This is a genomic window from Pseudomonas sp. AO-1 (assembly GCF_019775695.1).
Classification (GTDB): domain Bacteria; phylum Pseudomonadota; class Gammaproteobacteria; order Pseudomonadales; family Pseudomonadaceae; genus Aquipseudomonas; species Aquipseudomonas parakoreensis.
In genome coordinates this window covers 739,797-855,139 of the sequence record NZ_CP079947.1, presented here as the reverse complement: position 1 = coordinate 855,139, position 115,343 = coordinate 739,797, and the positions used below count along the sequence as shown (strand labels likewise).

Below are 115,343 nucleotides of genomic sequence, written 5' to 3'. Positions count from 1 at the left end.
TTCAAACGGTTGTTACGGTTGATCACTCGACGATACAGATCGTTGAGGTCGGAAGTCGCGAAACGACCGCCATCCAGCGGGACCAGTGGACGCAGATCTGGCGGCAGAACCGGCAGAACGGTCAGCACCATCCACTCTGGCAGGTTGCCGGAACCCTGGAAGGCTTCCATCAACTTCAGACGCTTGGACAGCTTCTTGATCTTGGTTTCCGAGTTGGTTTGCGGAATTTCTTCGCGCAGACGACCAATCTCGTGCTCCAGGTCGATAGCGTGCAGCAGTTCACGGACAGCTTCAGCACCCATACGGGCGTCGAAGTCGTCACCGAACTCTTCCAGCGCTTCGAAGTACTGTTCATCGTTCAGCAGCTGACCTTTTTCAAGGGTGGTCATGCCTGGATCGATAACGACGTAGCTCTCGAAGTAGAGAACGCGTTCGATATCACGCAGGGTCATGTCCATCAGCAGGCCGATACGGGACGGCAGCGATTTCAGGAACCAGATGTGGGCAACCGGCGAAGCCAGTTCGATGTGCGCCATGCGCTCACGACGAACCTTGGCCAGTGCAACTTCAACGCCGCACTTCTCGCAGATCACACCACGGTGCTTCAAGCGCTTGTACTTACCGCACAGGCACTCGTAATCCTTTACCGGGCCAAAGATCTTGGCGCAGAACAGACCGTCACGCTCAGGTTTGAACGTACGATAGTTGATGGTTTCCGGCTTTTTAACTTCACCGAACGACCACGAGCGGATCATCTCAGGCGAGGCCAATCCGATACGGATGGCGTCGAACTCTTCGACTTGACCCTGGTTTTTCAGCAAATTCAGTAGGTCTTTCAAGGCCTTTCCTCCTGGCGGAGCAGAGAGCGGGCAGTCCTGCCCCGCTCTCGATCGCGTCACGTGTTATTCGGTTTCCAGATCGATATCGATGCCGAGGGAACGAATTTCCTTGATCAACACGTTGAAGGACTCGGGCATGCCCGGCTCCATACGGTGATCGCCATCCACGATGTTTTTGTACATCTTGGTACGGCCGTTCACATCGTCCGACTTCACTGTGAGCATTTCTTGCAGAGTGTAAGCAGCACCGTATGCTTCCAGTGCCCAGACCTCCATCTCCCCGAAACGCTGACCACCGAACTGCGCCTTACCACCCAGCGGCTGCTGGGTAACCAGGCTGTACGAACCGGTAGAACGCGCGTGCATCTTGTCGTCTACCAAGTGGTTCAGCTTCAGCATGTACATGTAGCCAACGGTAACTGGACGCTCGAACTTGTTGCCGGTACGGCCGTCAGTCAGCTGCATCTGGCCGCTTTCCGGCAGGTCTGCCAGTTTCAGCATGGCCTTGATTTCGCTTTCCTTGGCGCCGTCGAACACTGGAGTGGCCATTGGAACGCCGCCACGCAGGTTTTTCGCCAGATCCAGGATTTCCTGATCGGAGAAGCTATCCAGATCTTCGTTACGACCGCCGATCTGATTATAGATCTCGTCGAGGAAGGTACGCAGTTCAGCGACTTTACGCTGCTCTTCGACCATCCGGTTGATCTTCTCGCCCAGACCCTTGGCCGCGAGGCCCAGGTGGGTTTCAAGGATCTGACCAACGTTCATACGCGAAGGTACGCCCAACGGGTTGAGGACGACGTCGACCGGGGTGCCATTGGCATCGTGCGGCATGTCTTCAACCGGCATGATCACGGAGACCACACCTTTGTTACCGTGACGACCGGCCATCTTGTCGCCCGGCTGGATGCGACGACGGATTGCCAGATAAACCTTGACGATTTTCAGCACGCCTGGAGCCAGGTCATCGCCCTGCTGCAGTTTGCGCTTCTTGTCTTCGAACTTGTCGTCCAGCAGACGGCGACGATCAACGATGTAGGCCTGAGCCTTCTCGAGCTGCTCGTTCAGAGCATCTTCAGCCATGCGCAGTTTGAACCACTGACCATGCTCAAGACCGTCGAGAACTTCGTCGGTGATGTCCTGACCTTTCTTCAGACCGGCGCCGCCTTCAGCCTTGTGGCCTACCAGAGCGGAGCGCAGACGTTCGAAGGTCGCGCCTTCTACGATACGGAACTCTTCGTTCAAATCCTTGCGGATCTCGTCCAGCTGGGACTTCTCGATCGACAGAGCACGAGCATCACGCTCAACGCCGTCGCGGGTGAAGACCTGTACGTCGATGACAGTACCTTTGGTACCGGTAGGTACACGCAGGGAGGTGTCTTTAACGTCGCTGGCTTTTTCACCGAAGATCGCACGCAGCAGTTTTTCTTCCGGAGTCAGTTGGGTCTCGCCTTTCGGGGTGACCTTACCGACCAGGATGTCGCCTGCGCCTACTTCAGCACCTACGTAAACGATACCGGCTTCGTCCAGCTTGTTCAGTGCAGCTTCACCCACGTTCGGGATGTCCGCAGTGATTTCCTCTGGGCCAAGCTTGGTGTCACGGGCCACACAGGTCAGTTCCTGAATGTGGATCGTGGTGAAACGGTCTTCCTGAACCACACGCTCGGACAGGCAGATGGAGTCTTCGAAGTTGAAGCCGTTCCATGCCATGAACGCGATGCGCATGTTCTGACCCAGTGCCAGTTCACCCATGTCGGTGGACGGGCCGTCGGCCATGATGTCGCTACGCTGAACGCGATCACCCTTGCTCACCAGCGGACGCTGGTTGATGCAGGTGTTCTGGTTCGAGCGGGTGTATTTGGTCAGGTTGTAGATGTCGACACCAGCTTCGCCGGTTTCAACTTCGTCATCAGCAACACGAACCACGATACGGCTGGCATCAACGGAGTCGATCACGCCGCCACGACGAGCCACGACGCAAACGCCGGAGTCGCGAGCCACGTTACGCTCCATGCCCGTACCTACCAGCGGCTTGTCAGCGCGCAGGGTTGGTACAGCTTGACGCTGCATGTTCGAACCCATCAACGCACGGTTGGCGTCGTCGTGCTCGAGGAACGGAATCAGCGACGCTGCAACCGAAACTACCTGCTTCGGCGAAACGTCCATCAAGGTGACGTCTTCCGGCGCCTTGACGGTGAATTCGTTCAGGTGACGTACGGCTACCAGTTCGTCGATCAGGACTTTCTGCTCGTTCATGGTCGCCGAAGCCTGCGCGATCACGTGATCGGCTTCTTCAATAGCGGACAGGAACACGATCTCGTCGGTGACCACACCCTCTTTCACCACACGGTACGGGCTTTCCAGGAAGCCGTACTGGTTGGTGCGAGCGTACGCAGCCAGGGAGTTGATCAGACCGATGTTCGGACCTTCCGGCGTTTCAATCGGGCAGACACGACCGTAGTGAGTCGGGTGTACGTCACGGACTTCAAAGCCCGCGCGCTCACGAGTCAGACCGCCAGGGCCGAGTGCAGAGACACGACGCTTGTGGGTAATCTCGGACAACGGGTTGTTCTGGTCCATGAACTGCGACAGCTGGCTGGAACCGAAGAACTCTTTCACCGCCGCAGCCACTGGCTTGGCGTTGATCAGGTCTTGCGGCATCAGGCCTTCGCTTTCGGCCATCGACAGACGCTCTTTGACCGCACGCTCAACACGTACCAGGCCAACGCGGAACTGGTTCTCGGCCATTTCGCCTACGCAGCGAACACGACGGTTACCCAGGTGGTCGATGTCATCGACGATGCCTTTACCGTTACGGATATCGACCAGAGTCTTCAGGACCGCGACGATGTCTTCCTTGCACAGCACGCCCGAACCTTCGATTTCGGTACGACCGATACGACGGTTGAACTTCATCCGGCCGACCGCAGACAGGTCATAGCGCTCAGGGCTGAAGAACAGGTTGTTGAACAGGGTTTCGGCAGCGTCTTTGGTTGGCGGCTCGCCTGGACGCATCATGCGATAGATCTCGACCAGCGCTTCCAATTGGTTGCTGGTGGAGTCGATCTTGAGCGTGTCGGAGATGAACGGACCGCAGTCGATGTCGTTGGTGTACAGAGTTTCGATGCGAACAACGCCGGCCTTGGCGATTTTCGCCAGGACTTCAGTCGACAGCTCGGTGTTGCACTCTGCCAGGATTTCGCCGGTAGCCGGATGCACGATGACCTTGGCGGTGGTGCGACCCAGGACGTAGTCCAGAGGCACGTCCAGCTCTTTGATCCCGGCCTTTTCCAGCTGGTTGATGTGGCGGGCAGTAATACGACGGCCCTGCTCGACAATAACCTTGCCTTTATCGTCCTGGATATCAAGGACAGCCACTTCACCGCGCAGGCGCTGAGGCACCAGTTCCAGGCTCAGGCCTTCGCCTTTAACGTGGAATACGTTGGTGGTGTAGAACGCGTCCAGCACTTCTTCGGTGGTGTAGCCGAGCGCACGCAGCAGTACCGAGGCCGGCAGCTTGCGACGACGGTCGATACGCACGAATACGCAGTCTTTCGGGTCGAACTCGAAATCCAGCCACGAACCGCGGTAAGGAATGATGCGCGCGGAGTACAGCAGTTTACCGGAGCTGTGCGTCTTGCCGCGGTCGTGGTCGAAGAACACGCCCGGGGAACGGTGCAGCTGGGAAACGATAACACGCTCGGTACCGTTGATTACGAAGGTACCGTTCTCAGTCATCAATGGGATTTCGCCCATGTAGACTTCTTGCTCTTTGATGTCCTTGATCGCTTTGTTCGACGATTCTTTGTCGAAAATGATCAGGCGCACTTTTACCCGCAAAGGTACGGCGAAAGTTACACCGCGCAACACGCATTCTTTGACATCAAATGCCGGTTCGCCCAAGCGATAACCGACGTACTCCAGCGCAGCATTGCCGGAGTAGCTGATGATCGGGAAAACGGATTTGAAGGCCGCATGCAGGCCCACGTCGCGGAACTGATCTTTAGTCGCTCCCGCTTGCAAGAATTCACGATACGAATCCAGCTGGATGGCCAGGAGGTACGGCACATCCATGACGTCCGGCAACTTGCTAAAGTCCTTGCGGATACGTTTTTTCTCAGTATATGAGTAAGCCATCAGCGTTCCCCAGCTTGGTCACCTGCTTGTTTGGCCCCTCCCGACGGGAGCAGCCAGAAAATCGTGCAAACCCCATGGTTTGCGCCACCGCATCGGGTGGTTACAGCGCCTTTATCAGCACCGACCCAGTCGGCTGCCAATAACGGAAAAAGGCCGGTGGCAAGAGCCACCAGCCATCAGCCTGTCGCTTGACGCTCGGGCTGGAGGAGCAAAGTCGATACTTATTTCAGCTCGACTTTAGCGCCTGCTTCTTCCAGCTTCTTCTTAGCGTCTTCAGCAGCTTCTTTCGAAACGCCTTCAGCTACAACCTGAGGAGCGCCATCTACTTTCTCTTTGGCTTCTTTCAGGCCCAGACCGGTCAGTTCACGAACTGCCTTGATCACGTTTACTTTCTTCTCGCCGGCTTCAACCAGGACAACGTTGAACTCGGTTTGCTCTTCAACAGCAGCAGCAGCTACAGCTGGGCCAGCCGAAGCGGCAGCAGCGGTAACGCCGAAGGTTTCTTCCATCGCTTTGATCAGCTCAACGATTTCCACTACGGATTTCTGGCCGATTGCTTCGATGATTTGTTCGTTAGTCAGAGACATGACTCAATTCCTGAATTGGGGGACGGCCTACGCGACCATCGAAATAAACAAAAAACGCGAGAAGTCGACGAGCCTTAGGCTGCGGCAGCTTCTTTCTGGTCGCGAATTGCCGCCAGAGTACGAGCCAATTTGCTGGTAGCGCCTTGAATCACGCTCATCAGCTGAGAAATTGCTTCGTCACGGGTCGGCAGAGTTGCCAGTACGTCGATCTGATTAGCTGCGAGGAACTTGCCCTCGAACGCAGCTGCCTTGATCTCGAACTTGTCCTGACCCTTGGCAAACTCTTTGAAGATACGGGCAGCAGCGCCCGGATGTTCGTTCGAGAATGCAATCAGGGTCGGGCCGGTGAACACGTCGTTGAGGACACTGTATTCAGTGTCAGCAACAGCGCGCTTGAGCAGGGTGTTACGTACAACACGTACGTAAACGCCAGCTTCACGAGCCTCTTTACGGAGTCCGGTCATTGCGCCTACTGTTACGCCACGGGCATCAACCACGACAGCGGACAGAGCGACTTTGGCAGCCTCGTTGACTTCAGCGACGATGGCCTTCTTGTCTTCGAGATTAATTGCCACGGGTTTAACTCCTGCTTGTTACCGTTTCACTCGGTCGAAACCGAATGTCGTTTTGGTGTCTGATTCGGTAAGGAACCGGGAGCACCATCTGCGTAGGCTTATGGTTTAAGACTTGCGTCGCCTACGGTCTTGGATAGCCCCCGCCAGGCAGGGACCCCAATCTTTCAATTGACGCGATCAAACGCGCCAACCTTTGTCTTACGCGTCCAGCGAGCTCTGGTCGATAACCAGACCTGGGCCCATAGTGGTGCTCAGGGTAACGCGCTTGACGTAGATACCTTTCGAAGAAGCTGGCTTGATACGCTTCAGATCAGCGATCAGGGCTTCAACGTTTTCCTTCAGCTTGACGGCATCGAAGCCGATCTTGCCAACGGAAGTGTGGATGATGCCGTTTTTGTCGGTGCGATAACGAACCTGACCAGCCTTGGCGTTTTTAACCGCGGTAGCTACGTCTGGAGTTACGGTGCCGACTTTCGGGTTAGGCATCAGGCCACGTGGACCGAGGATCTGACCCAGTTGACCTACAACGCGCATGGCATCCGGGGATGCGATCACTACGTCATAGTTCAGGTCGCCGCCTTTCATTTCGGCAGCCAGGTCGTCCATGCCTACACGGTCAGCGCCGGCAGCCAAAGCGGCCTCAGCAGCTGGACCCTGGGTGAACACAGCAACGCGAACGGTCTTGCCAGTGCCGTGTGGCAGCACAGTAGCGCTACGAACAACCTGGTCGGATTTACGCGGGTCTACACCCAGGTTTACAGCAACGTCGAACGACTCGCTGAACTTGACAGTCGACAGCTCAGCCAGCAGAGCAGCAGCGTCTACAATGTTGTAGGCCTTGCCTGCTTCGATTTTGCCGGCGATAGCCTTTTGACGCTTGGTCAGCTTAGCCATTACACACCCTCCACGTTAAGGCCCATGCTACGAGCAGAACCGGCGATAGTACGCACGGCTGCATCCATATCAGCTGCAGTCAGATCCGCGTTTTTGGTTTTCGCGATTTCTTCCAGCTGAGCACGGGTAACAGTGCCAACCTTAACGGTGTTCGGACGAGCGGAACCGCTGGTCAGACCGGCCGCCTTCTTCAGCAGAACCGAAGCAGGGGTGGATTTGGTTTCGAAAGTGAAGCTACGGTCGCTGTAGACAGTGATGATCACTGGAGTCGGCAGACCTGCTTCAAGACCCTGAGTACGGGCGTTGAAAGCCTTGCAGAATTCCATGATGTTCACGCCGTGCTGACCCAGAGCAGGACCAACAGGTGGGCTTGGGTTAGCCTGAGCGGCCTTCACTTGCAGCTTGATGTAAGCGGTAATCTTCTTGGCCATGAGGCACTCCAATTACGGGTTCGAACGCCTCGAAAGGCTCCCCGGTTACTTGCGCGTTTATCCCAGTGACGACAAAACCCCACAGCCTAGGGCTGCGGGGTTGGGATGCTTGTTCAGTTAGACCTTTTCGACCTGACTGAACTCTAACTCTACCGGGGTAGAGCGACCGAAAATAAGCACTGCCACCTGGACACGGCTCTTTTCGTAGTTAACTTCTTCGACGGTGCCGTTAAAGTCAGCGAATGGACCATCGGTAACACGAACCACTTCACCCGGCTCAAACAGAGTCTTCGGCTTCGGCTTATCACTACCATCGGCCACGCGACGCAGAATGGCTTCCGCCTCTTTGTCGGTGATTGGAGCAGGCTTGTCGGCGGTACCGCCAATGAAGCCCATCACCCGAGGAGTATCCTTGACCAAGTGCCAAGTACCCTCGTTCATATCCATCTGTACCAGCACATAACCTGGGAAGAACTTACGTTCGCTTTTGCGCTTCTGGCCATTACGCATTTCAACCACTTCTTCAGTGGGAACCAGAATTTCGCCGAAGCCATCTTCCATGCCAGCCAGCTTAACGCGCTCAATCAACGAGCGCATGACATGCTTCTCGTAACCCGAGTAAGCATGCACAACGTACCAACGCTTAGCCACGGGACACCCTTAGCCGACAATCAAGGAAACAAGCCAGCCGAGCAGGGAATCAACACCCCACAACAGCAACGCCATAACGATAACCACAGCAACAACAATCAACGTTGTCTGCGTAGTTTCCTGGCGAGTTGGCCATACGACTTTACGAATCTCGGTGCGCGCTTCCTTAACCAGTACGAAGAACGACTTGCCCTTTGCAGTCTGCAGGCCTACAAAGGCAGCAACAGCAGCAATCACGAGCAGTGCGAGTACACGGTACAGGATCGGCGAAGCAGCGTAATACTGATTGCCAACTACACCCACAACCACCAAAGCAGCTACCACAAGCCACTTTAGCAGATCGAAGCGAGAGCCTTGAGCTTCAGCCTTAGGAGTCATCTATGAAGATCCTGTGAAAAGAAAGCCAGACACACCGAGTGAATCTGGCAGGTCAGGAGGGAATCGAACCCCCAACCTACGGTTTTGGAGACCGTCGCTCTGCCAATTGAGCTACTGACCTAAAACAAAATCAGGCCGACCATTATGCCGGCCCGAAAAATACATTACAACCGCTTATTCGATGATTTTAGCCACGACACCAGCGCCGACGGTACGACCGCCTTCACGGATAGCGAAACGCAGACCGTCTTCCATCGCGATGGTTTTGATCAGGGTAACAGTCATCTGAATGTTGTCACCTGGCATTACCATTTCAACGCCTTCTGGCAGCTCGCAGTTACCAGTCACGTCAGTAGTACGGAAGTAGAACTGTGGACGGTAGCCTTTGAAGAACGGAGTGTGACGACCGCCTTCTTCCTTGCTCAGAACGTAAACTTCTGCGGTGAACTTGGTGTGCGGCTTAACCGAACCTGGCTTGACCAGAACCTGACCACGCTCAACGTCGTCACGCTTGGTACCACGCAGCAGAACGCCGCAGTTCTCACCAGCACGACCTTCGTCAAGCAGCTTGCGGAACATCTCAACACCGGTGCAGGTGGTGGTGGTGGTGTCACGCAGACCAACGATTTCCAGTGCATCTTGAACGCGAACGATACCGCGCTCGATACGACCAGTCACAACAGTACCGCGACCCGAGATCGAGAATACGTCTTCGATTGGCATCAGGAATGGCTTGTCGATCATACGAACTGGTTCTGGGATGTAGCTGTCCAGAGTTTCAACCAGCTTCTTGACGGCAGTGGTGCCCATCTCGTTGTCGTCTTTGCCTTCCAGCGCCATACGAGCCGAACCGATGATGATTGGAGTGTCATCGCCCGGGAAGTCGTAGGTGGACAGCAGGTCGCGAACTTCCATCTCAACCAGCTCCAGCAGCTCAGCGTCGTCTACCAGGTCAGCCTTGTTCAGGAAAACCACGATGTACGGAACGCCTACCTGACGGGACAGCAGGATGTGCTCACGGGTTTGTGGCATCGGACCATCAGCGGCCGAGCAAACCAGGATAGCGCCGTCCATTTGAGCAGCACCGGTGATCATGTTCTTCACGTAGTCAGCGTGACCTGGGCAATCAACGTGAGCGTAGTGACGGATCAGCGAGTTGTACTCAACGTGCGCGGTGTTGATGGTGATACCGCGAGCTTTTTCTTCTGGAGCGCTGTCGATCTTGTCGAATTCAACTACGGCCGAACCGAAAACTTCGGAGCAGACGCGAGTCAGAGCAGCAGTCAGAGTGGTTTTACCGTGGTCAACGTGACCAATGGTCCCTACGTTGACGTGGGGCAGGGAACGATCAAATTTTTCCTTAGCCATCGATAACACCCTCAACAGAAGAATTAGACGAACAATATCTACCATTAAAACAAAGGCAGATATTTTCATATCTGCCTTGTTATATGGAGCTCTTGAGCGGATTTGAACCGCTGACCTCACCCTTACCAAGGGTGTGCTCTACCAACTGAGCTACAAGAGCGTAACACTTTGCACAACCTGCAAACTTGGAGCGGGTAGCGGGAATCGAACCCGCATCATCAGCTTGGAAGGCTGAGGTTCTACCACTAAACTATACCCGCGGAGCTTGCAGCTCACGCTAAAAATGGTGGAGGGGGAAGGATTCGAACCTTCGAAGTCGTAGACGTCAGATTTACAGTCTGATCCCTTTGGCCGCTCGGGAACCCCTCCTAAGCGAGCCGGCATTCTATACTATGCCAGCCTTCTGTCAAGCATTTTCTCATTAAAAACCTGAGGTTAGCTGCATTGACACCGCTCCGCGCTGACCACCTGTTTAGGTGTTCGCTGTGGAGCGGGCGCCATTCTATGCAAACTATTCCAGCGGTGCAACCCCCTCACACAGCATTATTTTATGTTTTAACTCATTGAATTCCTTGGAAAGGTTCTGCAACTGCACATCCCCCAATAAACGCTGGCTTTCGGGCGCAATGCGCAACCAGTAACCAAGCTCGGGGAGATCCTTTTGCGACGCCTGAACCTTCACTCCCAGGGCCGCTAGACGCAGCTGCAGCGCGGAAATGCTGCTTTCTTGAGTCAAACCACCCAAAAACAGACACTCCTGTCCGCCACGGCGCGCGCCCTGCCCTCCCCCAGAGTCACCATTCGCCTCACTCAATAAGCGAATATCTTGTTGAGACCCGCGGTAGATGCTGAGGGGCGTGACATCTTTCGCACGCAAGGGTGCTTCCTGCTGATGCCAGACGTAATAAAACACATTGAGAACAACGAGCAGCAGGAACAACCAACGCATACAAACCTCAAGTTAAAGGACAGGCCATCGCCAACCCTATGAATACCAGGTCAGGGACGATCCGCGCTTCAGGCACAACGTCCGCCACCAACAGAGCATCGCCACCGGTAATAAAAACAGTAAAGCGCTCTCCCCAATAGGATCGAGCCATTTCCATCTGGGTCAGAACGAAACCTCTCAACATTAAAGAGCATCCACGCTCCACCGCTTCGACGGTACTGCGCCCCGGAGCATGGCTCGTCAGCGCTCTTTCGGCAGCCGAGTCCCCATAACGGATTTTCCGGGTATGCGTACGCAATTGGTTACGCATCAAGGGCATCCCTGGGCAAATGAATCCCCCAAGGTGCTCACCTTCGGCATTAATAAAGTCGGCCGTCACTGCAGTGCCGAAATCCAGAATCAGACAGGCGCCCGCAGCCAAATGAAAGCCACCAAGCATCGCCAACCAGCGATCTAGCCCCAGGCGTTCATACTCGTCATAGCCATTCTTGACACCAGACATCTCACTGGCCGACTTGGCGCACACGGCCGAGACACCGAACTCCTGCTCAAGAATCCGGGTGAGCGCGGCAGTTTCTTCGCTGGTTCTTACGCTCACCAATCGACATTTACGCAACGACAGGCTGTCAAATGCGCTCAAGCTATCCACCAAAGCTTGATCCGAGTCGACAACACCCTCCGCGAAAAGACCGCCAGCGGCCGTATTCAATACCCGCCACTTGATAAAGCTATTCCCACAGTCGAGCTCAAGAATCATCACGCAACCTCAGGCTGAGCTCACCACCACTAAAAACTTTTTCCACGCCGTCCACCTTCAAGCGCAGCGCACCTTGACTATCGATGCCAAGCACAACGCCTTCTATATGACTAACGCCGGCAATCAAAGAAACCGGGCGACCTTGCCACATGTGATCCTTTTCCCACTCTTCCTGGAACGCAGAGAAACCATCAACCTGATGGCGCTGGATATAGCCGCGTAGCTGCTCGCTCAGCTCAGCTACCAAGAGGTTGCGATCGCAGCTTTTGCCCGTTTCCAGTCGTATCGACGTCCATTGCTGGTCAACTTCCTCGGCAACCTGCATGTTTACATTAACGCCAATACCCAGCACCACATGGCAAACATCTGCAGGATCCCCGACCAGCTCAAGAAGAATACCGGCGATTTTCTTGTCTCCGACCAGCACATCGTTGGGCCACTTCAATCCTGCGCCCGCCACCCCCAACTTTCGCAAGGCGTGCATAACAGCCAAACCGACCACCAGACTCAAGCCCTCAAGCTGACGCATGCCACCTTCTATGCGCAGAACCAGGCTGTAGTAGAGATTTTCAGCAAAAGGGCTTACCCACTTACGTCCACGGCGACCACGACCGGAAATCTGTCGCTCTGCCAATACCAGAAACGGCGCCGCTCGACCTTGATTGATCGCGCGAAGCGCCTCTGCGTTAGTGGAGTCAATGGAGTCAAAGACTGTAATCGGCCAAACCGCTGCCAAGGCACCAATCTTCAGGGGGTCGAGCAGCGTCAGGGGCGCAGCCAGTTGATAGCCTCTGCCCCGGACTTTGTTAATTGACAATCCGAGCTCAGCCTCAAGATGCTGAAGCTGCTTCCACACCGCGCTTCGACTGATTCCCAGGGCAAGCCCCAAGGCCTCACCGGAATGGAATCGACCATCCTTTAAAAGATTCAACAACGTCAGCATGCAGGTCTCGCCTCACAATGAGGCCCGAATAATAGCCATGAGCAGGGCGATTGCATAGAAATCAAGCGCACCACTTTCCTGCGGACAAAACAAAACCCCAACTGCTTTCGCAATTGGGGTTTTGGAATTTAATCTTGACGATGACCTACTCTCACATGGGGAAACCCCACACTACCATCGGCGATGCATCGTTTCACTTCTGAGTTCGGGATGGGATCAGGTGGTTCCAACGCTCTATGGTCGTCAAGAAATTCGGGTACTGACTCGTGACCGGCTGGCCTCGCTTCAGCAAATCGGGTATGTGATACAGGTGCTTTGTGAGCTGCGCGAACTTTCGGTTCATTGCGTCTTCACACACCGCAATCTGGTCTCTTTCGAGCATTCAGATTGCTTGGGTGTTATATGGTCAAGCCTCACGGGCAATTAGTATTGGTTAGCTCAACGCCTCACAGCGCTTACACACCCAACCTATCAACGTCGTAGTCTTCGACGGCCCTTCAGGGAACTCAAGGTTCCAGTGAGATCTCATCTTGAGGCAAGTTTCCCGCTTAGATGCTTTCAGCGGTTATCTTTCCCGAACATAGCTACCCGGCAATGCCACTGGCGTGACAACCGGAACACCAGAGGTTCGTCCACTCCGGTCCTCTCGTACTAGGAGCAGCCCCTCTCAAATCTCAAACGTCCACGGCAGATAGGGACCGAACTGTCTCACGACGTTCTAAACCCAGCTCGCGTACCACTTTAAATGGCGAACAGCCATACCCTTGGGACCGGCTTCAGCCCCAGGATGTGATGAGCCGACATCGAGGTGCCAAACACCGCCGTCGATATGAACTCTTGGGCGGTATCAGCCTGTTATCCCCGGAGTACCTTTTATCCGTTGAGCGATGGCCCTTCCATACAGAACCACCGGATCACTAAGACCTACTTTCGTACCTGCTCGACGTGTCTGTCTCGCAGTCAAGCGCGCTTTTGCCTTTATACTCTACGACCGATTTCCGACCGGTCTGAGCGCACCTTCGTACTCCTCCGTTACTCTTTAGGAGGAGACCGCCCCAGTCAAACTACCCACCATACACTGTCCTCGATCCGGATAACGGACCTGAGTTAGAACCTCAAAGTTGCCAGGGTGGTATTTCAAGGATGGCTCCACGCGAACTGGCGTCCACGCTTCAAAGCCTCCCACCTATCCTACACAAGCAAATTCAAAGTCCAGTGCAAAGCTATAGTAAAGGTTCACGGGGTCTTTCCGTCTAGCCGCGGATACACTGCATCTTCACAGCGATTTCAATTTCACTGAGTCTCGGGTGGAGACAGCGCCGCCATCGTTACGCCATTCGTGCAGGTCGGAACTTACCCGACAAGGAATTTCGCTACCTTAGGACCGTTATAGTTACGGCCGCCGTTTACCGGGGCTTCGATCAAGAGCTTCGCGTTAGCTAACCCCATCAATTAACCTTCCGGCACCGGGCAGGCGTCACACCCTATACGTCCACTTTCGTGTTTGCAGAGTGCTGTGTTTTTAATAAACAGTCGCAGCGGCCTGGTATCTTCGACCGGCATGAGCTTACGGAGCAAGTCCTTCACCCTCACCGGCGCACCTTCTCCCGAAGTTACGGTGCCATTTTGCCTAGTTCCTTCACCCGAGTTCTCTCAAGCGCCTTGGTATTCTCTACCCAACCACCTGTGTCGGTTTGGGGTACGGTTCCTGGTTATCTGAAGCTTAGAAGCTTTTCTTGGAAGCATGGCATCAACCACTTCGTCACCTGAAAGGTAACTCGTCATCAGCTCTCGGCCTTAAGATCCCGGATTTACCTAAGATCTCAGCCTACCACCTTAAACTTGGACAACCAACGCCAAGCTGGCCTAGCCTTCTCCGTCCCTCCATCGCAATAACCAGAAGTACAGGAATATTAACCTGTTTTCCATCGACTACGCTTTTCAGCCTCGCCTTAGGGACCGACTAACCCTGCGTCGATTAACGTTGCGCAGGAAACCTTGGTCTTTCGGCGTGGGTGTTTTTCACACCCATTGTCGTTACTCATGTCAGCATTCGCACTTCTGATACCTCCAGCAAGCTTCTCAACTCACCTTCACAGGCTTACAGAACGCTCCTCTACCGCATCACTTACGTGATACCCGTAGCTTCGGTGTATGGTTTGAGCCCCGTTACATCTTCCGCGCAGGCCGACTCGACTAGTGAGCTATTACGCTTTCTTTAAAGGGTGGCTGCTTCTAAGCCAACCTCCTAGCTGTCTAAGCCTTCCCACATCGTTTCCCACTTAACCATAACTTTGGGACCTTAGCTGACGGTCTGGGTTGTTTCCCTTTTCACGACGGACGTTAGCACCCGCCGTGTGTCTCCCATGCTCGGCACTTGTAGGTATTCGGAGTTTGCATCGGTTTGGTAAGTCGGGATGACCCCCTAGCCGAAACAGTGCTCTACCCCCTACAGTGATACATGAGGCGCTACCTAAATAGCTTTCGAGGAGAACCAGCTATCTCCGAGCTTGATTAGCCTTTCACTCCGATCCACAGGTCATCCGCTAACTTTTCAACGGTAGTCGGTTCGGTCCTCCAGTCAGTGTTACCTAACCTTCAACCTGCCCATGGATAGATCGCCCGGTTTCGGGTCTATTCCCAGCGACTAGACGCCCTATTAAGACTCGCTTTCGCTACGCCTCCCCTATTCGGTTAAGCTCGCCACTGAAAATAAGTCGCTGACCCATTATACAAAAGGTACGCAGTCACCCAACAAAGTGGGCTCCCACTGCTTGTACGCATACGGTTTCAGGATCTATTTCACTCCCCTCTCCGGGGTTCTTTTCGCCTTTCCCTCACGGTACTAGTTCACTATCGGTCAGTCAGTAGTATTTAGCCTTGGAGGATGGTCCCCCCATATTCAGACAAAGTTTCTCGTGCTCCGTCCTACTCGATTTCATGACTAAGAGACTTTCGCGTACAGGGCTATCACCCACTATGGCCGCACTTTCCAGAGCGTTCCGCTAATCTCAAAGCCACTTAAGGGCTAGTCCCCGTTCGCTCGCCACTACTAAGGGAATCTCGGTTGATTTCTTTTCCTCAGGGTACTTAGATGTTTCAGTTCCCCTGGTTCGCCTCTTGCACCTATGTATTCAGTACAAGATAACCATCTTATGATGGCTGGGTTCCCCCATTCAGACATCTCCGGATCAAAGTCTGTTTGCCGACTCCCCGAAGCTTTTCGCAGGCTACCACGTCTTTCATCGCCTCTGACTGCCAAGGCATCCACCGTATGCGCTTCTTCACTTGACCATATAACCCCAAGCAATCTGGTTATACTGTGAAGACGACATTCGCCGAAAATTCGCAAAACTCTTAAGAGTCACTCACAAATTTTACCTTAGCCTGATCCGTTACCAGTGAAAGTAACGTTCAGTCTATCTTTCTATCACATACCCAAATTTTTAAAGAACGATCTAATCAAAGACTAGAAATCAATATTCGCACTGGAATATTCATTTCTAAGCTCTAACAAGCAGAAGCAGTTAATGGTGGAGCCAAGCGGGATCGAACCGCTGACCTCCTGCGTGCAAGGCAGGCGCTCTCCCAGCTGAGCTATGGCCCCATACAAAATTGGTGGGTCTGGGCAGATTCGAACTGCCGACCTCACCCTTATCAGGGGTGCGCTCTAACCAACTGAGCTACAGACCCAATTTCGAGCGCGTAACTGATTAGCTCAGAGCTATCAGCTTGGAGCTTAAAGCTGCTTCTATCGTCTTCTTCAATGAATCAAGCAATTCGTGTGGGAACTTATGGAGCAGCTGATGTCGTCGATTAAGGAGGTGATCCAGCCGCAGGTTCCCCTACGGCTACCTTGTTACGACTTCACCCCAGTCATGAATCACACCGTGGTAACCGTCCTCCCGAAGGTTAGACTAGCTACTTCTGGTGCAACCCACTCCCATGGTGTGACGGGCGGTGTGTACAAGGCCCGGGAACGTATTCACCGCGACATTCTGATTCGCGATTACTAGCGATTCCGACTTCACGCAGTCGAGTTGCAGACTGCGATCCGGACTACGATCGGTTTTATGGGATTAGCTCCACCTCGCGGCTTGGCAACCCTCTGTACCGACCATTGTAGCACGTGTGTAGCCCAGGCCGTAAGGGCCATGATGACTTGACGTCATCCCCACCTTCCTCCGGTTTGTCACCGGCAGTCTCCTTAGAGTGCCCACCATAACGTGCTGGTAACTAAGGACAAGGGTTGCGCTCGTTACGGGACTTAACCCAACATCTCACGACACGAGCTGACGACAGCCATGCAGCACCTGTCTCAATGTTCCCGAAGGCACCAATCCATCTCTGGAAAGTTCATTGGATGTCAAGGCCTGGTAAGGTTCTTCGCGTTGCTTCGAATTAAACCACATGCTCCACCGCTTGTGCGGGCCCCCGTCAATTCATTTGAGTTTTAACCTTGCGGCCGTACTCCCCAGGCGGTCAACTTAATGCGTTAGCTGCGCCACTAAGAGCTCAAGGCTCCCAACGGCTAGTTGACATCGTTTACGGCGTGGACTACCAGGGTATCTAATCCTGTTTGCTCCCCACGCTTTCGCACCTCAGTGTCAGTATCAGTCCAGGTGGTCGCCTTCGCCACTGGTGTTCCTTCCTATATCTACGCATTTCACCGCTACACAGGAAATTCCACCACCCTCTACCATACTCTAGCTTGCCAGTTTTGGATGCAGTTCCCAGGTTGAGCCCGGGGATTTCACATCCAACTTAACAAACCACCTACGCGCGCTTTACGCCCAGTAATTCCGATTAACGCTTGCACCCTCTGTATTACCGCGGCTGCTGGCACAGAGTTAGCCGGTGCTTATTCTGTCGGTAACGTCAAAATTGCAGAGTATTAATCTACAACCCTTCCTCCCAACTTAAAGTGCTTTACAATCCGAAGACCTTCTTCACACACGCGGCATGGCTGGATCAGGCTTTCGCCCATTGTCCAATATTCCCCACTGCTGCCTCCCGTAGGAGTCTGGACCGTGTCTCAGTTCCAGTGTGACTGATCATCCTCTCAGACCAGTTACGGATCGTCGCCTTGGTGAGCCATTACCTCACCAACTAGCTAATCCGACCTAGGCTCATCTGATAGCGCAAGGCCCGAAGGTCCCCTGCTTTCTCCCGTAGGACGTATGCGGTATTAGCGTTCCTTTCGAAACGTTGTCCCCCACTACCAGGCAGATTCCTAGGCATTACTCACCCGTCCGCCGCTGAATCCAGGAGCAAGCTCCTTTCATCCGCTCGACTTGCATGTGTTAGGCCTGCCGCCAGCGTTCAATCTGAGCCATGATCAAACTCTTCAGTTCAAACATCTTTGGGTTTTTAAGAAACCCTAAACTTGGCTCAGCAATCGTTGGTTACATCTTTGATTTCTCGCGGAGTAACTTGTGATGCTGATAATCTTGTTGACTATCAGTCTGACTCCACAAGCACCCACACGAATTGCTTGATTCAGTTGTTAAAGAGCGGTTGGTTAAGATCTTTCGTCTCAACCGAGGCGCGCATTCTACAGCAGCCTCATTTGCTGTCAAGTGATTATTTTCAGAAGTTTTCGAAGAATTCTTCAACAACTTCAACCACTTGCGCTTCCGATCTCTCGTTAGCGGGAGGCGAATTCTACAGCGTTACACGCTGCTGTCAACACCTCTTTTTCTCCGCTTTCGACCGAGAAGATCGAACCGTCAAAAGAGCTAAACATCACCACTCTTTCAACTCCCTCCAGGCTTCGATGAACTGAAGCGATCCACTGTCGAAAACTGCGTAACTCATTGAATCTCAAGGAGTTTTCCGTTTCGACTGCACCGGAAGTGGGGCGAATTATAGACTTCTAAAATTCGCCGTCAACCCTTATTTCAAACTTTATTCAGATTTCAGCGTGATGCGCGCAAACGCCTTCTTGCCCGCCTGACAGACGTGAGTCGCACCCAGTACATATATAAAGGAGCGATCAACCACCTCACCATCAACACGCACACCACCGGAAGCCAACAGATCGCGCGCCGCCGCCGAGTTCTTCACCAGGCCTGCTTTATTAAGAACGGCGGCAATTGGCATATCCTCAGCAGAGGCCAGCTCGATCTCCGGCAGATCATCCGGCAACTCACCATCCTTCATACGGTTACCTGCAGCCCGATGAGCATTGGCCGCAGCCTCCTCACCGTGGAAACGCGCAACAATCTCTTCCGCCAGCTTGATCTTGATGTCGCGCGGGTTGGCCCCCGCCTCCACATCTGCACGCAAGGCATTGATCTCATCCATCGAACGGAAGCTGAGCAGCTCAAAGTAACGCCACATCAGCGCATCCGGAATCGAAACCAGCTTGCCGTACATGACACCTGGCGCCTCCTGGATACCGACGTAATTGCCCAACGACTTGGACATCTTCTTCACGCCATCCAGCCCCTCGAGCAACGGCATGGTCAGAATGCATTGAGCTTCCTGGCCATATCCACGCTGCAGCTCACGCCCCATCAGCAGGTTGAACTTCTGATCGGTACCGCCCAGCTCGACATCCGCGCGCAGAGCAACCGAGTCATAACCCTGAACCAGCGGATAGAGGAACTCATGAATAGCGATCGGCTGATTGGTGGTGTAACGCTTGTCGAAGTCATCACGCTCCAGCATACGCGCGACAGTGTATTGCGAAGTCAGACGAATGAAGTCCGCCGGCCCCATCTGATCCATCCAGGTGGAGTTGAATGCAACTTCGGTTTTCGCCGGATCAAGAATCTTGAACACTTGAGTCTTGTACGTTTCGGCGTTTTCCAGAACCTGCTCGCGAGTCAAAGGAGGACGAGTCGCACTCTTGCCGCTTGGATCACCGATCATTCCGGTGAAGTCACCAATAAGGAAGATCACTTGATGCCCCAATTCCTGGAACTGGCGCAGCTTATTAATAAGCACGGTGTGACCCAAGTGCAGATCCGGGGCGGTTGGATCGAAACCAGCCTTGATACGCAGCGGCTGGCCGCGCTTGAGCTTCTCGATCAGCTCGGACTCGACCAATAGTTCTTCCGCACCACGTTTAATCAGCGCTAGCTGCTCTTCAACCGACTTCATAACAGACCCGCAAGGCTCAGATTCAAAGGGAACCAACCATACAAGATCGTGCACCAATTACAAGTTTTGCCCGGCGCACGGACACCAATCTGCAGACAGGGTGTCTGTAGACTTGCTTCGGGGATGATTTGGTTATATTTTATACAGTTATTTCATCTTCATCATGTCATTCATCTTTTCCAATTCATCTTTTTTCAAAGTCAAAAATACTTATGACCACTGAACCGTCTAAAGCGCCACCGCTTTACCCGAAGACCCACCTGCTCGCCGCAAGTGGAATCGCCGCCCTTCTCAGCTTGGCGCTCCTGGTATTCCCTTCCAGTGATGTTGAAGCCAAAAAGACGACCCTGAGCCTTGAACTGGAAAGTCCTGCTGAACAACTGACACAAGATCAAGACGCTGCTGACGCGGCTCAAGCCACAAATGAGCCAGTAGCCTCACCTTTCGCCCAGATCGAAAACAGCACCGAAAACACTCCGCAAACCGCTGAAGCCGCACCTGCGCCCACTCCGGTTGCCGAAAAACCAAAAGCTCCAGGACACCGCGAAGTCGTTGTCTCCAAAGGCGATACGCTCTCTACATTGTTCGAGAAAGTCGGTCTGCCAGCCGCCGCCGTGCATGAAGTCCTGGCGAGCGACAAACAAGCCAAACAATTCAGCCAGCTCAAGCACGGCCAGAAGCTTGAGTTCGAACTGGACCCGCAAGGCCAACTGACCAGCCTGCACAGCAAGGTCAGCGACGTTGAAACCATCACCCTGACCAAGAACGACAAGGGCTATGCATTCAACCGCGTCACCGCAAAACCGACCGTTCGCACGGCTTACGTGCACGGCGTGATCAATAGCTCCCTGTCACAATCCGCTGCCCGCGCAGGCCTGTCCCACAGTCTGACCATGGACATGGCCAGCGTATTTGGCTACGACGTCGACTTCGCTCAGGACATCCGTCAGGGCGACGAATTCGACGTGATCTACGAGCAGAAAGTGGTCAACGGCAAAGCCGTCGGTACTGGCCCGATTCTGTCGGCGCGTTTCACCAACCGCGGCAAGACCTACACCGCCGTGCGTTACACCAACAAACAAGGCAACAGCAGCTATTACACCGCCGATGGCAACAGCATGCGCAAGGCATTCATCCGCACACCGGTGGACTTCGCCCGCATCAGTTCCAAATTCTCCATGGGCCGCAAACACCCGATCCTCAACAAGATCCGTGCCCACAAAGGTGTCGATTACGCAGCGCCACGCGGTACGCCGATCAAGGCGGCCGGTGACGGTAAAGTGCTGCTGGCCGGCCGCCGCGGTGGCTACGGCAACACGGTGATCATCCAGCACGGCAACACCTACCGCACGCTGTATGGCCACATGCAAGGCTTCGCTAAAGGCGTGAAAACCGGCGGCAGCGTCAAGCAGGGCCAAGTGATCGGTTACATTGGTACCACCGGCCTGTCTACCGGCCCGCACTTGCACTATGAGTTCCAGGTCAACGGTGTTCATGTCGACCCATTGGGCCAGAAGCTGCCGATGGCGGATCCGATCGCCAAGTCCGAACGCGCACGTTTCCTTGCGCAGAGCCAGCCGCTGATGGCGCGCATGGATCAAGAGAAGGCCACCATGCTGGCTTCGAGCAAGCGCTAAGCCATGGCTCTTTATATCGGCGTGATGTCCGGCACCAGTCTCGACGGGCTGGACATCGCCCTGATCGAGCAAACCTCGGCGATCAAACTGATCGCCACGCACTACATCCCCATGCCTGAATCCCTGCGCGCCGAGCTGCTTGGCTTGTGCGCCAGCGGCCCTGACGAGATCGCCCGCTCGGCGAGCGCCCAACAGCACTGGGTAAAACTCGCCGCGCAGGGCATCCATACCCTACTTGATCAGCAGCAACTCAAGCCTGACGCCATTCGTGCAATCGGCAGCCACGGCCAGACCATTCGCCATGAGCCCGCTCGCGGCTTCACCGTACAGATCGGCAATCCTGCGCTTCTCACGGAGCTGACCGGTATCACCGTGGTCAGCGACTTCCGCAGCCGCGATGTGGCCGCCGGCGGCCAGGGTGCGCCGCTGGTGCCAGCCTTCCATGAAGCTTTGTTCGAAGAGCGTAGCGGTAACCGTGCAGTCTTGAATGTCGGCGGTTTCAGCAATCTGAGCCTGATAGAGCGGACGCGGCCTGTAGCCGGTTTCGACTGTGGCCCCGGAAATGTGCTGATGGATGCCTGGATTCATCAGCAACGCGGCGAGAACTATGATCGCAACGGTCAGTGGGCAGCCAGCGGTACGGTCGAGCCCGCCTTGCTGACAGCGCTGCTCAGCGACCCGTTCTTCGTGACAAAGGGCCCGAAGAGCACTGGCCGCGAAGTGTTCAACCTGCCGTGGCTGCAACAACACCTATCCAGACTGCCAACCTTTGCTGCTGAAAACGTCCAGGCAACATTGCTGGAACTGACGGCACTGACCATCGTCGAGTCGCTGCAAAGCGCTCAAGCCGATACCCGGGAAATGCTGGTCTGCGGCGGCGGCGCTCATAACGCCACGCTGATGAAGCGTCTGGCCGATCTGCTGCCGAACGCTATCGTCGCCAGCACTGCTACTCACGGTGTCGATCCGGACTGGGTCGAGGCCATGGCCTTCGCCTGGCTTGCTCATTGCTGCCTCGAAGGCATTGCTGCCAACCGCCCGAGCGTCACGGGCGCCAAAGGTCTGCGGGTACTCGGCGCCATCTACCCCAACTGAGCAAAACGCAGGCAACAAAAAACGCCGCAGAACCGTAAGGCTCTGCGGCGTTTTGTTGTGTGCAGCGAGGAGCGATCAGATCGAGAACGAAGAGCCGCAACCACAAGTAGTGGTGGCGTTCGGGTTCTTGATCACAAAGCGCGAACCTTCCAGACCTTCCTGGTAATCCACTTCGGCACCCGCCAGATACTGGAAGCTCATCGGATCCACCACCAGGCTCACGCCTTCGCGCTCGACGATGGTGTCGTCCTCGGCCACATCTTCATCGAAGGTGAAGCCGTACTGAAACCCTGAACAACCGCCGCCCGTAACAAATACGCGCAGCTTCAAGCGATCATTCCCCTCTTCATCGACCAGGCTCTTCACTTTGTGCGCAGCACCTTGGGTGAATTGCAAAGCCGTGGGGGTGAAGGATTCGACGCTCATGCTGACTATCTCCCGGCGTTTACGCCGCCATAATGCGTGATGACGCGCATTATCCGCTTGTCCTAGAAAATCGGTCAACTATTGTTACGGTATATCAATAAACCCTACTAACTGTCCGGAATGCAAAAAGGCCCGTCAGACGGGCCTTTTTGCTGTGTTGCCGAACGTGTTACGGCAGCATACCGGCGTGGGACAGGCCGAAACGCTCATCCAGGCCGAACAGGATGTTCATGTTCTGCACCGCCTGACCCGACGCGCCTTTGACCAGGTTGTCGATCACCGACAGCACCACCACCAGATCGCCATCCTGCGGGCGGTGCACGGCGATGCGGCAGACGTTGGCACCACGCACGCTGCGGGTTTCCGGATGGCTGCCGGCCGGCATCACATCGACGAACGGCTCGTTGGCATAACGCTTTTCGAACAGAGCCTGCAGATCCACCGAACGATCAACCACGGTCGCGTAGAGCGTGGAGTGAATGCCACGGATCATCGGCGTCAGGTGCGGAACGAAGGTCAGACCGACATCCTTGCCCGCAGCGCGACGCAGACCCTGGCGAATTTCCGGCAGATGACGGTGACCTTTGACCGCATAAGCCTTCATGCTTTCCGACGTCTCAGAGTACAGCGAGCCTACAGATGCGCCACGACCGGCACCGCTGACACCGGATTTGCAGTCGGCGATCAGCCGCGAAGTGTCAGCCAGACCCGCTTCAAGCAGCGGCAGGAAACCCAACTGCGTAGCGGTTGGGTAGCAACCCGGCACAGCGATCAGACGCGCTTTTTTGATCTGCTCGCGATTGACTTCCGGCAGGCCGTAGACCGCCTCGTCCAGCAACTCGGGCGCGCCGTGTGGCTGGCCGTACCATTTGGCCCATTCTTCAGCGTCCTGCAAACGGAAGTCCGCGGACAGGTCGATGACCTTGGTGCCCGCAGCCAGCAGTTCACCGGCCAACGCATGAGCAACGCCGTGCGGGGTGGCGAAGAACACCACATCACACGCGCCCAGGGTTTTGATGTCCGGCACGCTGAACGCCAGACCGTTGTAGTGACCGCGCAGGTTCGGGTACATGTCAGCCACGGCCAGACCGGCCTCGGATCGGGAAGTGATCACCACCACTTCTGCCTGCGGATGCTGTGCCAACAGACGCAGCAGTTCGACACCGGTGTAACCCGTGCCGCCGACGATACCGACCTTGACCATAAACCTGCCCTCAACGAACCCACTGGAAAGCCGTCGATAATAGGGGCCGCGCGCCCCTGCGACAACCATCAAGGTGACGTGCGGACGCTCAAGCCTCTACTATCCCGGCTACCGTGAACCTGGGAATAACCAAAAATGCTCTATCTATGGATCAAAGCGTTTCACATCGTCAGCGTCGTCTGCTGGTTTGCCGGGCTGTTCTACTTGCCGCGGCTGTTCGTTTATCACGCGCAAAGTGAAGATACGATCAGCAATGAACGCTTCAGCCTCATGGAGCGCAAGCTGTATCGCGGCATCATGGGTCCGGCGATGATCGCAACGCTGATCTTCGGCGGCTGGCTGATCTACCTCAATCCAGGCATCTTCAGTATGGGCGGCTGGATTCACGCCAAGCTGACCCTGGTGGTTCTGCTGATCGGCTACCACCACATGTGCGGCGCGCAGGTAAAACGCTTCGCCCGTGGCGAGAACACCCGCAGCCATGTCTTTTATCGCTGGTTCAATGAAGTGCCGGTTCTGATATTGCTGGCTATCGTAATTCTGGTCGTGGTCAAGCCGTTCTAACTTCATAACAGCATCACACCTCGGGGGATTTCCAATGTCGCTGCCCGCTCTGCTCGAACAACGTCTGCGCTTGCCGGTAGTGGCGGCGCCGATGTTCCTGATCTCCAACCCGGAGCTGGTGCTCGCCTGCTGCCGTAACGGTGTGGTCGGCAGCTTCCCGGCGCTCAACCAGCGTGAAAGCAGCGGCTTCAAGGCCTGGCTGGAGCAGATTGAAGCGGGCCTGGCGACACTGGACAACCCGGCGCCGTATGCAGTGAACCTGATCGTGCACAACAGCAATCCGCGCCTGCAGGCGGATCTGAACATCTGCGTCGAGCACAAGGTGCCGATTGTCATCACCAGCCTCGGCGCAGTGAAGGAACTGGTCGATGCCGTGCACAGCTACGGCGGCCTGGTGTTCCACGACGTGACCACGCGTCGGCATGCCGAGAAAGCCGCCGAAGCCGGAGTCGACGGTTTGATCGCGGTTGCGGCGGGTGCCGGTGGCCATGCCGGCACCTGGAGCCCATTTGCGCTGATCGCCGAGATCCGCGAGTTCTTCGATAAAACCCTGCTGCTTGCCGGATGTCTGAACCACGGCCATGAGATTTTGGCTGCACAACTGCTTGGCGCGGATCTGGCCTACTTCGGCACACGATTTATCGGCACTACCGAAAGCCATGCGCCTGACGCCTACAAGGACATGCTGCTGACAGCGAAAGCGGCGGACATCATTCATACGCCTGCGGTCTCTGGCGTACCGGCGAGCTTCATGCGCCAAAGTCTGGAAGCTGCTGGTTTCGACATGGCCGCACTGCAGGGCAAGGGCGAAGTCAATTTTGGCGACAAGCTCAAACCGATCAACGACGAAGCCAAGGCTTGGAAGACCGTGTGGTCGGCCGGCCAGGGCGTTGGCCAGATTGACGACCTGCCGAGCGTGGATCAGTTGATCGCCCGGCTCGACGCGGAATATCGTCAGGCGCTGGAGCATGCGGCGCAGTTGCCGAAGCGTTGGCCACGCTGAGAAAATTCAGGCCAGTCTTCGAGTGACTGGCCTTACACTTGCTGACCTTCAATTCATTCGCGACAAGGATGCCTCGGCCATGAGCGAACCTCGCTACAAGATCGTTTTCGACGGTGCTCTACAGCCCGGTGTCGATCTCACCACCGCCAAGCTCAATCTGGCGGCCCTGTTCAAAAGCGATGTTGCCGCCATCGAGCGCCTGTTCAACGGCAGCACCGTCGCCCTCAAACGCGACCTGACCCACAGCGATGCGCAGACCTACCTGCAAGCACTGAGCAAGACCGGGATCGATGCGCGGATCGAAAGCGAAACGGCGATTGAACTGAGTCTTGCGGACGTACATGAGCAAACGGCGACCTTCAACGAACCCGCATCACCTTATGCGCCCCCTCGGGCCAACGTCGGCGAAAACCTGCCAGCATTCGCCGCCCTCAAGCCCTTCAGTGTCGAAGGCCGGATCGGTCGCCTGCGCTTTTTGGCCTGGACGATGGTGCTGAGCCTGGTGACTCTGCCGATCGTGGCGATATTCGCGTTTATCGGGCTCGGACTGGTCAGCGGCGACTCAACCACCGGCCTGATCATCGGCGGGATACTCGCGTTCTTCCTGTTCCTCGGCTTTATCATTGTCAGCATTCTGTTCAGTGTGCAGCGCCTGCACGACATCGGCTGGTCCGGCTGGCTCTGGCTGCTGAATCTGGTGCCGTTCGTGGGCAGCTTCTTCCCGCTGGTGATCATGGTCGTGCCGGGCAACACCGGGGCCAACCGCTACGGGCCGCCGCCACCGCCCAACAGTACTGCGGTCAAAGTGCTGTGCTCGTTGTGGATCGTGTTCTTCGCCCTGGTATTTGCCGGCGGCATGCTCGGCGGTATTTCGGCCATTCAGCAAGAATATGAAACCAACCTTGAGAGCAGCTATGAAAGCGGCTCGGTCACCACCGATGAAGTCGAGGTCGAAACTGAACCTGCGAATTCCGTGGACGATGCAGCCGAAGCGGCCCCGGCCCCTGTAGACTCTGCGAAAGAATGAACAACGCTCTCCGCCGTGACACCTGCGTCGCTGGCGTGGAGCTGTTGCGATGGAGAATTGCATGACCCGTTACGCTCTGATCACTGGCGCCTCCAGCGGCATCGGCCTGGCCATGGCCGAAGCGCTGGCCCGACGTGGCCGCAGCCTGATTCTGGTGGCTCGCCAGCGTGATCAGCTGGAAAGTATCGCGATCGAACTGACCCAGCGCTTTGGCGTGGAAGTCTTGTTCCGCGCCTGCGATCTGGGCGAGCCATTGCGCTTGTCCGGCTTCCTGCTGGAGCTGGAAGAAGGCGACCGGCAGATCGATCTGCTGGTCAATTGCGCCGGCATCGGCACCTGCGGCCCATTCCTCGCCCAGGACTGGATGACCGAGCAGGACCTGATCGAAGTCAACATCCTCGCCCTCACCCGTCTGTGCCATGCCATCGGCAACAGCATGGCGCTGCAGGGCGGCGGGCAGATCCTCAACGTCGCCTCAGTGGCGGCGTTCAATCCCGGTCCGTGGATGAGCACTTACTACGCCAGCAAGGCTTACGTTCTGCACTTCTCCGAAGCGCTGCGGGTTGAACTGAAACAGAGCGCGGTCAAGGTTTCGGTGCTCTGCCCCGGCCCGACCCGCACCGCATTTTTCCGCACCGCGCAGCTCAACAGCGACAAACTCAAGGACAGCAAACTGCTGATGAGCCCCGAGGAAGTCGCGCTGTACACCGTGCGTGCGCTGGAGAAAAACCGCGCAATCATTATCCCCGGCCGGCGCAACCGCTGGCTGGCGTTCCTGCCGCGCCTCGGCTCGCGCTGGCTCAATCGCACCCTCGTCGGCATGATCAACAAGGCTTACTGCCCGCGCTGAACTGTCCTACGGCAAATCACTGGGCGCGGTCATTTCCCATGAGTACACTCAGGCCAGCCCCCACAACGGAGAAAACAGCAGTGGATACTCTGTTCACCAAGATCATCAACCGGGAAATCCCGGCCAAGATCATTTACGAAGACGACCAGGTTCTGGCGTTCCACGACATCGCCCCTCAGGCACCGGTGCACTTTCTGGTGATCCCGAAGAAACCGGTGCGCACCCTCAACGACCTGACCGAAGACGACAAGGCACTGGCCGGACACATCCTGTTCACCGCCCAGCGTCTGGCGCTGGAACTGGGCTGCGAAGAAGGCTTCCGGGTGGTGATGAACTGCAATGAAAAAGGTGGGCAGACCGTCTATCACATTCATATGCATGTACTCGGTCAGCGCCAGATGAACTGGCCGCCGGGCTGATACCAGCAAACCTGTGCAGGAGCTGCCGAAGGCTGCGATCTGTTGATCTTCGAGTATCAAAAACAAGAACCAAAGATCGCAGCCTTCGGCAGCTCCTAGATAAAGCAAAAAGCCCATCCAGTGTGACTGATGACCCAGCGCAAACCTTCCCCGGCCGATTCGGTTAAACTGGCGGTCGAGATTTTTCCCGGAGGTCAGCATGACTACCCAACGTCACTACTCGCCGATTGACCGTCTACTGCTGCAAGCCGATGCCGCGATGCGTACCCTGCTGCCTTTCAGTGGTCAGCCGTACCGTCCGTCGCCAGCGATTGTGCAGCCGGAAGTGCAGATGAGCGATGAAGACACTCGCCACGTCGCCGGCCTGATGCGCATCAACCACACTGGTGAAGTGTGCGCCCAAGCGCTGTACCAAGGTCAGGCGCTGACCGCCAAGTTACCGCAGGTGCGTGCCGCCATGGAGCATGCCGCCGAAGAGGAAATCGATCATCTGGTGTGGTGCGAACAGCGCATCCATCAGCTGGGCAGCCATACCAGCGTGCTCAATCCGCTGTTCTATGGAATGTCATTCGGCATCGGCGCTGTGGCCGGCCTGATCAGTGACAAGGTCAGTCTCGGTTTCGTCGCGGCCACCGAGCATCAGGTGTGCAAGCACTTGAACGAGCACCTGGAGCAATTGCCGGCAGAAGACGAGAAGTCCCGGGCAATCTTGCAGCAGATGCGCATTGATGAAGAACATCATGCGGAGAGTGCACTGGATGCGGGTGGTTTCCGTTTTCCGGCACCGGTGAAGTTCGGGATGAGTCTGCTGGCGAAGGTGATGACCAAGAGTACCTACAGGATCTGACTTCAGTGTTGTCTGGCAGGGCCCCTTCGCGAGCAAGCTCGCTCCCACAGGGTTCTGTTTCGGCAATAAAAAAGGCGACTACCGCACGGTAGTCGCCTTTTTTGTGCCCGGGAATCTTACGCCGGCATGTTGCGCGCGTAGAAGATTTCCAGCATTTCGTGTTTCACACGCTCGGTCACCTGAGCACGCTGCTCGGAGGACAGGTTGCTGGTGGCGTCGCCGAACAGGTAGTTATCCAGTTCGAAGTTCTTCAGCAGCATTTTGGTGTGGAACAGGTTTTCCTGGTACACGTTCACGTCGGTCATCTGGTACGCGTCGCGAGTGTCTTCGGAAAGGTAGTTCTGGATCGAGTTGATCTCGTGGTCGATGAAGTGCTTGTTGCCTTCAACGTCACGGGTGAAGCCGCGCACACGGTAATCCACAGTCACGATGTCCGAATCGAACTGGTGAATGAGGAAGTTGAGCGCTTTAAGCGGTGAAATGACACCACAGGTCGACACGTCGATGTCCACACGGAACGTCGCAATACCGGCGTCCGGATGGATTTCCGGATAGGTATGCACCGTGATGTGACTCTTGTCGAGGTGGGCAAGGATGATTTCGGGCAATGGACCCGGGGACTCTTCGATCTGGCTGTCAGTCGGGGTCACCGGCTCTTCCGAGATCAGAATCGTGACGCTGGCACCCTGAGGCTCATAGTTCTGACTCGCGATGTTCAGAATGTTGGCACCAATGATTTCGACAACTTCCGTGAGGATCTGCGTCAGACGTTCGGCGTTGTACTCTTGATTGATGTACTCGACGTAAGCCTGCTGGTCTTGCGGGGTTTCCGCGTAGCAGATGTCATAGATGTTGAAGCTCAAGGTCTTTGTCAGGTTATTGAACCCGTGGAGCTTGAGTTTGCTTTTCACCGTTAAAAACTCTCTATGTATGCGGCGCAGCCGCGTGATCAAGCATGCCCGTCAAATGCGAACAACGCACCTGCGTAGGACGGTTAACACCTCTTCGCGATGGCGATTTTGGTTATCTGTTCAGGCGGATGACCCGTCGGCTGACCGATCACTGCCCTGAAAAAAGTGGCGCATTATGCAGACGTCAGCGAGGGATCGCCAGAGTCTGCACTGCTTTTATGATAGTTGAATGTCGGTTCAACCGAGTTCGACGATTTCATAATCGTGAGTGATCGCCACGCCGGCCGCGCCGAGCATGATCGAGGCCGAGCAATATTTCTCGGCAGACAGTTCGATGGCGCGTTTGACCTGGGCTTCTTTCAGGCCCCGGCCCTTGACCACGAAGTGCATGTGGATCTTGGTGAACACCTTCGGGTCTTCGGTCGCGCGCTCGGCGTCGAGGAACGCTTCGCAGCTTTCAACCGCCTGACGCGACTTCTTCAGGATGCTGACCACGTCGAAGTTGCTGCAACCGCCAACGCCCAGCAGGAGCATTTCCATCGGGCGAACACCCAGATTACGACCACCGGCGTCCGGCGGACCGTCCATCACCACGACATGACCGCTACCGGATTCGCCGAGGAACATGGCTTCGCCAGCCCATTGGATGCGTGCCTTCATCGCCAAGACTCCACTGTAGAAAAAAGGGTCGCCAGCTTAGCACAGGCCTTTGCTCTGACAGCGCCCCACGTTCCTGGGAAGGATGCCTATGCTGCGTAGGTAATTTCTCGAATTTTCGACGAAGTGTCTGGTAAGCTGGCGCCAATTCGCTGGCGCCAATTGTCAGCCTGTGTAGCGACCGCCTTCAGCGCCTCATATAAAAATCAAACATCACCGTGCAGTCTTTTCGGGATACAACCATGGTTGCTATTACCCCCACACCCAAAATCAAAAACCTCGACAAACTGTTGATGCATTGCCAACGCCGTCGCCATGCGGCCAAAAGCAACATCATCTGCGCCGGCGATCGTTCGGACACGCTGTACTTCATCATCAAGGGTTCGGTCACGATCCTGATCGAAGATGACGACGGCCGCGAAATGATCATCGCCTACCTCAACGCCGGGGATTTCTTTGGCGAGCTGGGTTTGTTTGAGCAGGCAGGCCAGGAACAGCAACGCAGCGCCTGGGTGCGGGCCAAGGTTGAATGTGAAATCGCCGAAATCAGTTATGTGAAGTTCCGCGAACTGTCACAGCAGGATCCCGACATTCTTTACGTCCTCAGCGGACAAATCGCACAACGTCTGCGCAATACCACGCGCAAGGTCGGCGATCTGGCGTTCTTCGACGTTACCGGTCGTGTTGCCCGTTGCCTGCTGGAGTTGTGCAAACAGCCTGACGCAATGACTCACCCGGACGGCATGCAGATCAAGGTGACCCGTCAAGAAATCGGGCGGATTGTCGGTTGTTCGCGGGAGATGGTCGGTCGCGTGCTCAAGGATCTTGAAGAACGCAACCTGGTCGATGTGAAAGGCAAGACCATGGTGGTCTTCGGCACCCGCTAAGCGCGCCGAATCAGGCGCTGTAGACCTGCGCCAGCATCCGTCGAAACAACTCATCCAGACGCGCCAAAGCATTTGGCGCGACGAACTTCTCATGCAGGGCAATGTGGCTTTCAGCCCGCACTCGCTGCTCCAGACCGCAAGCTTCATTGAAACGATTGACCGCCGCGACCATCGACTCGCGCTCGTTATCGATCAACATTGCCCCGTGCACCAACCCCACCGGACGCTGACCGCCCTGACTCTGGCGCCAGCGCTGAGCAGTGCCGACCATCTTGCGGCCGTCGAGATTGACGTTGAAGCGGCCGTCACAGAACGCACCGTCGATTTCGCCCAACGACGATGTGCCGCCCAACTCATCCAGCAACTCACAGATTGGATCGCACAGACGCCGATAGCCAGTTTCGATGCGATTCAGATCGCCCTCGCTGCGGGGCGGGGCGTAGACCAGTGCGATGTTGATCGTTGAGGAGGACTGCGGGACGGGTTCACCGCCGGTTTCCCGCAGCAATACTGGCCAACCGGCTGCAGCGGAGACTTCGCAGGCGTGATCAAAACCGGGCAGACGATTGAGGCGGCGCGGCATGACCAGGGCGTTATCACTGGGTTGCCAGAACAGCAGACCAAATTCGGCGTCGCCGGCGCAGACGGAAGCGAGCAAGTCTTGTTCGGCTTGCAGGCCGGCCTCGATGGTCAGGAAGATGGGCAGCGACATGGAGGGCTCCGGCAGATCTGGAATCTTTAGGGATTTTGAGGGCCTCTTCGCGAGCAGGCTCGCTCCCACAGGGGAAATGCATTCCAATGTGGGAGCGAGCCTGCTCGCGAATGAGGTCGACTCGGTCAGTCGAGGGTCGAACCACTGACCGGTACGCCGCGTTCCGGGAAGAACAGGCGTTGCAGTTCGGTGCCCGGGCTTTCCGCGCGCATGAACGCTTCGCCCACCAGAAAGGCATACACATCGCTGATTTCCATCAGCTCGACATCGGCACGGTTAAGGATGCCACTCTCGGTAATCACCAGTCGGTCGCGCGGAATGCGCGGCAGCAGGTCGAGGGTGGTTTCCAGGCTGACGTCGAACGTGTGCAGGTTGCGGTTATTGACCCCGACCAGTGGTGTGTCGAGGGTTTTCAGTGCGCGCTCCAGCTCATCGCCGTCGTGCACTTCCACCAGCACATCGAGACCGACACCTTTGGCCACCGAGGCCAGCTCGGCCATTTTTACGTCGTCCAGTGCGGAGACGATCAACAGCACGCAGTCGGCGCCCAGCGCACGGGCTTCGACGATCTGGTACGGATCGATCATGAAGTCCTTGCGGATCACCGGCAATTTGCACGCGGCGCGGGCCTGTTGCAGGTAGATATCAGCGCCCTGGAAGTAGTCGATATCGGTCAGCACCGAAAGACAGGTCGCCCCGCCCTTCTCGTAGCTCTTGGCGATATCGGCAGGCACGAAGTTCTCGCGTATCACGCCTTTGCTCGGCGAAGCCTTCTTGATTTCGGCGATCACCGCCGGTTGCTTCTTCTTGGCCTGCGCCAGCAATGCCTGGGCAAAACCACGGGGTGCATCGGCCGCCTTGGCCAGACTTTCCAGCTCGCTCAGGCTGACGCGAGCGCTGCGCTCGGCGACTTCCTGGACTTTGCGCGCCAGAATGTTTTCCAGAACCGTCGGTACACTCATCCCTCATTCTCCACTTTGAATACCGCGGTAAAGGCACCCAACTCCTCGAGTTTTTCCCGAGCGAGACCGGTGTGCAGGGCGTCGTGCGCGAGCGCCACGCCTTCTTTGAGACTGGTCGCCAGGTCGGCGGCATACAGCGCCGCACCGGCATTGAGCACGATCATTTCAGCAGCTTTCTGGCCACTTTCGGTTTTGCGTTTGCCCAACGCATCACGGATCAACGCCAGCGATGCTTCCGGACCTTCGACCGACAGACCGTGCAGGCTCTGGCTCTTCATGCCGAGATCTTCCGGCTCGACCCAATATTCAGTGATCTCGTTGTTCTTCAGCTCTGCGACGAAGGTCGGCGCGGCGAGACTGAACTCGTCCAGACCGTCCTTCGAATGCACTACCAGCACATGTTTGCTGCCCAGGCGCTGCAAGACTTCGGCCAATGGCCGGCACAACGCGGGCGTAAACACGCCCACCACCTGATGTTTCACACCGGCCGGATTCGTAAGCGGGCCGAGCATGTTGAACAGCGTACGCAAGCCAAGATCACGGCGTGGGCCGGCGGCGTACTTCATGGCTTTGTGGTGAGTCTGGGCAAACATGAAACCGATGCCGACGTTGTCGATGCAACGGGCAACCTGCACCGGGGTCAGGTTCAGGTAGATACCGGCGGCCTCCAGCAAGTCGGCGCTGCCGCTCTTGCCCGACACCGCACGGTTGCCGTGCTTGGCCACGGTGCAACCGGCTGCCGCGACAACGAACGCCGAAGCAGTCGACACGTTGAAGATGTTCGCACCGTCACCGCCGGTGCCGACTACATCGACCACGCCGTCGAGGGTCTTGAGTTCGACCTGGTCGGCCAGCTCACGCATCACCGACACGGCACCGACGATTTCGTCGATGCTCTCGCTCTTCATGCGCATGGCCATCATGAACGCGCCGATCTGTGCGTCGGTGCATTGCCCGGTCATGATTTCGCGCATCACGTCGCGCATTTCTTCGGTGCTGAGGTCGAGGTGTTCGACGATACGGCTCAGGGCTGTCTTGATATTCATGGGAGTCCTTAGCGCGTGCCGCCGGTTTGTTTGAGGAAGTTGGCAAACAGTTCATGACCCTGCTCGGTGAGGATCGACTCGGGGTGGAACTGTACGCCCTCAATGTTCAGGGTCTTGTGCCGCAGGCCCATGATTTCGTCGACTGAACCATCATCGTGCTGCGTCCACGCGGTCAGCTCAAGGCACTCGGGCAAAGTATCGTGCTTGACGATCAGCGAGTGGTAGCGGGTAACCGTGAGCGGATGATTCAGACCGGCGAAAACGCCCTTGTCCTCATGGAATACCGGGCTAGTCTTACCGTGCATCACCTGACGGGCACGCACCACATCGCCGCCGAACGCCTGGCCAATCGATTGATGACCGAGGCAGACGCCGAGGATTGGCAGTTTGCCGGCGAAGTATTTGATGGCTTCGATGGAGATGCCGGCTTCGGTCGGCGTGCACGGACCTGGCGAGACCACGATGCGCTCGGGGTTGAGCGCTTCGATTTCGGCGACGGTCAGTTCGTCGTTGCGCACCACTTTGACCTCGGCACCCAGCTCGCCGAGGTATTGCACAACGTTGTAAGTAAAGGAGTCGTAGTTGTCGATCATCAGCAACATGGCGTTTCGAACCTCTTGAATTCTGACTTGAAGACAGCCTTCAGATGACTTGCCCGCAGGGCGCTGCACGATGTCGGACGCACAGAGCGCGTCGGCACAGCGGCATTTCAAACGGGTAAGGAAGGCAAAGCGATACAGATCCGGCCGGGCCGGCAGAAAGGATTCAGGCGCGCCAACGCCAACGGGCGTGTGCCTTGATGACTTGATCCAGAAGTTTGCTGACGATCAACACGGGGAAGGTCTCGTTCATACGTTCCGGCACAGTAACTTAGCTGGGCAGAGCGTGCAATATGGCGGGGCTGACGGGGGACAAAACTATGGGAGGCTTCGCGACCGATGGCAAAATGCCGGGAGTTTTTGGTACTGTCGTTTCGTTCACCTACAACAATAAATAAACGGACTTGCTCATGATCAAACAGACGTTGTTTGTACCGCTCGCCGGTTGCCTGCTCGCCATGGCTTGCGCCCAGGCCTACGCAGCACCCGCGCCCTATTCCAACTTCATCGTGTTCGGCGACAGCCTGAACGATGCCGGGACCTTCAAGGACAGCGGCGGCCCGGCCGGCGCCACGCAGCGCTACACCAACCGCACCGGCCCGTTGTACAAGGATGGCACCGGGGAAAACCGCGACCTCAACGCCACCCAGATCATCGGTGGCAAACTGGGTTTCAGCCCCGATCAGACCGCCTCCTCGTCCTCGGCCGTGCGCGCCGGTGAAGGTCTGGCCGATGGCAACAACTGGGCGGTGGGTGGTTACCGTACCGACCAGATCCTCGACTCGATCACCACCCAGTCCGCCACCGGTGAACGCACGCGCAGCGGTTATCTGCCGTCGAATGGCTTCCGCGCTGATCCGAACGCGCTGTATTACCTGTCCGGGGGCGGCAACGACTTCCTTCAGGGCCGCGTGCTCAGCCTCGATCAGGCCAGCTCGGCGGCTGACCGACTGGCCGACAGCGTGCGCACGCTGCAAGGTGCCGGCGCCAAATACATCATGGTCTGGCTGTTGCCAGACATCGGCCTGACCCCGGCGATCAACGGCTCGCCGCTGCAGAGCTTCACCTCGCAGCTCAGCGCCCAATTCAACACCGAACTGGTCAGCCAGTTGCAGGGCATCAACGCCGAAATCATTCCACTGAACATTCCGGTGCTGCTCAAAGAAGCGTTCGCCAACCCGGCGCAGTTCGGCCTCGCGACCGACCAGAACCTGACGGCCACCTGCTTCAGCGGCAACAGTTGCACCGAGAACGCCCGATACGGCATCAACAGCGCTACACCGGATCCGACCAAGCTGATCTACAACGACTCGGTGCACCCGACCGAAGCTGGCCAGCGCCTGATTGCCGACTACGCCTACTCGCTGCTGGCCGCCCCGTGGGAACTGACCCTGCTGCCGGAAATGGCCCAAGGTTCGTTACGCGCGCATCAGGATGAACTGCGCAACCAATGGCTGGCCGACTGGGAAAACTGGCAGGCCGTGGGCCAATGGCGGGCGATTGTCGCCGGTGGCGGACAGCATCAGGACTTCGACGGCCAGCACAGCGCCGCCAGTGCCGACGGCAACGGCTACAACCTGAACATCGGCGGCAGCTATCGCGTCAACGACGCCTGGCGTGTCGGATTGGCCGCCGGTTTCTATAACCAGAAACTCGAGGCCGGCGACGCCGATTCGGAATACAAACTCAACTCCTACATGGGCACCGCGTTCGCCCAGTATCAACAAAACCGCTGGTGGGGCGATCTGGCGATGACCGCCGGCAAGCTCGACTACGACAGCCTCAAACGTAAATTCCAGCTTGGGGTCAACGAGCGCGGAGAGAAAGGCGATACCGACGGTTACGTGCTGGCGATCAGCGGCCGCCTCGGCTACGACATCGCGCAGCAGGCCAGCAGCCCGTGGCACCTGTCGCCGTTCGTCAGCGCCGACTTTGGCAAGACCGAAGTCGATGGCTACTCGGAAAAAGGCGCTGACTCCACGGCGCTGACTTTTGACGACCAGTCGCGCAACTCGCGGCGTCTGGGCGTGGGTATCCAGGGCAAGTACCAGATCACCGCGCAGACTGAAGTGTTCGGCGAGTTCGCTCACGAACGTGAGTACAACGACGATCGCCAGGATCTGACCATCAACCTCAACAGCTTGCCGGGCAACCGTTTCACGCTCGAAGGCTACGAGCCGCAGACCAACCTCAATCGCCTGAACCTGGGCGTGAGCCATAAGCTCACGCAGGATTTGGCGTTGCGCGCCAGCTACAACGTGCGCAAGGATGATGACTTTACCCAGCAAGGGGTGAACGTCGGGGTCAGTCTCGACTTCTGAGGCGGAAAAGCAAAAGATCGCAGGCTGCGCCAGCTCCTACAGGGGGTTGGCAGGTACAAAAAACGCGGCCCCCTTACGGGTGTCGCGTTTTTTATGCCTGACCATAAAGCCCATGTGGGAGCGAGCCTGCTCGCGAAGGGGGGCATCAGCCAACATCTATAGCGACTGGCACGCCCACTTCGCGAGCAGGCTCGCTCCCACAGGAGACAATGTGGATCAGGCGTCCGGAGTCTGCTCGGCCAGGGCCACGGCACGGAACATCGCGCGGCGCTTGTTCAGGGTTTCTTCCCATTCCAGCGCCGGCACCGAGTCGGCCACGATGCCGCCACCGGCCTGCACGTGCAGTTCGCCGTTCTTGATCACCGCGGTACGAATCGCAATCGCGGTGTCCATGTTGCCGTTCCAGGCGAAGTAACCGACCGCACCGCCATACACGCCACGCTTGACCGGCTCCAGTTCGTCGATGATTTCCATCGCACGGATCTTCGGTGCGCCAGACAAGGTGCCCGCCGGCAGAATCGCCCGCAGCGCGTCCATCGCGGTCAGCCCGGCCTTCAACTGGCCGGTGACGTTGGAGACGATGTGCATGACGTTGGAATAACGCTCGATGACCATTTTCTCGGTGAGCTTCACCGAACCGATTTCCGAAACACGGCCCGTGTCGTTACGACCCAGGTCAATCAGCATCAAATGCTCGGCGATCTCTTTGTCATCCGACAGCAGGTCTTCTTCCAGCGCCAGATCCGCTTCTTCGGTGGCGCCACGCGGGCGGGTGCCGGCAATCGGGCGCACGGTGATCAGGTTGTCTTCGACCCGCACCAGCACTTCCGGCGAACTGCCGACGACGTGGAAGTCGCCGAAGTTGAAGAAGTACATATACGGCGTCGGGTTGAAGCAACGCAGGGCGCGGTACAGATCGATCGGCGCGGCCTTGAAGTCGATCGACATGCGCTGCGACGGCACCACTTGCATGCAGTCGCCTGCGAGGATGTATTCCTTGATGGTGTCGACGGCTTTTTCGTAGTCGCTCTGGGTGAAACTGGAGCGGAACAGCGGATCCGCCGCTTGTTGCTTGCTGAAGTCCAGGCCACGGCGCGGGGTGATCGGCTGGCGCAGTTTCTCCAGCAGTGCCTGCAATTGCGCCTGCCCCTGCTCGTAAGCATCGGCTTGCGCCGGATCGGCGAGGACAATCGCGTGCATCTTGCCGGCGAGGTTGTCGAACACCACCACCGCATCGGACACCATCAGCAGAATGTCCGGCACGCCCAGCGGATCCGGGTTCGGGCATTTGCCTAGTCGCTTTTCCACGTAGCGCACACAGTCGTAACCGAAGTATCCGACCAGCCCACCGTTGAAACGCGGCAGACCGGCGATGGTCGGCACGTTGTAGCGGGCCTTGAAGGTTTCGACGAAGGCCAGCGGGTCTTCGACGTCATGGCTTTCGGTCTCGACGCCATCGACAGTGATGCTCACGTGATGGTCGTGAACCCGCAGTACGGTGCGGCACGGCAGTCCGATGATCGAGTAACGGCCCCATTTTTCGCCACCCTGCACCGATTCGAGCAGGTAGGAGTTTGGCTGGTCGGCCAGTTTCAGGTAGATCGACAGCGGGGTGTCGAAGTCGGCCAGGGTTTCGCAGGCCAACGGAATACGGTTGTAGCCATCAGCGGCCAGGCGCAGGAATTCTTCGCGGATCATGGGGTGCCTCGTGGTGTGAGGGGCAAATCAGTCAGGTGTGCAAACGCGCCGGCAAGCCGGCCAGGAACCAGTCAGGCGCGCCAACGCCAGCGAGCCAGGGCCTTGATGACTTTCATCCAGAGTTTGCGGGTGACCACCACGATGGCGTTTCCAGAATGGGATTGAGAAGCGTCGGGCAACGTTATCTCAGCGGCTGTACCGAGGCAACCGGGAATTAGCTTGCGCAGATCGTCGATTACCAGTGCCGGGGATTCCTCGGCAATCGGTCGACCGTGGTTGTAGCCGTAGCTCAGCGCCACGCACTTGACCCCCGCCGCTTTCGCCGCCAGCACATCGCTGCGCGAGTCGCCGACGAACAGCGATTGTGAGGCCGGGATGTTGGCCATTTTCATCACGAAGAACAGCGCGGCCGGATCAGGCTTCTTCTGCGGCAAGGTATCGCCGCCGATGATCCATTTGAAGTAACGGCCGATCTTCATCTGATCCAGCAGCGGCGCGACAAAACGCTCCGGCTTGTTGGTGATCAGCGCCATGGCCACACCCTGCTTGTGCAGCCACTTGAGGGTGTCGCGCACGCCGGGATAGACCACGGTCAACTCGTGGCTCGCGCCATAGGCTTCCATGAAGACTTCCAGCGCGTGCTCGGCCTCGACGTCATCCACCGCCGAATGATCGATGCCACCGGCCAGCGCCCGGCGCACCAGCACCGGTGCGCCATTGCCGACCCACTCGCGTACCGCCTCGATACCGGCAGGCTTGCGGCCGAGGGAGAGCAGCATGGTGTCCACCGCCGCCGCCAGGTCGGGAACCGAGTCGATCAGCGTGCCATCCAGATCGAACATCACCAACCGTGGCAGTTGCCCCGGGAACAGCTGCTCAAAACCGCTCATGGGCGGGCCAGCGCCAGTTCGGAACGCATCTTGTCGATGACTTCCTGATAGTTCGGCGCATTGAAGATCGCCGAGCCGGCCACAAAGGTGTCAGCGCCAGCGGCCGCGATTTCGCGGATGTTGTTGACGTTGACGCCGCCATCGATTTCCAGACGGATATCACGCCCCGAGGCATCGATGATCGCCCGCGCTTCGCGCAGTTTGTCGAGGGTGCCGGGGATGAACTTCTGCCCGCCAAAGCCCGGGTTGACGCTCATCAGCAGCACCATGTCGACCTTGTCGATCACGTACTTGAGCACATCCAGCGGGGTCGCCGGGTTGAACACCAGGCCAGATTTGCAGCCGCCTTCACGGATCAGTTGCAGCGAACGATCGACGTGCAGCGTGGCTTCCGGGTGGAAGGTGATGTAGGTGGCCCCGGCCTCGATGAAGTCGCCAACGATGCGATCCACCGGGCTGACCATCAGGTGCGCGTCGATCGGCGCGGTGATGCCGTACTTGCGCAATGCCGCGCAAACCATCGGGCCGATGGTCAGGTTCGGCACGTAGTGGTTGTCCATGACATCGAAGTGGACGAAGTCGGCACCGGCGGCCAGAACGTTGTCCACTTCTTCGCCGAGGCGGGCGAAGTCGGCGGAGAGAATCGACGGAGCAATTACGAAGGGCTGCATGACGCACCTTTTCTGAGCTAAATCACGATGGCGCGCATTGTATACCTCAAGTTTCCGTGCGCGCACCGTGACCGCGATGATCAGTACGCCGCTCGGTAGATCTTCTCGATATCAGCAGCGCTGAGCCTGCGCGGGTTGTTGCGCATCAAACGCTCGATTCCCGCGGCCTCCACGGCCATGGCCGGGATCGCCTCTTGCGGGACGCCAAAACTGCGCAACCCGGCAGGAATTTCCACTGACGCGCACAACTCGGTCATCGCCTGCACGGCTTTGTCCGCCGCCTCGGTCGCGCTCAAATGAGCGGTCTTCACCCCCATGGCTTCGGCGATATCCTGCATGCGCTCGACGCAGGCCATCTTGTTCCAGGTCATGACATACGGCAGCAGCAAGGCGTTACTGACGCCGTGGGCGATGTTGAAACGCCCGCCCAGCGGATACGCCAACGCATGCACCGCGCCGACCCCGGCATTGCCGAACGCCATGCCGGCCATCAGGCTGGCGGTGGCCATGTCTTCCCGGGCCTGCAGATTGCTGCCATTGGCATAGGCCTTGGGCAGGGCTTTGGCAATCAACTTGATAGCGCCGATAGCCAATGAGTCGGTAATGGGCGAGGCATTGACCGACAGATAGGATTCGATCGCATGCACCAGCGCATCGACGCCACTGGCGGCGGTGACGCTGCGCGGGCAGGTCAAAGTCATCTGCGGACTGACCAGCGCCACATCCGGCAACAGGTAGTCGCTGACGATGCCTTTCTTCAGTTGCGCGACCTTGTCCGAGAGAATGGCGACGTTGGTCACTTCCGAGCCGGTGCCGGCGGTGGTCGGGATGGCGATCAGCGGCGGGCCTTTGCGCGGCACCTGATCGACACCGAACAGGTCTTCCAGCGCGCCGTGGTATCCGGCATACGCCGCCACGCTTTTGGCGATGTCGATTGCACTGCCGCCACCGAGGCCGATCAAACCGTCATGCCCGCCCTCGCGGTACACGCGCATGCAATCTTCGACGATGGCGATTTCCGGGTCCGGCAGCACCCGATCAAAAATCTCGTACTCGCGCCCGCCCAATTGGCACAGCGCCAGCTCCACAGTGCCGGACTTGACCAGCGCGGCGTCGGTGACAATCAGCGGGTTGTCGATATCCAGCCGCGTGAGTTCCGCCGCCAGTTGCTCGATGGCCCCGGCGCCGGTGATCAGTTTGTGAGCGATTTTGAACTGGGACAGACTCATTGTGCGCAGCCTCTTATAGATGTGGGAGCTGAGCACAAGCGTAGCTGGGGAAACCGGGTTGTCTGCCATTCACCCCATGAATGACAACCACACATAGATTTTCTGTACGCACGAACATTCCTATGTAGAAGCTGCCGAAGGCTGCAATCTTTTGATTTTGATCTTAAAAAGCCAGATCAAAAGATCGCAGCCTTCGGCAGCTCCTACAGGGGATCAGCGTCAGACCTGGGCGGTACGCAGTTTCTCGCTACGGCCACGCAACCATTCAAGGGTCAGCAACAGGATGACGGAGAAGGCGATCAGCAGTGTTGCCGCCGCCGCAATCGTCGGGCTGAGGTTCTCGCGAATCCCACTGAACATCTGCCGGGGCAGCGTCGCTTGCTCGGGGCCGGCGAGGAACAGCGTCACCACCACTTCATCGAACGAAGTGGCAAAGGCAAACAGCGCCCCGGAAATCACCCCCGGCGCAATTAACGGCAGAGTCACCCGACGGAACGTGGTCAATGGCGAAGCCCCTAGGCTCGCCGCCGCCCGCACCAGATTGTGGTTGAAACCCTGCAACGTTGCCGACACGGTGATGATCACAAACGGCACGCCGAGCACCGCGTGCACCACGATCAGCGAGAAGAAGCTGTTACCCAGCCCCAGCGGCGCGAAGAACAGGTAACTCGCCACACCAATGATCACCACCGGCACCACCATCGGCGAAATCACCAGCGCCATCACCAGCGCCTTGCCGGGGAAATCGCCGCGGGTCAGGCCAATCGCGGCCAGTGTGCCGAAAACCATCGCCAGCACGGTCGCGGCGGGAGCGACGATGATGCTGTTCTTCAACGAACGCATCCATTCCGCCGAGGCGAAGAAGTCCTGATACCAGTGCAGCGAGAAACCTTGCAGCGGATACACCAGGAAACTGCCCGAGTTGAACGACAGCGGCACGATGACCAGCACCGGCAGAATCAGGAACAGCAGGATCAGGCCGCAGAGGATCCGCAAGCTGTAGAACCACACCCGTTCAATGGGCGACATATAAGGACTCAGCATTTCAAATTCCCCTTAGCTCAGGCGCAGGCGACTGGCGCCCACCAGCCAGCTGTAGATCAGATAAAGCACCACGGTCGCCAGCAGCAACAAGCCGCCCAGCGCAGTGGCCATGCCCCAGTTGATGCTGGTGTTGGTGTAAAACGCGACGAAGTAGCTGACCATCTGATCGTTCGGACTGCCGAGCAGCGCCGGGGTGATGTAGTAGCCGATGGCGAGGATGAACACCAACAGACACCCGGCACCGACACCGGCATAGGTCTGCGGGAAATACACCCGCCAGAAACTGGCGAACGGATGGCAGCCCAGCGAAATCGCAGCACGCATGTAGGTTGGCGAGATGCCTTTCATCACGCTGTAGATCGGCAGGATCATGAACGGCAGCAGAATGTGCACCATCGAGATGTAGACCCCGGTGCGGTTGAACACCAGCTCCAGCGGTTTATCGATGATGCCCATGGCCATCAGCGCGCTGTTGATCAGCCCGCCCGACTGCAGCAACACGATCCACGCCGCAACCCGCACCAGAATCGAGGTCCAGAACGGCAGCAACACCAGAATCATCAGCAGGTTGCTCTGCCGCGATGGCAAATTGGCCAGCAGGTAAGCCAATGGATATGCGAGGAACAGGCAGATCACGGTGATGATCAGGCCCATCCAGAACGTCCGGGCGAAGATGTCGAGGTAGATCGCCTGATCCGGGGTGGCCGGGGCCAGTTCGCCGAGATCATCGATACGGTGATCGACCGCCGCCAGCAGGTAATACGGGGTGATGCTGCTGGTGTTGCGTTTGACCGCTTGCCAATAGGCCGGATCGCCCCAGCGCTCGTCGAGCGCTTCGAGGGCTTCTTTATAGGAGGCCGGTTCGCTGGCGAAAGGCAGCGCCCGGGCGGTTTTGGTCAGCAGGCTGCGATAGCCGGCCAACTCCATGTTCAAGCGCTTGGACAGATCGCCCAGCGTCTGGTTCTTGCGGGCTTCGGCGAGGTCTTCGCCAGCCGCTTTGTAGACTGGCTCAGCAGGCAGGCCGCGGCCGTCCCAACTGGCGATGGCCGCCACGGTGCGCGGCATGCCGCCGACCACTTCCGGGTTACCGACGCTTTTATAGAGCAGCGCCACGATCGGCACCAGGAACACCAGCAACAGAAACAGCACCAGCGGCGCAATCAACGCCTGGGCCTTCCAGCGGTTGACCCGCTCGGCGCGCTTGAGCTTCTGCTTCAAGGTGGGGCTGGCGCCCTCGTTCAGGGGAACGGCGATGGCCATGACGTACTCCGCAAATCTTTGATCGTTACAGAGGTGGCGAACCACCTCTGTTGTGTTGAAACACCAAAACTCTCAGATGAGTTTTTGTGGCGAGGGGATTTATCCCCGATCGGCTGCGCAGCAGTCGTAAAACCTGAGAATCCGGTTTATCTGACACACCGAGCGGGTATGGCTTCGGGGGCTGCTTCGCAACCCATCGGGGATGAATCCCCTCACCACACAAGCTCCTTCGCCACAAAGTCTTCCTTCAGGTTGTGGTTACTTCGCAGCCCAGGAGTTGAAGCGCTGCTCCAGTTGCTCGCCGTTGTCAGCCCAGAAGCTGACGTCGATCTGCACCTGGTTGGCGATGTTTTCCGGAGTGGTCGGCATGTCTTTCAGCACGTCCTTGCTCAGCAGTGGGACTGCCTGAGTGTTGGCCGGGCCGTAAGCGATGTTTTCCGAGTAGGTCTTCTGCTGTTGCGGCTGGACCGAATAGGCGATGAATTTCTTCGCTGCATCGGCGCGGGTCTTGTCCAGACCTTTCGGGATCGCCCAGGCGTCGAAGTCGTAGATGCCGCCGTTCCACACCACTTTCAGGTTGGATTCTTTCTGCACGGCGGCGATGCGACCGTTGTAGGCCGAGCTCATCACCACGTCACCGGAAGCGAGGTACTGCGGTGGCTGGGCGCCGGCTTCCCACCACTGAATGTTCGGTTTCAGCTCATCCAGTTTCTTGAACGCACGATCCTGACCACCCTTGCTCGCCAGTTCTTTGTAGACGTCTTTCGGCGCCACACCGTCGGCCATCAGCGCGAATTCCAGAGTGTACTTGGCGCCTTTGCGCAGGCCGCGTTTGCCCGGGAATTTCTTGGTGTCCCAGAAATCGGCCCAGCTGGTTGGCGCGGTTTTCAGCTTGTCAGCGTTGTACGCGAGCACGGTCGACCAGACGAAGAAGCCCACGCCGCAAGGCTGAATCGCGCCTTTGACGTAATCTTCGGTTTTGCCGAACAGCGCCGGGTCGAGTTGTTCGAACATGTCTTCGTCGCAACCACGGGACAGCTCCGGCGATTCAACTTCCACCAGATCCCACGACACACTCTTGGTATCGACCATGGCTTTGACCTTGGCCATTTCGCCGTTGTACTCGCCGGCAACGATCTTGCCGTTGCCCGCTGCTTCCCACGGTGCGTAGAAGGCTTTGACTTGCGCCGCCTTGTTCGCCCCGCCAAACGACACCACAGTCAAATCGGGACCGGCGGCCATCGCGCTGGCCGCACCCATCAGGCCCAGGGTCAGGGCGGTGAACTTCAGGGATCTCAACATTTATTGTTCTCTCCACGTGCAGGGTTGGTGTTGGTATTGCGGGGGCGTTTTAGTGCGCCTCTAGAAGTGGGTCGAGCGCGCGAACGTGCTCGACCTGCCAGCCAAGCGGTACCACGTCCCCGACCGCGAGCGCGGGATCGAGCTCGGCAATCGGCTGTTTCACGAAGAAGTCGGTCTTGCCGCAGACTTCCAGGCGCACCCGGACGTGGTCGCCCAGATAGATGAATTCCGCCACCCTCCCTGAGAAGCGGTTGACGCATTGGTCGCTCGAACCATTGAGGCTGACGCGCTCCGGGCGGATCGACAGGGTCACCGGTTCGCCGGTCTGGCCGACGTTGACCGCCAGCGCCTCGACCTTCTCACCCCGACCCAGCTCGACCACGCAACGCTCGCCGCTCTGGCTGAGCAGGCGGCCGTTGAGGCGGTTGTTCTCGCCGATGAAGTTGGCGACGAAGGTGTTTTTCGGTTCTTCGTAGAGGGTGCGCGGCGGCGCGATCTGCTGGATTTCGCCCTGATGGAACACGGCGACGCGGTCGGACATGGTCAGCGCTTCACCCTGGTCGTGGGTCACGTAGACCACCGTCACGCCGAGGCGCTGGTGCAGGTGCTTGATCTCCATCTGCATGTGTTCGCGCAATTGCTTGTCGAGTGCGCCCAGCGGTTCGTCCATCAGCACCAGTTGCGGTTCGAACACCAGCGCCCGCGCTAACGCCACACGCTGCTGCTGACCGCCGGAGAGTTGCGCCGGATAACGCGAAGCGAACGCGTCGAGCTGGACCATGCTCAGGACTTTCTTGACCTTGTCGCTGACGTCGCTCTTGTTCAGGCCACGTACGGTCAGCGGGAAGGCCAGATTCTCGGCCACGGTCATGTGCGGGAACAGCGCGTAGTTCTGAAACACCATGCCGATGTCGCGCTTGTGCGGCGGCACGTTGTTGATTGCACGACCGGCCAGGAGGATTTCGCCGGCGGTCGGGGTTTCGAACCCGGCGAGCATCATCAGGCTGGTGGTCTTGCCCGAGCCGGACGGCCCGAGCAGGGTCAGGAACTCGCCTTTGCGAATGTCCAGGTTGAGGTCTTTGACGATCAGGTTCTCGCCGTCGTAGCTCTTCTGCACTCCACGAAAGCTGACCAGCACGTCACTGGCCCCTGCGTTTGAATCGACCTGGCTCATACCCACACCTTTGTTATTGGTAACTGCTGTGGATTAAGCCTAGTGGCTGGCGCCAGCCGCGCAAATCGGGGCGCAGGAGAGAATCGCCTCAGCCGGATGGAAGGTTGGGGGTAGGGATTGCCCTACAAGGATGGCGCGTTTTGGCAAGCGCAGCGGCAAGCGATGGGCTGCAAGCTGCAAGTAAAGGCTTTAGCGGATTTACAGGCTGTCGCTAATGGGCATGCTGACACTGAACCTGTGGGAGCTGGCTTGCCAGCGATAGCGGTGGGTCAGTCGGCATTGAATTAGCAGACAGTCCGTCATCGCTGGCAAGCCAGCTCCCACAAGTTTCTACAGTGTTGCTAAAGGAGTTTGTGTTCCATCGCGTATTTGACCAGTTCGGCCAGCGAGGTGATGTTGAGCTTCTGCATCAGCCGCGCCTTATGGGTGCTGATGGTCTTGCTGCTCAGCGCCAGTTGCTGGGCGATGTCATTGACGTTGGCGCCCTGGGCCAGGCGTTCGAACACCGAGAATTCGCGCTCGGACAGCAGCGAATGCAACGGTCGCGTGTCGGTCAGGCCGACCTCGAAGACCATCCGGTCGGCCAGCTCCGGGTCAATGTAGCGCCCACCCGCCGCGACCTTGCGAATCGCCGTCAGCAGCAACGCCGGATCACTGTCTTTGGTCGCATAGCCAGCAGCGCCGACCTTCAGCGCGCGGGCGGCCATTTGCGCTTCATCGTGCATCGACAGCACCAGAATCGCCGGTGGATTGTTCAACGCGCGAATCCGCGGGATCGCCTCCAGGCCGTTGACGCCAGGCATCGAGATGTCCAGCAGCACCACCTCGCACGGCACACTGCGCAGGGTTTCGAGCAACTGCTCGCCATTGCTCGCCTCCCCCACCACTTGCAGGTCCTTGGCCAGGCCGATCAATTGCTTGATGCCTTCCCGGACGATGGTGTGGTCTTCGGCTACCAGTACGCGGATCAAATTTTCTCTCCAGATTTCAGGTACACACCAAACCCTGTGGGAGCGAGCTTGCTCGCGATAGCGTCAGCTCAAACACCACAAACCTTCAAACCTCACTCACCGGCACCCACACCTTCAGACTGGTGCCCTCGCCCGGCTCACTCTCAAGCACCAACCGCCCGCCCATGATCAACACCCGCTCGCGCATGCCGACCAGGCCAAAGGATGTCGGCCGCTGCGCCGTCGCGACAAAGCCTGCGCCATCGTCGCTGACCGTCAGACACAACTCGTCGCCTTTCAGCGCCAGCGTCAGCTCCACAGTATGCGCTTGGGCGTGGCGCATCACATTGGTCAGCGCCTCCTGCAGGATGCGGAACAGCCCGATCGCCTTGGCGTCGCTGAGCACCGGCAGATTGTCCGGCACCTGCACCAGACATGGAATCTGCGTGCGCGCCTCGAATCGCCGCGCCTGCCACTCGATCGCCGAGGCGATCCCGGCATCGAGGATCGGCGGGCGCAGCGCCGTCGCCACATCGCGCACCAGCTGGAACAGCTGGGCGATCAGGCGTTTCATGCTGTTCAACCGTTCGTGCAGGCCCGGATCGAGTTGTGCATAGGCCAATTCGCACATCGAGGTTTCCAGTTTCAGCACCGTGAGCATCTGCCCCAGCTCATCGTGCACTTCGCGGGCGATGCGTGCCTTCTCTTCTTCACGCACGCTTTCCAGGTGCGCCGACAGCTCGCGCAGCTGCTCGCGGGACGCCGCCAGTTCCAGTTCGATGCGCTTGCTTTCGCTGATGTCCCAGACGATGCCATCCCAGACATAGGCGCCATCCTCCAGCTGGCGGGTGATGGCCTTGATCTCGGCCCAGCGCTGTTCACCCTGACGGGTGAGGATGCGGCCCTGCCACGACCAGTCACTGTCGGTGTCCAGTGCCTGATCCTGGGTCTGGTGGTAACTGGCCTTGTCGTCCGGGTGCACCAGGCTGCGCAAGCCCATGTCGCGGTGAGCGATGGCGGCCGGCGCGTAGCCGACCAGACTCTCGCTGCCCTCGCTGATGTAGGCGAAATCGATCTGCCCGGTCACTGGCGCCCGCTCCAGGCGAAACACCAGCCCCGGTACGTTGGCGGCGATGCCTTGCAGGCGCGCTTCACTTTCCTGTAACGCGGCCAGCGCGCGGCGACGCTCGGTGACGTCGGTGAGATAAACCACCAGATACTCGCTGTCGCGAAAGCGCAGAAAACTCAGCGAAACGTCCGCCGGCAGGACGCTGCCATCGGCGCGCACGCAGCTGGTTTCAAAGCTCAGCGGTCCTTCTTCACTGGCCCGCGCGCGTTTCCACAGGTTGAGCCAGCGGTCCATGTGCAGACCGGGTTCGAAATCGATCAGCGGCCGTTCGATCAACGCGCCCTGTGGATAACCGAGCATGCTTTCCGCCGCGCGGTTGGCGTAACGCACATGGCTGTCCCAGTTGACCCAAAGAATGCCGACAGTACTTTGATCGATGGAAAACTGGGTCAGGCGTAAGGCTTCTTCGCTGGCCGCGCGCAGGGCGATGTCTTCCCGGGCGGCCAGCAGGCGGTGTTCGAGACTGTGTTGCTGGCGTCGTTGCCAGACCACAATGGCCACACAACTGAGCAACAACACCGCAAACAGCAAACTGAGGTTCTGCCAGAACCCCGGCGACTCCGACAGACGCGGGTATTTGGGTTGCAGCCATTGCGTGTGCAGGCGTTCCAGATCCTTCGCAGGAATCGCCCGCAGAGCACTTTCAACAATGCCGGCCAACGCCGGCCAGTCGCGCCGTGTGGCAATCCGCAACAGCTGCGGCAAGCCGATATCGCCGACCACCACCAACCCGGCGAACTCAGGTTCGGCAGACAACCGTCCGAGTTGCGCTTCATCCACCACCGCGTAGGACGCCTGCTGGGTCAACAGCAGTTGTAGCGCCTGACGCTCCAGCGGCACGCCTTGCAGATTCAGATGGGGATAGGTGCTGCGCAAATAGTCTGCCGTCACGCTGGGCATGCGCACGGCGACGCGCGACAGGCTGTCGAGTTTTTCCAGCTCGACCACGCCGCCGCTCTTCTGGTCGCTGACCACCAGTTGCGGCACCCGCATGTAGGGATCGGAAAACTGCCACAGACGCAGTGCACCCGGGGTCTGGGTCAGGCCCGGGGCGATGTCGATTTCGCCGTCGCGGGCGGCCTCCTCCAGTTGCGCCAGATCCTGAAAATTGCGCCAGCTCAACTCGACGTTCAAGGTCTTGGCCAGTGACTTCATCAATTCGACATTGGCCCCGGACAAGCGCTGCAGACGTCGGTCGTATTGCGCGTACGGCGCCTGCAGCACCAGGCCCACACGCAACTCACGGTGCTGCGCCAGCCATTGCTGCTCGGCGGGCGTCAACAGCGCTGCATGCGCCGCCGGCGCAGACGCCGCCCAGCCCATCAAGGGAAAACACAACCCGCCGATAACCCACAGGCAGCAAAAACGCATCATTGAAGTCTCGTACACTGACAAATTCTGACCAACCCATTAGGCTGCCGGGATACTTTTCTGGCCTGGAATAACCGATGCCCTCTGTCTATCGCCTGGCAATGCCAGCATTGTGCCTGTCGCTGATCCTGCCTTGTGCGTTTTCCGTCGAAGCCGCCGATCCGGCGCCCGCCTCCTCCGTCGAGCAACCGGCCGCCGAAAAACCCGCCGAACGCCAGCCACTGCTTGAGCGTAGTCAGGAAGAAGCCGCAGCACTCGAACGCAAAGTCCCGGCACAAGAACAGCAGCAACTGCGGGCCGGCGCCGACACTTTCCTCGCCCTGTGGAAACCGGCCAACACTGCCGAACCCAAAGGTGCAGTGATTATTGTCCCTGGCGCCGGCGAAACCGCTGACTGGCCGCAAGTAATCGGCCCGCTGCGCAACAAATTGCCCGACGTCGAGTGGAGCAGCCTGAGTATCACCCTGCCGGATCTGCAAAGCGATGTCATCGCTCCACGCGTGATTGCGCCCGCCGCCGCGCCGAAAGCCGCGGAAAGTGGCAGCAAGGATGCCACCACCGCGCAACCGATCGAACAGGCCGCGGGCGGCGAAGCGGACGTGGCGGATCAGGTCGTGGCCGAAACGACTGAAGAACAATCCAAGGCGGATGCCGAGCGAATCTTTGCGCGGATCGACGCGGCCATTGCCTACGCCGAGCAACAAAGCGCACGCCGGGTCGTGGTCCTCGGTCACGGCACAGGTGCCTACTGGGCCGCACGCTTCCTCAGCGAGCGGCAGACTGCTCAGGTTGAGAAACTGCTGATGGTCGATGCGCAAACGCCGAGCAAGGCCAAGCCACAACTGGCCGAGCTGACACCGACCCTGAAGTTGCCGACGGCGGATATTTTCTACATGGACAAGGCGCTGGATCGCAACGCGGCGCTCGAGCGCATGCAGGCCAGCAAGCGCCTGAAGACTTCGGCGTTCAGCCAGGTGGCGCTCAAGGCGTTGCCGGACAAAAAGGCTGAGCAGGAACAGCTGTTTCGGCGGGTGCGTGGCTGGTTGAACCCGCAGAAGACTGACTGATAGAAACAAAAGCAAAAGATCGCAGCCTGCGGCAGCTCCTACCTCGGAATGCCTTTCCTGTAGGAGCTGCCGCAGGCTGCGATCTTTTGCTCTTTTGATCGCTAGCGAAAATCCCGCCGCGCCCGAATCAGGGTAAACGCGTTGTGCAGCTCACGGGTTTTCTCGGTCGCCTCGCGCACCTGCTCAGGCGTCGCTCCGCTGCCGGCGATCTTGTCCGGGTGATGACGACTGAGCAGCCGTCGATAGGCACGCTTGATCTGTGCCGGCTCGCTGGTCGCCGACACGCCGAGCAGGCGCATCGCTTCCTGATAACTCACCGCCGCACTGACAATCGGCCGTTTATTCGGCTCGTAATCATTGGCCAGCGCCTGAATCTGGTGGGTTGTCCAACCCAGCCACTTGCCCCACTGCGCCAACAATTCACGCTCACTGACGCCCGCGCGACCGTCGGCCCAGACCATCCGCCAGCAGGCGCGCAACACACCTTCGGCGGCATGCGGCTGAGCACTCAGGCGCCGCAGATAACCGCGCAGGCGGTCGCCACCGGACTTGCCACGATTGAACGCCGCAATCGCCCGCCGCCGCGCCGGCTCGCTCATTTCCAGCGCGTTCATTTCATTGCGCGCCTGCTGGATATGGCCGTCCGTCACCCGTCCGTCACTCTTGGCCAGACGCCCGAGCAACACGAACAACAATTCGTCGTTGCGCAACATCGGCCGTCCGCCGAGCTTTTCCCGCAGATGCCCCCAGCTCTGCAAGTGCAGGCGCCGATCCAGCGCCTGCCCCAACAATGCCCCAAGCATGGCCCCCGGAATGCTGGCGATCGCAAAACCCGCTCCGGCTCCAATCAGAGTCCCTGGCCACAACATATCAACGACTCGCTTCTATCAATGCTTCGGCTTCGGCCAGACGCTCATGCGTGCCGACATCCACCCAATGGCCTTTCAGACGTTCACCGCTGACCTGCCCGTCTGCCATGGCTTTGCGCAGCAACGGTGCAAGCTTGAAGGCCCCTTGCGTGCAGCCATCGAACAACTGCGGATGCAGGACGGCGATGCCGCTGTAGGTCAGGGTTGCCGCGTCCGGTTGGCCATCGATCACCTGACCGTCGGTCAAGATGAAATCACCTTGCGGGTGGTGGGCCGGGTTGTCCGCCAGCACCAGATGCGCCAGACCGTTGATCGGTTGGTGCAGTACGCTGAAGTCGTAGTCGGTCCAGATATCGCCGTTGACCACCAAAAAGGCGTCGTCACCGAGCAACGGCAAAGCACGGAAAATCCCGCCGCCGGTTTCCAGCGGCTCGCCTTCCGGCGAGTACTGGATGCTCACGCCAAACTGCGAACCGTCGCCCAGGTAATCCTCGATCTGCTGACCGAGCCAGGCATGGTTGATCACGATTTCACTGAAACCGGCCGCCGCCAGCGCCCGCAGGTGGTATTCGATCAACGGCACGCCGCCGGCACGCACCAGCGGCTTGGGTGTGGTCAGGGTCAGCGGGCGCATGCGCTCGCCCTTGCCTGCCGCAAGAATCATCGCCTTCATGCGATCGCTCCACCACGCAGACTGGCGAGCAATGCCTGCAGATCCGCCAGTTCAGGACGACGCGCAATCACCGCTTCTATATAGGCGAAGAAACGCGGCACGTCGGCCAGGTAGCGCGGCTTGCCATCGCGATGGCAGATGCGGGCGAAGATGCCGATGACTTTCAGGTGGCGTTGTACGCCCATCAGGTCGCTGGCACGCAGGAAGTCTTCGAAGTCGGCCTGCACCGGAATGTCCAGCGCCGAGGCTTGCTGCCAGTAACTTTCCAGCCAGCCGCGCACGCGCTCTTCAGGCCAGCTGAGGAAGGCGTCCTTGAACAGGCAGGTGACGTCGTAGGTGACCGGGCCATACACCGCATCCTGAAAGTCCAGCACACCGGGATTCGGCTCGCTGAGCATCAGGTTGCGCGGCATGTAGTCGCGGTGCACCAGGACTTTCGGCTGGGCCAGGGCGCTGTCGATCAGCAGCTCGCTGACGGACTGCCATTGTTGCTGCTGTGCTGCGTCGAACTCGATGCCGAGCTCGCGTTTCACGTACCACTCGGGGAACAATTCCAGCTCACGGCGCAGCAGCGCGACGTCGTAGCTCGGCAGTGGTGCGATCATCGGCAATTGCTGAAAAGCCAACAGCGCCTGCAGGGCATCGCTGAACAAAGCATCGGCATTTTCGCCGTCGATTACGTCGAGATAGGTCTTGTTGCCCAGGTCATTGAGCAAAAGAAAACCGCGTTCGAGGTCTTCTGCATAAATTTTCGGCACGTTAATTCCGGATTTCGCCAGCAAAAAGGCGATATCCACGAACGGTTTGCAGTTTTCCTGGGGCGGTGGCGCGTCCATCACGACGAAACTGCGGCCCGCGCCTTCCCAGCGGAAATACCGGCGGAAACTCGCGTCGCTGCTGGCCGCGGTCAACGTGGCCGGGGGCACGGCGCCCCAGCCTTGATCTGCAAACAGGATTGCCAACTGCTCATCGAGCCAAACTTTCAGGTGTTGCAAGCGTACATCTTGGTCAGGCATTGCAAGGGTCTCCGACGGCGCTAGCCGTCAAGCGGGTCATGCTTTATTATCCAGCATCTTTTTCAGACCATCGAGAGGCGTGCGGCCCACACCGCGGGCAGATGGCACGCAGGAAGCCCGGACTAATAAGATGGCATTGAAATCCCCCGCGTTTCGTAAAAAATTTCCGTTGTTGGTAACCGGCAGTCTGCTGGCTATGCAACCTCTGGCCAGTCAATTCGTTGTTGCCGCCGAGCAGTATGACTGCGCCGTCTCGGCAACGGGTGGCTGGGCGTGTGCGCCCAAGACGCCGGCAGCTGCATTGCCGCCGCGTCCGGTGCATGACGGCAGCGCCGTCAGCGCCGCCGGCGAAGCCCCGGCCCAGAACGGTTCCACATCCGACACCGGCGCCAAGCCTGTGCTGGTCACCGAAGCCAAGGGCCGCGGTCTGAAATCACGTAGCGAAGACTACAGTCACCTCGACTGGGTTCCGCGCGAGAAGCTCACCGCCGCCCAATTGGCCGAGACCGGTCCTTACTGCTCTGGTTCCTATATCGAACCGATTCGTCCTGGCATGAATGACAAGACGAATAAAAGTGACGCACCGACCTTTATCGGCGCCAAGGCCTCGCGCTACAACACCGAAGATCAGGTGGGTACGCTGGCCGGCGACGTGGTCCTGCGTCAGGGCAGCATGCAGGTCGAGTCCGACGAGGCCAGCCTGTATCAGGCCGAGAGCCGTGCCGAACTCAATGGCGACGTGCGCATTCGCGACAACGGTGCACTGATCGTCGGCGACCACGCCGATGTGCAGCTCGACACCGGTGAAGCCAAGGTCGACAACGCCGAATACGTGATGCACAAATCGCGCATCCGCGGTAACGCGCTGTACGCCAAGCGTGCCGAGAACGCGATCATCCGCTTGAAGGACGGCACGTACACCACGTGTGAGCCGAACAGCAACGCGTGGCAGCTCAAGGGCAACAACATCACCCTGAACCCGGCCACCGGCTTCGGTACCGCGACCAACGTGACACTGCGGGTCAAGGACATTCCGATCCTGTACACGCCGTACATCTACTTCCCGATCGACGACCGTCGTCAGTCGGGTTTCCTGCCGCCGACCATCGGCACCGGCAGCGACACCGGCTTCATGCTGGTGACTCCGTACTACTTCAACCTGGCGCCGAACTACGATGCCACGTTGTACCCGCGCTACATGAGCAAGCGCGGCATGCTGGTCGAAGGCGAGTTCCGTTACCTGACCAAGTCCAGCGAAGGCCAGTTCGGTGCGGCGTATCTGAACGACGAAGATACCGATCGCAGCAAGCAGACCGACTACGAAAAAAATCGCTACATGTACAACTGGCAGCACAAGGGTGGTCTCGACTCCCGCGTGATGACTCAGGTTGACTACACCAAGATCAGCGATCCGTACTACTTCCAGGACCTGAGCACCGATCAGATCGGTGTGAAGAGCGCTGACTATGTGAACCAGCAGGGATCGGTGACCTACCGCGGTGACAGCTACACCGCACGCCTGAATGCTCAGCAGTACCAATTGGCTACTGTTTCGAACATTACGCCGTACGGCCGTCTGCCGCAGATCACCTTCAATGGTCAGTTGCCGTATCACCCGGAAGGTTTGAATTTCGATTACGAGACCGAGCTTGTGCGGTTTGATCGTGATCTGAAAACAGGAAGCTTTACGGATGAAGACGGCAACGTCTCGCCACGCCTCGATACCAACGTACAGGGTCTGGCGCGCGCCAATGGCGACCGTCTGAATCTGAAACCAGGCGTCAGCCTGCCGATGAACTGGACCTATGGTTTCCTGAAACCATCGCTCAAGTACCAGTACACCCAGTACGACCTTGATCTGGATCAGCGAGGGAAAGACACCCTGCTGGCCGGCGAAAACTATAGTCGTAATCAGAGCCGTGGCGTACCGATCGCCAGCGTCGACAGCGGCCTGTACTTCGACCGCAACACGTCGTACTTCGGCAAGAACTATCGCCAGACCCTGGAACCGCGCCTGTTCTACCTGTATGTACCCAAGGTTGATCAGGAAGACATTCCGGTATTCGACACCAGCGAATACACCTTCAACTACGCTTCGCTGTTCCGTGACAACCGCTTCTCCGGTGCCGACCGTGTCGGTGACGAGAACAAACTGTCGCTGGGCGTGACCAGCCGCTGGATCGAAGACGATGGATTCGAGCGTCAGCGCATCAGCGTCGGTCAGGCTTACTACTTCAAGGATCGTGAAGTCCAACTGCCAGGCATCGCGTTCAAGGATCGCAAGGATGCCCAGTCCGACGTGTCGCCATACGCGCTGGAATACGAATACCGCTGGAACCGCGATTGGCGCACCACGGCCGATTACAACTGGGACCCGGACAGCCGCAGCCCACGCTCCGGCAGCGCGATGTTCCACTACCAGCCAGAAGACAACCCGAACAAGGTGGTCAACGTCGGTTATCGCTATCGCAACGACCAGGTTCGTTACGATCAGACCACCGGCAAATGGTCGGTGGGTGGTGGCGACTACGGCACCCCGGGGCAGCCTGGCTACGTGAAGGACTACTACAAGATCCAGCAGCATGACTTCTCGGTCATCTGGCCGATCGTTCCGCAGTGGAGCGCGATCAGCCGCTGGCAGTACGACTACAACCGCAACCGTACGCTGGAAGCCTTCGGTGGTTTCGAATACGACAACTGCTGCTGGAAACTGCGCCTGATCAACCGTTACTGGGTTTCCTACGACGAATTCAGTCAGGAAGCTCCGCAAAACGAAAAAGGCGACCACGGCGTCTTCCTCCAAATTGTTCTGAAGGGACTCGGCGGCCTGACTGGCGCCAAGGTAGAGAGCTTCCTCGACAAAGGCATCCAAGGTTATCGTCAACGTGAAGACCAAGCTTTCTGATTCTCTGCGCCCGCTGCTGCTGGGCGCGCTGTTCCTGGGTACTGCGGCCAACGCCGCAGTACAGTCCATCGATAAAGTGGTCGCGATCGTTGATAACGACGTGGTCATGCAGAGCCAACTGGACCAGCGCGTCCACGAAGTTCAGCAGACCATCGCCAAGCGTGGCGGCGGCATGCCGCCTCCAGGCGTGCTGGATCAGCAGGTGCTTGAGCGCCTGATCGTCGAAAACCTGCAACTGCAGATCGGCGAGCGTTCCGGCATCCGCATTACCGACGAAGAGCTGAACCAGGCAGTCGGCACCATCGCCCAACGCAACAACATGACCGTGGATCAATTCCGCGCCGCCCTGGCTCACGACGGTTTGTCCTATGACGACGCCCGTGACCAGATCAAGCGCGAGATGATCATCAGCCGCGTGCGTCAGCGCCGCGTGGCAGAACGCATTCAGGTCTCCGAGCAGGAAGTGAAGAACTTCCTCGCTTCCGACCTGGGCAAGATGCAACTGTCCGAAGAACTGCACCTGGCCAACATCCTGATCCCGACGCCGGAAAGCGCCAGTTCTGAAGCGATTCAGAGCGCTTACCGTCAGGCCATGGACGTTTACCAGCAACTCAAGCAAGGCGCTGACTTCGGTCAGATGGCCGTTGCCAAATCCGGCAGCGACAACGCCCTGGAAGGCGGCGACATGGGCTGGCGTAAAGCTGCGCAATTGCCACCGCCGTTCGACCGCGAGTTGAGCAGCATGGCGGTGGGCGACATCACTCAGCCTGCACGCACGCCGGGTGGTTTCATCATCCTCAAGCTGCTGGCCAAACGGGGTGGCGAAACCCAGATGCGTGATGAGGTGCATGTGCGCCACATCCTGGTCAAGCCAAGCCCGATCCGCGACGAAGCCAAGACCAAAGCCCTGGTGCAATCGCTGTACGAGCGCATCCTGGCCGGTGAAGACTTCGCTGAACTGGCGAAGAACTACTCCGAAGACCCGGGCTCGGCGCTCAACGGCGGCGACCTGAACTGGATCGACCCGAACGCACTGGTACCGGAATTCCGCGAAGTGATGGCCAAGACCCCACAAGGTCAGCTGTCCAAGCCGTTCCAGACCCAGTACGGCTGGCACGTGCTGGAAGTCCTTGGCCGCCGCGCCACCGACAGCACCGAATCGGCACGCGAGCAACAGGCAATGAATGTTCTGCGTAACAAAAAATACGATGAAGAGCTGCAAAACTGGCTGCGTCAGATTCGTGAAGAAGCCTACGTAGAAATCAAACTCCCTGGTGCAGACCAGGCAGCGCAGTGAAACCCAAGCGTTTCGCGCTGACACCCGGCGAACCAGCCGGCATCGGTCCCGACCTGTGCCTGCTGCTCGCCTCGCAAGCCCAGCCACATCCCCTGATTGCCATCACCAGCCGCGACCTGCTTACCGAGCGGGCCGCGCAGTTGGGGCTGGCCGTCTCTTTGCTTGAGGTTGCGCCTGACAACTGGCCGGCTGTTCCAGCCCCCGCCGGTAGCCTGTATGTCTGGGATACTCCACTCAGCGCTCCGGTGGTCGCTGGACAACTGAACAAGGCTAACGCCGCCTTCGTCCTCGAAACCCTGACCCGTGCCGGCAACGGCTGCCTGAACGGCGACTTCGCCGGGATGATCACCGCTCCGGTACACAAGGGCGTGATCAACGAATCCGGTATCCCGTTCTCCGGACACACGGAATTCCTCGCCGACCTGACCCACACCGCCCAAGTGGTGATGATGCTCGCTACTCGCGGTTTGCGCGTGGCCCTGGTCACCACTCACCTGCCCCTGCGCGAGATTGCCGATGCAATCACACCGGAGCGGCTGGAGCGGGTCACGCGAATTCTGCACGCCGACCTGCAAGACAAATTCGGCATCGCCCGGCCACGTATTCTGGTCTGCGGACTCAACCCGCACGCCGGTGAAGGCGGACATCTGGGCCATGAAGAAATCGACATCATCGAACCGACATTGGAGCGCCTGCGCGGCGAGGGCATGGACCTCCGTGGCCCGCTGCCTGCCGACACTCTGTTTACCCCCAAATATCTGGAGCACTGCGACGCAGTGCTGGCGATGTACCACGACCAGGGCCTGCCCGTGCTGAAGTACAAAGGCTTCGGCGCGGCGGTCAACGTGACCCTCGGCCTGCCGATCATCCGCACGTCGGTCGACCACGGCACTGCCCTGGATCTGGCCGGCAGCGGCAAGATCGACACCGGCAGCCTGCAGGTCGCCCTGGAAACCGCCTACCAGATGGCCGAGACCCGTTTATGACCGAGCAATACCAACACAAGGCGCGCAAACGCTTTGGCCAGAACTTCCTACACGATGCCGGCGTCATCGACCGCATCCTGCGCTCCATCAGCGCCAAGCCTGACGACCGCATGCTGGAAATCGGCCCGGGCCAGGGCGCACTGACCGCCGGCATCCTCAACTCCGGCGCACAACTCGACGTGGTGGAACTGGACAAGGACCTGATCCCGATCCTCAACCAGCAGTTCGCCGGCAAGAGCAACTTCAACCTGCATCAGGGCGATGCGCTGAAGTTCGACTTCAACACCCTCAACGCCGCGCCGAACAGTCTGCGTGTGGTGGGCAACCTGCCTTACAACATTTCCACGCCGCTGATTTTCCATCTGCTGAACAACGCCGGCATCATTCGCGACATGCACTTCATGCTGCAGAAGGAAGTGGTCGAGCGTCTGGCCGCTGGCCCGGGCGGCGGCGACTGGGGGCGTCTGTCGATCATGGTTCAGTACCACTGCCGCGTGGAGCACCTGTTCAACGTCGGCCCGGGCGCGTTCAATCCGCCGCCGAAGGTCGACTCGGCCATCGTCCGTCTGGTGCCGCACGCGGTGCTGCCGCACCCGGCCAAGGATCATCGCCTGCTCGAACGCGTCGTTCGCGAAGCCTTCAACCAGCGTCGCAAGACCCTGCGCAACACCCTCAAGCAATTGATGACCGCTGCCGAGATCGAAGCCGCAGGTGTCGATGGCAGCCTGCGCCCCGAGCAACTGGACCTGGCCGCATTCGTGCGCCTGGCCGACAAGCTCAGCGAACAAGCCCCGCAAACTCCTGTCGCCGACTGACCGGCGATGAACGCTATCGGGCAGGACGCCACTCTGGTTTACTGCCCGATACTTGCCTAGACTGATTCCCCATCAGCTACGCCTCGCGTTCCGCTTTGCTTAAGGCCCTTTTGCATGTCCGATCCTCGTTATCAGGTCGATGTCAGTGTCGTTACCCGCTACCTGGCAGACCAATCGCAACCCGAGCACCACCGCTTCGCCTTCGCCTACACCATCACCGTGCAGAACAATGGCGAGCGCCCTGCCCAGCTGATGTCACGACATTGGGTCATCACCGACGGTGACGGGCATGTCGAAGAGGTTCGCGGCGCCGGCGTTGTCGGCCAGCAACCGCTGATCGAGGTCGGCAAAAGTCACACTTACAGCAGCGGCACAGTGATGACCACCAAGGTCGGCACCATGCAGGGCACTTACGAAATGGTCGCCGACGATGGCAAGCATTTCGACGCAATCATCAAGCCTTTTCGCCTCGCCGTGCCTGGAGCCCTGCACTGATGACGACGTACGCCGTCGGCGACCTGCAAGGCTGCCTTGCACCGCTCAAATGCCTGCTCAAGCAAGTCGCGTTCGACCCCAAGCTTGATCGGCTGTGGCTGGTCGGTGATCTGGTCAACCGTGGCCCTCAGTCGTTGGAGACCCTGCGGTTTCTCTATGGCATGCGCGAGTCGCTGGTCTGCGTACTCGGCAACCACGATCTGCATCTGCTCGCCGCCGCCAACAACATCGAGCGCCTGAAGAAATCCGACACCCTGCGCGAGATTCTCGAAGCCCCCGATGCGGCTGACCTGCTCGAATGGCTGCGCCAACAGAAACTCATGCACTACGACGAACAGCGCGAAGTCGCCATGGTGCACGCGGGCATCCCCCCGCAGTGGTCGTTGCGCAAGGCCTTGAAGTACGCCGCCGAAGCCGAAGCCGCGCTGCGTGACGACAACCTGTTTCCGTTGTACCTCGATGGCATGTACGGCAACGAGCCGGCGAAGTGGGACAGCGATCTCACCGGCGTGACCCGGCTGCGCGTGATCACCAACTATTTCACCCGCATGCGCTTCTGCACCGCCGACGGCAAGCTCGACCTCAAGAGCAAGGAAGGCCTCGACACCGCGCCACCGGGCTACAAACCGTGGTTCCAGCACAAGGAGCGTAAAACCCGTGGCCTGCGGATCATTTTCGGCCACTGGGCCGCACTGGAAGGCGATGTCCGTGAACCGGGCGTCTCGGCACTGGACACCGGTTGTGTCTGGGGCGGCAGCCTGACCCTGATGAACGTCGACAGCGGCGAGCGCGTGTCGTGCAAATGCGATGAGCACGGCGGACTTGCCCCGACCGTCGCCCCACTTATCCCCGAAACGTCGCCAGTCAGCGTCCCGCGTTAGACTGCGCATTCTGCCGAGCTACAGGAACCCGCTATGAGCGAATTCAAACGAATCCCCCCGGAACAGGCCCAGGCCCTGCGTGAACAAGGCGCAGTCGTGGTCGATGTCCGTGATCCTGCAACTTTTGCCGCCCTGCATATCAGTGGTTCGAAGCATCTGGACAATCACTCGCTGCACGCCTTCATTCAAGGCGCCGACCTCGATGCACCGACCGTTGTCGTCTGCTATCACGGCAATTCCAGCCAAGGCGCCGCAGCCTATCTGGCCAGCCAGGGCTTCTCCGACGTCTACAGCATGGACGGTGGCTTCGAGTTGTGGCGTACGACTTATCCGTCGGAAACCGCGCAAGGCACCGCAGAATAATTTTTTTGTCACGCGCAGGCCCCGGCTCACGCGGGCCTGCGCGTGACAGACGAACGGTCTGCCACAACTAATTACGTATCTCGCCTTTACCTCTCGAATTCCCAACTATCCTTAAGCCCAGGCCATCCAAAACAGGGGAGAGCCGGTACACCGGCGCACGGGTCATCGGGAGTGACTTTCAAGGTTGTCGACCGCGAAAGTGTTCTGGGGGGTAAACAAGCGGCCACCACGGCTGCTTGCCAGCATCGACTGAGTGATCCGGCGTCGGCTCCACGTATCGAGCGAGGTGACGTCATGAGTATCTTTAGCCACTTCCAACAACGCTTCGAGTCCACACGCCAGGAAGAACTCTCGCTGCAGGAGTACCTGGAGCTGTGCAAAAAGGATCGCAGCGCTTACGTTTCCGCCGCCGAGCGTCTACTGATGGCTATTGGCGAACCCGAGCTGCTCGATACGTCGACCAACTCGCGGCTGTCGCGGATCTTCTCCAACAAGGTGATTCGTCGCTATCCGGCCTTTGAAGACTTCCACGGGATGGAAGAATGCATCGACCAGATCGTCTCGTATTTCCGCCATGCCGCCCAAGGCCTGGAAGAGAAGAAACAGATTCTCTACCTGCTCGGCCCCGTCGGTGGCGGTAAGTCGTCCCTGGCCGAGAAGCTGAAACAGTTGATGGAAAAAGTGCCCTTCTATGCGATCAAGGGCTCGCCGGTATTCGAATCACCTCTGGGTCTGTTCAACGCCACCGAAGATGGCGCGATCCTTGAGGAAGACTTCGGCATCCCACGGCGCTATCTCAACACCATCATGTCGCCGTGGGCGACCAAACGCCTGGCTGAATTTGGCGGCGACATCAGCCAGTTCCGTGTGGTCAAGCTGTACCCGTCGATCCTCAATCAGATCGCCGTGGCCAAGACCGAACCGGGCGACGAGAACAACCAGGACATCTCCGCGCTGGTGGGCAAGGTCGACATCCGCAAACTCGAGGAATACCCACAGAACGACGCCGACGCCTACAGCTACTCCGGCGCGCTGTGCCGGGCCAACCAGGGCCTGATGGAATTCGTCGAAATGTTCAAGGCACCGATCAAGGTGCTGCACCCATTGCTGACCGCCACCCAGGAAGGCAACTACAACAGTACCGAAGGCCTCGGTGCGATTCCGTTCACCGGGATCCTGCTCGCCCACTCCAACGAATCGGAATGGCACACCTTCCGCAACAACAAGAACAACGAAGCCTTCATCGACCGGATCTACATCGTCAAAGTACCGTACTGCCTGCGGGTCAGCGACGAAGTGAAGATCTACGACAAATTGCTGTTCAACAGTTCCCTTGCCAAGGCCCACTGCGCGCCGGACACCCTGAAGATGCTGGCGCAGTTCACTGTGCTGTCGCGCCTCAAGGAGCCGGAAAACTCCAACATCTATTCGAAGATGCGCGTCTACGACGGGGAAAACCTAAAAGACACCGATCCGAAGGCCAAGTCGATTCAGGAATACCGCGATTCGGCCGGCGTCGACGAAGGCATGAACGGTCTGTCGACCCGCTTTGCCTTCAAGATCCTGTCCAAAGTGTTCAACTTCGATCCGCATGAAATCGCCGCCAACCCGGTACACCTGCTCTACGTGCTGGAACAGCAGATCGAACAGGAACAGTTCCAGGCTGAAACCCGTGAACGCTACCTGCGCTACCTCAAGGAGTACCTGGCGCCGCGTTATATCGAATTCATCGGCAAGGAGATCCAGACTGCTTACCTGGAGTCTTACAGCGAGTACGGGCAGAACATCTTCGACCGCTACGTGCTGTATGCGGACTTCTGGATTCAGGATCAGGAATACCGCGATCCGGAAACCGGCGAGATTCTCAACCGCGTCGCCTTGAACGAAGAACTGGAGAAAATCGAGAAACCGGCCGGCATCAGCAATCCGAAGGATTTCCGCAACGAGATCGTCAACTTCGTGTTGCGCGCCCGAGCCAACAACAACGGCAAGAACCCGACCTGGCTCAGCTACGAAAAACTGCGGGTGGTCATCGAGAAGAAAATGTTCTCGAACACCGAAGACCTGCTGCCAGTCATCAGCTTCAATGCCAAGGCCAGCAAAGAGGATCAACAGAAACACAACGACTTCGTTACTCGAATGGTCGAACGCGGCTACACCGACAAACAGGTACGACTGCTGTCCGAGTGGTACCTGCGGGTCAGAAAGTCACAGTAAACCGCGGCCGGTCAGACCGGTTGTCGTCAGCCCGAGGCCTGTGCCCGCATTTTCTGCTACACAGGCCTCTGGAAGGTGTTCGCAAGTCGGTAGCGAGGTACAGGCAGCATCCAGAGCGCTTGGGGGAGCGTGTACACCCCTTGGCATTCGGCTCAATGCTGCATGACCGCTCCCGCCTTTGCAGGACAGCTTCTAAGGAGCAGTCATGAGCTATGTGATCGACCGACGTCTCAATGGCAAGAACAAGAGCACGGTGAACCGCCAGCGCTTCCTGCGGCGTTACCGTGATCACATCAAGAAGGCTGTCGAAGAGGCGGTCAGCCGGCGTTCCATCACTGACATGGAACACGGTGAGCAGATCAGCATTCCCGGTCGCGACATCGACGAACCGGTGCTTCACCACGGCCGCGGCGGCAAACAGACCGTGGTTCACCCCGGCAACAAGGAATTCACTGCCGGCGAACACATCGCCCGGCCACCGGGAGGTGGCGGCGGACGCGGTCCCGGCAAGGCTGGCAATTCCGGCGAGGGCATGGACGAATTCGTTTTCCAGATCACTCAGGAAGAATTCCTCGAATTCATGTTCGAAGACCTCGAACTGCCGAATCTGGTGAAACGCAATCTCAGCGGGACTGACACGTTCAAGACCGTGCGAGCCGGGATCAGCAACGAAGGCAACCCGTCGCGGATCAACATCATCCGCACCCTGCGCTCGGCCCATGCCCGGCGCATTGCCCTGTCCGGCAGCAGCCGCGCCAAGCTGCGCGAGGCCAAAGAGGAACTGGCGCGATTAAAACGCGAAGAGCCGGACAACTTCGGCGATATTCAGGAACTCGAGGCAGAGATCGAAAAACTCAGCGCGCGCATCCACCGGGTGCCGTTTCTCGATACGTTCGACCTCAAATACAACCTGCTGGTCAAGCAGCCCAACCCCAGCTCCAAAGCGGTGATGTTCTGCCTGATGGACGTTTCCGGTTCGATGACCCAGGCCACCAAGGACATCGCCAAACGCTTTTTCATCCTGCTGTACCTGTTCCTCAAACGTAACTACGACAAGATCGACGTGGTGTTCATCCGCCACCACACCAGCGCCCGGGAAGTGGACGAGGAAGAGTTCTTCTACTCGCGGGAAACCGGCGGCACCATCGTCTCCAGCGCCCTGAAACTGATGCAGGAGATCATGGCCGAGCGTTATCCGAGCAACGAGTGGAACATCTACGCCGCGCAGGCTTCCGACGGCGACAACTGGAACGACGACTCACCGATCTGCCGCGACATCCTGATCAACCAGATCATGCCGTTTGTGCAGTACTACACTTATGTGGAGATCACCCCACGCGAACACCAGGCCCTCTGGTACGAATACGAACGCATCGCCGAAGCCTTTTCCGACACGTTTGCCCAGCAGCAGCTGGTCTCGGCCGGGGATATTTATCCGGTCTTCCGTGAACTCTTCCAGCGCAGGTTAGTGACATGACCGCCAAAGAGCAGAAGCGCCAACCCATTTCCACCGGCTCCGAATGGACGTTCGAGCTGATTCAGGCCTACGACCGCGAGATCGCCCGGATTGCGGCCCGGTATGCTCTGGATACTTACCCCAACCAGATCGAAGTGATCACCGCCGAGCAGATGATGGACGCCTATGCCTCGGTTGGCATGCCACTGGGCTATCACCACTGGTCCTACGGCAAACACTTCCTCAGCACCGAGAAATCCTACAGCCGCGGGCAAATGGGTCTGGCTTACGAGATCGTGATCAACTCCGACCCGTGCATCGCCTATCTGATGGAGGAAAACACCATCTGCATGCAGGCCCTGGTTGTGGCGCACGCGTGCTATGGCCACAACAGCTTCTTCAAGGGCAACTACCTGTTCCGCACCTGGACCGACGCCAGCTCGATCATCGATTACCTGGTGTTCGCCAAGCAGTACATCATGCAGTGCGAGGAGCGCCACGGTATCGATGCGGTGGAGGACCTGCTCGATTCCTGCCATGCGCTGATGAACTACGGCGTCGACCGCTACAAACGTCCTTATCCGATTTCTGCTGAAGAGGAACGTCGGCGGCAGAAGGACCGCGAAGAGCACCTGCAGAAGCAGATCAACGATCTGTGGCGCACCATTCCCAAAGGCGCAGACAAATACAGCGACAAAGACAACGCCCGCTTCCCGGCCGAGCCGCAGGAAAACATCCTGTATTTCATCGAGAAGCACGCACCGTTGCTGGAGCCGTGGCAGCGGGAAATCGTGCGCATCGTGCGCAAGATCGCCCAGTATTTTTATCCACAGCGCCAGACACAGGTGATGAACGAAGGCTGGGCCACGTTCTGGCACTACACGCTGATGAACGACCTGTATGACGAAGGCCTGGTAACCGACGGCTTCATGATGGAATTCCTTACCTCGCACACCAGCGTGGTGTTCCAGCCAGGTTTCGACAGCCCGTATTACAGCGGAATCAACCCCTACGCACTGGGGTTTGCGATGTATCGCGACATCCGCCGCATGTGCGAAAACCCTACCGAGGAAGACCGGCGCTGGTTCCCGGACATTGCCGGTTCCGACTGGCTCTCGACCATCAAGTTCGCCATGAGCAGCTTCAAGGACGAAAGCTTCATCCTGCAGTACTTGTCACCCAAGGTCATCCGCGATCTCAAGCTGTTCAGCATCCTCGATGACGACCAGAAGGACGATTTGCTGGTGCCGGCGATCCACGACGAAACCGGTTACCGGATCATCCGTGAAACCCTGGCTGCGCAGTACAACCTCGGCAACCGTGAGCCGAACGTGCAGATCTACAGCATCGACCGACGCGGCGACCGCTCGCTGACCTTGCGTCACCAGCAACACGACCGTAAACCGCTGGGCGACTCCACCGATGAGGTACTCAAGCATCTGCACCGGCTGTGGGGCTTCGACATTCATCTGGAAACCCTGCAGGGCGACCAGATCATGAAAACCCACCACGTGCCGCCACGCAGTGAACACAGCGAGGGTGATTACGGTCGACTCGACCTGGCCGTGATTCATCTCTAGTTGCGGTTCTGACCTCCGAAAGTCCGGCACAAGGTTTATCCTGTCGGGCTAACGGAGGTTTTTTATGCAGATTTTCAAGGTTGGCGGTGCGGTACGCGATCGCTTGCTCGGGTTACCGGTGACCGATATTGATTGGGTAGTGGTCGGCGCCACGGCGGACGAGATGATAGGCAAGGGGTATCGCCCGGTGGGCGCGGATTTTCCGGTATTCCTGCACCCGCAAACCGGCGAGGAATACGCTCTCGCCCGTACCGAACGCAAAAGCGGTCGCGGTTATGGCGGCTTCACCTTTCACGCCAGCCCCGAAGTCACCCTTGAAGAGGACCTGATCCGCCGCGACCTGACCATCAATGCAATGGCCGAGGATGATCAGCAGAACCTGACGGATCCGTACCATGGCCAGCGCGATCTCGAAGCGCGCATTCTGCGTCACGTTTCTCCCGCATTTGCCGAAGATCCGCTCCGGGTACTGCGCGTTGCGCGCTTTGCCGCGCGTTATGCCGGACTGGGTTTCACCGTTGCCTCAGAAACGCTGGAATTGATGCGTCAGCTCAGCGAATCCGGCGAGCTGGAAGCGTTGACCGCCGAGCGCAGCTGGAAAGAAATCTCCCGCGCGCTTATGGAGGATCAGCCACAGGTATTCATTGAGGTGCTTCGCGACTGCGGCGCGCTGAAAGTACTGATGCCGGAAGTTGACGCGCTGTTTGGCGTGCCGCAACCGGAAGCGCATCACCCGGAAATCGATACTGGGCTCCACACACTCAGCGTGCTGGAACAATCGGCGCTGCACAAACAACCGCTAACCGTACGCTGGGCCTGCCTGCTGCACGATCTTGGCAAAGGCCTGACTCCTGAAGAAGCCTGGCCACGGCACATCGCCCATGAACACACGGGGTTGAAGCTGATCAAAGCGGTCAACGAACGCTTCAAGGCGCCAAAGGACTGTCAGGAACTGGCGTTGCTGGTCGGCCAGTACCACACCCACGGCCACCGCGCCCTGGAGCTGAAGGCATCGACCTTGCTGGAGCTTTTGCAGAGCTTTGACGTGTATCGTCGCCCGCAGCGTTTCGAGGAGTTCATCGTCGCGTGCGAGATGGATGCGCGCGGACGCAAGGGGCTGGAACAGCGCAGTTATCCACAGGCCGATTATCTACGCGGCGCTGCCAGTGCGGCGCGTGGCGTGGCAGTGCAGCCGTTGCTGGAGAAGGGATTCAAAGGCCCGGAACTGGGCGAAGCGCTTAAACGCGAGCGACTCAAGGCGTTGAAGGCGTACAAAGAGAACGCTTGAAACAAGATCAAAAGATCGCAGCCTGCGGCAGCTCCTACATGGAAACGCGCGTCCCCGTGTAGGAGCTGCCGCAGGCTGCGATCTTTTGCTTCAAAGGTTCAAAGGCGTGAGCTGTTCGCCACGCCATTCAAATCCCACCGGTGCCAACACCTGATCAATCTGCGCCTCAGCCCACAACGTCGCGAAATTTTTTCCCACACCCGGATGCACCCGGTCCGGCGCAATCAGCGACAGCGGCCACAGCACAAAGGCGTTTTTCAGAATTTCGGCACGCGGCAGGATCAAACCGTCGAAATTACCCGTCAGATCACCGTACAGCAGCACATCGATATCCAGCGGCAACCCCTTGCGATCAGGGGCGTAGCGACCATTATCGGCCTCGATGAATTTCAAGCGCCGATCCAGCTCCATCAAGGGCAGATCGGTAAACGCCGAGACCACGAAATTGAAGAACGGTCCGCTCTTGATTCCCACTGGCTGGCTCTCGAACACCGCCGAACAGCGGATATCCACCAGAAATGTCGCCAAAGCGTCGAGCCCGGCGCGCAAATGGGTTTCGCGCTCGATATTGCTACCGAGCCCGAGGTACACCTGAGTCAGCGACATCCGCGCTCGATCTCCACACCCACGCCACCCTTGGCGGCCGGCACGGCGCCCGGCTTGGTCAGTTTCAGGCGAACCCAGGTAATCTTGAACTCGGTCATCAGCACTTCGACGAGACGCTCGGCAAAGGTCTCGACCAATTGATATTGCGCTTGTTCGGCAAAGGCCTGGATGCGCGTTGAAACGCTGGCGTAATCGAGCGCCAGGGTCAGGTCGTCACCGGCGGCGGCCGGGCGATTGTCCCAGGCGAAGCTCAGATCAAGACGCAAGCACTGACGGATGCCGCGCTCCCAGTCATAGGCACCGATCACGGTGTCGACTTCCAGGCCCTCGATAAACACTCTGTCCAAGCACTTCTCTCCGCTGCACGACAAGGGCGCAATGCGCCGTTAGAATCAGGGCGTCCTCGCCCGGAATAGTTAGCATGTTTTGGTTACTGGCGACTCTCGCCTACCTGCTCGGCTCTCTGTCCTTCGCCATTTTGCTCAGCCGCCTGACCGGAAATCCGGACCCGCGAATGAGTGGCTCGGGTAATGCCGGCGCCACCAACATGCTGCGCCTGGCCGGTCGCAAACTGGCGATCCTGACCTTGCTCGGTGATCTGTGCAAAGGCCTGTTGCCGGTGCTGATCGCAGCAGCCGCTGGCCTTTCGCTGCAGGATCAGGCCTGGATCGGCGTGTGCGCCGTGATCGGTCACCTGTTCCCGCTGTATTTCCGTTTTCGCGGCGGCAAAGGCGTCGCCACGGCTGCCGGCATGCTGCTGGGCCTGTATCCACCCGCCGCGCTGCTGGCGGTGTGCGCCTGGCTGCTGACGTTCTACCTGACCCGTACCAGCTCGCTGGCGGCGCTGATCGCCACGCCCCTGACCTTGCCCCTACTTGCCTGGCAAGAGCCGGAGGCGCTGCTGCCGATGAGCGCGCTGACGCTTCTGATCGTCTGGCGCCACCGCGGCAATCTACGCGACCTGTTTGCCGGGCGCGAACGGCATTTTTAAATACCGCCCATGAGCGCCGCACATTACAGCGCCGACAACTGCTCCATCGGCCAGCGCGCCTGCACGCTGATCGCCAGACTTTCCTGCTGACCGGCCTGCAAACGCTGGCAACCGGCAAACGCGATCATCGCGCCATTGTCGGTGCAGAACTCGGGACGGGCGTAAAACACATCGCCCTTCATATCGCCGAGCATCTTTTCCAGCGACGCGCGCAACGCCTTGTTGGCACTGACGCCGCCAGCGATCACCAGACGTTTCATGCCTGCGTGTTTCAGGGCGCGCTTGCATTTGATGGTCAAAGTCTCCACCACGGCCTGCTGGAACGCCAGCGCAATGTCGCAACGGGCTTGCTCGCTGTCGTCCCCGGCGCTGACGCATTGCTGCCAGGTGTTGAGGGCAAAGGTCTTCAAGCCGCTGAAGCTGAAATCCAGGCCCGGGCGATCACACATCGGACGCGGGAAGGTGAAACGTCCCGCAACGCCCTTCTCGGCCAGCTTGGCGATTTCCGGCCCGCCCGGATAATTGAGGCCCATCATTTTCGCGGTTTTGTCGAACGCTTCACCGGCGGCATCGTCGAGGGTCTCGCCAAGCAGGCTGTATTGGCCAATTCCATCGACCTGAACCAGTTGCGTGTGCCCACCGGACACCAACAAAGCGACGAACGGGAATTCCGGCGGTTTTGGCTCCAGCATCGGCGCCAGCAAGTGGCCTTCCATGTGGTGCACACCGAGTGCCGGAATGCCCCAGGCAAACGCCAGCGCCTGAGCGCACGAGGCACCGACCAGCAACGCGCCGACCAGGCCCGGGCCTGCGGTGTAGGCGATCGCATCGATCTCGGTCGGCACGCAGTCGGCCTCGGCCAACACCTGACGAATCAAGGGCAGCATGCGTTTGACGTGGTCACGCGAGGCCAGCTCCGGCACCACGCCGCCATAGACGCGGTGCAGGTCGATCTGGCTGAACAGCGCGTCGGCCAGCAGGCCGCGTTCACTGTCGTATAGCGCGACGCCGGTTTCGTCGCAGGAGGTTTCTAATCCCAGTACTAGCATGGGTTTGCGCCTTGTTTAGGCTGAATTCGAAGGCGCGCATAATAGTCGCCACGCGATGCCCCGACTAGCGGTTTTCGATCAGAGGCTTTGCATTCCGAGCGATGAGGGGTTAACATCCGCAACCCTTAAAAACCGACGTCTTCAAGTGCTCTTTTGCCGCGAGGATGTTGACCCCGGTAATGAATGAAGGTAGCTCTGGATGCCAGCCGTCAAAGTTAAAGAGAACGAACCCTTCGACGTAGCTCTGCGTCGTTTCAAGCGCTCCTGCGAAAAAGCCGGTGTACTGGCTGAAGTTCGTAGCCGCGAATTTTACGAGAAGCCAACTTCTGAGCGTAAGCGCAAAGCAGCAGCCGCTGTTAAGCGTCACGCCAAGAAAGTTCAGCGCGAACAGCGCCGCGCCGTTCGTCTGTACTAATACACAGACGTTCGTAGCAAGCTTCTTGCCTAAGCCCGGCCTTCAGCCGGGCTAATGGCATTTGCGTAAAACGCTTGATGCTTCACCGTCGAAGCCGCACACGCGACCGAGACAAATCTGCTTCACGCGTCAGACCTGGCTCTTTTGCCAGCGGTGCACGTCTTTTCTGACGAGTCTTTCAAGGCTACTGACGAGCACACCTACTGATTCCTCTCACGACGATCAGCCCAAGGCACCTCCATGCGTGCCCGCTTTATTGAGCTATCCGAGGCCATTTATCGGCCGCCAGCGGATTCAGCGCAACACTTTCAAATAGTCGACAACTGATGATTACTAACGTCAGTGGATTTTCGGCAGATACACTTCCCGACAGTGAATATGCACCGACCGGTCGAACCGCCCATTTTGTGCGCTTCACTCAAGACCTGTGTCCGGCCGCCCTTCGCATCGGACTCATTACAGCGCATACGAGAACGCCATGGCCGGGCTGATTCCCCAGAGCTTTATTGACGACCTCCTGAACCGCACCGACATCGTCGACGTGGTCAGCTCGCGCGTGCAACTGAAAAAGGCCGGCAAGAACTACACCGCTTGCTGCCCGTTCCACAAAGAGAAAACCCCGTCGTTCAGCGTCAGCCCCGACAAGCAGTTCTATTACTGCTTCGGCTGCGGCGCCGGCGGCAACGCCCTCGGCTTTCTCATGGACCACGACAACCTGGATTTTCCCCAGGCTGTCGAGGACCTGGCCAAAGCCGCCGGCATGGAAGTCCCCCGCGAAGAAAGCGGCCGGCCGCACAAACCGCGACAGCCAACCGACTCGCCGCTGTATCCGCTGCTCACCGCCGCCGCCGACTTCTACCGCCAGGCGCTCAAGAGCCATCCGGCGCGCAAGGCTGCGGTGGATTACCTCAAGGGCCGCGGCCTGACCGGCGAGATCGCCCGGGACTTCGGTCTCGGTTTCGCGCCGCCGGGCTGGGACAATCTGTTCAAGCACTTGAGCAGCGACACTTTGCAGCAGAAGGCCATGATCGACGCCGGCCTGCTGATCGAGAACGCCGAAACCGGCAAACGCTATGACCGCTTCCGCGATCGCGTGATGTTCCCGATCCGCGATACCCGTGGCCGGATCATCGCTTTCGGTGGCCGGGTACTGGGTGACGACAAGCCGAAATACCTGAACTCGCCGGAAACCCCGGTCTTCCATAAAGGCCAGGAACTCTACGGCCTCTATGAAGCACGCAAGAACAACCGCAACCTCGACGAAATCATCGTCGTCGAGGGTTACATGGACGTCATCGCCCTCGCCCAGCAAGGCTTGCGCAATGCCGTCGCAACCTTGGGCACGGCGACCAGCGAAGAGCACCTCAAGCGCCTGTTTCGCGTCGTGCCCAACGTTCTGTTCTGCTTCGATGGCGACCAGGCCGGCCGCAATGCTGCATGGCGCGCACTGGAAGCGACACTGCCGTGCCTGCAGGACGGGCGCCGTGCGCGCTTCCTGTTCCTGCCCGAAGGCGAAGATCCGGATACGCTGGTTCGCGCCGAAGGCACTGACGCCTTCAAGGCCCGCATCAATCAGCATGCCCAGCCGCTGGCAGATTATTTCTTCCAGCAACTGACCGAGGAAGCCGATCCGCGCTCGCTCGAAGGCAAGGCCCACATGGCCACCCTCGCCGCGCCGCTGATCGACAAAGTGCCGGGCGCCAACCTGCGTATTCTGATGCGCCAGCGCCTGACCGAAATCACCGGCCTGAGCAGCGAAACGGTCAGCCAGCTCGCGCAAAGTGCGCCGCAGGAAGCTCCTCCGGCCTACGATCCGGGCATCGATTACGACGCAATGCCGGACTACAGCGACTACCATCAGCCGCAGGCACAGGACATGTATGTGCCGCAGCAGGAGTGGACGCCAAAGAAACCCGGCGCCGGCGGCAAGAAATGGGACAAGAAACCCTGGGACAAGAACGGCAAGCGTGGCGGCGATCGCGATCAACAGCGCCCGCGCACGCCGATTGGCGTCGAGTCCCCGACGCTGACCGCCCTGCGTACGTTGCTGCACCACCCGCAACTGGCCGAACGTGTCGAAGACGCCGGGCACATTGCGGACGAAAATCAGACCAATGCCCAGTTGCTCGTGGCGCTGCTTGAAGCCGTACAGAAGAATCCCAAGCTAAACTCATTTCAGTTGATCGCGCGATGGCATGGCACTGAACAGGGTCGCTTGCTCAAGGCGCTGGCGGAAAAGGAGTGGCTGATTGACGGAGAAAACCTTGAACAACAGTTTTTCGACACCATTACTAGCTTGTCAGCCCGCCAACGCGAGCGAAATCTGGAACAGTTGCTCAGGAAAGCGCGTCAAAGCGAACTGAGCGCCGAAGAGAAAAATCAACTGCGCGACCTACTAAGTCGCAATGTTTCCGCATCAAACCCGACCTCAACTGGCGCGTGAGGTCATAGCTCAGGTATAATCCTCGGCTTGTTTTTTGCCCGCCAAGACCTTCAGTGGATAGGGTGTTATGTCCGGAAAAGCGCAACAGCAGTCTCGTATTATTGAGTTGATCAAACTGGGTCGTGAGCAGAAGTATCTGACTTACGCCGAGGTCAACGACCACCTGCCCGAGGATATTTCAGATCCGGAGCAGGTGGAAGACATCATCCGCATGATTAACGACATGGGGATCCCCGTACACGAGAGTGCTCCGGATGCGGACGCCCTTATGTTGGCCGACGCCGATACCGACGAGGCCGCTGCGGAAGAAGCAGCCGCCGCGTTGGCCGCGGTGGAGACCGATATCGGTCGCACCACTGACCCGGTGCGCATGTACATGCGTGAAATGGGTACGGTCGAGCTTCTGACTCGTGAAGGCGAAATCGAAATCGCCAAGCGTATCGAAGAAGGCATCCGTGAGGTGATGAGCGCTATCGCGCACTTCCCAGGCACGGTTGACCACATTCTCTCCGAGTACACTCGCGTCACCACCGAAGGTGGTCGCCTGTCCGACGTTCTGAGCGGTTACATCGACCCGGACGACGGCATTGCGCCGCCTGCTGCCGAAGTGCCACCGCCGATCGACGCGAAAGCCGCCAAGGCTGACGACGATACCGACGACGATGACGCCGAAGCTTCGGATGACGAAGAAGAAGCCGAAAGCGGTCCGGATCCGGTCATCGCTGCCCAGCGTTTCGGCGCTGTGTCCGACCAGATGGAAATCACCCGCAAGGCCCTGAAAAAGCACGGTCGTCACAACAAGGCCGCCGTTGCCGAGTTGCTGGCCCTGGCCGAGCTGTTCATGCCGATCAAACTGGTGCCGAAGCAATTCGAAGCCCTGGTCGAGCGTGTTCGCAGTGCCCTTGATCGTCTGCGTCAGCAAGAGCGCGCGATCATGCAATTGTGCGTACGTGATGCACGTATGCCACGCGCCGATTTCCTGCGTCAGTTCCCGGGCAATGAAGTCGATGAAAGCTGGTCCGACGCCCTGGCCAAAGGCAAGAGCAAATACGCCGAAGCCATTGGTCGCGTGCAGCCAGACATCATCCGTTGCCAGCAGAAGCTGATCGCGCTGGAAACCGAGACCGGTCTGACCATCGCTGAAATCAAGGACATCAACCGTCGCATGTCGATCGGTGAGGCCAAGGCCCGCCGCGCGAAGAAAGAGATGGTTGAAGCGAACTTGCGTCTGGTGATCTCGATCGCCAAGAAGTACACCAACCGCGGCCTGCAATTCCTCGATCTGATCCAGGAAGGCAACATCGGTCTGATGAAAGCGGTGGACAAGTTCGAATACCGTCGTGGTTACAAGTTCTCGACTTATGCCACCTGGTGGATCCGTCAGGCGATCACTCGCTCGATCGCCGACCAGGCTCGCACCATCCGTATTCCGGTGCACATGATCGAGACGATCAACAAGCTCAACCGCATTTCCCGCCAGATGCTGCAGGAAATGGGTCGCGAACCGACTCCGGAAGAGCTGGGCGAACGCATGGAAATGCCTGAGGACAAGATCCGCAAGGTGTTGAAGATCGCTAAAGAGCCGATCTCCATGGAAACCCCGATCGGTGATGACGAAGACTCTCATCTGGGTGACTTCATCGAAGACTCGACCATGCAGTCGCCAATCGATGTGGCAACCGTTGAAAGCCTGAAAGAAGCAACCCGCGAAGTGCTGTCCGGCCTCACTGCCCGTGAAGCCAAAGTACTGCGCATGCGCTTCGGTATCGACATGAACACCGACCACACACTCGAAGAAGTGGGTAAACAGTTTGACGTAACGCGCGAGCGGATCCGTCAGATCGAAGCCAAGGCGCTGCGCAAGCTGCGCCACCCGACGCGAAGCGAGCATCTGCGCTCCTTCCTCGACGAGTGATACCAGAACCCCCGGCCCAGGCCGGGGGTTTTGTTTATACGGCAGATTAAATCCCTCGCACCGCCCCTCCCCCGCATACCCCGTCTACACTCGAAACAATCAATCCCGTGCCCTAACGAGACGGTTATGCCCAGACTGGCGCCCGTGCTTTTCTTGCTGTCACTGATGATCTGGACCGCAACGGCTAACGCGCTGACTCTGACCGATGAAGAACGTAGCTGGCTCGCGGCTCACCCGGACTTGCGCCTGGGTGTCGACGCCTCGTGGCCGCCGTTCGAGTTCCGCGATGAACAGAATCGCTATCAAGGCCTGGCCGCTGATTACATCGACGTGATCCGCCAGCGCCTGGCCGTCAAACTCACCCCGGTCGAGCCGTCGAGCTGGACTGAGGTGCTGGCGCAGGTGAAAACCGGCAAGATTGATCTGCTGCCCGGGATCATGTCCACGCCCGAACGCCAGAACTATCTGTCGTTTACTCGCCCTTATCTCGATTTCCCGATCGTGATCCTCGCCCATATCGGCGGCGCGCAACCGCGCAAAATCGAAGACCTGTACGGACTGAAGATCGCCGTGGTGGAAAACTACGCCCCCCACGAACTGTTGCGCACCCACCATCCGGATCTGAATCTGGTGGCCATGCCCAATGTCAGCTCGGCCTTGCAGGCCCTGGCTACCGACGAAGTAGATGCGGTTGTCGGCGATCTCGCCTCCAGCGTCTGGAGCCTGCGCCAGCTCAAGCTCGACGGCTTGTACGTAAGCGGCGAAACCCCGTACCGCTACCAGTTGGCCATGGGCGTGCCCCGTGACAACAAAATGCTGGTGGGCATTCTGGACAAGGTCCTGGCGGACATGAGCCCGGAGGAAATCAGCAGCATTCAGGAACATTGGGTCGGCAATGTCCTCGATCATCGGACATTCTGGTCGGATTTGCTGATTTACGGCCTGCCGGGCCTGTTATTGCTGATGATCATCCTGGCCGTGGTCATTCGCATCAATCGCCGCCTGAGTTCGGAAATTGCCCGCCGCGTCGACCTCGAACAGGAATTGCGCAGCAGCGAATACCACTACCGCGGACTGGTGGAGAGCCTGTCGGCCATCGCCTGGGAAGCGCGCATGAGCGACTTCACCTACAGCTATGTGTCGCCGCATGCCGAGGATCTGCTCGGTTATCCACAGGCGCACTGGCTGATTCCGGGTTTCTGGCGCAATATCATCCACCCCGCCGACCTGACGCGTGCCCAGGCCATCTGCGATGAGGCGGTGCGCGAAGGGCGCGATCACACCCTCGATTATCGGGTGATTACCGCAGACGGGCGCTGCCTGTGGGTGCGCGATATTGTCAGCCTGATCGAGCACGGCCATGAGCCGGTGATGCGCGGGCTGATGATCGACATCAGCGAGACCAAACGTACAGAAGAAGCATTGCGGCTGTCGGAGCAGAAGTTCGCTTCAGTGTTCCAGCAATGCCCGGACATTCTGGTCATCGCGAGGCTGTCCGATGGCTGCCTGTTGGAGGTCAACGAAGCCTTTGAAGAACAGATCGGCTTGAAGGCCGAAGAAGTCATAGGCCAGACCGCCACGGAACTCAACATCTGGGGCATTCCCGGGGTCGGGCCAGGACTGCTCCAGCGCTTGCAGGCCGGCAGCATCCGCAACCTGGAGATGCCCTTTCGCCGCAACAACGGCCAGGTATTCACCGGCCTGATCTCCGCCGAACCCTTCGACCTCGACACCACTCCAGCGCTGGTGGTGGTGGTGCGCGACATCACTCAGCTCAAGGAAACCCAACAACAACTGCAAACCTCCGAAGAGAAGTTCGCCAAGGCTTTTCATGCCTCACCGGACGGCTTGCTGCTGTCGCGTCAGAGCGATGGCCTGCTGCTGGAAGTCAACGAGGGCTTCAGCCGCATCACCGGATTCAATAGCGCGATGTCGGTGGATCGCTCGGCGCTGGACCTGGGGATCTGGGTCAACCTCAACGAACGCAAGCAGATGCTCGACCTGTTGCACCGCGACGGCTTCGTGCGCGACTTCACCTGCCATATCCGCCGCAGCGACGGGCAGATCCGCCTGTGCGAAGTGTCCAGCCGACCGCTGCCGATCGGCGAAGAAGACTGCATGCTGACCATCGCCCGGGACATCACCGAACGCCATCTGATGCAGGAAAAGCTGCAACAGGCCGCCACCGTTTTCGAGAGCACCGCCGAGGGCGTGCTGATCACCGACACCCAGCAGCACATCAGCGCGGTGAACCGTGCGTTCACCGAAATTACCGGCTACAGCGAAAGCGAAGCCCTCGGCCACACCCCGCGCCTGCTCGCCTCCGGCCTGCATGACAGCGCGTTTTACGCGGCGATGTGGCACCAATTGACCGACGAGGGTCACTGGCAAGGCGAGATTTCCAACCGGCGCAAGAACGGCGAGCTGTACCCGAGCTGGCTGACCATTAGCGCCGTGCGCAACCGCGACAAATTCATCACCCACTTCGTCGCGGTGTTTGCTGACATCTCCAGCCTCAAACACGCACAAGCCAAACTCGACTATCAAGCGCACCACGACCCACTCACCGGCCTGCCGAATCGCACCCTGTTCGAAAGTCGCCTGCTCACCGCGCTGAACAGTCAGCAGGAAAATGGCGGTCAGGGCGCCGTGCTGTTTCTCGATCTCGACCGTTTCAAACACATCAACGACAGCCTTGGGCACCCGGTTGGCGACCTCTTGCTCAAAGGCATTGCCGTACGCCTGAAGGAGCAATTGCGCGATATCGACACTGTCGCCCGACTCGGCGGGGATGAATTCATTATCCTGCTGCCGGGCCTGCAACAAGCCAGTGATGCCGATAACATCGCTATCAAACTGCTCAACTGCTTTGGCGCACCGTTTCAGGCCGGTGAGCACGAGTTTTTCATCAGCGCCAGCATCGGCACCAGCCTCTACCCACGGGATGGCTGTGACGTTGCCACCCTGGTGAAAAACGCCGACGCCGCGATGTACCGCTCCAAAGCCAAGGGCCGCAACCGCGTCGAAAGCTACACCCGCGATCTCACCGCCCAAGCCAGCGAACGCGTGGCACTGGAACACGAACTGCGCCGGGCCATCGAACGCGAAGAGTTGTTCCTCTACTACCAACCGAAAATCAGCCTCGACGACCATCGCCTGGTCGGCGCCGAAGCACTGATCCGCTGGCGCCACCCGACCTTCGGCGAAGTGCCGCCCGAGCACTTCATCCCGCTGGCCGAAGAAAACGGCATGATCTTGCAGATCGGTGATTGGGTGCTCGAGACCGCTTGCCGGCAGATGTTCGAGTGGAATCAGATCTATGACAGCCTCGGCCCGCTGTCGGTCAACCTGGCCGGCGCGCAACTGCGCCAGCCGAATCTGCTCGGGCGTATCGAACAACTGCTCAGGGACAACCGTTTGCAGCCGGATTTACTGCAACTGGAAATTACCGAAAACTTCATCATGAGTCAGGCCGAAGAGGCCTTGGCGGTGCTGCACCAGCTCAAACACCTGGGTGTACAACTGGCGATCGACGACTTCGGTACCGGTTATTCTTCGCTCAGTTACCTGAAACGCCTGCCGCTGGACATCCTCAAGATCGACCAGTCTTTTGTTCGCGGGCTGCCCGACGACCCGCACGACGCGGCGATTGTGCGGGCGATCATCGCACTGGGCCGGAGCATGCAATTCACCGTGATTGCCGAAGGTGTGGAAACCCAGGCGCAACAACAATTTCTGGCGGCTGAGGGCTGCGAACAGATCCAGGGCTACATCGTCAGCCTGCCGCTGCCCCCGGAAGAATTCGCCGCAACGTTTCTTCGTGTAACCGTATCGGATTATTCGGATAGCACAGCCGAGAAACCGTCGTTATAATCCGCGACCTACTGAGGGCCTATAGCTCAGTTGGTTAGAGCAGAGGACTCATAATCCTTTGGTCCACGGTTCAAGTCCGTGTGGGCCCACCACATTTGAAAGCCGCGCTACATGCGCGGCTTTTTCTTGGGCGATCGGTTGGGGGAACAATTTCTACGAGCGCAATGTTCGGAAGACTTCCCCGGAGTCTGTAGGCAAGTTCCGAAGCTGTTTTTTCTTCCCTCCCCGCGCCTTGTTGACTGTTTCCCCAGACAAGTAATCTCCGGACGCCACTGCCCGTCCAGGATTGTTTTTATGCTTGTGAATGCTGCGCCACTGATAAAGGAAGCAGCCGACCAACCAACCTGGATCGACCTTGCTCTGCCAGATCTAAGAACATTGCCAAGAGAAATTCGGTCAGCCGCAATCGAAGAAGTAAAAAGGGCTGACGACGCCGAAGGTGCTCTCAAAATCCTTCTGAATCACTTTGGGTTCGTCGACGATTCCGTACTGGCCGTTACTATCCTCACGCCTATTGGAAACGTTGCAGTCATGCGAGACAAACTGGCCCATATCGTCGAGAAACGTCCAGACTCCCGAGAACGCTATGTTCGACATGCCATCGACACGCTGGCGGGGCCTTTCGAAGTATGGAAAGTCCTCTATGATAATGGCGGATTCCGATTGGCATTCATCAACGCCTATGAGGCAAAAAACGACATGCTCGTCGTGGTCGATGTGCGGAACGGGCACGTTCTCTGGAATTTCATGCACGCTCCGTCAAGAGCAATGAACAAGCACCGCCAAGGCGATCTTTTGTACAAGCGGTACATTCTTGAAGACAAAGAAAAGGGCAGCCCGTTGGCTGCCCTTGATATTTGAATCCTGATATTTGCATCCTCAGGAAATGGGATGAAGAGGTCTCACCTTACACCGATGTTGCAGCATCGCTGAGGTACCTACGTCCGCTAAAGCCCTGCAAGGCAGCAGATTTCGCGCTCTTGTTGGCATTCTTGATAAATAGGCCCGGCAAGTCAAACCAAATATTTGATGTTTGTTTTGGCGCAACGATTGCCTCCACGCATAAGTGACGTGCTCAGTCATCGTCAGCAGCGTGTCGCCGATAGTGCCTGTAACATGCGAACTCATCCGCACTCGACAGTCATGGAGCCGCCCCTTGCCAGACACCCGCCCCCCCGCCCTCGACGAAATCGACCGCCAGCTGATCGCCGCCCTGCAAATCAACGCCCGCGAAAGCGTGGCGATGCTTGCCCGGCAACTGGGCATTGCCCGCACCACCGTGACTTCGCGGTTGGCGCGGCTGGAAAAGGCCAAGGTGATCACCGGTTATGGCGTGCGTCTGGGGCAGCGCGTGGTCGATGGCGGGTTGCAGGCCTATGTCGGGATCAAGGTACAGCCGCGTTCCGGCAAGGAAGTGCTGCGCCGGTTGAGCGCGATGGCGCAGGTGCAGCAGTTGTGTGCGGTGAGTGGCGAGTTTGATTATGTGGCGTGGTTGCGCACGGACTCGCCGGAGCAGCTGGATCAGTTGCTGGATCAGATTGGCAGTGTGGATGGGGTGGAGAAGACGACAACGTCGATCATTTTGAGTAGCAAGATCGATCGGGGGCAGCCGGTTTAAATGTGTTGGCTGAGAGGGACTCTTCGCGAGCAGGTTCGCTTCTACACCTGGTCGGTATGCAGTCACCCATCGTCATATTGATCAGTTAAATGGCAAAACGACGACACATTGCGTCTTATTAACGTGTTCTACGCTCCCTAAAATGGCTGGCATCTTTTCCTATACTCAGACGCGCGTCTTGCGTCGGGTCGCCAACAGGGTCAGCCATGAACAAGAACAATCGCCATCCTGCAGACGGTAAGAAACCCGTCACCATTTTCGGCCCGGACTTTCCGTTCGCGTTTGACGACTGGATCGAACACCCGGCCGGTCTCGGCAGCATTCCTGAACACCACCATGGCGCTGAAGTGGCAATTGTCGGTGCCGGTATCGCTGGTCTGGTGGCCGCGTACGAGCTGATGAAGCTCGGCCTGAAACCGGTGGTATACGAAGCTTCGAAGCTCGGTGGACGCCTGCGTTCGCAGGCGTTCAACGGTACCGACGGCATCGTCGCGGAACTGGGCGGCATGCGTTTCCCGGTGTCCTCCACGGCGTTCTACCACTACGTCGACAAGCTCGGGCTTGAGACCAAACCGTTCCCGAACCCGCTGACGCCAGCCTCCGGCAGCACGGTGATCGATCTGGAAGGCAAAACCCATTACGCACAGAGCCTGAAGGATCTTCCTGCACTGTTTCAGGAAGTGGCTGACGCCTGGGCGGATGCGCTGGAGGCGGGCTCGCAGTTCGCTGATATCCAGCAAGCCATCCGTGACCGCGATGTGCCACGCCTCAAAGAACTGTGGAACAAACTCGTGCCGCTGTGGGACGACCGAACGTTCTACGACTTCGTGGCCACCTCCAAGGCCTTCGCCAAACTGTCGTTTCATCACCGCGAAGTGTTCGGTCAGGTCGGTTTCGGCACGGGCGGCTGGGATTCGGACTTCCCCAACTCGATGCTGGAAATCTTCCGCGTGGTGATGACCAACTGCGACGATCACCAGCACCTGGTGGTGGGCGGTGTGGAGCAAGTGCCGCAAGGCATCTGGCGCCATGTGCCGGAGCGCTGCGTGCACTGGCCGCAAGGCACCAGCCTGAAATCCCTGCACCGTGGCGCGCCGCGTTCCGGCGTGAAGAAAATCGCCCACGCGCCGGACGGCCGTTTCGCTGTCACCGACAACAACGGCGACACCCGCGAATACGCCGCCGTGCTGACCACCTGCCAGAGCTGGCTGCTGACCACCCAGATCGAATGCGACGAAACCCTGTTCTCGCAGAAGATGTGGATGGCACTGGATCGCACGCGCTACATGCAGTCGTCGAAGACCTTCGTGATGGTCGACCGGCCATTCTGGAAGGACAAGGATCCGGAAACCGGCCGCGACCTGATGAGCATGACCCTCACCGATCGCCTGACCCGTGGCACTTATCTGTTCGACAACGGTGACGACAAGCCCGGCGTGATCTGTCTGTCGTACTCGTGGATGAGCGACGCACTGAAGATGCTGCCGCACCCTGTGGAAAAACGTGTGGAACTGGCGTTGAACGCGCTGAAGAAGATTTACCCGAAAGTCGATATCGCCGCGCGGATCATCGGCGATCCGATCACCGTGTCGTGGGAAGCCGATCCGTACTTCCTCGGTGCATTCAAAGGCGCCCTGCCCGGCCATTATCGCTATAACCAGCGGATGTACGCGCACTTCATGCAGGACGACATGCCAGCGGAGCAGCGCGGGATTTTCATCGCCGGCGACGATGTGTCGTGGACACCGGCGTGGGTCGAAGGCGCGGTGCAGACTTCACTCAACGCGGTGTGGGGCATCATGAAACACTTCGGCGGTTCGACACATAAAGAGAACCCGGGCCCGGGTGATGTGTTCAAAGACATCGGCCCTATCGCCCTGCCCGAGTAAGAGGAATCCCCGATGCGTGTAGCCCTTTACCAATGTCCACCGCTGCCCCTGGAACCCGCCGCCAACCTGCATCGCCTGCAGCAACTGGCGATGGAGGCCAAGGGTGCCGACCTGCTGGTGCTGCCGGAAATGTTTCTGAGCGGCTACAACATCGGCAAGGAAGCGGTCAGCACCTTGGCCGAGGTCTACAACGGCGAATGGGCGCAACAGATCGGTCGAATCGCCAAAGCCGCCGGGCTGGCGATCGCTTACGGGTACCCCGAGCGCACGGCCGACGGGCAGATCTACAACGCCGTGCAGTTGATCGACGCGCACGGCGAGCGCTTGTGCAATTACCGCAAGACCCACCTGTTCGGCGATCTGGATCGGTCGATGTTCAGCCCGGGGGATGATGACTTTCCCATCGTCGAACTCAACGGCTGGAAAATCGGTTTCCTGATCTGCTACGACCTGGAGTTTCCGGAGAATGCGCGGCGTTTGGCGTTGGCCGGTGCCGAGCTGATTCTGGTACCGACGGCGAACATGATGCCGTTCGATTTCGTCGCCGACGTCACCGTGCGTTCCCGCGCCTTCGAAAACCAGTGTTACGTGGCGTACGCCAACTACTGCGGACAGGAAGGCGAGATCCACTATTGCGGGCAAAGCAGCATCGCTGCGCCGGACGGCAGCCGTATCGCCCAGGCCGGCCTCGATGAAGCGTTGATCGTCGGTGAGTTGGATCGGCAATTGATGGCCGATTCCCGCGCCGCCAATCGCTACCTCAACGACCGTCGCCCTGAGCTTTACCACGCGTTGAACAAGCGCTGACCCCATGCAATCCGCTAGCATGGGCACTTCACTGTTCTGGAAGTGCCCATGCCTGCGCCGACTCACCCTCGCCCCCACACTGAAACCCTGGCCAACGGCTTGCGCGTGACCCTGCGTCAGGTGCCCGGCTTGAAGCGCAGCGCCGCTGCGTTGCGGGTGGCGGCCGGTAGCCATGATGTGCCACTCGAGTGGCCGGGGCTGGCGCATTTTCTTGAGCATTTGCTGTTTCTCGGTACCGAGCGTTTTCCTGCGAGTCAGGCGTTGATGGCCTACGTGCAAAGTCACGGTGGCCAAGTGAACGCCAGCACCCGCGAACGCACCACCGACTTCTTTTTCGAACTGCCGACCTCTGCCTTCAGTGCCGGGCTTGAGCGTCTGTCAGACATGCTCGCCCAACCGCGTATGAATCCGGACGATCAATTGCGCGAACGGGAAGTGCTGGACGCGGAATTTGTCGCGTGGTCGCAAGATCCCACAGCTCAGCAGGAACTGGCGCTGTACGAGGGATTGCCGGCCACACATCCGCTGCGCGGATTTCATGCGGGGAATCGCGACAGCCTGAAAGTTGAGTTACCAGCCTTTCAAAAGGCGCTGAAGGATTTCCATCAGCAGTTTTATCGCACCGGGCAAATGACGCTGAGCCTGGTCGGACCGCAGAGCATTGAAGAATTGCGCGTACTGGCGCAGCAGTTTGCCGGCGCGCTGCCGGTTGGGGATAAGGTCGAACAGGCAGCGACCCTGCCTTTGGCGGTGAACAGTTATCAACAGGTCGGCGAGCGAAGCAGCCATCTGTTGTTCGCTTTCGAAGCGCTGCCCGACTCGTCCGCCGAAGCGCTGGCGTTTCTCTGCCATTGGCTGAACAGCGCCAAGCCCGGCGGTTTGCTCGCCCATTTGCAGCAACAACGCCTCGCGGACGGTTTGAAAGCGGTGCCGCTGTATCAGTTCGCCGGGCAAGCGTTGCTGCACCTGCAATTCACCGCCCCCGCCGAATCCCTCAGCGCCATTCGTGTACAGCTGCTGGACTGGTTGAGCTTCTTCGCCGCGCAACAGGATTGGGCAGCGCTACGCGAGGAATACGCCAAATTGCTGGAACGCCAGCAGCAAGTCAGTGGCGCACTGCAACTGGCGCGCCGCGACAGCGAACAGCTTGAACACGGCTTGTCGGAAAACGGCGTCGTTGTGCTCAAACACATCCTGCGCGACATCGGTGTTGTGGATAACTTCAGCGCGCATTGGCATCGGCCTGCCGCCAACCCATTCCTCGGTTCCAGCGAACCGCTGGCCAACGCCGGGCTGATCCGCGGCCAGACCAGCGCCCATCGTGGATTGCGCACTTTCGCTCAGGATCGCTCGCGCGGGCGGCGTGAGCGTTCACCGATGCAGTTCAGTCAGGCGCTGCCGGACCACACTGATCACGGCGCGATCTACTTGCGTTGGCAAACCGCAGCGCAGGCTGGCGTCGATCTGCAAGGCAAGCTGCAACGCAGTCTGCAGGAAACTCAGGAAGATGCACGGCAGGCCGGCGTCGAAATCGCGTTCAGTGCCAGCGGCACTCAGTGGCTGCTGAAACTGACGGGACTGCAGGAGCCGATGCCCGGTGTCCTGGAACACGCGCTGAAATGTCTGACGCAAATTGACGCCGATTCAGCCAACGCAGGGCCGGAAGCGCCGTTGATACCAATCCGTCAGCTGCTCAAGGCGTTGCCTGAACATTGCCTGCCATCGGCCGTCGAGTCGAACGACGCCAGACAGCTGTGGACAACTTCGCGCTGGGACGGATTGGCCGTTGGCCTTAACGCACAGACGCAATCGGCCATGGGTCTGGCCCTGAGCCGCATCCCCGGTACACCGGACAATCAACTGCCGACAGTGCCGACGATCAATACGCAACATTTGTGGAGCCGCATCGACACCGCCTCCAGCGAGCATGCACTGCTGCTGTTCTGCCCGGCCGCAGGCCACGAAATCGCTGACGAAGCCGCCTGGCGACTGCTCGCGCAGCTGTGCCAGACCCCGTTCTATCAGCGCCTGCGAGTCGAATTGCAATTGGGCTACGCGGTGTTCAGTGCCTTGCGACAGGTACATGGTCAGAGTGGATTGCTGTTCGGTGTGCAGTCGCCAGAGACTGCGCCCGTTGAGCTGCTCGGCCATATCCAGCAGTTCCTCAAAGACATTCCTGCGCTGATCGAAAACCTCGACGACGTGCATTTCACCCAGCAACGCCAGTCACTCGCCGATCAGTTCGATGAGCGTCAGCTGTCCGGAAAAGACGCCGCCGAGTTGCTGTGGCAGGCCAAACTCGCGGGCCACTCGTCGGATTATCTGGCACAACTGCACACGGCCATTGGTCAACTGCAACGCTCGGCATTGCTGGCGGCAGCGCAGCGCATGCTCAACGCCGAGGGCGGCTGGTGCTGCCTGGCCAGCGCACCGTCACCCGGCGCACCGTGGCAAGCGACAAAATGATCATTACCAAGGCTGCAAGGAGCTTTCTCAAAGATTCACGGGCAATACCGTTGAAATTTTGAGTAACATAGCAGCCTAACTATTTGGAACATCCCTGCGCTGCCGTGGACTATAACTATGGACAGCGCTATCCCACCCACCCTGAAGGAGACACCCATGTCCTGGACAAAACCGGCTTACACCGACCTGCGTATCGGCTTCGAAGTCACCATGTACTTCGCCAGCCGCTGAGTTCTGCCTACGCAGACTTGCAGTGCAACGCCTCGGCTCGCCGGGGCGTTTTATTTTCAGCGTTGAAAGATGGGAGCGTTCATGTTCGTCCAGATTCTGGGTTCGGCCGCCGGTGGCGGATTTCCGCAGTGGAACTGCAACTGCGTCAATTGCGCAGGCTTTCGCGACGGCAGCCTGAATGCCAAGGCCCGCACCCAGTCGTCCATCGCGATTTCCGACGACGGCGTGAACTGGGTGCTGTGCAACGCTTCGCCGGACATCCGCGCGCAGCTGCAGAGCTTCGCCCCGATGCAACCGGGCCGTGCCCTGCGTGACACCGGCATCAGCGCGATCATCCTGATGGACAGCCAGATCGACCACACCACCGGCCTGCTCAGCCTGCGCGAAGGCTGCCCGCATCAGGTCTGGTGCACAGACATGGTTCACGAGGATTTGAGCACCGGTTTCCCGCTGTTCAAGATGCTCACCCACTGGAACGGCGGGTTGAACTGGAACCGCATCGAACTCGACCAGAGCTTCACCGTCGCTGCCTGCCCGAACCTGCGCTTCACTCCGCTGCCGTTGCGCAGCGCCGCACCGCCGTATTCGCCGCACCGTTTCGACCCGCACCCGGGCGACAACATCGGGCTGATCGTCGAAGACCTCAACACCGGCGGCAAACTGTTCTACGCCCCGGGCCTGGGCAAGGTCGACGCGCCGCTGCTGGAAATCATGGCCGGCAGCGACTGCCTGCTGGTGGACGGCACGCTGTGGGATGACGATGAAATGCAGCGCCGTGGCGTCGGCACCCGCACCGGTCGTGAAATGGGCCACCTGGCACAGAACGGCCCCGGCGGCATGCTCGAAGTGCTGGAGCAGTTGCCTGAGCAACGCAAAGTGCTTATCCACATCAACAACACCAACCCGATTCTCGATGAGGATTCGCCGGAGCGCGCGGAGCTGGCGCGGCGTAATGTTGAAGTGGCGTTCGATGGCATGAGTATTGTGCTGTAGCGAATGGCCCCATCGCTGGCAAGCCAGCTCCCACAGGGTTCTGTGGCGTACACAAAAACTGTGGGAGCTGGCTTGCCAGCGATGACGTCCGACCAGACACCCAAGATTTTAACGGTTGTTCCCCGGAGAACCGCAATGACCGACACCCCGCTGTCCCCCAGCGAATTCGAAGCCGCCCTGCGCGCCAAAGGCGCCTACTACCACATCTACCACCCGTATCACGTGGCGATGTATGAAGGCCGTGCCACCCGCGAGCAGATTCAGGGCTGGGTCGCCAACCGCTTTTACTATCAGGTGAACATCCCCCTGAAAGACGCGGCGATCCTCGCCAATTGCCCGGATCGCGAGATCCGTCGCGAGTGGATTCAACGCCTGCTCGACCACGACGGCGCCCCCGGTGAAGACGGCGGGATTGAAGCCTGGCTGCGCCTCGGGCAAGCGGTCGGCCTCGATCCGGATCAGTTGCGCTCCCAGGAGCTGGTGCTGCCCGGCGTACGTTTCGCTGTCGATGCCTACGTCAACTTCGCCCGCCGCGCCAGTTGGCAGGAAGCCGCCAGCAGCTCGTTGACCGAGCTGTTCGCGCCGCAGATCCACCAGTCGCGCCTCGACAGCTGGCCGCAGCATTACCCGTGGATCGACCCGGCCGGTTACGAATATTTCCGCACCCGCCTCGGTCAGGCGCGGCGCGATGTCGAGCATGGTCTGGCGATCACGCTTGAGCATTACAAGACCCGCGAGGGTCAGGAGCGCATGCTGGAAATTCTCCAGTTCAAACTGGACATTCTTTGGAGCATGCTCGATGCCATGAGCATGGCTTACGAACTGAACCGCCCGCCGTACCACAGCGTCACTGAACAACGGGTCTGGCACAAAGGAATCACCTTATGAGTTTCGATCGCAGCAAGATCCCGACCTGGCGCCCCGGCTACCGTTTCCAGTACGAACCGGCGCAAAAAGGCCACGTGCTGCTCTACCCCGAGGGCATGATCAAGCTCAACGACAGCGCCGCGCTGATCGGCGGTTTGATCGACGGTGAGCGCGATGTCGCGGCGATCATCGCCAAACTCGACGAGCAGTTTCCCGGCGTGCCCGAGCTCGGTGAAGACATCGAGCAATTCATGGAGGTTGCCCGTGCGCAGCACTGGATCACCCTTGACTGATGTGCCGTCCAGGCCCGAGGTCGGCCTGCCGCTGTGGCTGCTCGCCGAGCTGACCTACCGCTGCCCGCTGCAATGCCCGTACTGCTCCAATCCGCTGGATTTCGCCGAGCAGGGCAAAGAGCTGAGCACCGAGCAGTGGATCAAGGTGTTCCGCGAAGCGCGGGAGATGGGCGCCGCGCAATTGGGGTTTTCCGGTGGTGAGCCACTGGTGCGCCAGGATCTTGCCGAGCTGATTCGTGAAGCGCGGCAGCTGGGTTTTTACACCAACCTGATTACCTCAGGCATCGGCCTGACCGAGCAGAAGATCAGTGACTTCAAGAAGGCCGGTCTCGATCACATCCAGATCAGTTTCCAGGCCAGCGACGAGCAGGTGAACAACCTGCTCGCCGGCTCGAAAAAGGCTTTCGCGCAGAAGCTGGAAATGGCTCGCGCGGTGAAGGCCTACGGCTATCCGATGGTGCTGAACTTTGTCACCCATCGGCACAACATCGACAAGATCGACCGCATTATCGAGCTGTGCATCGCGCTCGAAGCGGACTTCGTCGAGCTTGCCACCTGCCAATTCTACGGCTGGGCGCAGCTCAACCGTGTCGGCCTGCTGCCGACCAAGGAACAATTGGTGCGCGCCGAACGCATCACCAACGAATACCGCGTCAAACTGGAAGCCGAAGGACATCCCTGCAAGTTGATTTTCGTCACCCCGGATTACTACGAAGAACGCCCGAAAGCCTGCATGAACGGCTGGGGCAGCGTCTTTCTGACGGTGACTCCGGACGGCACCGCCCTGCCCTGTCATGGCGCCCGACAGCTGCCGGTGCAATTTCCCAATGTGCGCGACCACAGCATGCAGCACATCTGGTACGACTCGTTCGGCTTCAACCGCTTTCGCGGATACGACTGGATGCCCGAGCCGTGCCGCTCCTGCGACGAAAAGGAACAGGACTTCGGCGGCTGCCGCTGTCAGGCGTTCATGCTCACGGGGGACGCGAGTAACGCCGATCCGGTGTGCAGCAAGTCCGACCATCACGGCGTGATTCTCAAGGCCCGCGAAGAAGCCGAGACCGCCACCCAGACCATCGAACAACTGGCCTTCCGTAATGAACGAAACTCACGCCTCATCGCCAAGGGCTGAGCCTTTCAGCGCCACCCAGGCCGTCGCCGCCGGAATGGACTTCGCCGAACTGCAACTCGGTGCCAACGGTTTATTCTGGAATGAATATCGCCCCGAAGACGCCGCGTGCCGGATCTGGCACTGGCGCGACGGCGTGGCGAAATGTCTGACGCCGAATGGCTTCAGCGTGCGTAGCCGGGTGTACGAATATGGCGGTGGCGCGTTTTGTCTGACGCCGGACGGGGTGGTTTTCGTCAATGAGGCGGATCAGCAGTTGTATCGGCAGGCGTTGCAGGGTGCGCCTGAGGCGCTGACGTCAGGCGAGTGTCGTTATGGTGATCTGCATTTTGCTTGCGGGCAGGTTCTGGCGGTTGAGGAGCAGCAAGATCAGCATCGACTCGTCGCCATTGATCTGGCTGACGGCACCCGGCATTTGCTGGCTGAAGGTGCGGACTTCTATGCCGCGCCCACCATCAGCCCGAATGGCCGACGTTTGGCGTGGATCGAGTGGAGCCGACCGCATCAGCCATGGACTTCAACTCGCTTGATGGTGACTGAGCGTCTGACCGACGAAGCATTTGCGCCCCCGATATGCGTGGCTGGCATCGAGCGTGAAGAGTCGATCCAGCAACCGCGATTCGACACTGAAAATCGCCTGTACTGCCTGACCGATCGCGGCGGTTTCTGGCAGCCGTGGGGCGAAACGTCTGACGGTTTGCAGCGACTGCCCTGCGCCGAGGCCGATCATGCGCCCGCCCCTTGGCAACTGGGTGGCTGCACCTGGTTGCCGGTGGGTGATTCGTTTGTGGCGAGCTGGACCGAGGGCGGTTTTGGTCGCCTGGCGCTGAACGGCGAAGACTTCACCGGCGACTACAGCCGTTTCCGGCACCTGGCGCTAAATCAGCAATTCATCTATTGCATCGCCGCCTCGCCAATCAGCCCGTCGGCGGTGATCGCCATTGATCGCTCGACTCGCTCGGTGCAAGTGCTGGCCGGTGGTATTGCGCCACTGCCGGCGGAGCGCATCAGCCGGCCGCAGACCTTGCGCTACCCGAGCGGCAGCGGGGAGGCCCACGGCTTCTTTTATCCGGCGATGAACGAGGAAGCGCAGCCACCACTAGTGGTGTTCATCCACGGCGGCCCGACCTCGGCCTGCTACCCGATGCTCGACCCGCGCATTCAGTACTGGACGCAACGCGGTTTTGCTGTCGCCGACCTCAACTACCGCGGCAGCAGCGGTTATGGCCGCGAATACCGTCAAGCGTTGCATCTGAGCTGGGGCGAGGTGGACGTCGAGGACGCCTGCGCGGTGGTGGCGTATCTGGCCAGACAAGGTCTGATCGACGGCGAGCGCGCGTTTATTCGCGGCGGCAGCGCCGGGGGTTACACCACGTTGTGTGCGCTGGCGTTTCACCAGGTGTTCCGCGCGGGCGCCAGCCTCTACGGCGTCAGTGACCCGGTAGCACTGGCCCGCGCGACCCACAAGTTCGAAGGCGATTATCTCGACTGGCTGATCGGCGATCCCCAGCAGGACGTCGAGCGCTACGCCGCACGCACACCTTTGCTGCACGCGAACAACATCCGGGTGCCGGTGATCTTCTTTCAGGGTGAACTGGATGCCGTGGTGGTGCCGCAACAGACCCGCGACATGGTCACGGCACTGGAACGCAATGGCATCCCGGTCGAGGCGCATTACTACACCGAGGAGCGCCATGGTTTTCGCCGGGCGGTGAATCAGGCGCATGCGTTGGAGCAGGAGTGGAAGTTTTATCGGCGGGTGATGGGGTTGGTGGACTGAGCACTGCGCCTCTTTCAAAATAGCGCCGTCCCCATCGCGGGCAAGCTGAACTGGTCAAGTAATCTTGGACACTGATTAAGGTTTCACGCCGCCAACTTCTCCCTGGCGACTGGTGACCGATAGTCGTTGTAGCTATGTGGCCTGGTGATGTTGTAGCGCGATACATAGCGCTGCACATCCGCTCGGGCCTCATGCTCCGATTCGTAGCCTGCTTCTGGCACCCACTCTGATTTCAAACTTCCAAAGAAACGCTCCATCGCAGCGTTGTCCCAGCATTCGCCTTTACGGCTCATGCTCTGCCGGAGTCCATGTTCCAGCAGTTCATTTCTGAATTTATGGCTGGTGTACTGGCAACCTTGGTCGGAGTGAAACAGTACGTCTTTTGGGCGACCGCGTAGTTCAATCGCCATCCGCAGGGCTTCGCAGGTCAGCGTGGCATCGGAGATCATCGAAAATGACCAGCCCACAATCCGGCGAGCGAACAAGTCCAGAACCGCCGCGAAATACAGCCAGCGCTTGCCGACTTTGATGTACGTCACGTCCCCACACCACACCTGATTGACCGCCGTAACATCAAACTTGCGTTTGAGCACATGCGGTGCCACCAACGCTTCCACGCCAGGTGACTTGTACTTATGGCGCCGGCGTTGACGGCTGACAATGCCTGCTTCTCGCATCAAGCTGCGAGCCATGAACCGCCCGACATCATGCCCGCCTGCTTGCAGCTGTTTAGCCAAGGTACGAGCGCCCGCGGACTCTCTCGACGCCTTGTGATGCTTGACCAGCATGGCCTTGAGCTTCTCTCGCCTAGGGCTCACTTTGCCTTGGCGCTGACGCCATGCGTAAAAGCTACTGCGGTTTATTCCGAACACACGACAGCAATCGTTAACGCCATACTGCTCGCCCAGCTCACAGATCAACGAGAGTGATCTTTGGCGTCCAAAAGCAGGAGAGCACTGGCTTTTTTTAGGATTTCGATATCCCGGTCTCTTTGCCTGAGTAAGGCTTTAAGTTCCTGAATCTCTCTCTGATCTGCAGTAATCGCCTTGGCTCCCACCGGAGTCGAGCCCAAGCGCTCCTTACGAACCTGATCGACCCAGCGGCGCAAGGCCGTAGGGCCCATGTCCAAACTGGCACAGACCTCGGGAACCGACTGCCCCTCGTCCAGCACCATGCTGGCAGCCTTGAGTTTGAACTCACTTGAATAAGATTTACGCATATCCAAACACCTCAGATTTGGGCGCCATCATAGCGCCCGATTGAGGTGTCCAAAATCATTAGGCCAGTTCAAGCCCGCTCCCACAGGTTCTTTGGTGTACACAAAATGTGTGACCTACCGAAAACACTGTGGGAGCGGGCTTGCCCGCGATAGCAATTTATCTTGCGCCGCTGAACTCAGCGCTTGGCGATGATGTACACCGCATGAACGATCCCCGGGATATAACCACACAGCGTCAGCAGAATGTTCAGCCAGAACGCCCCGCCGAACCCGACCTGCAGAAACACACCCAGTGGCGGCAACAGAATGGCGATGATGATACGAATGAAGTCCATGGGTCAGCTCCTGAATGGGGGTTGGCTCACATGAGCCATACAAGCTAATCGACCTGCGCCGTTCGTCAGGGTTCAGTGCAAACGCCATTTGATCGCCACTATCGGGCATAAAAAAACGCCCCACGCCAAAAGAATCAGGCGTGAGGCGTGCGTTATACCGCGAGACGGTTCTTGAAATCGGGCAGGAAACTTCAGTTCAGACGGCAATCCCTTTGCGACATTGCAGTTGCGCGGTGCGCACCCGCGAGAAAGCGCGGGCCAGGCGCAGGAGCATTTCGTCGATGTTGGCCTTGCTGACGGTGAGTGCCGGGGTGAAACGCAGGCAATCGGCTTGCGGCGCGTTGAGCAGCAGGCCTTCGTGCAGGGCGGCACTGACTACGGCATCGGCGCAATCCTCTGACAGGCTCAGTCCCCAGAACAGGCCTTGACCACGCAGTTCGCCATGGCCGTAACGGTGCGCCAGGCGCGCAAGTCCCTCGCGCAAGTGCTGACCGTGGTCTTTGACCTGTTCGAGAAATGCCCGGTCCTGCACGCTGTCGAGCACCACCAGACCGGCCGCGGTCATCAGTGCATTGCCGTGATGAGTGCCGCCCAGTTCACCCGCATCAAAGCAGCAGGCTTTGCCTCGGGCCAGCAGCGCTGCCAGCGGCACACCACCACCCAGGCCCTTGCCGAGTACGACAATATCGGCGCGCACACCGTAGGACTGCTCGGCGAGCAAACTGCCGCAGCGGCCGATACCGGTCTGCACTTCGTCGAGGATCAGCAGAATGCCCAGTTCGCGGCACAGCCGTTCAACGCCTTTGAGGTAATGCTCAGTGGCCGGAATCACCCCGGCATCGCTCTGAATCGGCTCGAGCATGATCGCCACGGTTTGCGCATCGACAGCCGCGTGCAGCGCCGGCAAGTCGTTGAATGGCACCAGATCGAAACCTGGCAGCAGCGGAGCGAAACGGTTGTGCAGGTTGCAACTGTCTGACGCGGAAATCGTCGCCAGACTACGGCCGTGACAGCCTTGCTTCGCCACGATGATTCGCGACGCCCCACCACGATGCAGCTGACCCCATTTGCGCGCCAGTTTGATCGCTGCCTCGCAGGCTTCGCTGCCACTGTTGAGCAAGTAAGCCTGGTCGCTGGAAGTACTGGCACACAAACGTTCGGCAAGGTTGAGCATGCCGCGATTGTGCAGATTGAAGCCGGGATTGATCAGTGCCTGAGCCTGACTGGCAATCGCTTTGACCAGCGCCGAGGGGCTGTGCCCCAGACTGTTGGCACCGCCGGCCTGAGAGAAGTCGAGGTAGGCGCGATCATGACTGTCCCACAGCCAGGAACCCTGACCACGAACGAACACCTGCAGCGGGCGCTCGACGCTGGGCATCAAGCGCTCGGCATTCAGACTGTCGCCTGCCCCGGCGGGATTGGGCTCGAACGCGAGGTCATCGAGACTCGGCGCCTGGCGCCGCAAACTGAACAGATTCATTGAAAAAAACCTCGTTTGAGGTTTTTTGAACTGCCTATGCAAACACTGTCGAAGCAAACGCTATTCATCGCGCTTTCTGGCCCTGTAAGCCTTGTGATTGCGGTTAGACTAGGCTCAGAGCGGGCTTCGAGCCATTTCGATTTACCAGCATTTTCGATAAGTATTACTTATGGATTTCAAACAACTGCGTTATTTCGTCGCGGTCTACGAAGAAGGCCATGTGGGCCGGGCCGCTGAGCGTCTGTCGATCTCGCAACCGGCGCTCTCGCAACAGATCCGCCAACTCGAGCAGAACCTCGACGTCACCCTGTTCGAACGTAGCAGCAAACGCCTGCTGCCGACCCTCGCCGCGCACACTCTGTACAACCACGCGCTACCACTGCTTGATGGACTGCAGCGAGCACGCGAGGCATTGGGCAATTTCAAGGGCCAGGCCTTGCGCACCCTGGCGATCGGTGTACTGCAAACCGTGCACACCAGCCTCGTCCCGCAAATGCTCGAGCGGGTACGCAAAGCGCAGCCGCACCTGGTGGTGCAGATTTACGAGCTGACCGGTCTGGAGATCGAGCGCCGCCTGCTCAACGGCTCGCTGGATATCGGCATCAGCTACCTGCCACCGCGACAACCCGGGCTGCATGGCGTGATGCTGTATGAAGATGAGCTGACGCTGGTGATCCCGGCGGATCATCCGCTGCGTGAATTCAAGAAGGTCTCGATGCGACAGGCAGCGGAATTGCCGATGTTGCTGCTGGGCGAAGAGTTTCAGATCCGGCAGATCTGGCAGGCGCAACTGACCAGCCTGGGGCGACGCCCGCAAGTGCAGGCCGAGCTGAACAATATGCTGGGGATTCTCGACAGTTTGCCGCACACCAAACTGGCGACGGTGCTGCCCGGGCGCTCACAGAGGGAATACGACGATCAGGATCTGCTGTGGAAGCCGCTGAGCGAGCCACGGGTGCCCCTGCAGGTTGGCCTGGTGTGTCGCGATGTGCAGCGCCAGCAGGCGTCTCTGGCGTTGCTGCGCACGTTGCTGGAAGAGGTGATTCAGCGTGAAGACAAACCGCTGAAAGCCGCGCCACCACTGGATCCGCTGCCCTGAAAACTTTTCTTCAGACAAAAGAAAACCCCGCCGAAGCGGGGCTTTGCAGACTGTTTCCCTGACATCCATTTCACTCCGCCACCCTGGCAGAATCCTACGTGTCCGTGTTGTTGCTTTGCGCTTCCTGCGCGACGTCCATGAGTTGTAGATTAGCTGTGGATCCAATCTACGCCTATGGGAGAACAGCAGCACGTCATGTAAGAGAATGCTTACATGACGTTACATCATCAGAACTGTTCAGCGTTCAGCAGGAACAGCGACTCGCTGCCCGCCTTCACCGATGCGCTCAACGAGTGGATACGCGGCAGCAGGCGGGCGAAATAGAAGCGCGCGGTGCCTAGCTTGCTGGCGTAGAAATCGTCCTGCGCTTCTTTGCCCAGCGCGGCTTTCGCCATCAGTGCCCACATGTAGGCATAAGCGGTGTAGCCGAACGCTTGCAGATATTCGACCGAGGCTGCGCCGATTTCGTTCGGATTGGTTTTTGCCCGATCCAGCAGCCACGCCGTCAACTCGTCGAGGGTGCTGACGGCATCGTTCAGCGGCTTGGTGAATTCGCCGAGGTCAGCGCTGGCGGTCGCGGTGAAGTGGCGGATCTCGTCAGCGAACAGCTTGTAGAACGCGCCGCCGCTGCCGACGATCTTGCGCCCGACCAGATCCAGTGCCTGAATGCCGTTGGTGCCTTCGTAGATCTGGGTGATGCGCACGTCACGCACCAGTTGTTCCTGGCCCCACTCGCGGATGTAGCCGTGGCCGCCGAAAATCTGCTGGCCGTGAACGGTGGTTTCCAGGCCCAGGTCAGTGAGGAATGCCTTTGCCACCGGCGTCAGCAACGCGACCAGATCTTCTGCGCGCTTGCGGGTGGTGGCGTCTTCGCTGAACTTGGCGGTGTCGAGTTGCATCGCCACGTAAGTGGAGAAGGCGCGACCGCCCTCGTTCGAGGCTTTCATGGTCAGCAGCATGCGACGCACGTCAGGGTGGACGATGATCGGGTCGGCAACCTTGTCCTTGTTCTGCGCGCCGGTCGGCGAACGGCTCTGCAGACGATCGCGCGCGTATTCGACGGCGTTCTGATAAGAGCGCTCGCCGCTGGCCAGGCCTTGAATGCCGACGCCCAGACGTTCGTAGTTCATCATGGTGAACATCGCCGCCAGGCCCTTGTTCGGCTCGCCGACCAGATAACCCACGGCTTCGTCGAAGTTCATCACGCAGGTCGCGGATGCCTGGATGCCCATCTTGTGTTCGATCGAGCCACAGTTCGCCGGATTGCGTGCGCCCAGACTACCATCGGCATTGACCATGAACTTCGGCACCAGGAACAGCGAAATGCCTTTCGGACCAGCCGGGGCGTCCGGCAATTTCGCCAGCACCAGGTGGATGATGTTCTCGGTGAGATCGTGCTCACCGCCGGTGATGAAGATCTTGGTGCCGCTGACCTTGTAGGAACCGTCGGCCTGCGGTTCGGCCTTGGTGCGGATGATGCCCAGGTCGGTGCCGGCGTGCGGCTCGGTCAGGCACATGGAACCGGCCCAGATCCCGGCGTACATGTTCGGCAGGTAGGCGGCTTTCAGCTCTTCGCTGGCGTGGGCGTTGATCGACAGGCAGGCACCGGCGGTCAGCATCGGGTACAGACCGAACGACAGGCTGGCGGAGTTGACCATTTCTTCGACCTGCGCCGAAACGGCTTTGGGCATGCCCATGCCGCCGTAGGCCGGATCGCCACCGACTCCAACCCAGCCGCCCTCAGCGTAAGTCTGATAGGCCTGCGGGAAACCGGCCGGCGTGGTGACGGCGCCGTCCTTCCAGTGGCAGCCTTCTTCGTCGGCAGCGCGGCTCAGAGGCGCGATACTTTTGCTGGTGACCTTGCCGGCTTCTTCGAGAATGGCTTCTACGGTTTCTGCATCGACAGTCTCGGCCAAGGCCGGCAGTTCGGCCCAGAGTTTGGCGACTTCGAATACTTCATTGAGGACGAAGCGCATATCGCGCAGCGGCGCTTTGTAGTCAGCCATGGCAAACCTCGCAAGATCTAAACAGGTGATTCGTGGAAGAGTGTTTTCGTTGAGGCCGAGTGTACCTCAACAACTTTTGCGACACATAGGGTCAACCGGTGACTGATTTGTTATTTTTGGTCACCAGCATTCAGAGATAAAAGAAAGCCCGCAATCAGCGGGCTTTTGAGTGATGACGTGTGGCTTGAGTCAGCCAGCGGCGCTGTCCATCCGCACCGCGCCGCGACGGTTCTGTCCGAACGCCATGACGCAGTTACGCCCGGCGCCCTTGGCGCTGTACAACGCCTGGTCGGCAGACTTGAGGACTTCTTCCGGCGTTCGCTGCTCGACGCGTTCGGCAACACCGATACTGACCGTCACCGAGACACTGGAAGCACCGCTGCCGCCACGCCGCTGACGACCTTGCTGGTCATCTTGCGGACGGTTTTCCTGATTACGCAGCTGAATGTTGTAGGAAGCAATCGACTCGCGGATCACTTCCAGGTGCGGCATGCATTCCTCGAGGGTTTTGCCCGCAAACACCAGGGCGAATTCCTCACCGCCATAGCGATATGCCCTGCCGCCGCCGCTGATTTTCGACAGTTTGCTCGCGACCAGGCGCAGCACCTGATCACCAACGTCATGACCGTGGGTGTCGTTGAATTTCTTGAAGTGATCGACGTCGCTCATCGCCAACACATAATTGCGACCCAGGCGCTGCATGCGCTCATTAAGCGCGCGCCGCCCTGGCAAACCAGTGAGCTCATCGCGGAAGGCCATTTGGTAGGCCTCATGCGCCACGGCGGCGGCAATCATCAGCATCACCTGACTGCACATGATGTTCAGGGTGAACGGCAGGATGAAGGTTTTCGGCAGCATCCAGAACAACCCGAGCAAGCCGACCAGTTGCGCCGCATGCAACGGGCGCGGGTTGCGCCAGTATTGCCAGGCCAGCAGCAGGAACGCCGAGAGAAACACCGGATAGGACATCTGGATCAGGCTCATCCAGGCGCCGTGCAGCGCAGGCCAGCGGATTTCCGAGAGCCACATCAGCAACGCCTGGGGATAACTTTGCTCAAGACCGAGGGCGACGCTGCCAAAGGCCAGCAACACGGCGAACCGCGCGACCATGTCCTGAAACAGATGGGTGCGCTCTTGCCACGCGGCGAACAGGCCGAACAACAGCGGCAACAGCAGACAGACCAGATGAAACACCACCGCGGCGTCTTCGCGCACTTTGCCGTTATCGCGGTAATAGTCAGTCTGGGTGTCGAGCAGAAAGTAGGCGATGTACACCGTGAGCATCAGAAACAGTTCGCGCTGACGTCGGTAAACCGCACAGTAAGCGCCGCCCAACAGCAGCACCAGAGTCGGCAACACGTTGAACAGCGATGTGAAGAACACATTGAGGTCTTTGACGTACGCAGCCGCCAACCCCGCAAGCAATAACAGCAGTGAAGGCAGGAAATGACTGAAACGTACAGCGGAAGAACGCGGCAAGGGTAAAGCTCCGACCCGTCATATCAAAGAGATGGCATTGTGCCTGCAATGTGGCCAGTTAAGCACACACAATGTGATCCAGATCACAGGCAGTCTCTTTAACGGCAGAAAAGCCGGGTTGCTGAGCGATTCAGCAACAAAAAAAACCGCTGCCCCCGGAAGAGCAGCGGTTTTGGTCAGACCGCGTTGAGGCTTAGTAGCCCAGTGCGAAGTCTTCTTCTTTCATGTCCATCAGGTTATTGGCGCCCGACAGCATGGTGGCCACGTGGGTTCGGGTACGTGGCAGGATGCGCTGGAAGTAGAAGCGCGCGGTTTGCAGCTTGGCGGTGTAGAACGCCTCGTCGGTGGTGCCGGCAGCCAGTTTTTCAGCAGCCAGGCGCGCCATGTCAGCCCAGAAGTAGGCCAGGCAGGCGTAACCGGAGTACATCAGGTAGTCCACGGAGGCCGCGCCGACTTCTTCACGGTCTTTCATGGCGGCCATACCGACCTTCATGGTCAGCTCGCCCCATTCCTTGTTCAGTGCAGCCAGCGGTGCAACGAATTCTTTGACGGCTTCGTTGCCTTCGTTGTTCTGGCAGAACTTGTGAACGATCTTGGTGAAGCCTTTCAGGGCTTCGCCTTGAGTCATCAGCACTTTACGGCCCAGCAGGTCGAGTGCCTGGATGCCGGTGGTGCCTTCGTACAGCATCGAAATGCGGCTGTCGCGAACGTTCTGCTCCATGCCCCACTCGGCGATGAAACCGTGACCACCGTAGATCTGCACCCCGTGGTTGGCGGCTTCGAAACCGACTTCGGTCATGAACGCCTTGGCGATCGGCGTCATGAACGCCAGCAGTGCGTCGGCCTTCTTCTTCTCTTCTTCGTCGACGCCGTACTTGACGATGTCGACCTGTTTGGCGGTGAAGTACACCATCGCGCGGTTGCCTTCGGCGAAGGCCTTCATGGTCAGCAGCATGCGACGTACGTCAGGGTGCACGATGATCGGGTCAGCGGCCTTGTCCGGCGCTTTCGGGCCAGTCAGAGAGCGCATTTGCAGACGATCGCGAGCATATTTCAGGCCGCCCTGGAAGCCGATTTCGGCGTGGGCCAGACCTTGCAGCGCGGTACCCAGACGTGCGGTGTTCATGAAGGTGAACATGCAGTTCAGGCCTTTGTTCGCCGGGCCAATCAGGAAACCGGTGGCGCCGTCGAAGTTCATCACGCAAGTGGCGTTGCCGTGAATGCCCATCTTGTGTTCCAGCGAGCCGCAGCTCACTGCGTTACGCGCACCGATGGTGCCATCGGCGTTCGGCAGGAATTTTGGAACGATGAACAGGGAAATGCCTTTGGTGCCAGCCGGTGCGTCCGGCAGGCGGGCCAGTACGATGTGGACGATGTTGTCGGCCATGTCGTGTTCACCGGCCGAGATGAAGATCTTGGTGCCGGAAACCTTGTAGGAGCCATCGGCCTGAGGCTCGGCCTTGGTGCGCAGCATGCCCAGGTCGGTGCCGCAGTGCGGTTCGGTCAAGCACATGGTGCCGGTCCATTCGCCGGAAACCAGTTTGGTCAAATAGGCTTCTTGCTGCTCAGGGGTGCCGTGCTCGGAGATGGTGTTCATCGCGCCGTGCGACAGGCCCGGGTACATGCCCCACGACCAGTTGGCTTCACCGACCATTTCGCTCACAGCCAGACCCAGCGACTCCGGCAGGCCCTGACCGCCGTGCTCGACGTCGTGCGCCAGGCTCGGCCAGCCGCCTTCGACGAATTGCTTGTAAGCCTCTTTGAAGCCAGTCGGGGTTTTCACACCGGACTCGCTCCAGGTGCAGCCTTCGAGGTCGCCCACGCGGTTCAGCGGTGCCAATACCTGCTCACAAAACTTGGCGCCTTCTTCGAGGATGGCGTCAACCATGTCCGGCGTTGCTTCGGAGCAAGCTGGAAGGCTCTGATAGTGCGCTTCGTAGCCGAGCAGTTCGTCACGAACGAAGCGAATATCACGCAAGGGGGCCTTGTAGTCAGGCATAGCGATAAACCTCTGCTGATGTAACCGGGAATGAACGACCGTGTTGATTTGTTATGACGGTCAAACAGTTGTTTGAAACATACGTTTACGCCGAAATCTTGTCAAGCGTCGATCTTTTGCCGTTCGTCATGACTTTTTTCAAATGCCGGACACGGCAAACCGCCATGAACTGCAAAGCGCCACGGGCAATGAAAAAAGATTAGTTGAGGGAGAAGGACTTACAACGAAAAACGCCGCGACAAAGCGCGGCGTTCAGCAGGCAGGGACCGCAAAAAATCAGGCAAACGTATCAATGATCGTACCGAGCATTTCATCGGAAGCCTTGGCGACCTTGGTGCCCAGCTCTACCTGAAACTTGCCCTGGGCCATTTCGGCCATGGCGCTGCCCGGATCCATTTGCTGACTGCGGTCGATACCGCGCAGACGATCGACCTGCGCTTCGGAAGACTGGCTGGTAACCGAACGCTCGATCGTATTATTGGCGATCTGGCTGGCGGCCTGATCGACACGATTCTGCCCGGTTTGAATGGTGCTCAAACCCGCATAAAAAGCTGTGTTACCGGTGATTTCCATGGGAGTTCTCATCCTTGGGAAGGATCAATGGTTGCCATTGAAGCAGAGGTGCCAGAAAAACACCCGTCAAAAATACTGATGGCACAGTGCCCTGTCATAGCCAAAAACATTAATCCAGCAGATCGAGTTGCAGATGATCCGCGACCGCCTCGGCACTGAGTGCCTTGAGTTTCGGCACGCGTCCCAGACACGGCGCGGGAAGCCGCTCGGCCAGCGTCGCCAGATTCTCTTCCAGCCGCGAGGTCTTCGGATCGATGATATTCGCCACCCAACCGGCCAGTTGCAGGCCATCGCGGGCAATTGCCTCGGCCGTCAGCAAGGCATGACTGATACAGCCCAGGCGCACGCCCACCACCAGAATCACCGGCAGCTTCAGCGCGATGGCCAGATCCGACAGATTGTCCTGATCCGCCAACGGTACTCGCCAGCCACCGGCCCCCTCAATCAAGGTGAAATCGGCATGCAGCGCCAGAATTTCGCGCATCGGCGCCAACAGCGATTGCACGGTCAGCGCGACACCCGCCTCGCGCGCCGCCAGATGCGGCGCGATGGCCGGCTCGAACGCGACCGGATTGACCTGTTGATAAGTCAGCGACACCGAACATTCAGCCAACAACGCCAGCGCGTCCGCATTGCGCAAGCCCTTGGCGGTTACCTCGCACCCCGAAGCCACCGGTTTGCCCGCCGCCGTACTCAGCCCCGCCGAGCGCGCAGCATGCAGCAATCCGGCTGCCACGGTGGTCTTGCCGACATCGGTGTCAGTCCCGGTGATGAAATAGGCTGCGCTCATAAGGGTTTCTCCAACACGGCGTAAACCACCTGATAAGTCGCCGGCAATCCCTGCGGCTGACGGAACTGTTCGTACGCCTCGATCAGGCCGAGGATCCGCGCCCGCCCGGTCAAACCACCCGGCCGCCCGGGGTTCAGATTGTGTGCACCGAGCGCCTTGAGTTCGTGGGTCAGGTTGCGCACATCCGGGTAGTGCAGCACATGCGCCTGATTCTGCAGACTCACCGAACGCAAGCCACTGGCGGCGCACAACTGCTCATACCGGGCGAATTCGCGGAAGCGGTTGACGTGCACCAGCCCATCGACCTGCCGCCAACTGTCGCGCAATTCGTACAACGTCCCGACACAAAGACTAGCAAACGCGAAAATCCCGCCCGGCTTGAGCACACGAAAAGCTTCGCTGAGCACCGATTCGAAGTCCGCACACCACTGCACCGCGAGGCTGGAGAAGATCAGCTCGCAGGTCGAATCCTGCAATGGCAGACGCTCCGCATCACCCGCGATGAAATGCTGCGCGCCGCCCAGTGGCCGTGCGTGATCGAGCATGCCCTCGGCGATATCCAGTGCCAGCCCCTGCCCCTCGACATATCGCTCGGCCAATGCGCGAGTGAAATAGCCGGTGCCGCAGCCAAGATCCAGCCAGCGCGACGGCAGAAAATCTTCCGGCAACCGCTGCAGCAACTGTGAGCCGACATCACGCTGCAATTCGGCAACACTGTCGTAACTGGCCGCCGCACGGGAGAAAGAGGCCGCGACCTGGCGCTTGTCGGGCAAGCCGCCGGGCAGCGCAACAAGAGACAAATCAGTCATCACCGCACTCGTGTAGAAAAGCCTGGATCGCACCCGCCACGCCATGGGGGTCTTCCAGAAGAAACGCATGACTGGCCTGTTCGATCAGACCAATTTCGATATCCGGCAACAGCGCGAACAACGCCCCCGCCGCTTCGGCCGGCACCAGGCCGTCCTGCCCGGCGAACAGGTGTAACTGCGGTCCGCGAAACGCCTGCAACGCTTCCCGGGTATCCAGTTGGGCGAGCAGTTCCAGCCCGGCCAACAAGGTTTCGGGGGCCGAATTCGGCGCACCGCCGAGCAGCAGTCGCGACATGCCGCGCGGGTCCTGCGCGCCCTGAGCACACAACAGCGAGAATCGTTTGAGGGTCATTCGCGGATCGGCCTGGCAGCCGCCGAGAAATGCATCGAACGTCTCGTCCGGCATCGCACTCGGCCAATGCTCGTGGGCCACGAAAGAAGGATTGCTCGCCAGCGTCAGCAGACCGCAGCAACGCTCGCCGCGCCGTGCTGCCAATTCAGAGGCAAGCATGCCGCCCAGCGACCAGCCGCCCAGCCACACATCCTGAGGAATACGTTCATCGAGATCGTCGAGCCACTCCTGCAAGTCGCTGGAATCAAGCTCGGGCAACGGCTCGATCTCGACATACAGATGCTCGTCGAGTCCCTGTAACGCTGCGGTCAAAGGCTCCAGCGGCGAAATACCAAGGCCCCAGCCCGGCAGCAGAATCAGACGATCACGCATGGCTTGGCTCCGGCGGCAGTTGGGCAAAGCAATCGGCCAGTCCTTCCAACAATAGCTGCACCTGCGCCTCGCTGTGGGCAGCGGTCAGGGTCACGCGCAGGCGTGCGCTGCCCGCCGGGACGGTCGGCGGACGGATTGCCGTGACCATCAAGCCGCGCTCGCGCAGCATCTGCGACAGGCGCACGGCGCGACCGGCATCGCCGATCAGAATCGGCTGGATCGGGGTGAAACTGTCCATCAATTGCAGGCCGATCTGCTCGGCGCCGTGGCGGAACTGGCGGATCAGCGTCTGCAAATGTTCACGACGCCAGTGTTCCGTGCGCAGTAATTCCAGACTTTTCAGCGTTGCGCAGGCCAGCGCCGGTGGCTGGCTGGTGGTGTAGATGTACGGCCGGGCAAACTGGATCAGGCTTTCGATCAGCTCTTCGCTGCCGGCGACAAAAGCACCCGCCGTGCCGAACGCCTTGCCGAGGGTGCCGACCAGCACCGGCACATCGTCCTGACTCAAGCCGAAATGCTCGACGATCCCGCCGCCATTGGCGCCGAGCGGGCCGAAGCCATGGGCATCATCGACCATCAGCCACGCGCCCCTGGCCTTGGCTTCCCGGGCCAGCGCGGGCAGATCGGCAATGTCGCCGTCCATACTGAATACGCCATCGGTGACCACCAGCGTGTTGCCCGTGGCTTTCTCCAGACGCGTGGCCAGACTGTCGGCATCGTTGTGCAGATAACGATTGAAACGCGCGCCGGACAACAGACCGGCATCCAGCAACGAGGCGTGATTGAGGCGGTCTTCCAACACCGTATCGCCCTGCCCCACCAGTGCCGTGACCGCACCGAGGTTGGCCATGTAGCCAGTGGTGAACAGCAACGCACGCGGCCGGCCGGTGAGGTCAGCCAGTGCTTCTTCCAGTGCATGATGCGGGCTGCTGTGGCCGATCACCAGATGTGACGCTCCGCCACCCACGCCCCAGCGCTCGGCACCGGCGCGCCAGGCTTCGATCACCTGCGGGTGATTGGCCAGACCAAGGTAGTCGTTATTGCAGAACGCCAGCAACGGCTGCCCGTCGACCACCACTTCAGGCCCCTGCGGGGACTCGAGCAACGGACGCTGGCGATAGAGATTTTCAGCACGGCGGGCAGCAAGGCGTGCGGCGAGATCGAAAGACATGCAGGCCTCGACAGTCAGATCAGATGAATCAAGACGGACACAGACCCTGTGGGAGCTGGCTTGCCAGCGATGACGGTGACACATTCAACATAGATGTCGACAGCCACTCCGCTATCGCTGGCAAGCCAGCTCCCACAGTGTTTTGCATCGCATCAAAAAACTTAGATGGCAGCGTTATAGAACTGCTCGCTGCTCTTCTGCTCCACCAGCGCCTGCTCGATCGCGGCCTGATGCACCTCATCGGCATGCTCTTCACGGGCTTCTGGCTGAATACCCAGACGCGCGAACAGTTGCATGTCCTTGTCGGCCTGCGGGTTGGCAGTGGTCAGCAGTTTGTCGCCGTAAAAAATCGAGTTGGCACCGGCAAAGAATGCCAACGCCTGCATCTGCTCGTTCATCGCTTCGCGGCCGGCGGACAGGCGCACGTGGGATTGCGGCATGAGGATGCGCGCCACGGCAAGCATGCGGATGAAATCGAACGGATCGACGTCGTCGGCGTTTTCCAGCGGCGTGCCGGCGACTTTCACCAGCATGTTGATCGGCACTGACTCCGGATGCTCCGGCAGGTTGGCCAGCTGGATCAGCAGGTTGGCGCGGTCGTCCAGCGACTCGCCCATGCCGAGGATGCCGCCGGAGCAGATCTTCATCCCCGACTCACGCACGTAGGCCAGGGTCTGCAGGCGCTCGCTGTAAGTACGGGTGGTGATGATGCTGCCGTAGAACTCCGGCGAGGTGTCGAGGTTGTGGTTGTAGTAATCCAGGCCAGCCTTGGCCAGCGCTTCGGTCTGTTCTTGATCGAGACGACCGAGAGTCATGCAGGTTTCCAGACCCATGGCTTTCACGCCTTCGACCATCTTCAGCACATACGGCATGTCTTTGGCCGACGGGTGCTTCCACGCCGCCCCCATGCAGAAACGCGTGGAGCCGATGGCTTTGGCGCGGGCAGCCTCCTCGAGGACTTTCTGCACTTCCATCAGCTTTTCTTTTTCCAGGCCGGTGTTGTAGTGACCGGACTGCGGGCAGTACTTGCAGTCTTCCGGGCAAGCACCGGTCTTGATCGACAGCAGGGTCGAAACCTGCACGCGGTTGGCGTTGAAATGTGCGCGGTGCACCGTCTGCGCCTGGAACAGCAAGTCGTTGAATGGCTGTACGAAGAGCGCTTTGACTTCGGCTAAAGACCAGTCGTGACGCAGGGTGGCAGAGGTGCTGGCGCTCATGGGCAGTTCCTTGGTTATGCTTGGCTGGCGGCTGCGGGAACGGAATACCCACAGGCGCGACACGGATGTTCGGCATATTTAAGGAAGAGTCATGCGCTGTCAACCACGATACGCACAACAGGTTTACATCTGTTTAAAAAACGTACAGACCTGCTTGCTGTGCGATGAGCCCGCAGAAGCAGAATTGCCAATGTGCGTCGCCTGTGAAACCGAGCTGCCGTGGCTCGGCGACCAGTGCCAGACGTGCGCGTTGCCGATGCCGGCTGTCGGTCTGACCTGCAGCGAGTGCCTGCTAGAGCCGCCGGCGTTCGAACAGGTGGTCGTGCCGTGGCGCTATGACTTCCCGGTGGACAGTCTGATTACACGCTTTAAACACAAGGCGAAATGGCCGTTTGGTCACCTGCTCGCCGACGTTGCCGGACAATACCTGCAACATCGCTTCGATGAGGGATTGCCACGACCCGACGCGTTGGTGCCGGTGCCATTGGCCAGCAAACGACTGCGCCAACGCGGGTTCAATCAAGCGGCGATGCTCGGGCGATGGTTGAGCCAACAGCTGGATCTGCCTTTTGAGGAACAGGCGCTACGGCGGGTCCACGACACCAGCGCCCAGCAGGATCTCGACGCCAAGGCGCGCAAGCGCAATTTGCGTCATGCCTTCGCGCTGAACCCTGACACCGATGTGAAAGGTCGGCACTTCGCATTGATCGATGACGTGCTGACCACCGGCGCCACGGCCCAGGCATTGGCGCGACTGCTAAAAAATGCAGGCGCAGCGCGGGTTGACGTGTATTGCCTGGCGCGCACCCCAAAACCAGGGAATTGAAGTCAGCACAATCCCCTTGTGGGAGGACAGTGTGTGGCTTGACTCTTGTGGCTCAAGCCGCCAACTTCACTTTCCACCGCCATCGTGAAAAGCCCCCCTCCATGTCCATGCCGTCTCTGTTATCCCAGCACATCGTCCGCCGTCCGCAGCGCATCGCCCTGCTGCAACACATTGCCGAACAGGGCTCGATCACCCGCGCCGCAAAAAGCGCCGGGCTGAGTTACAAGGCCGCTTGGGATGCGATCGATGAGTTGAACAACCTGGCGCAGAAGCCACTGGTGGAACGTGCGGTCGGCGGCAAGGGCGGCGGTGGCGCCAGATTGTCCAGCGAAGGCGAGCGGGTGTTGCGTCTGTATCAAAAGCTGCAAGCTTTACAGGCACAGGTGCTGGAGGCCGCTGAGGACGCCAGCGATCTGGATCTGCTTGGGCGATTGATGCTCAGAACCAGCGCGCGCAATCAACTGCACGGAAAAGTCGTGGCCATCGAAGGTCAGGGTCGCAATGACCTGATCCGCCTCGAACTGGCCGAAGGCCTGTGGATCAACGCGCAGATTACCCACGACAGCACCGTGCATCTGGAACTGCAACCGGGCACTGAAGTGGTGGCATTGATCAAGGCCGGCTGGCTTGAACTGCTGGCGGCGGACCAAGCTGCAACATCTGGACACAATCTACTAAGCGGCACCCTCGAAGCCATTCTCGATGCCGAGGACGGCCCCAGCGAAGTGCGCATCGCTTTGCCCAACGGCCAGACGCTCTGCGCTCTGGCTGAGCCGCTGCAGCTTCGCACCCGCGGGCTGAGTGTCGGGCAACCGGTGCAGGTGCAGTTCTCGCCGTCCAATGTGCTGATCGGCACGCCGCTGTAATCAGGCGCTGCAACGAAAGCGTAATCGACGCTCATTAAGGTGGCTGCCAAAACCAAGCAGGGAGCCTGATGTGAGCCTATTAGAAGAAAACCAATCGACAGACCTGGAAAAAATGGTCGGCCTCAGCCGTCGCGGTTTCATCAGCGCCGGTGCGCTGTGCGGCGCCGCCATGTTCCTCGGCGGTAACCTGCTCAGCCGCAGCGCGCTGGCCACCGGCATCAGCGCCGGCAACAGCCGCTTGCTGGGTTTCGAGAGCATTCCCGCCGCCACCACCGACGTCATCAGCCTGCCCAAGGGCTACAAGTCCTCGGTGCTGATCAGTTGGGGTCAGCCATTGCACAAGAACGGCCCGGCGTTCGACCCGAGCGGCAATGGCACCGCCGCCGCACAGGAAGTGCAGTTCGGTGACAACAACGACGGCATGAGCCTGTTCGAATTCCCCGACGACAGAAACCGCGCGTTGATGGCGATCAACAACGAATACACCAACTACCGCTACCTCTACCCGCACGGCGGCATGCCGCAATCGGCCGAAGACGTGCGCAAGGCGCTGGCCTGCGAAGGTGTGTCGGTGATCGAAGTGCAGCGCAAGAACGGCCAATGGCAGTTCGTCCAGGGCTCGCGCTACAACCGGCGCATCCACGGCAACTCGCCGTTGCGCATCAGTGGCCCGGCGGCGGGTCACGAGCTGATGAAGACGGCCGCCGACAAGCACGGCAAGAGAGTCCTCGGCACCTTCCAGAACTGCGCCAACGGCAAGACACCGTGGGGCACCTATCTGACCTGCGAAGAAAACTTCACCGACTGCTTTGGCAGCAGCAACGCCCAGCAGCAGTTCGATCCGGCGCAGAAGCGTTACGGCGTGTCGGCGGCCAGCCGCGAGATCAACTGGCATCCGTTCGATCCACGCTTCGACATGGCCAAGAACCCCAACGAGCTCAACCGTCACGGCTGGGTGGTCGAGATCGATCCGTTCGATCCGCAATCGACCCCGGTCAAACGTACCGCGCTGGGTCGCTTCAAACATGAAAACGCCGCACTGGCCGAGACCGACGACGGCCGCGCCGTGGTGTACATGGGCGACGACGAACGGGGCGAGTTCATCTACAAATTCGTCAGCCGCGACCGCATCAACCACCGCAACGCCAAGGCCAACCGCAACATCCTCGACCACGGCACTTTGTACGTGGCGAAATTCGATGCCGGTGACGGCAACCCGGATCACCCGAAAGGCCAGGGCCAGTGGATCGAACTGACCCATGGCAAGAACGGCATCGACGCCAGCAGCGGTTTCGCCGATCAGGCCGAAGTGCTGATCCACGCCCGTCTCGCCGCCAGCGTGGTCGGCGCCACGCGCATGGACCGCCCGGAATGGATCGTCGTCAGCCCGAAGGACGGCCAGGTCTATTGCACCCTGACCAACAACGCCAAACGCGGCGAAGACGGGCAGCCGGTGGGCGGGCCGAACCCACGCGCGAAAAACGTCTACGGGCAGATCCTGCGCTGGCGCACCGACCGCGACGATCACGCCTCGAAGACCTTCGCCTGGGATCTGTTTGTGGTCGCCGGCAATCCAGGCGTCCATGCCGGTACGCCGAAGGGCGGCTCGTCGAACATCACCTCGCAGAACATGTTCAACAGCCCCGACGGGCTGGGCTTCGACAAGGCCGGGCGCTTGTGGATTCTGACGGACGGCGACTCAAGCAATGCCGGCGACTTTGCCGGGATGGGCAACAACCAGATGCTCTGTGCCGACCCCAAGACCGGCGAGATTCGCCGCTTCATGGTCGGGCCGATTGGTTGCGAAGTCACCGGGATCAGCTTCTCGCCGGACCAGAAGACCCTGTTTGTCGGGATTCAGCACCCGGGCGAGAACGGTGGTTCGACCTTCCCCGAGCATCTGCCGAATGGCAAGCCGCGTTCATCGGTGATGGCGATTACCCGTGAGGATGGCGGGATCGTCGGCGCCTGACAGGCCCTAATCGCTGGCAAGCCAGCTCCCACAGGTTCTGCGCTGATTTGAAAATAGTGCAAGACTTTGTGGGAGCTGGCTTGCCAGCGATAGCGTCCTCCCAGACACCAACCCACTCCCCCGCTGCCATCTGCGCTACCATGCTGGGCCGGACGCGGCAGCCTGCTGCGCGCAGGAGTCAGCATGGCCCACCCGTTTGAAACCCTTACACCCGATCTCGTGCTCGATGCCGTCGAAAGCATCGGTTTCCTCAGCGATGCGCGCATTCTCGCGCTCAACAGCTACGAAAACCGCGTCTATCAGGTCGGCATCGAAGACTCCGAACCGCTGATCGCCAAGTTCTACCGTCCGCAACGCTGGACCAACGAAGCCATCCTCGAAGAACACCAGTTCACCTTCGAACTGGCCGACGTCGAAATCCCGGTGGTGGCGCCGCTGATCCACAACGGCCAGACCCTGCACGAACACGCCGGTTTCCGTTTCACCCTGTTTCCGCGTCGCGGCGGCCGTGCGCCGGAGCCGGGCAATCTCGATCAGTTGTATCGCCTCGGCCAGTTGCTCGGGCGCATTCATGCAGTCGGCGCCACCAAGCCGTTCGAACACCGTGAAGCACTCGGCGTGCAGAACTTCGGCCATGCCTCGCTGGCAATATTGCTTGAAGGCAACTTCATCCCCAAGAGCCTCCTGCCAGCCTACGAGTCTGTGGCCCGCGACTTGCTCAAGCGTGTCGAAGACGTCTACGCCGCCACGCCGCACCAGAACATCCGCATGCACGGCGACTGCCACCCCGGCAACATGATGTGCCGCGATGAAATGTTCCACATCGTCGACCTCGACGACTGCCGCATGGGCCCGGCTGTGCAGGACATCTGGATGATGCTGGCGGGCGATCGTCAGGAATGCCTCGGCCAGCTTTCGGAACTGATGGATGGCTACAACGAATTCCACGACTTCGATCCGCGCGAACTGGCGCTGATCGAACCGCTGCGCGCCCTGCGGCTGATGCACTACAGCGCGTGGCTGGCGCGGCGCTGGGACGACCCGGCGTTTCCGCACAGCTTTCCTTGGTTCGGCACCGAACGGTATTGGGGCGATCAGGTGTTGGCGCTGCGTGAGCAACTGTCGGCGCTCAACGAAGAACCTTTGAAATTGTTCTGAATTCAAGATCAAAAGATCGCAGCCTTCGGCAGCTCCTACATGGATCGCATTCCCCTGCAGGAGCTGCCGAAGGCTGCGATCTTTTCGCTTTCTGACACGACACTTCTATACAACCTCCTTACAATCCCTCCTTTGTTAGCTGCCTAAGCAAGGATTCTGCATGCAAGCCGCCAACCCGCGTCGCGGGTACATTCTGGGCCTGAGTGCCTACATCATCTGGGGCCTGTTCCCGATCTACTTCAAGGCTATCGCCGAAGTCCCCGCTGTCGAGATCATCATTCACCGCGTGTTGTGGTCGGCGCTGTTCGGCGCACTGTTGCTGATGGTGTGGAAGCATCCGGGCTGGTTGCGTGAATTGCTCGACAACCCCAAACGCCTGGCGATTCTGGCCCTGAGCGGTACCTTGATCGCGGCCAACTGGCTGACCTACGTGTGGTCGGTGAACAACGGACGCATGCTCGAAGCGAGTCTCGGTTACTACATCAACCCGCTGGTCAACGTGCTGTTGGGGATGTTGATTCTCGGCGAACGCCTGCGGCGCATGCAGTGGATCGCTGTGGGGCTGGCGGCCATCGGCGTGGCGCAGCAAGTGTGGCAGGTCGGCAGTCTGCCGTGGGTGTCGCTGGTGCTGGCGCTGACCTTTGGTTTTTACGGTTTGATCCGCAAACAGGCGCCGGTCAAAGCCTTGCCGGGGCTGGTCGTGGAAACCTGGATGCTGGTGCCGATCGCCATTGTCTGGTTGTTGTTCAACCAGACCGCGACCAGCGCACAACCCGAATTCTGGACCACCTCGCAAGCCTGGTGGCTGGTAGCCGCCGGCCCGGTGACGCTGGTGCCGCTGGTGTGCTTCAACGCTGCCACGCGCCACTTGCCTTACACCACCATCGGCTTCCTGCAATACCTGGCACCAACCCTGGTGCTGCTGCAGGCAGTGCTGCTGTTCGGCGAACATTTGTCGTCGAGCACCCTGATCGCGTTCATCTTTATCTGGGCCGGTCTGGCCGTTTACAGCGTCGATGCGGTGATCAGTTTGCGTCGGCGCAGCTGATCAAAAAACGCACAAAGCTTTGCAGGCCACGATTCTCGTGGCCTGCAACGTTCCTTCCCAAGGTTATCCACAGCGTGATCCCCGCCGTTTGTGCGCAAGTCACTGAATGCTGGCGGTTTTTTGATCAGTTCCCGGCAAGCCACAGCCTGCGTGGCGTTGCGCCCGGTCTCTACAGGTTATCCACAGGCAGGTGCACGTTAAAACTGGATAACCCTGGCGGCGCTTAAACGTCTGTGCGTAACACCAGTTCGACCATCAGATCATCGGCCAGGGTTTCCAGGCGCGATTGCAGCACGTCCAGCGACAGGGTCAGCGGCACCGCGAGAATTGCTTCGGCGTGGAATAACGGCTCGCTGCTCATGGGCGCCGGGCGCACTTCGGTCACCAGCCGCTCGAGGTTCACCCCCTGCTCGCTGAGCAAACGGGTGATGTCGCGCACGATGCCCGGACGGTCGTTGCCCACCAGCTCCATGGCGATCGGTTTCCAGGTACAGGACTGCTCGATGCCGCTCTCGGCAATCAGCACACGAATGCCCTGCGCCGACAGTGCTTGTAGGGAATCGACTAATTCGTCGTAAGCCTCCGCCGGCACGGCCACCCGCAGAATCCCCGCGAACTGCCCGGCCATCCGTGACATGCGGCTTTCCAGCCAGTTACCGCCATGCTCGGCGATGCATTGGGCGATGCGCTCGACCTGCCCGGGCTTGTCCGGGGCAAACACAGTGAGTACGAGATGGTCCATGGCGCAGCCCTCTTGTCATGACTTTTGTTATAGAAAGGCAAGTATAGGCAAGGGTTTGATTCAGCCCAGGCAGCAGACCCGTGTCCTGGTTTTGGATGCAACCTGTGGCGAGGGGATTTATCCCCGATCGGTTGCGCAGCAGCCGTAAACCCTGTCAGCTCGGTCTACCTGTCAGCGCGCAGGGGGCGTCTTCGCCACCCATCGGGGATAAATCCCCTCACTACAGCAGTGTGCACCGCAGGGGGATGCCATAGCAGGCAGAAAGCATTTATGTGTACAACTTTTTATATTTAACTGGAACAATCTGCTGGTTTTTTGAGAACATCCCGTTCCGCGACGTGACCGCAATGCGGCATGAGGTCGCAGAACGACGTAATTAGTCTGATTTTCACAAGCGCAACTCATCATGTAGTATGCCGCAGCGCGCACTACATAACGCTGGATCGATGTCTGCCCAAGGCACGTTCGCAATCCTGAAAGCCCCGTCAGCAAGGCCCCCAAGCCGTTGATTGGTCCCAGCCCAGCCGCCAGCAATGGCATGTACTGGTCGGAAGGTTTGTGGTTTAAATGGCCAGAGGCTTCATTGTTAAATTGAAGAGCTGAAAAGCGAAATAGCTGAGCAGAGTGAGGCAAGCAATGACTGAACACGTTCAAGTCGGTGGCCTGCAGGTCGCCAAAGTCCTGTTCGACTTCGTGAACAACGAAGCCATTCCCGGTACCGGCCTCACCGCCGAAAAATTCTGGGAAGGTGCCGACAAGGTCATTCATGACCTGGCGCCGAAGAACAAAGCCCTACTCGCCAAACGCGATGACTTCCAGGCTCGTCTTGATGCCTGGCATCAGGAACACGCCGGCCAGGCGCACGACGCCGTGGCCTATAAAGCCTTCCTGCAAGAAATCGGTTATCTGCTGCCAGAAGCGGCTGATTTCCAGGCAACGACGCAAAACGTCGATGATGAAATCGCCCGCACCGCCGGCCCGCAACTCGTGGTGCCGGTGATGAACGCCCGCTTCGCCCTCAATGCCTCGAACGCCCGCTGGGGTTCGCTGTACGATGCCCTGTATGGCACCGACGCGATCAGCGAAGACGGTGGCGCGGAAAAAGGCAAAGGCTACAACAAGGTGCGTGGCGACAAGGTCATCGCCTTCGCCCGTGCGTTCCTCGACGAAGCGGCGCCACTGGCTGCCGGCTCCCACGTCGACTCCACCGGTTACAAGATCGCTGACGGCAAACTGCTGGTCTCCCTCAAGGGCGGCAGCAACACCGGTCTGCGCGACGATGCTCAGCTGATCGGTTTCCAGGGCGATGCCAATGCCCCGATCGCGATCCTGCTGAAAAACCACGGCCTGCATTTCGAAATCCAGATCGACGCCAGCACCCCGGTCGGCCAGACCGATGCCGCTGGCGTCAAAGACATCCTGATGGAAGCGGCACTGACCACCATCATGGACTGCGAAGACTCCGTAGCTGCTGTCGATGCCGACGACAAAGTGGTGATCTATCGCAACTGGCTCGGCCTGATGAAGGGCGACCTGTCCGAAGAAGTCGCCAAGGGCGGCCAGACCTTCACCCGCACCATGAACCCGGATCGCACCTACACCAAGGTCGATGGCAGTGAACTGACCCTGCACGGTCGCTCGCTGTTGTTCGTGCGTAACGTCGGTCACCTGATGACCATCGATGCGATCCTCGATAAGGATGGCAACGAAGTGCCGGAAGGCATCCTCGACGGTCTGGTGACCTGTCTGGCGGCGATGCACAACCTCAACGGCAACACCTCGCGCAAGAACACCCGCACCGGCTCGGTCTACATCGTTAAACCGAAGATGCACGGCCCGGAAGAAGCGGCGTTCACCAACGAGTTGTTCGGTCGAATCGAAGACGTGCTGGGCCTTGCCCGCAACACCTTGAAAGTCGGGATCATGGACGAGGAGCGCCGCACCACGGTCAACCTCAAGGCCTGCATCAAGGCTGCCAGCGAGCGCGTGGTGTTCATCAACACCGGCTTCCTCGATCGCACCGGTGACGAAATCCACACCTCCATGGAAGCCGGCCCGATGGTGCGCAAGGCCGACATGAAGGCCGAAAAGTGGATCGGCGCCTACGAGAACTGGAACGTCGATATCGGTCTGAGCACCGGCCTGCAAGGTCGTGCGCAAATCGGTAAAGGCATGTGGGCGATGCCCGACCTGATGGCAGCGATGCTCGAACAGAAAATCGCTCACCCGCTGGCCGGCGCCAACACCGCCTGGGTACCGTCGCCGACCGCTGCTGCGCTGCACGCGCTGCATTATCACAAGGTCGACGTGTTCGCCCGTCAGGCCGAACTGGCCAAGCGTGCCCGCGCTTCGGTGGACGACATCCTGACCATTCCGCTGGCGGTCAACCCGAGCTGGACCCCGGAGCAGATCAAGAACGAACTGGACAACAACGCCCAGGGCATTCTCGGTTACGTGGTGCGCTGGATCGACCAGGGCGTGGGTTGCTCGAAAGTGCCGGACATCAACGACGTCGGCCTGATGGAAGACCGTGCGACGCTGCGGATCTCCAGCCAGCACATCGCCAACTGGCTGCGCCACGGTATCGTCACCGAGGCGCAAGTGATGGAAAGCCTCAAGCGCATGGCGCCGGTGGTTGACCGGCAGAATGCCAACGACCCGCTGTACCGTCCGCTGGCACCGAACTTCGACAGCAATATCGCCTTCCAGGCGGCGGTCGAACTGGTGATCGAAGGCACCAAACAGCCGAACGGCTACACCGAGCCGGTGCTGCACCGTCGTCGTCGCGAGTTCAAGAAGGCCAATGGCCTGTAACTTGCGCTGACTGCCGGACATGAAAAAGCCCTGATCTTGCGATCAGGGCTTTTTTGTTTGGGCTGAAACCCCAAGCAGGCAGTAATCCCTGTGGCGAGGGAGCTTGCTCCCGCTCGGCGGCGCAGCCGTCGTAAATTCAGCGAATGCGATGTGTCAGGATTAATGTGGATGCAGGGTTTGGGGCCGCTTCGCAGCCCAGCGGGAGCAAGCTCCCTCGCCACAAGGGTAGCGGCTAAACACGA

96 protein-coding genes, 7 tRNA genes and 3 rRNA genes (1 of these 106 only partly in view) are annotated in these 115,343 nt (G+C 59.1%); 46 read left to right on the top strand and 60 right to left on the bottom strand.

Annotation, left to right across the window (positions count from 1 at the left end):
• From rpoC to tyrS, 22 genes are all read right to left on the bottom strand, one after another.
• Positions 1-839, bottom strand: the beginning of a protein-coding gene (rpoC, locus tag KVQ82_RS03955; protein ID WP_041074962.1) for a DNA-directed RNA polymerase subunit beta'. Its footprint begins 3,361 nt before the window's first position; the window shows 839 of its 4,200 coding nt (coding positions 1-839); it begins with the start codon at positions 837-839; its stop codon lies off the left edge, out of view.
• A gap of 63 nt (positions 840-902) precedes the next feature.
• On the bottom strand, positions 903-4,976 hold the full coding sequence (rpoB, locus tag KVQ82_RS03950) for a DNA-directed RNA polymerase subunit beta (protein ID WP_027614262.1): 4,074 nt from the start codon (positions 4,974-4,976) through the stop codon (positions 903-905).
• Between the two features lie 221 nt (positions 4,977-5,197).
• Positions 5,198-5,563, bottom strand: coding sequence for a 50S ribosomal protein L7/L12 (rplL, locus tag KVQ82_RS03945; RefSeq protein WP_041074960.1), 366 nt, complete (start codon positions 5,561-5,563; stop codon positions 5,198-5,200).
• Positions 5,564-5,637: 74 nt separating this feature from the next.
• Entirely contained in the window at positions 5,638-6,138 is a 501-nt protein-coding gene (rplJ, locus tag KVQ82_RS03940) for a 50S ribosomal protein L10 (protein WP_003228752.1), read from the bottom strand.
• 198 nt (positions 6,139-6,336) lie between these two features.
• Positions 6,337-7,032, bottom strand: a complete 696-nt coding sequence (gene rplA, locus KVQ82_RS03935; protein WP_003228754.1) for a 50S ribosomal protein L1 — start codon at positions 7,030-7,032, stop codon at positions 6,337-6,339.
• Positions 7,032-7,463: a 50S ribosomal protein L11 gene (gene rplK / locus KVQ82_RS03930; RefSeq protein WP_003228756.1), complete on the bottom strand. Its 432-nt coding sequence runs from the start codon at positions 7,461-7,463 to the stop codon at positions 7,032-7,034. The genes rplA and rplK overlap by 1 nt, the downstream gene beginning before the upstream one ends.
• 117 nt (positions 7,464-7,580) lie before the next feature.
• Positions 7,581-8,114 (bottom strand): transcription termination/antitermination protein NusG, encoded by a 534-nt coding sequence (gene nusG / locus KVQ82_RS03925; RefSeq protein WP_025113545.1) that lies wholly within the window; start codon positions 8,112-8,114, stop codon positions 7,581-7,583.
• A gap of 9 nt (positions 8,115-8,123) precedes the next feature.
• Positions 8,124-8,492 (bottom strand): preprotein translocase subunit SecE, encoded by a 369-nt coding sequence (secE, locus tag KVQ82_RS03920; RefSeq protein ID WP_041074957.1) that lies wholly within the window; start codon positions 8,490-8,492, stop codon positions 8,124-8,126.
• 45 nt (positions 8,493-8,537) lie between these two features.
• Positions 8,538-8,613 (bottom strand) — tRNA-Trp (locus tag KVQ82_RS03915).
• A gap of 53 nt (positions 8,614-8,666) precedes the next feature.
• A complete protein-coding gene (gene tuf, locus KVQ82_RS03910; RefSeq protein WP_024164425.1) occupies positions 8,667-9,860 on the bottom strand; it encodes an elongation factor Tu in 1,194 nt (397 codons plus the stop codon).
• 84 nt (positions 9,861-9,944) lie between these two features.
• Positions 9,945-10,020: transfer RNA gene (locus KVQ82_RS03905), tRNA-Thr, on the bottom strand.
• A 26-nt stretch (positions 10,021-10,046) separates the two neighbouring features.
• Positions 10,047-10,120, bottom strand: a tRNA-Gly gene (locus KVQ82_RS03900).
• A 24-nt stretch (positions 10,121-10,144) separates the two neighbouring features.
• Positions 10,145-10,229, bottom strand: a tRNA-Tyr gene (locus KVQ82_RS03895).
• Between the two features lie 142 nt (positions 10,230-10,371).
• Positions 10,372-10,809, bottom strand: a complete 438-nt coding sequence (locus tag KVQ82_RS03890) for a hypothetical protein (protein WP_222018087.1) — start codon at positions 10,807-10,809, stop codon at positions 10,372-10,374.
• A 7-nt stretch (positions 10,810-10,816) separates the two neighbouring features.
• Entirely contained in the window at positions 10,817-11,566 is a 750-nt protein-coding gene (locus KVQ82_RS03885) for a pantothenate kinase (protein ID WP_222018085.1), read from the bottom strand.
• Entirely contained in the window at positions 11,556-12,509 is a 954-nt protein-coding gene (gene birA / locus KVQ82_RS03880) for a bifunctional biotin--[acetyl-CoA-carboxylase] ligase/biotin operon repressor BirA (protein WP_198758936.1), read from the bottom strand. Before birA ends, KVQ82_RS03885 begins: the two co-directional genes overlap by 11 nt.
• A 132-nt stretch (positions 12,510-12,641) precedes the next feature.
• A 5S ribosomal RNA gene (rrf, locus tag KVQ82_RS03875) occupies positions 12,642-12,757 on the bottom strand.
• A 154-nt stretch (positions 12,758-12,911) separates the two neighbouring features.
• Positions 12,912-15,803, bottom strand: a 23S ribosomal RNA gene (locus tag KVQ82_RS03870).
• A gap of 237 nt (positions 15,804-16,040) precedes the next feature.
• Positions 16,041-16,116 (bottom strand) — tRNA-Ala (locus KVQ82_RS03865).
• Between the two features lie 9 nt (positions 16,117-16,125).
• Positions 16,126-16,202: transfer RNA gene (locus KVQ82_RS03860), tRNA-Ile, on the bottom strand.
• Between the two features lie 124 nt (positions 16,203-16,326).
• Positions 16,327-17,863, bottom strand: a 16S ribosomal RNA gene (locus KVQ82_RS03855).
• Together the 16S, 23S and 5S rRNA genes with 2 tRNA genes alongside form the textbook arrangement of a ribosomal RNA operon.
• A 553-nt stretch (positions 17,864-18,416) precedes the next feature.
• Positions 18,417-19,616 carry a tyrosine--tRNA ligase gene (gene tyrS, locus KVQ82_RS03850; protein ID WP_041070157.1) on the bottom strand — a complete coding sequence of 400 codons (1,200 nt, stop codon included), beginning with the start codon at positions 19,614-19,616 and terminating at the stop codon, positions 18,417-18,419.
• Positions 19,617-19,828: 212 nt separating this feature from the next.
• Here tyrS and KVQ82_RS03845 point away from each other — a divergent pair, with 212 nt between their 5' ends.
• Positions 19,829-21,253 (top strand): peptidoglycan DD-metalloendopeptidase family protein, encoded by a 1,425-nt coding sequence (locus KVQ82_RS03845; protein WP_222018083.1) that lies wholly within the window; start codon positions 19,829-19,831, stop codon positions 21,251-21,253.
• A 3-nt stretch (positions 21,254-21,256) separates the two neighbouring features.
• Positions 21,257-22,348, top strand: coding sequence for an anhydro-N-acetylmuramic acid kinase (locus KVQ82_RS03840; RefSeq protein WP_222018081.1), 1,092 nt, complete (start codon positions 21,257-21,259; stop codon positions 22,346-22,348).
• Between the two features lie 75 nt (positions 22,349-22,423).
• Here the strand turns inward: KVQ82_RS03840 and erpA are convergent, their stop codons facing one another.
• Together erpA and argC are read right to left on the bottom strand one after the other, a co-directional pair.
• On the bottom strand, positions 22,424-22,774 hold the full coding sequence (gene erpA / locus KVQ82_RS03835) for an iron-sulfur cluster insertion protein ErpA (protein WP_003228776.1): 351 nt from the start codon (positions 22,772-22,774) through the stop codon (positions 22,424-22,426).
• A gap of 169 nt (positions 22,775-22,943) precedes the next feature.
• Positions 22,944-23,978: an N-acetyl-gamma-glutamyl-phosphate reductase gene (argC, locus tag KVQ82_RS03830; protein WP_041070148.1), complete on the bottom strand. Its 1,035-nt coding sequence runs from the start codon at positions 23,976-23,978 to the stop codon at positions 22,944-22,946.
• 135 nt (positions 23,979-24,113) lie between these two features.
• On the opposite strand from argC, the gene hemJ reads away from it, so the two are divergent.
• The 6 genes from hemJ (at position 24,114) to coq7 (ending at position 28,688) form a co-directional block, all read left to right on the top strand.
• A complete protein-coding gene (gene hemJ / locus KVQ82_RS03825) occupies positions 24,114-24,542 on the top strand; it encodes a protoporphyrinogen oxidase HemJ (protein WP_222018078.1) in 429 nt (142 codons plus the stop codon).
• 34 nt (positions 24,543-24,576) lie between these two features.
• Positions 24,577-25,545 (top strand): nitronate monooxygenase family protein, encoded by a 969-nt coding sequence (locus tag KVQ82_RS03820; RefSeq protein WP_108183970.1) that lies wholly within the window; start codon positions 24,577-24,579, stop codon positions 25,543-25,545.
• 79 nt (positions 25,546-25,624) lie between these two features.
• Positions 25,625-26,572 (top strand): DUF805 domain-containing protein, encoded by a 948-nt coding sequence (locus tag KVQ82_RS03815; protein WP_198758986.1) that lies wholly within the window; start codon positions 25,625-25,627, stop codon positions 26,570-26,572.
• A 61-nt stretch (positions 26,573-26,633) separates the two neighbouring features.
• On the top strand, positions 26,634-27,422 hold the full coding sequence (locus tag KVQ82_RS03810; RefSeq protein WP_222018076.1) for an SDR family oxidoreductase: 789 nt from the start codon (positions 26,634-26,636) through the stop codon (positions 27,420-27,422).
• A gap of 80 nt (positions 27,423-27,502) precedes the next feature.
• A complete protein-coding gene (locus KVQ82_RS03805) occupies positions 27,503-27,841 on the top strand; it encodes a histidine triad nucleotide-binding protein (RefSeq protein WP_003228789.1) in 339 nt (112 codons plus the stop codon).
• Between the two features lie 199 nt (positions 27,842-28,040).
• The gene (coq7, locus tag KVQ82_RS03800; protein WP_041070133.1) at positions 28,041-28,688 is read left to right on the top strand and encodes a 2-polyprenyl-3-methyl-6-methoxy-1,4-benzoquinone monooxygenase; all 648 of its coding nucleotides are present in this window, start codon (positions 28,041-28,043) and stop codon (positions 28,686-28,688) included.
• A 116-nt stretch (positions 28,689-28,804) separates the two neighbouring features.
• Here the strand turns inward: coq7 and speD are convergent, their stop codons facing one another.
• Entirely contained in the window at positions 28,805-29,599 is a 795-nt protein-coding gene (gene speD, locus KVQ82_RS03795) for an adenosylmethionine decarboxylase (RefSeq protein ID WP_027610737.1), read from the bottom strand.
• A gap of 237 nt (positions 29,600-29,836) precedes the next feature.
• Positions 29,837-30,259, bottom strand: a complete 423-nt coding sequence (locus KVQ82_RS03790) for an OsmC family protein (protein ID WP_016772921.1) — start codon at positions 30,257-30,259, stop codon at positions 29,837-29,839.
• Between the two features lie 239 nt (positions 30,260-30,498).
• Here KVQ82_RS03790 and crp point away from each other — a divergent pair, with 239 nt between their 5' ends.
• Complete coding sequence (crp, locus tag KVQ82_RS03785; protein ID WP_007966430.1) at positions 30,499-31,143, top strand: cAMP-activated global transcriptional regulator CRP; 645 nt, start codon at positions 30,499-30,501, stop codon at positions 31,141-31,143.
• Positions 31,144-31,153: 10 nt separating this feature from the next.
• Here crp and KVQ82_RS03780 read toward each other — a convergent pair whose 3' ends face one another.
• The 4 genes from KVQ82_RS03780 to KVQ82_RS03765 all read right to left on the bottom strand — a co-directional run bounded on the left by KVQ82_RS03780 (position 31,154) and on the right by KVQ82_RS03765 (position 34,465).
• Positions 31,154-31,855 carry a lipoate--protein ligase family protein gene (locus KVQ82_RS03780; protein WP_108183972.1) on the bottom strand — a complete coding sequence of 234 codons (702 nt, stop codon included), beginning with the start codon at positions 31,853-31,855 and terminating at the stop codon, positions 31,154-31,156.
• Between the two features lie 125 nt (positions 31,856-31,980).
• Positions 31,981-32,817, bottom strand: a complete 837-nt coding sequence (gene trpC, locus KVQ82_RS03775) for an indole-3-glycerol phosphate synthase TrpC (RefSeq protein ID WP_041070123.1) — start codon at positions 32,815-32,817, stop codon at positions 31,981-31,983.
• Positions 32,814-33,863, bottom strand: a complete 1,050-nt coding sequence (gene trpD / locus KVQ82_RS03770) for an anthranilate phosphoribosyltransferase (RefSeq protein ID WP_047296957.1) — start codon at positions 33,861-33,863, stop codon at positions 32,814-32,816. Before trpD ends, trpC begins: the two co-directional genes overlap by 4 nt.
• An 8-nt stretch (positions 33,864-33,871) precedes the next feature.
• The gene (locus KVQ82_RS03765; RefSeq protein ID WP_041070117.1) at positions 33,872-34,465 is read right to left on the bottom strand and encodes an aminodeoxychorismate/anthranilate synthase component II; all 594 of its coding nucleotides are present in this window, start codon (positions 34,463-34,465) and stop codon (positions 33,872-33,874) included.
• Positions 34,466-34,872: 407 nt separating this feature from the next.
• Between KVQ82_RS03765 and estP the strand changes: the two genes are divergently transcribed.
• The gene (gene estP / locus KVQ82_RS03760) at positions 34,873-36,783 is read left to right on the top strand and encodes an esterase EstP (protein ID WP_222018074.1); all 1,911 of its coding nucleotides are present in this window, start codon (positions 34,873-34,875) and stop codon (positions 36,781-36,783) included.
• A 216-nt stretch (positions 36,784-36,999) separates the two neighbouring features.
• Here the strand turns inward: estP and trpE are convergent, their stop codons facing one another.
• The 10 genes from trpE to KVQ82_RS03710 all read right to left on the bottom strand — a co-directional run bounded on the left by trpE (position 37,000) and on the right by KVQ82_RS03710 (position 49,504).
• Positions 37,000-38,481, bottom strand: a complete 1,482-nt coding sequence (gene trpE, locus KVQ82_RS03755; RefSeq protein WP_047596415.1) for an anthranilate synthase component I — start codon at positions 38,479-38,481, stop codon at positions 37,000-37,002.
• 71 nt (positions 38,482-38,552) lie between these two features.
• Positions 38,553-39,371: a phosphoglycolate phosphatase gene (locus KVQ82_RS03750; protein ID WP_047296963.1), complete on the bottom strand. Its 819-nt coding sequence runs from the start codon at positions 39,369-39,371 to the stop codon at positions 38,553-38,555.
• Positions 39,368-40,042, bottom strand: coding sequence for a ribulose-phosphate 3-epimerase (gene rpe, locus KVQ82_RS03745; protein ID WP_003228808.1), 675 nt, complete (start codon positions 40,040-40,042; stop codon positions 39,368-39,370). The genes KVQ82_RS03750 and rpe overlap by 4 nt, the downstream gene beginning before the upstream one ends.
• Positions 40,043-40,122: 80 nt before the next feature.
• The gene (locus KVQ82_RS03740; protein ID WP_222018073.1) at positions 40,123-41,271 is read right to left on the bottom strand and encodes an iron-containing alcohol dehydrogenase; all 1,149 of its coding nucleotides are present in this window, start codon (positions 41,269-41,271) and stop codon (positions 40,123-40,125) included.
• Positions 41,272-41,490: 219 nt separating this feature from the next.
• Positions 41,491-42,315 (bottom strand): ABC transporter permease, encoded by an 825-nt coding sequence (locus KVQ82_RS03735; protein WP_041070101.1) that lies wholly within the window; start codon positions 42,313-42,315, stop codon positions 41,491-41,493.
• A gap of 12 nt (positions 42,316-42,327) precedes the next feature.
• Positions 42,328-43,575 carry an ABC transporter permease gene (locus KVQ82_RS03730; RefSeq protein ID WP_098965898.1) on the bottom strand — a complete coding sequence of 416 codons (1,248 nt, stop codon included), beginning with the start codon at positions 43,573-43,575 and terminating at the stop codon, positions 42,328-42,330.
• A 258-nt stretch (positions 43,576-43,833) separates the two neighbouring features.
• Positions 43,834-44,877 carry an ABC transporter substrate-binding protein gene (locus KVQ82_RS03725; RefSeq protein ID WP_041070096.1) on the bottom strand — a complete coding sequence of 348 codons (1,044 nt, stop codon included), beginning with the start codon at positions 44,875-44,877 and terminating at the stop codon, positions 43,834-43,836.
• 49 nt (positions 44,878-44,926) lie between these two features.
• Positions 44,927-46,051 (bottom strand): ABC transporter ATP-binding protein, encoded by a 1,125-nt coding sequence (locus KVQ82_RS03720; protein ID WP_007966453.1) that lies wholly within the window; start codon positions 46,049-46,051, stop codon positions 44,927-44,929.
• A 341-nt stretch (positions 46,052-46,392) separates the two neighbouring features.
• Positions 46,393-47,022, bottom strand: coding sequence for a response regulator transcription factor (locus KVQ82_RS03715; protein ID WP_003228820.1), 630 nt, complete (start codon positions 47,020-47,022; stop codon positions 46,393-46,395).
• Positions 47,023-47,107: 85 nt separating this feature from the next.
• On the bottom strand, positions 47,108-49,504 hold the full coding sequence (locus KVQ82_RS03710) for a transporter substrate-binding domain-containing protein (protein WP_086793419.1): 2,397 nt from the start codon (positions 49,502-49,504) through the stop codon (positions 47,108-47,110).
• 74 nt (positions 49,505-49,578) lie between these two features.
• Here KVQ82_RS03710 and KVQ82_RS03705 point away from each other — a divergent pair, with 74 nt between their 5' ends.
• The gene (locus KVQ82_RS03705; RefSeq protein ID WP_222018071.1) at positions 49,579-50,568 is read left to right on the top strand and encodes an alpha/beta hydrolase family protein; all 990 of its coding nucleotides are present in this window, start codon (positions 49,579-49,581) and stop codon (positions 50,566-50,568) included.
• 101 nt (positions 50,569-50,669) lie between these two features.
• On the opposite strand, the gene KVQ82_RS03700 is transcribed toward KVQ82_RS03705, so the two are convergent.
• Genes KVQ82_RS03700 through KVQ82_RS03690 form a run of 3 tightly spaced genes read right to left on the bottom strand, consistent with a single transcriptional unit; the run spans position 50,670 to position 53,126 of the window.
• Positions 50,670-51,437 (bottom strand): TerB family tellurite resistance protein, encoded by a 768-nt coding sequence (locus KVQ82_RS03700; protein WP_041070087.1) that lies wholly within the window; start codon positions 51,435-51,437, stop codon positions 50,670-50,672.
• A 1-nt stretch (position 51,438) separates the two neighbouring features.
• The gene (murU, locus tag KVQ82_RS03695) at positions 51,439-52,110 is read right to left on the bottom strand and encodes an N-acetylmuramate alpha-1-phosphate uridylyltransferase MurU (RefSeq protein ID WP_198758993.1); all 672 of its coding nucleotides are present in this window, start codon (positions 52,108-52,110) and stop codon (positions 51,439-51,441) included.
• Complete coding sequence (locus KVQ82_RS03690; RefSeq protein WP_145593494.1) at positions 52,107-53,126, bottom strand: aminoglycoside phosphotransferase family protein; 1,020 nt, start codon at positions 53,124-53,126, stop codon at positions 52,107-52,109. The genes murU and KVQ82_RS03690 overlap by 4 nt, the downstream gene beginning before the upstream one ends.
• 130 nt (positions 53,127-53,256) lie before the next feature.
• Between KVQ82_RS03690 and KVQ82_RS03685 the strand changes: the two genes are divergently transcribed.
• The 11 genes from KVQ82_RS03685 to KVQ82_RS03635 all read left to right on the top strand — a co-directional run bounded on the left by KVQ82_RS03685 (position 53,257) and on the right by KVQ82_RS03635 (position 67,409).
• Complete coding sequence (locus KVQ82_RS03685; protein ID WP_222018069.1) at positions 53,257-56,031, top strand: LPS-assembly protein LptD; 2,775 nt, start codon at positions 53,257-53,259, stop codon at positions 56,029-56,031.
• Complete coding sequence (gene surA, locus KVQ82_RS03680) at positions 56,012-57,328, top strand: peptidylprolyl isomerase SurA (RefSeq protein ID WP_222018068.1); 1,317 nt, start codon at positions 56,012-56,014, stop codon at positions 57,326-57,328. The genes KVQ82_RS03685 and surA overlap by 20 nt, the downstream gene beginning before the upstream one ends.
• Complete coding sequence (gene pdxA, locus KVQ82_RS03675; RefSeq protein ID WP_222018066.1) at positions 57,325-58,314, top strand: 4-hydroxythreonine-4-phosphate dehydrogenase PdxA; 990 nt, start codon at positions 57,325-57,327, stop codon at positions 58,312-58,314. Before surA ends, pdxA begins: the two co-directional genes overlap by 4 nt.
• Positions 58,311-59,129, top strand: coding sequence for a 16S rRNA (adenine(1518)-N(6)/adenine(1519)-N(6))-dimethyltransferase RsmA (gene rsmA / locus KVQ82_RS03670; protein ID WP_145593498.1), 819 nt, complete (start codon positions 58,311-58,313; stop codon positions 59,127-59,129). The genes pdxA and rsmA overlap by 4 nt, the downstream gene beginning before the upstream one ends.
• 114 nt (positions 59,130-59,243) lie before the next feature.
• Complete coding sequence (gene apaG / locus KVQ82_RS03665) at positions 59,244-59,624, top strand: Co2+/Mg2+ efflux protein ApaG (protein WP_108183985.1); 381 nt, start codon at positions 59,244-59,246, stop codon at positions 59,622-59,624.
• Positions 59,624-60,505 (top strand): symmetrical bis(5'-nucleosyl)-tetraphosphatase, encoded by an 882-nt coding sequence (locus tag KVQ82_RS03660; protein WP_222018064.1) that lies wholly within the window; start codon positions 59,624-59,626, stop codon positions 60,503-60,505. Before apaG ends, KVQ82_RS03660 begins: the two co-directional genes overlap by 1 nt.
• Positions 60,506-60,538: 33 nt before the next feature.
• Positions 60,539-60,868 (top strand): thiosulfate sulfurtransferase GlpE, encoded by a 330-nt coding sequence (gene glpE / locus KVQ82_RS03655; RefSeq protein ID WP_217865074.1) that lies wholly within the window; start codon positions 60,539-60,541, stop codon positions 60,866-60,868.
• A gap of 294 nt (positions 60,869-61,162) precedes the next feature.
• Positions 61,163-63,085, top strand: a complete 1,923-nt coding sequence (locus KVQ82_RS03650; protein WP_003228848.1) for a PrkA family serine protein kinase — start codon at positions 61,163-61,165, stop codon at positions 63,083-63,085.
• A gap of 205 nt (positions 63,086-63,290) precedes the next feature.
• Positions 63,291-64,562, top strand: a complete 1,272-nt coding sequence (locus KVQ82_RS03645) for a YeaH/YhbH family protein (RefSeq protein WP_041070055.1) — start codon at positions 63,291-63,293, stop codon at positions 64,560-64,562.
• Complete coding sequence (locus KVQ82_RS03640) at positions 64,559-66,121, top strand: SpoVR family protein (RefSeq protein ID WP_041070053.1); 1,563 nt, start codon at positions 64,559-64,561, stop codon at positions 66,119-66,121. The genes KVQ82_RS03645 and KVQ82_RS03640 overlap by 4 nt, the downstream gene beginning before the upstream one ends.
• 64 nt (positions 66,122-66,185) lie before the next feature.
• Positions 66,186-67,409 (top strand): multifunctional CCA addition/repair protein, encoded by a 1,224-nt coding sequence (locus KVQ82_RS03635; RefSeq protein ID WP_222018062.1) that lies wholly within the window; start codon positions 66,186-66,188, stop codon positions 67,407-67,409.
• 90 nt (positions 67,410-67,499) lie between these two features.
• Here KVQ82_RS03635 and folK read toward each other — a convergent pair whose 3' ends face one another.
• On the bottom strand, positions 67,500-68,015 hold the full coding sequence (folK, locus tag KVQ82_RS03630; protein WP_222018060.1) for a 2-amino-4-hydroxy-6-hydroxymethyldihydropteridine diphosphokinase: 516 nt from the start codon (positions 68,013-68,015) through the stop codon (positions 67,500-67,502).
• Entirely contained in the window at positions 68,006-68,362 is a 357-nt protein-coding gene (gene folB, locus KVQ82_RS03625) for a dihydroneopterin aldolase (RefSeq protein ID WP_041070044.1), read from the bottom strand. The genes folK and folB overlap by 10 nt, the downstream gene beginning before the upstream one ends.
• A gap of 74 nt (positions 68,363-68,436) precedes the next feature.
• Between folB and plsY the strand changes: the two genes are divergently transcribed.
• Positions 68,437-69,006 carry a glycerol-3-phosphate 1-O-acyltransferase PlsY gene (gene plsY / locus KVQ82_RS03620; RefSeq protein ID WP_041070041.1) on the top strand — a complete coding sequence of 190 codons (570 nt, stop codon included), beginning with the start codon at positions 68,437-68,439 and terminating at the stop codon, positions 69,004-69,006.
• 23 nt (positions 69,007-69,029) lie between these two features.
• Here the strand turns inward: plsY and tsaD are convergent, their stop codons facing one another.
• The gene (gene tsaD / locus KVQ82_RS03615; RefSeq protein WP_041070038.1) at positions 69,030-70,055 is read right to left on the bottom strand and encodes a tRNA (adenosine(37)-N6)-threonylcarbamoyltransferase complex transferase subunit TsaD; all 1,026 of its coding nucleotides are present in this window, start codon (positions 70,053-70,055) and stop codon (positions 69,030-69,032) included.
• A 199-nt stretch (positions 70,056-70,254) separates the two neighbouring features.
• On the opposite strand from tsaD, the gene rpsU reads away from it, so the two are divergent.
• The 16 genes from rpsU to KVQ82_RS03535 all read left to right on the top strand — a co-directional run bounded on the left by rpsU (position 70,255) and on the right by KVQ82_RS03535 (position 90,774).
• Positions 70,255-70,470, top strand: coding sequence for a 30S ribosomal protein S21 (rpsU, locus tag KVQ82_RS03610; protein WP_002551877.1), 216 nt, complete (start codon positions 70,255-70,257; stop codon positions 70,468-70,470).
• A 478-nt stretch (positions 70,471-70,948) separates the two neighbouring features.
• A complete protein-coding gene (gene dnaG / locus KVQ82_RS03605; RefSeq protein ID WP_041070033.1) occupies positions 70,949-72,913 on the top strand; it encodes a DNA primase in 1,965 nt (654 codons plus the stop codon).
• Positions 72,914-72,980: 67 nt separating this feature from the next.
• Positions 72,981-74,828 carry an RNA polymerase sigma factor RpoD gene (gene rpoD, locus KVQ82_RS03600; protein ID WP_041070030.1) on the top strand — a complete coding sequence of 616 codons (1,848 nt, stop codon included), beginning with the start codon at positions 72,981-72,983 and terminating at the stop codon, positions 74,826-74,828.
• A 126-nt stretch (positions 74,829-74,954) separates the two neighbouring features.
• Complete coding sequence (locus KVQ82_RS03595) at positions 74,955-78,701, top strand: bifunctional diguanylate cyclase/phosphodiesterase (protein WP_086793438.1); 3,747 nt, start codon at positions 74,955-74,957, stop codon at positions 78,699-78,701.
• A 15-nt stretch (positions 78,702-78,716) separates the two neighbouring features.
• Positions 78,717-78,793, top strand: a tRNA-Ile gene (locus KVQ82_RS03590).
• 202 nt (positions 78,794-78,995) lie between these two features.
• Positions 78,996-79,562 carry a PBECR2 nuclease fold domain-containing protein gene (locus KVQ82_RS03585; protein WP_222018057.1) on the top strand — a complete coding sequence of 189 codons (567 nt, stop codon included), beginning with the start codon at positions 78,996-78,998 and terminating at the stop codon, positions 79,560-79,562.
• Positions 79,563-79,857: 295 nt separating this feature from the next.
• On the top strand, positions 79,858-80,319 hold the full coding sequence (locus KVQ82_RS03580) for an Lrp/AsnC family transcriptional regulator (RefSeq protein WP_007966501.1): 462 nt from the start codon (positions 79,858-79,860) through the stop codon (positions 80,317-80,319).
• A 206-nt stretch (positions 80,320-80,525) separates the two neighbouring features.
• Positions 80,526-82,208 (top strand): NAD(P)/FAD-dependent oxidoreductase, encoded by a 1,683-nt coding sequence (locus KVQ82_RS03575; RefSeq protein WP_047297002.1) that lies wholly within the window; start codon positions 80,526-80,528, stop codon positions 82,206-82,208.
• 12 nt (positions 82,209-82,220) lie between these two features.
• Positions 82,221-83,015: a carbon-nitrogen hydrolase family protein gene (locus KVQ82_RS03570; RefSeq protein ID WP_222018055.1), complete on the top strand. Its 795-nt coding sequence runs from the start codon at positions 82,221-82,223 to the stop codon at positions 83,013-83,015.
• Positions 83,016-83,063: 48 nt separating this feature from the next.
• Positions 83,064-85,481, top strand: a complete 2,418-nt coding sequence (gene pqqF / locus KVQ82_RS03565; protein WP_222018054.1) for a pyrroloquinoline quinone biosynthesis protein PqqF — start codon at positions 83,064-83,066, stop codon at positions 85,479-85,481.
• Between the two features lie 156 nt (positions 85,482-85,637).
• Entirely contained in the window at positions 85,638-85,712 is a 75-nt protein-coding gene (gene pqqA, locus KVQ82_RS03560; protein ID WP_003422658.1) for a pyrroloquinoline quinone precursor peptide PqqA, read from the top strand.
• 81 nt (positions 85,713-85,793) lie between these two features.
• Positions 85,794-86,705: a pyrroloquinoline quinone biosynthesis protein PqqB gene (gene pqqB / locus KVQ82_RS03555; RefSeq protein WP_041070011.1), complete on the top strand. Its 912-nt coding sequence runs from the start codon at positions 85,794-85,796 to the stop codon at positions 86,703-86,705.
• 135 nt (positions 86,706-86,840) lie between these two features.
• On the top strand, positions 86,841-87,593 hold the full coding sequence (gene pqqC, locus KVQ82_RS03550) for a pyrroloquinoline-quinone synthase PqqC (RefSeq protein ID WP_096796665.1): 753 nt from the start codon (positions 86,841-86,843) through the stop codon (positions 87,591-87,593).
• Entirely contained in the window at positions 87,590-87,865 is a 276-nt protein-coding gene (gene pqqD, locus KVQ82_RS03545; protein ID WP_222018053.1) for a pyrroloquinoline quinone biosynthesis peptide chaperone PqqD, read from the top strand. Before pqqC ends, pqqD begins: the two co-directional genes overlap by 4 nt.
• Positions 87,837-88,997 carry a pyrroloquinoline quinone biosynthesis protein PqqE gene (gene pqqE / locus KVQ82_RS03540; protein ID WP_222018051.1) on the top strand — a complete coding sequence of 387 codons (1,161 nt, stop codon included), beginning with the start codon at positions 87,837-87,839 and terminating at the stop codon, positions 88,995-88,997. The genes pqqD and pqqE overlap by 29 nt, the downstream gene beginning before the upstream one ends.
• Entirely contained in the window at positions 88,963-90,774 is a 1,812-nt protein-coding gene (locus KVQ82_RS03535; protein ID WP_222018049.1) for a S9 family peptidase, read from the top strand. The genes pqqE and KVQ82_RS03535 overlap by 35 nt, the downstream gene beginning before the upstream one ends.
• An 83-nt stretch (positions 90,775-90,857) precedes the next feature.
• On the opposite strand, the gene KVQ82_RS03530 is transcribed toward KVQ82_RS03535, so the two are convergent.
• The 4 genes from KVQ82_RS03530 to KVQ82_RS03520 all read right to left on the bottom strand — a co-directional run bounded on the left by KVQ82_RS03530 (position 90,858) and on the right by KVQ82_RS03520 (position 93,808).
• The gene (locus tag KVQ82_RS03530) at positions 90,858-91,694 is read right to left on the bottom strand and encodes an IS3 family transposase (protein ID WP_260687688.1); all 837 of its coding nucleotides are present in this window, start codon (positions 91,692-91,694) and stop codon (positions 90,858-90,860) included.
• Entirely contained in the window at positions 91,691-91,993 is a 303-nt protein-coding gene (locus KVQ82_RS31485; protein WP_232967021.1) for a transposase, read from the bottom strand. The genes KVQ82_RS03530 and KVQ82_RS31485 overlap by 4 nt, the downstream gene beginning before the upstream one ends.
• Before the next feature lie 176 nt (positions 91,994-92,169).
• A complete protein-coding gene (locus KVQ82_RS03525; protein WP_003228885.1) occupies positions 92,170-92,328 on the bottom strand; it encodes a YqaE/Pmp3 family membrane protein in 159 nt (52 codons plus the stop codon).
• A gap of 196 nt (positions 92,329-92,524) precedes the next feature.
• On the bottom strand, positions 92,525-93,808 hold the full coding sequence (locus KVQ82_RS03520; RefSeq protein ID WP_041069994.1) for an aspartate aminotransferase family protein: 1,284 nt from the start codon (positions 93,806-93,808) through the stop codon (positions 92,525-92,527).
• Between the two features lie 169 nt (positions 93,809-93,977).
• On the opposite strand from KVQ82_RS03520, the gene KVQ82_RS03515 reads away from it, so the two are divergent.
• Positions 93,978-94,907, top strand: coding sequence for a LysR family transcriptional regulator (locus tag KVQ82_RS03515; protein WP_121187517.1), 930 nt, complete (start codon positions 93,978-93,980; stop codon positions 94,905-94,907).
• Between the two features lie 227 nt (positions 94,908-95,134).
• Here the strand turns inward: KVQ82_RS03515 and KVQ82_RS03510 are convergent, their stop codons facing one another.
• The 9 genes from KVQ82_RS03510 to bioB form a co-directional block, all read right to left on the bottom strand.
• On the bottom strand, positions 95,135-96,913 hold the full coding sequence (locus KVQ82_RS03510; protein ID WP_222018047.1) for an acyl-CoA dehydrogenase C-terminal domain-containing protein: 1,779 nt from the start codon (positions 96,911-96,913) through the stop codon (positions 95,135-95,137).
• A gap of 189 nt (positions 96,914-97,102) precedes the next feature.
• Positions 97,103-98,392 carry a GGDEF domain-containing protein gene (locus KVQ82_RS03505; RefSeq protein WP_041069989.1) on the bottom strand — a complete coding sequence of 430 codons (1,290 nt, stop codon included), beginning with the start codon at positions 98,390-98,392 and terminating at the stop codon, positions 97,103-97,105.
• A gap of 193 nt (positions 98,393-98,585) precedes the next feature.
• Entirely contained in the window at positions 98,586-100,391 is a 1,806-nt protein-coding gene (locus tag KVQ82_RS03500; RefSeq protein ID WP_041069986.1) for a phenylacyl-CoA dehydrogenase, read from the bottom strand.
• Between the two features lie 276 nt (positions 100,392-100,667).
• Positions 100,668-100,964 carry a hypothetical protein gene (locus KVQ82_RS03495; RefSeq protein ID WP_041069983.1) on the bottom strand — a complete coding sequence of 99 codons (297 nt, stop codon included), beginning with the start codon at positions 100,962-100,964 and terminating at the stop codon, positions 100,668-100,670.
• Positions 100,965-101,073: 109 nt separating this feature from the next.
• Positions 101,074-101,754, bottom strand: a complete 681-nt coding sequence (gene bioD, locus KVQ82_RS03490; protein ID WP_222018045.1) for a dethiobiotin synthase — start codon at positions 101,752-101,754, stop codon at positions 101,074-101,076.
• Positions 101,751-102,563, bottom strand: a complete 813-nt coding sequence (bioC, locus tag KVQ82_RS03485; protein WP_174376955.1) for a malonyl-ACP O-methyltransferase BioC — start codon at positions 102,561-102,563, stop codon at positions 101,751-101,753. Before bioC ends, bioD begins: the two co-directional genes overlap by 4 nt.
• Positions 102,556-103,287: an alpha/beta fold hydrolase gene (locus tag KVQ82_RS03480; RefSeq protein WP_222018043.1), complete on the bottom strand. Its 732-nt coding sequence runs from the start codon at positions 103,285-103,287 to the stop codon at positions 102,556-102,558. The genes bioC and KVQ82_RS03480 overlap by 8 nt, the downstream gene beginning before the upstream one ends.
• The gene (gene bioF / locus KVQ82_RS03475) at positions 103,280-104,458 is read right to left on the bottom strand and encodes an 8-amino-7-oxononanoate synthase (RefSeq protein WP_222018041.1); all 1,179 of its coding nucleotides are present in this window, start codon (positions 104,456-104,458) and stop codon (positions 103,280-103,282) included. The genes KVQ82_RS03480 and bioF overlap by 8 nt, the downstream gene beginning before the upstream one ends.
• Before the next feature lie 161 nt (positions 104,459-104,619).
• The gene (gene bioB / locus KVQ82_RS03470) at positions 104,620-105,675 is read right to left on the bottom strand and encodes a biotin synthase BioB (RefSeq protein WP_086793534.1); all 1,056 of its coding nucleotides are present in this window, start codon (positions 105,673-105,675) and stop codon (positions 104,620-104,622) included.
• A gap of 91 nt (positions 105,676-105,766) precedes the next feature.
• On the opposite strand from bioB, the gene KVQ82_RS03465 reads away from it, so the two are divergent.
• The 5 genes from KVQ82_RS03465 to rarD all read left to right on the top strand — a co-directional run bounded on the left by KVQ82_RS03465 (position 105,767) and on the right by rarD (position 111,545).
• Complete coding sequence (locus KVQ82_RS03465; protein WP_222018039.1) at positions 105,767-106,501, top strand: ComF family protein; 735 nt, start codon at positions 105,767-105,769, stop codon at positions 106,499-106,501.
• Positions 106,502-106,602: 101 nt separating this feature from the next.
• Positions 106,603-107,367 (top strand): TOBE domain-containing protein, encoded by a 765-nt coding sequence (locus KVQ82_RS03460; RefSeq protein WP_222018037.1) that lies wholly within the window; start codon positions 106,603-106,605, stop codon positions 107,365-107,367.
• Between the two features lie 70 nt (positions 107,368-107,437).
• Positions 107,438-109,339 carry a PhoX family phosphatase gene (locus KVQ82_RS03455; RefSeq protein WP_222018036.1) on the top strand — a complete coding sequence of 634 codons (1,902 nt, stop codon included), beginning with the start codon at positions 107,438-107,440 and terminating at the stop codon, positions 109,337-109,339.
• 183 nt (positions 109,340-109,522) lie between these two features.
• Complete coding sequence (locus KVQ82_RS03450; protein WP_222018034.1) at positions 109,523-110,497, top strand: serine/threonine protein kinase; 975 nt, start codon at positions 109,523-109,525, stop codon at positions 110,495-110,497.
• Positions 110,498-110,657: 160 nt separating this feature from the next.
• On the top strand, positions 110,658-111,545 hold the full coding sequence (gene rarD, locus KVQ82_RS03445) for an EamA family transporter RarD (protein WP_222018031.1): 888 nt from the start codon (positions 110,658-110,660) through the stop codon (positions 111,543-111,545).
• Between the two features lie 223 nt (positions 111,546-111,768).
• Here the strand turns inward: rarD and KVQ82_RS03440 are convergent, their stop codons facing one another.
• On the bottom strand, positions 111,769-112,287 hold the full coding sequence (locus KVQ82_RS03440) for a glycine cleavage system protein R (protein WP_222018029.1): 519 nt from the start codon (positions 112,285-112,287) through the stop codon (positions 111,769-111,771).
• A 636-nt stretch (positions 112,288-112,923) separates the two neighbouring features.
• On the opposite strand from KVQ82_RS03440, the gene KVQ82_RS03435 reads away from it, so the two are divergent.
• Positions 112,924-115,101, top strand: a complete 2,178-nt coding sequence (locus tag KVQ82_RS03435; RefSeq protein WP_222018027.1) for a malate synthase G — start codon at positions 112,924-112,926, stop codon at positions 115,099-115,101.
• Positions 115,102-115,343: the final 242 nt, after the last annotated feature.

Bases quoted from the DNA above. Each gene is read 5' to 3' on its own strand.
- KVQ82_RS03750 (WP_047296963.1), bottom strand. From the start codon at position 39,371: ATGAGCGGTTTTGAGCAGCTGTTCCCGGGGCAACTGCCACGGTTGGTG.
- birA (WP_198758936.1), bottom strand. From the start codon at position 12,509: ATGCTGACGTTGTTGAATCTTTTAAAGGATGGTCGATTCCATTCCGGT.
- KVQ82_RS03820 (WP_108183970.1), top strand. From the start codon at position 24,577: ATGTCGCTGCCCGCTCTGCTCGAACAACGTCTGCGCTTGCCGGTAGTG.
- KVQ82_RS03790 (WP_016772921.1), bottom strand. From the start codon at position 30,259: ATGAAGGCACGCATCCAATGGGCTGGCGAAGCCATGTTCCTCGGCGAA.
- KVQ82_RS03645 (WP_041070055.1), top strand. From the start codon at position 63,291: ATGAGCTATGTGATCGACCGACGTCTCAATGGCAAGAACAAGAGCACG.
- pqqD (WP_222018053.1), top strand. From the start codon at position 87,590: ATGAGTTTCGATCGCAGCAAGATCCCGACCTGGCGCCCCGGCTACCGT.
- trpE (WP_047596415.1), bottom strand. From the start codon at position 38,481: ATGATCCGCGAAGAATTCCTGCGCCTGGCCGCTGATGGCTACAACCGT.
- plsY (WP_041070041.1), top strand. From the start codon at position 68,437: ATGTTTTGGTTACTGGCGACTCTCGCCTACCTGCTCGGCTCTCTGTCC.
- KVQ82_RS03660 (WP_222018064.1), top strand. From the start codon at position 59,624: ATGACGACGTACGCCGTCGGCGACCTGCAAGGCTGCCTTGCACCGCTC.
- bioB (WP_086793534.1), bottom strand. From the start codon at position 105,675: ATGAGCGCCAGCACCTCTGCCACCCTGCGTCACGACTGGTCTTTAGCC.
- dnaG (WP_041070033.1), top strand. From the start codon at position 70,949: ATGGCCGGGCTGATTCCCCAGAGCTTTATTGACGACCTCCTGAACCGC.
- KVQ82_RS03595 (WP_086793438.1), top strand. From the start codon at position 74,955: ATGCCCAGACTGGCGCCCGTGCTTTTCTTGCTGTCACTGATGATCTGG.
- estP (WP_222018074.1), top strand. From the start codon at position 34,873: ATGATCAAACAGACGTTGTTTGTACCGCTCGCCGGTTGCCTGCTCGCC.
- KVQ82_RS03515 (WP_121187517.1), top strand. From the start codon at position 93,978: ATGGATTTCAAACAACTGCGTTATTTCGTCGCGGTCTACGAAGAAGGC.
- KVQ82_RS03510 (WP_222018047.1), bottom strand. From the start codon at position 96,913: ATGGCTGACTACAAAGCGCCGCTGCGCGATATGCGCTTCGTCCTCAAT.
- rplL (WP_041074960.1), bottom strand. From the start codon at position 5,563: ATGTCTCTGACTAACGAACAAATCATCGAAGCAATCGGCCAGAAATCC.
- coq7 (WP_041070133.1), top strand. From the start codon at position 28,041: ATGACTACCCAACGTCACTACTCGCCGATTGACCGTCTACTGCTGCAA.
- KVQ82_RS03500 (WP_041069986.1), bottom strand. From the start codon at position 100,391: ATGCCTGACTACAAGGCCCCCTTGCGTGATATTCGCTTCGTTCGTGAC.
- KVQ82_RS03440 (WP_222018029.1), bottom strand. From the start codon at position 112,287: ATGGACCATCTCGTACTCACTGTGTTTGCCCCGGACAAGCCCGGGCAG.
- erpA (WP_003228776.1), bottom strand. From the start codon at position 22,774: ATGAGCGTCGAATCCTTCACCCCCACGGCTTTGCAATTCACCCAAGGT.
- KVQ82_RS03700 (WP_041070087.1), bottom strand. From the start codon at position 51,437: ATGTTGTGGCCAGGGACTCTGATTGGAGCCGGAGCGGGTTTTGCGATC.
- pqqB (WP_041070011.1), top strand. From the start codon at position 85,794: ATGTTCGTCCAGATTCTGGGTTCGGCCGCCGGTGGCGGATTTCCGCAG.
- KVQ82_RS03495 (WP_041069983.1), bottom strand. From the start codon at position 100,964: ATGGAAATCACCGGTAACACAGCTTTTTATGCGGGTTTGAGCACCATT.
- pqqF (WP_222018054.1), top strand. From the start codon at position 83,064: ATGCCTGCGCCGACTCACCCTCGCCCCCACACTGAAACCCTGGCCAAC.
- KVQ82_RS03890 (WP_222018087.1), bottom strand. From the start codon at position 10,809: ATGCGTTGGTTGTTCCTGCTGCTCGTTGTTCTCAATGTGTTTTATTAC.
- glpE (WP_217865074.1), top strand. From the start codon at position 60,539: ATGAGCGAATTCAAACGAATCCCCCCGGAACAGGCCCAGGCCCTGCGT.
- KVQ82_RS03525 (WP_003228885.1), bottom strand. From the start codon at position 92,328: ATGGACTTCATTCGTATCATCATCGCCATTCTGTTGCCGCCACTGGGT.
- KVQ82_RS03810 (WP_222018076.1), top strand. From the start codon at position 26,634: ATGACCCGTTACGCTCTGATCACTGGCGCCTCCAGCGGCATCGGCCTG.
- rplA (WP_003228754.1), bottom strand. From the start codon at position 7,032: ATGGCTAAGCTGACCAAGCGTCAAAAGGCTATCGCCGGCAAAATCGAA.
- rpoB (WP_027614262.1), bottom strand. From the start codon at position 4,976: ATGGCTTACTCATATACTGAGAAAAAACGTATCCGCAAGGACTTTAGC.
- KVQ82_RS03640 (WP_041070053.1), top strand. From the start codon at position 64,559: ATGACCGCCAAAGAGCAGAAGCGCCAACCCATTTCCACCGGCTCCGAA.
- KVQ82_RS03845 (WP_222018083.1), top strand. From the start codon at position 19,829: ATGACCACTGAACCGTCTAAAGCGCCACCGCTTTACCCGAAGACCCAC.
- KVQ82_RS03885 (WP_222018085.1), bottom strand. From the start codon at position 11,566: ATGATTCTTGAGCTCGACTGTGGGAATAGCTTTATCAAGTGGCGGGTA.
- KVQ82_RS03735 (WP_041070101.1), bottom strand. From the start codon at position 42,315: ATGCTGAGTCCTTATATGTCGCCCATTGAACGGGTGTGGTTCTACAGC.
- folK (WP_222018060.1), bottom strand. From the start codon at position 68,015: ATGTCGCTGACTCAGGTGTACCTCGGGCTCGGTAGCAATATCGAGCGC.
- KVQ82_RS03570 (WP_222018055.1), top strand. From the start codon at position 82,221: ATGCGTGTAGCCCTTTACCAATGTCCACCGCTGCCCCTGGAACCCGCC.
- KVQ82_RS03585 (WP_222018057.1), top strand. From the start codon at position 78,996: ATGCTTGTGAATGCTGCGCCACTGATAAAGGAAGCAGCCGACCAACCA.
- murU (WP_198758993.1), bottom strand. From the start codon at position 52,110: ATGAAGGCGATGATTCTTGCGGCAGGCAAGGGCGAGCGCATGCGCCCG.
- bioD (WP_222018045.1), bottom strand. From the start codon at position 101,754: ATGAGCGCAGCCTATTTCATCACCGGGACTGACACCGATGTCGGCAAG.
- bioC (WP_174376955.1), bottom strand. From the start codon at position 102,563: ATGACTGATTTGTCTCTTGTTGCGCTGCCCGGCGGCTTGCCCGACAAG.
- rsmA (WP_145593498.1), top strand. From the start codon at position 58,311: ATGACCGAGCAATACCAACACAAGGCGCGCAAACGCTTTGGCCAGAAC.
- argC (WP_041070148.1), bottom strand. From the start codon at position 23,978: ATGGTCAAGGTCGGTATCGTCGGCGGCACGGGTTACACCGGTGTCGAA.
- pqqC (WP_096796665.1), top strand. From the start codon at position 86,841: ATGACCGACACCCCGCTGTCCCCCAGCGAATTCGAAGCCGCCCTGCGC.
- KVQ82_RS03460 (WP_222018037.1), top strand. From the start codon at position 106,603: ATGTCCATGCCGTCTCTGTTATCCCAGCACATCGTCCGCCGTCCGCAG.
- crp (WP_007966430.1), top strand. From the start codon at position 30,499: ATGGTTGCTATTACCCCCACACCCAAAATCAAAAACCTCGACAAACTG.
- tyrS (WP_041070157.1), bottom strand. From the start codon at position 19,616: ATGAAGTCGGTTGAAGAGCAGCTAGCGCTGATTAAACGTGGTGCGGAA.
- rplK (WP_003228756.1), bottom strand. From the start codon at position 7,463: ATGGCCAAGAAGATTACCGCTTACATCAAGCTGCAAGTGAAGGCCGCT.
- KVQ82_RS03730 (WP_098965898.1), bottom strand. From the start codon at position 43,575: ATGGCCATCGCCGTTCCCCTGAACGAGGGCGCCAGCCCCACCTTGAAG.
- KVQ82_RS03840 (WP_222018081.1), top strand. From the start codon at position 21,257: ATGGCTCTTTATATCGGCGTGATGTCCGGCACCAGTCTCGACGGGCTG.
- hemJ (WP_222018078.1), top strand. From the start codon at position 24,114: ATGCTCTATCTATGGATCAAAGCGTTTCACATCGTCAGCGTCGTCTGC.
- bioF (WP_222018041.1), bottom strand. From the start codon at position 104,458: ATGTCTTTCGATCTCGCCGCACGCCTTGCTGCCCGCCGTGCTGAAAAT.
- KVQ82_RS03815 (WP_198758986.1), top strand. From the start codon at position 25,625: ATGAGCGAACCTCGCTACAAGATCGTTTTCGACGGTGCTCTACAGCCC.
- KVQ82_RS03650 (WP_003228848.1), top strand. From the start codon at position 61,163: ATGAGTATCTTTAGCCACTTCCAACAACGCTTCGAGTCCACACGCCAG.
- KVQ82_RS03765 (WP_041070117.1), bottom strand. From the start codon at position 34,465: ATGTTGCTGATGATCGACAACTACGACTCCTTTACTTACAACGTTGTG.
- KVQ82_RS03480 (WP_222018043.1), bottom strand. From the start codon at position 103,287: ATGCGTGATCGTCTGATTCTGCTGCCGGGCTGGGGCCTTGGTATTTCG.
- KVQ82_RS03575 (WP_047297002.1), top strand. From the start codon at position 80,526: ATGAACAAGAACAATCGCCATCCTGCAGACGGTAAGAAACCCGTCACC.
- KVQ82_RS03690 (WP_145593494.1), bottom strand. From the start codon at position 53,126: ATGCCTGACCAAGATGTACGCTTGCAACACCTGAAAGTTTGGCTCGAT.
- KVQ82_RS03520 (WP_041069994.1), bottom strand. From the start codon at position 93,808: ATGAATCTGTTCAGTTTGCGGCGCCAGGCGCCGAGTCTCGATGACCTC.
- KVQ82_RS03435 (WP_222018027.1), top strand. From the start codon at position 112,924: ATGACTGAACACGTTCAAGTCGGTGGCCTGCAGGTCGCCAAAGTCCTG.
- KVQ82_RS03535 (WP_222018049.1), top strand. From the start codon at position 88,963: ATGAACGAAACTCACGCCTCATCGCCAAGGGCTGAGCCTTTCAGCGCC.
- KVQ82_RS03740 (WP_222018073.1), bottom strand. From the start codon at position 41,271: ATGAGTCTGTCCCAGTTCAAAATCGCTCACAAACTGATCACCGGCGCC.
- tsaD (WP_041070038.1), bottom strand. From the start codon at position 70,055: ATGCTAGTACTGGGATTAGAAACCTCCTGCGACGAAACCGGCGTCGCG.
- KVQ82_RS03705 (WP_222018071.1), top strand. From the start codon at position 49,579: ATGCCCTCTGTCTATCGCCTGGCAATGCCAGCATTGTGCCTGTCGCTG.
- rpsU (WP_002551877.1), top strand. From the start codon at position 70,255: ATGCCAGCCGTCAAAGTTAAAGAGAACGAACCCTTCGACGTAGCTCTG.
- apaG (WP_108183985.1), top strand. From the start codon at position 59,244: ATGTCCGATCCTCGTTATCAGGTCGATGTCAGTGTCGTTACCCGCTAC.
- rpoD (WP_041070030.1), top strand. From the start codon at position 72,981: ATGTCCGGAAAAGCGCAACAGCAGTCTCGTATTATTGAGTTGATCAAA.
- KVQ82_RS03465 (WP_222018039.1), top strand. From the start codon at position 105,767: ATGCGCTGTCAACCACGATACGCACAACAGGTTTACATCTGTTTAAAA.
- KVQ82_RS03450 (WP_222018034.1), top strand. From the start codon at position 109,523: ATGGCCCACCCGTTTGAAACCCTTACACCCGATCTCGTGCTCGATGCC.
- trpD (WP_047296957.1), bottom strand. From the start codon at position 33,863: ATGAATATCAAGACAGCCCTGAGCCGTATCGTCGAACACCTCGACCTC.
- KVQ82_RS31485 (WP_232967021.1), bottom strand. From the start codon at position 91,993: ATGCGTAAATCTTATTCAAGTGAGTTCAAACTCAAGGCTGCCAGCATG.
- secE (WP_041074957.1), bottom strand. From the start codon at position 8,492: ATGACTCCTAAGGCTGAAGCTCAAGGCTCTCGCTTCGATCTGCTAAAG.
- rarD (WP_222018031.1), top strand. From the start codon at position 110,658: ATGCAAGCCGCCAACCCGCGTCGCGGGTACATTCTGGGCCTGAGTGCC.
- KVQ82_RS03725 (WP_041070096.1), bottom strand. From the start codon at position 44,877: ATGTTGAGATCCCTGAAGTTCACCGCCCTGACCCTGGGCCTGATGGGT.
- KVQ82_RS03720 (WP_007966453.1), bottom strand. From the start codon at position 46,051: ATGAGCCAGGTCGATTCAAACGCAGGGGCCAGTGACGTGCTGGTCAGC.
- KVQ82_RS03685 (WP_222018069.1), top strand. From the start codon at position 53,257: ATGGCATTGAAATCCCCCGCGTTTCGTAAAAAATTTCCGTTGTTGGTA.
- KVQ82_RS03780 (WP_108183972.1), bottom strand. From the start codon at position 31,855: ATGTCGCTGCCCATCTTCCTGACCATCGAGGCCGGCCTGCAAGCCGAA.
- rpe (WP_003228808.1), bottom strand. From the start codon at position 40,042: ATGCAGCCCTTCGTAATTGCTCCGTCGATTCTCTCCGCCGACTTCGCC.
- KVQ82_RS03635 (WP_222018062.1), top strand. From the start codon at position 66,186: ATGCAGATTTTCAAGGTTGGCGGTGCGGTACGCGATCGCTTGCTCGGG.
- tuf (WP_024164425.1), bottom strand. From the start codon at position 9,860: ATGGCTAAGGAAAAATTTGATCGTTCCCTGCCCCACGTCAACGTAGGG.
- trpC (WP_041070123.1), bottom strand. From the start codon at position 32,817: ATGAGTGTACCGACGGTTCTGGAAAACATTCTGGCGCGCAAAGTCCAG.
- KVQ82_RS03710 (WP_086793419.1), bottom strand. From the start codon at position 49,504: ATGATGCGTTTTTGCTGCCTGTGGGTTATCGGCGGGTTGTGTTTTCCC.